This window comes from Nonomuraea montanisoli (assembly GCF_013363975.1).
Lineage (GTDB): Bacteria > Actinomycetota > Actinomycetes > Streptosporangiales > Streptosporangiaceae > Nonomuraea > Nonomuraea montanisoli.
Window position 1 is genome coordinate 453,822 of record NZ_JABWGN010000001.1, and the last position, 115,343, is coordinate 569,164.

Sequence of the window (115,343 nt, forward strand, 5' to 3'; positions counted from 1 at the left end):
TGGTCTCCACCGTCTCCCTGACGATCCAGCACCGCGAGCAGGAGCTGGCGCTGCTGCGGTCGATCGCGGCGACCCCCCGGCAGATCCGGCAGAACGTGGTGGTGGAGACGCTCATCACGGCCGTCCCGGCGGCGGTGGCGGGCCTGCTGCCCGGGTTCGGGCTGGGGGCGGTCGTCCTCGGCCGGCTGGTCGGCAGCGGGCTGGTCGGCGCGGAGACGCGCCTGGCGACGGGCTGGCTGTGCGTGGTGACGGGCACGGGCGCCTCCCTGCTGGCGGCGCTCGCGGGAGCGCTGATCTCCAGCCGGCGCGCCGCCTCGATCCCGCCCGTCCGGGCGCTGGCCGCGGCGGCTCCCGCCGAGCCCGGCCGGGCACTGGCCCGGGGCCGGGTGACGGCCGGGATCATTCTGCTCGCGGCCGGGCTGGGCCTGTCGGCCGGGACGCTGTTCATGGACGACGGGCCGCTGCTGTCGAGCACCGCGGGCCCGGCGGGGGTCGCGGTCGCGGTCGGGCTGGCGCTGCTCAGCCCGGCGGCCCTGCGGCCGGTCCGCCGGCTGTCGGACGCCCGGCTCGGCGCGACCGCGCGGCTGGCCGCGCGCAACGTCCACGCCCGCGCCAGGCAGAGCGGCAGCGTGGCCTCCCCGCTGATCCTGCTGGTCGGCATCGCCGGCGGAACCCTGTACATGCAGACCACCGAGGACAGCGTCCCCCACGCCGCCGGTGACGTCAGCCCGCAGCTCGCCTCGGTGAACTACCTGGTCGTCGCCATGATCATCGCTTTCTCGGCGATCGTGGTGGTGAACACGCTGATCGCGGCCACCCGGCGGCGCCGCCGCGAGTTCGGGCTGCTGCGGCTGTCGGCCGCCACCAGCGGACAGGTCCTGGCCATGGTCGCGGTCGAGGCCGCGATGACGGCGGCGCCGGCCGTCGTGCTCGGCACGGCCGCCGCCGCGGCGACCACGATCCCCTACAGCCTCGTCAAGACCGGCTCCCCGCTTCCCTCCGGGCCGCCCTGGATGTACGCCGCCATCGTCGCGGGGGCGTTGCTGCTGGTCATGGTGGCCGTGATCCCGACCGCCGTGGCGGCGCTGCGCACCCGGCCGGTCGACGCCCTGACCGCGGCGGCTTGATCACAACACCGCGAACGGATGCAGGGGCCAGGGCATCGGCCGTGCGGACGGTGGACCGTCCGGCCGAAAGCCCTGGCCGCTCCGCGCGATCCCAGGGCCCGCGGCGCTACCCCAGCTTGTCGGAGACGGCGTCGTCGTAGGCGCCTTCCGTCCAGTGCTCGTCGTCGATGTGCAGCCAGTACTGGCTCTGCCGGTCCGATTCCTGTTCGCCACCGCCGCCCCCGCCCATGTGCCCCACGGGGAAGCCCGACCCCAAGCCGCCGGCGCTGGTGGAGCCGCGGGCGGCGAGCTGCTGGGCGTTGGCCGCCGCCGAGCCGTCGCCGCGGCCCGTCGTGGAGACGCCGTCCGCCGTCGAGGCGCCGTTGGGGTTGTAGGTGCCGTTGGGGTTGTAGGCGCCGTACGGGGAGGAGGTGCTGTGCGGGTTGGTGGTGCTGTTCGGGCCGGTCGTGGTGGGGGAGGTGTAGCTGGTCGGGTTCCAGCCGGAGGTGGTCGCGTCCGGGACGTTGGGCCGCTGGTAGTCGGCGAGCTGCGTCGCCGTGGAACCGCCCGGCATGGTGATGCCCTTGCTCGGGTCCGTGATGCCCTTGCTGGGGTCGGTGATGTGGGTTCCCGGCGTGGTGCCGCCCTGGGAGGGGTCCGTGACGCCGCCGCCGGGGGTGTTGACGCCGCCGGAGGTGTCGATGCCGCCGGGCGTGCCGACGCCGCCCGTGCCCGTGTCTCCGCCGGTGCCGCCGCCCGGCGTGGAGCCGCCGGGGCCGCCCGGCATGCCGGGGACGTTGACGTCGCCCGAGCCGCCGTCGCGCTTGCTCGGGTCGTCGAGGCCCAGGCCGCCGCCCGGGGTGTTGATGCCGTTGCCGTTGAGGCCGCCGCCGTTGAAGTCCCCGCCGTTGTACCCGGCGGGCATGACCCCGCCCTTCTTGAAGGGGTTGTCGAAGTTGACATCCTTGATCCCGTCGGCGCCCGGCGGCGTCGGGTCCTTGATGTCAGGCAGGTCCTTCTGGACGAAGTCCGGGAAGTGGGCGTACGCCTCGTACAGGTCCTTGTTGAAGGCGGCGAGGTGCTTGCCGGCCAACTCGTCCTGCGAACCCCACTCGATGCCCTGGTCGATGGTGTGGTAGAAGTCCGCGACGGAGTCGTTGAAGGTGAACTGGTTGTCGCTCCAGGCCATGGCCTTGTTCTGGACGAAGTCCGTGTGCTCGCGGACGCGGTCGGCGAGGTGCTGCATCGGCTTGGCCATGCCGTCCATGCCGCCGGAGAGGTTGACGATGGTGTCGTGGAGCTGCCGCAGCGCCTTCTGGGCGTCCACGGACGCCTTGCCCTTCCAGATCTTGGCCAGCTCGCCGCTGACCTCGTCGATCACGTCCAGCGTCTTCGCCAGCCGCTCCGCCGCGTCGGCGTACGCGGTGGCGGCGCCGTCGAAGGTCTCGGGCGCGAGCTTCAAGATGAAGTTCTTGACCTCGGCGACGCTCCTGCCGTCGTCGTCGACGCTGAAGTTGTCGCACTGGGTCTTGATCCAGTGTGTCGCCTTGGGGCTCTTCGTGGAATCAGCCATGTGCGATCACGTGTCCAATGAGATCTGCTGGTTGGCCTTGTCGTAGATCCCGCCGCCGACCAGGATGAGGTCGATGGCGATGCGGAGCTTCTCGTTCACCTGCGTGTAGATGTCGGTGAGCTGCTCCTGGCCCTTCTGCGCCGTATCGAGGAAGACCTTGCCGCCGTCCCAGCGCTTGACCTGCTTGAACTCGTAGCGCAGCGATGACAGGTCGGCCTTGGCCTGCACGTCCGACACGGAGCCGGGCTTCATACCGGTCAGCGCGGTGAGTTCGGCGGTGAGCCGGTCGGCGAGACCCTGGAACTTGGTCTTGGGATCCTCGGGATGCTCGACACCGTCGCGGTCGGCATCAAGTCCGGGCCACTTCTGGCCGCAATGCCGGTGATCCTTGGCAGGCATGACACCCTCCCCACTGGCTCTTGATCCGCAACTTTACTCGCATGGCTATCGTGCCGTACAGAAGTTGACATATCCCCCATGCCGCTCAGCCGTAACATTACGCGGGAGCCGGACCGGAACGGAGTGGCATGCAGACCCGCAAGGATCTCTACCAGGCGCATCGGTTCATGACCCAGCGCCTCGGCATGGCCCTGTTGCAGGGCGAGCCTGACCTGCCCGAATCACCCATGCGCCGGCACAACGTCGCGACGTTCGCCGGTGTGCTCATCGGAATCCTCATCGCGGCGGGCTTCGGCATCTACGGCATGCTGAAGCCGGGCGGGGCCACCAAGCTCACCGACCCCGGGCAGCTCCTCGTCGAGGAGGAGACCGGCGCGACCTATGTCTACAGCGAGCAGGAGAGCCGGCTGCTGCCGGTCGCCAACTACGTCTCGGCGCGCCTGCTGCTGGACAGCGACCAGGTCAAGGTGCGCAACGTGTCGTCGGAGTCGCTGGCGGGCTTCTCGCGCGGGCCGATGGTGGGCATCGCGGGGGCGCCGAACTCGCTGCCCAAGCCGCAGCGGATGGTCAAGACGCCGTGGTCGGCCTGCGTGACCGAGGGCCAGGACGCCGCGGGGACCCGCCGGTCGTACGTGACGCTGGTCGGCGGCACCGAGGTCGGCGGCGTGTCCCCCGGCGCCGCCGACGCGCTGCTCGTGAACGACGGCGGGAAGAACTGGGTGCTGTGGGCCAACCAGCGGATGGCGGTCAACAACGTCGACCGGCTCACCGACCAGGCCCCGCGCCGGGTGCCCCTCTCGTGGATCAACTCCATCCCCGAGGGCAACAGGTTCGCCGCGCCCACGATCACCGGACGCGGCAGGCGGCTCCCCGGCACGTCCTTCCGGGTCGGGCAGGTCCTGAAGGTGGACGCGCTGGCGGGCAGCCCGGCCCGCTGGTACGTGCTGCTCTCGGACGGCCTCGCGCCCATCACCCAGACCCAGGCGACCCTCCTGATCCAGGACCCCGCCAGCCAGGTCGCATACGGCCGCAACCGCGTGCGGGAGATCCCGATCGACGCGGCGAGCGCCAACGCCACCAAGCAGTCCGCCCAGAACATCAGGGGCGGCGGCATGCCGGAGACCATGCCGCGCTTCCAGGCGCCGGCGACGTCGGCCCCGCTGTGCATGGTGTACGCCGACCTGCTCAAGGGCTCGGTCAAGGGCCGGCTGACGGTCGGCAGCACGGTGCAGATCCGGGCGCCGAAGTCGACCGGCAGCTCGGACAAGTTCGACCAGGTGGTGCTGCCGCCGGGTGGCGCCGCCGTGGCCGGCCTGCTGCCGGGCGAGGGTCAGCTCCCGTCGGTCACCCAGTTCTACCTGATCAGCGACCAGGGCAAGAAGTTCCGGCTGGTGACGCCCGACGTCGTGACGAAACTGGGTTACAGCGCCGCGGACGTGGCACCCCTGCCGCCCCTCCTGCTGCGGCTGATCCCGGACGGGCCGGCACTGGATCCCGCCGCGGCCCTCACCCCGATGGCCGACACGGCGGGGCTGCGCTCCTCGGGGTCGTGAACTGCGCATTTCATGGACGGTAAATACTGGTAAACGGTAGTATCAGGGGGTTTAGTGTTCCTTTAGTGGTTTGGGGGGCATATGGGGGACGCTGCCAATGGGTACGACGTCATACCGAAGAATCTGACCAAGGCCGTGCAGTCCTGTGCGAACCAGATGCAGCCCGTCAAGGACTGCATCGCCGCCTTCGGGCCCGCGAGGCTCACCAAGAGCGACTTCTCCCAAGCCCCGCAGGCTGACGAGCTGGCCGCCTCCTACGTCGACGGCACACAGGAGATGAACTTCAACGACAAGCGGTACGAGTCCGTCGTCGACTACCTGAACGACCTGCACGACGCGCTGCAGTGGCTGTCCGACTCCCTCGACGCGTCGGCGTACAACTACAAGGTCGCAGAGGCGGCCAGCCAGGGCAAGGCGACACCATGACCGAAGGCCACATCAACCCGCTGCAGTGGAACTGGACCAGGTGGCCGTTCGACTTCGACCTCGGCTCGGTCCTCAACCCCGAGCCGCTGATCGCCACGATCAAGGCGATGTGGTACTCCATCCCCTCGTTGGTCGGCGGCGACGACGCCGAGGGGCGGCTGCGGCACGCGGCCGACGCGCATGAGCTCATGGCCGCGAAGCTCGACAAGATCTTCGACGTCCTCGACACCCGGACCCAGGGCCAGAGCGACGGCTACATGGACCGGATCATCAAGGAGTGGAAGGGCAAGGCCGCCGACGAGTTCCGCAAGGTCTGGGGCGAGGTCGTCAAGCACGAGAACCGCCAGGCGGTCGCCACCAGCGCGACCGGCATCGCGAAGATCCTGCGGGCCGTGGCCGACTCCTCGGCGATGACCAAGACAGCCCTGATCGAGCTGCTCAAGGCCGCGGCCATCTGGGCCGGCGTCTTCATGGCCCTCAGGTGGATCGCGCGCACGTGGGGCGGCGTCATCGCCGCCCAGATGGCCACCTACGCCGCGTACCTGCGCACCACCCGCCTGGTCGGCATGGCCCTCCAGGTGCTGATCAGGTTCCTGTCGATGCTGCGCACCTGCGCGCTGGCGCTGCGCAACCTGCCCGTCGTGGGCCGGCTCCTCCTGCGCATGCCGGGAGCGGCCAAGCTGCGCTCGCTGAAGGCCGCGGCCGCGATGTCCAGGGTCGAGGTGGAGCTCGCGAAGTTCACCAAGTACGCGGGCTACGCCGAGAAGGCCGGAAAGACGAGCTTCTCCAGCTTCGCGAAGACCTCCGGCTGGGTCTACACCGGCGTCATCGGCTCCCAGATGCTCTCCCAGGGCATGCAGGGCAACAGCATCTTCAACCTCGACCCGCTGACCTTCGCCCAGGCCGCGCGCATCACCACGGGCGCCACGCTGGCCGCCACCTTCGCGCCCCTCTCGGGCCTCAGCACCAAGGGCCTCGCCAGCGGCGGCACCGCCGGGTCCTTCACGGCGCCCCTGACCAAGTCGGGGCAGGCCGTGGTCGAGTCCGGCGAGGCGTTCGGCGGCTTCGTCGCGCTGCGCAACCCGGCGTACGAGGCGCTCAAGAAGAAGCTGCCGACGATCGGCGGCCGGGGCAACGGGCACAAGACGTTCTACCAGGCCCTTCCGACGGCGGTCTTCCGCGTGTGGCGCCCCCTGCACACCACGGAGAAGCCCGAGGAACTGCCGCAGTGGCAGCAGCCGAGCACCGGCGAGCAGACGTTGAAGGAACCGCCGCGGGTGCAGACGGCGAAGGTCGGCTACTGGCCGGTCAACGGCGACCTGGAGACCATCGCGCAGAAGGTGTACGGCGATGCGAACCGCTGGCGCGAGATCTACGACGCCAACAGGGACGCCATCGGGCCGGACCCGCGGAACCTGCGGCCGGGCCAGATCCTGCGCATCCCGCTGGACGACTGAGGCACGCCGGGGCGGCCGGAGGACACCCCCGGCCGCCCCGGCGCCCGCGAGCCGAAGTCCTAGATCTTCATGGTCTTGCTCGGGTCGTCCATCTTCTGGCTGAGGCCGAGGCTCTTGTCGTACTGGAGCGCGGTGCCGGAGAACGGCGGCATGCCGGTGCCGTTCTTCAGGGAGCTCATCTCCGTCGGCAGGCCCGTCTTCATCATCGGGAAGAGCTTGCCGGTCATCTCGGCCTGCTGGTTGGCCATGTAGAGAACGCCGCCGAGGGAGGCGAGGACCATGAGCTGCTTCTTCGCGGTGCCCTTGGCCACGCCGGTCGTCGTGGCGCCCTGGACGGCGGACTCGCCCTCCGCGATGACCGCGCCGGCCGGGTGCACCAGGCTCATGATCCGCTTGCGGATACCGAAGATCAACATGCCCGTCGCGACCACGCCGCACAGCAGCACGACGTAGCCGAATATCTTCTCGGCGGCCTTCACCCCGTCACCGTTGAGGTTGCGCAGCTTGCCCAGGTCCTCGGCGCCCTTCCGGAACGAGTCGTAGACGCCTTCGAACGCCTCCCAGGCGGAGCCCTCCCACTTGCCCTCGTCCTGGAGGCGTTTCTTGAAGGCGGCCATATCCTCCATGAGCTCGTCGAGCTCGCCGATCAGGCCCTGCTCCCCCGTGGTCTTCCACAGCTGGGTCGTCTGCCCCATCCCGCTGACGTGGCCGTACAACGTGCCCATGATGCCCACCACGTACCAGGGCCACTTGCCGCCGATGAGGCCCGCGGCCGCCGTCGCCGTGGCGATGGCGGCGGCCATGATTCTCTCGTCGGCCATTTAGGTGTCCACCCCGATCGTGGTGGGCGCCGTGGGATCGTCGCCGCCCCAGACGCTCTCCTCCGCGCGGAGCCCGTACTTGTCGTCGCTGTCGCCGGACTGGTCCTGGCTGTGCGGCGGGCTCATGGGCATCATCGGCGCCATCGGCATGCCACTGCCCGTCAGACCTGCCGTCGCGGAGCGCAGGCCGGCCTGCAGGGCGGCCGCGTTAGCTCCTCCGCCGTTGAACGTGCCACCGCTGGTGCCCGGACTGGTGGAGGTCTGGACCGGGTTCACGGCCCTCGCGACGCTGTTCGGGTCGGCGTTGAGGGCGCTCATGTCGGGCGTCCTCACCTGGGGCGCCTGGTAGTCGGAGAGCTCCGTGCCCGTCGGGACCTTGGTATTGATGCCGGACATGTCGGGCATCCGCTGGCCGTTGAGCGCCGAGTTGATGTCGGGCACCTTGGTGTCGACCCCGCCCGGACCGTTCGGCAGGTCGGTGCTCGGCATCTTCGGAAGGTCCGTGCTGGGCATCTTCGGCAGGTCGGTGCTGGGCATCTTCGGGATGTTCGTCTTCGGCGAGTCCGGGATCCCGTCGCCGTTCAGATCGACGTCGGGGATGCCGTCGCCGTTCAGGTCCTTGTCCGGGATCCCGTCGCCGTTGACGTCCACGTCGGGGATGCCGTCGCCGTTCAGATCGACGTCGGGGATCCCGTCGCCGTTGAGATCCTTGTCCGGGATCCCGTCGCCGTTGACGTCCACGTCGGGGATGCCGTCGCCGTTGAGGTCGGGCAGCCCCTTGCCGCCGAGGTCGGGCAGCCCTCCCGGGCCGGGGAGGTTCTTCAGGCCGCTCATGTCGCCGAGGCCGCCCAGGTTCCCCAGGCCGTTGTTGATCTGCTGCATGGTGTCGCTGCCGGCGCCGGTGTAGTTGGCGTCGGAGTCGTAGAGCGCCCGTTTCCAGCTGTCCAGGGACTCCTGGGCGAGCTTGCCCGCGTCGTTGTGGGTCGTGATCGCCTTCTCGTGCACGGTGTTGACGCCCATGCCCATCAGGGAGAAGTGCGGCCAGGGCACGCCCAGGCCGCCGTTCTTGCCGTCCAGGCTCGACAGCGTGTCCTTCTGCTGGTCGAGCCCCTTGCCGGCGCTCGCGAGCTTCCCCTCGGTGAACGAGACGCGCGACACCGCCCCGGCCGTCAGGCCGTTGAGAGCGCCGTTCGTGCTGAGGGCGCCGAACGCGTCGTTCGATCCGTTCGCCGGGTTCGCCATGTCGCCTACACCTGCTCCTGTCCTCCGAGGACCCCGCCGGGCAAGCCATGCACCCCAGCGACGTCCCAGTCCTGCGCGAGGTAGTAGTTCCGCGGCAGCTCCTCGCCGTCCTGACCGCCCGCGCCGCCGCCGAGGAGCGGCGCGACGGGCATGCCGGTCGAGCCGCTGGTCGCGGACCCGCGCAACGAGCCGGCCGGGAGCACCTCTCCCGCCACCGAGCCCGCGCCGCCGTGCGGGTTGCCCAGCACCGACGGCACGTACGGCGTGCCGCCCGTGGGGGTGACCGTGTTCAGGGGCCCGACCGTCGTGGTGGGCGTGGTGAACGGGTTGGAGTACGTCGTGGTCGTCGGCGACCAGCCGGTGGTGGTGGGCGTGGTCAGCGTGTTGGTCGGCTGGTAGCTCTCCATCTGGGTCTGGCGTGACGGGGTGTCGTCACGGCCGAGGACCGGCGGGGTGGTGCCGTCCCGGCTGCCGGAGGTGGAGCCGGGGTCGTGCGTGCCGGGGGTCTGCCCGTCCGGGCCGCCCGGGGTCTGGCCGTTCGGGCCGCCGGGGTTCTGCCCGTCGGTGGAGCCGTCGCCGGTGCCCGTCCCCGTGCCGCCGTCGGAGCCGTCCTTGCCACCCGTGCCGCCCGTGCCGTCGGAGCCGCCTGTGTGGCCGGTGCCACCGGTTCCCCCGGTGCCGCCGTGGTCGCCGGTCGAGCCGCCGTGGCCGCCGGAGCCACCCGTGTGGCCGGTGCCGCCGGTGCCGCCCGAGCCGCCCGTGTGGCCGGTGCCGCCGGTCCCGGTGGAGCCGCCGGTCCCGTCGTAGCCGGAGCCGCCGCCCGAACCGCCGTTGCCGCCGCCGTCGATGCCGCCGACGCTCGTCGGGTACTTGGGGGTGGCGTACGAGCCCGTGCCGCCGGGGACCGCCACGGCGGGCAGCTCGTAGGAGACGTCGTGCGGCACCTGGAGGGTGTACAGGTCGACGATCTTCTTGTTGAGGTCCCGCATGGCCTGCTGGGCCTCGCGGTCCTCGGCCGCCTTCTTGGCCGCCGCCTCGGCCGCGGTCTTGGTCTCGGCGTCGCCGTACGTGCCGCCGCCGCCGTTCTCCTCCGTGGCCTTGATGCCCTCGACCTTGGAGATGGTCTCGGGGATGTAGCCGGCGTACTGGCGCAGCGCCGAGCCCATCATCTCCAGCTTGGTGGCCAGCTCGCCGCCGGTGGCGTGCATCATCTGGATGGCGTGCTTGGCCTTGGTGGCGTCGGCGCCCTTCCAGACCTGGAGAATCTTGCCGGCGTGCTCCTCCAGCGTCTTCATGCTGCTCTCGACGGCGCTGGCCGCCTTCTCGTACGCGAAGCCCGCGTCCTCGATCTGCGACGGCTGCGTCTTGTTCAGCAGTTGCAGGATCTCGTCCTTGGACGCGTTGACCGTGCCGCCCTCGGGCATCTTGTCGAAGGACAGGATGACGACGACCTGCCGGCCCGTCTTGCGCTCGGCCATCACTTACCGCCTTCGGTGGCGACGTCGGCGGCGCCATGGTTGGCGGCGTTCGCCTCGATGGCCGCGACGACGTCCTTGAGGGCCTGGATGTACTGCTTGTACACGTCGGCGAACTTCTGCCCGCCGCTGTTCTTGCCGACCGTGGACGCGAAGGCACTGGCGTCGTGCCAGGTGCCGATCTGCGCCTCGGTGAGCTGGCAGTGGTCGAGGATGGCATTGACCGAGCCGGTCGCGCCCCCCTTGGCCGAGCCGGAGCCCTCCAGGGCGCTGATGGCGGTCTTCAGCTCCTCGGCGATCTTCCGCATCGCGGAGGGCGAGTGCTCCCGCGCCCCGCCGCCATCGAAGAGATCAGGATCGATGTACAGGGGATCGGTACCCCCGTCAATCGCGTCCTTCTGGGTCATCCCAACCCCCTAGACGAGCGAACTCGGCCACCGCGCCACGCGATGACCGAGAGAGAGAACGGCTGCCGCGTGCGGCGTCAGTCAGACCAGATCGCGATGTTGCGCTTCTCGGCGTTCTTGTAGTTGCCGTTGGCGATCTGGACCACCTGGGCCGCGTTGAAGAGCTGCTCGCCCATGCGGACCTCGTGCTCGTTCCACTCGCGCTTCTTGTCCTCGAACCAGGTGCGGGCGCCGCCGACCCAGATCTCGTGGAGCTCGTTGTGGAGGTCCTGGTAGAGGTCGTCCGTGGCCTTGTCGAGCTCGGTGATGACTTTCTTCAGGTCCTCGTACGCGAGGTCCATGTTGCCGAAGTGGATCTTTACGCGGTCGTCGAGGTAGTCGTTCGGGTTCGGCATGATGATCCTCCGTGTCGTTCAGGCGCTTAGCGGGCAGCCGGCGTGTTCGCGTTGATGAGCGAGTCGATGCCGCCGCTCTGGCCGGTCTGCATCAGGCCGTGGACGAGGTCCATGTCGTGCTCGGCGGCGTTGGCGTACACACCCGCACCGATGTTGAGCTTGTCGTAGATGCCCTCGAGAATCTTGATGACCTGGTTGAACTCGATGTCCCACTGGTCGAGCGCCCGGCCGAAAGCCCTGGCGGCGTTGGACTCCCAGTTGGCCATGATGTAGGCCTTGATGTCCTGGACACGTCGGCGCTGGCCTTCGATGTACTGGGCAGTGGTCTGGCAGTAGCCCGCCGCCTTCTTGAGGGACGTCGGGCTGGTTGCCGCCAGAGCGGCGTCGATGTCCGCCATTGGACCTCCATGTCAGCAGGGCGTGATCTGTCGCGGCACCCCGGGTCGCGCGACCCGATGATCCCCGCAAAACATCATCAAAGGGCATGTTAGCTACCACGCGCCCCATAAATAACAGAGACTTAACATAACAGAAAGATCACGGAAGGGCGACTTTTCGGGAAACGCCCTGGTAGGCGCGATGCGTTTTCCTGACTGCCTTGAAGAGGCTTTGGTGGCTACACGCGGTAAAGGTTGTTGTCTGTACGGTTCGCCGATCACGCGGCTAGGCTTTTCCAACGTTTCGCCGTTTGACCAGCGTGGTTGGAGGGGCATCGGTGACTGAGGTCACGGGCGGGGATCGGCCGAGCATCGAGAGCCTGCTCAACTGGAGCAGCCCGCCTCCTGGCGCGGCCGGGATCGCGGTCGGCGAGCCCGACCCGCGCGGGCGACCTGGCGGTCCCGGCGAGCCCGGGGGGCCGCGCGAGCCCGGACACCACGACTGGCCCGGCGGCCATGACGGTCCTGGCGGCCACGGTGGTCATGAGGGGCATGGGGGCCATGGCGGTCACGGTGGTGACCATGGCGGCCCCGGAGACGACGACGGCAGGTACGGCGTGCCGGAGGGCGAGGCCGGCACGGGTGACGCGGGCACGGGCGACGACGGGATCGGCTGGGGCGTCAACGGGCCGGACGCGAACCTGGAGGTCATCCTCGACGACGGGACCGTCGTCCGGAGCGGCACCGGTGGCCGCGACGACACGGGCGGTCAGGACGGCGCCGGCCGGGACGACAGCGGTGGCCAGGGCGACTCCCAGAACGGCGGCGACGAGCCGGTCGACACCGAGCCCGGCTCCGTGGACCCGCAGGCCGCCGTGGGCGACCCGCAGTGGGAGCCGTCCGACGCCCAGGACGACCCGGACCTCGGGACGGACGACAACCAGGCCGTGGACCCGCTGGACCCCGAAGGCCCGGACGCGCCCGTGGAGGAGGCCACTGACCCGGTGTCCGACGGCAAGGACGGCGACGACACCGGCGACGAGCAGGGCGACTCGAACGGGCAGGACGACGGCTCCCAGGGCGACGGCTCCCAGGGCGACGGGTCGCAGAACGACGGGTCGCAGAACGACGGATCGGGCGACAACGGCCAGGGCGACTCCGGCCAGGACGGCACCGGCGGCACGGGGGACCAGGGCACCGGCGATCCCGGGAACGGCGACCCTGGCACCGGGACCGGCGACGGCACAGGGACGGGCACCGGGGACGGCACAGGGACCGGGGACGGGACCGGCACTGGCACAGGTGACGGCACAGGCACTGGCACTGGCGACGGCACAGGCACCGGAACGGGCGACGGCACCGGAACGGGCACTGGCGACGGGACCGGCACCGGAACGGGCGACGGCACGGGAACAGGCACCGGCACCGGAGACGGAACCGGTACAGGCACCGGCCCCGGAACGGGCGACGGCACCGGCACCGGCACCGGCACCGGAACGGGCGACGGCACAGGCACCGGTACCGGCACGGGCACGGGCGACGGCACCGGTACGACCCCTGGCGCCGAAGACCCCACCGGCGGCGGCTTGGGCGGTCTTCCCGGCGGCGGCACTGGTGGCGGCACCGGTGGCGGTGGCGGCGGCGACGGTGACAAGGGCGCCGGCCTGGGCGGTGGCGGCACCGGCGGAGGAGGGGACGGCACCGGCACCGGCGGCGGTGGGACCGGCGGCGGGACCGGCGGCGCCGGCGGTGGCGGCAGCGCCGGTGACCAACACAAGAACAGCCGGGAGCAGCGCCTCACGGAGGGCGGCGTCGGTGGTGGCTGGCGCAATGCCGTCCCCGAGAAGCTGGAGCAGCTCGGCGACAAGGTGGGCTCCACCAAGGACGGCAACGGTGACACGCCAGCCGACAGGATGGGGCAGGCCGAGCACAAGGTCCGCAACGGCGGCCTCGGCTACCCCGGCTTCGGTGTGGCCGGGCACTTCACGTACGGCCTGGCCTACGACGACGCCCGCACCACCGCCGCCGACTACCTGAAGAACGCCAAGAAGCAACTGGACATTCACCGTGAACAGCTCAGGTCCGGCGCCGCGGTCATTCGTAGCGCCGACGACGCGAGCGACGCGAAGAAGAAGTGAGCCGGGACGAACATGGACCTCTACGCCAGTGGTACGACCCTCTACACCTCCGGGATCGCCTCGAGCGTGGCCGCGGCGGGCATAGCCACCAACCCCATCCTCAAGATGATCGCCCGGTACCTCGCCACTTCCTGGGGCACCCTGTTCTCCAGTCCGAGCGACATCTGGGACGAGGCCGTCAACTGCGGGACCATGGCCGTCGACGTGGAGGTCGCCGGCGGGAGTCTCAAGACCGTCATCCACGGCGTCAGCAAGGACGACTGGGAGAAGATGGGCCGCGAGGAGGCCAACACGACGGCCTCGAAGTTCGACGCGGACGCCACCGAGGTCAAGGAGATCTTCGACACCCTGCAGGACATCTTGAAATCGCTGGCCGCCTGGTCGATGGGCGGTGCCGTCGGGTGCGTCACGACCGGGGGCATCATGCTGTTGGTGGCCTGGGCCAACAGCGCGGGGAAGATCCTGGGGCCGGCCGCGGTGGCCTCGGAGATCACAACCGTGGCCTCGGGCAACGCGCTGCTGGCGGCGGTGAGGGGCGCCGTGGGCAAGAACGTGAAGGTCTACATCACGGCGGCGACCGTGGCCATGGCACTCAAGGCCGTTCTGGCGCAGCACTCGATGTCGGCGCTGCGCGCCGCCGCGCATCCCGTCGACAAGGTCCCCGAGTTCGAGCAGGTGTACATCCCGGACCTGCCCACGACGGACAAGAAGGGCAAGCCGCTCGGCGACGCCTGAGGCCGCCGGCCCGCGCGGCCGCCCCCGACCCGCGCGGAGCCGCCGGGCTCCCGATCGCTGGAGCCCGGCGGGTCAGAGGTCGAGGCGGCGGCGGATGCGGTCGAGCTCGCCCATGACGTCCTCGAACGTCCGGTTGTACGCCGCCTCCGCCTCCTTGATCTTGTTGAGCGCCTCGTCGGGATTGTTGACGAACTTCATCGGGTTGTCGTCCTCGCCGAACGCCTCCGACATGGCGCCGCTGATCTGGGTCTGCAGGTCGGCGGCCGCGTCCCGCAGGACCACCTTGATCAGGTCGGCCAGCTCTCCCGAGGACAGCCGCATCGCCTTGGGGTGGAGATGGAGATCACGCAGTCCCTCGCTGCCGTACTCGACCGTCACCAGGCCGTCCTCGTCCTGCCCGCGACCGACGATCGTGGACATGGACGTCTGGAGCTCCTCGATCCGGGCGAACTGCTCGTCAGCCCCCTTGAGCAGCTTGTCGATGTCGATGTTCGCGAAGTCTCCGAATTCCTGCATTACCGCTCCACCTTCGCATCACAGTTAAATCGCGCAGCAACCTATCAGCCAGACAATCCGCGCACCCACGAATAGACCTCAAGAACCCCGAGCGCGAGCGGGAAGAGCTCCACGATGAGCACCACGTCCAGGATGTCGCCCGCGCGCCCCCAGAACGGCGACGGCTTGCCCGAGGGCAGGAACAGGCCGATCCCGACGGCCATCAGGCCCAGCCACAGCGCGCCGATCGCCACGACCACGGCCCCGATCACGCCCGAGCCGGAGCCGAGCGTGAAGGCGAGCACGCCGAAGGCCGCCAGCCCCGTCATGATGAGCCACAGCCGCTGCCGGACCCCGCGGAAGATCCGCGCCCGCATGATGAGCGTCAGCCCGAGCGTGCCGATCATCAGGTCGGCGATCCAGCCGTCGTCGGTGGACAGCAGCGCCATCGTGACCAGCGACGTCAGCGCGATGGCGATGATCATCCCGGTCGCGTAGCGCTGGGCGATCGCGGTCCGCTCCTGGATGCCCGCGCTGTCGAGCCGCTGGTTGTCGCTGCGCAGCTCCTCGGCCGTCGTGGGCATGGCCGGCAGAGGCACCTTGGCCAGGCGGAACGACAATGTCGGCACGAGCGGGCTGAGCGCCAGCAGCACCGAGATCTCCACGGCGGCCACGCCCGCGGGCGGCGCGGCGAACACCATGATCACGGCCGCGCCGACGGCCCCGGCGGCCGAGGCGATGGACGTGCCGAGGAAGCCCGGCACGCCGTCCGAGATGAGCACGCCGCCGATCGTCGCGACCAGCGCGGTGCAGGCGAACGCGGCCAGCGCGTGCGGCGCGCCGACGCTCGCCAGCACGCCCCCGCTCGCCGGGGCGAACAGCCCGGCCAGGAAGCCGTACGGCAGCGCGGCGTGACCGATGAGCGCGCCCGCGAGCGAGTCGCCGACCGCCCTGGACAGCACCGCGCCCGTCGCCAGCAGCACGACGGAGAGCACCCCGGCGACCACCGTGCCGACCAGCGCCGGCGCCCCCGAGGTCATGAGCGCGATCGCGCCGGCGACCAGCACGCCGAGGGCGCCGGTGGCGCCCGCGAGCCTGGTGTGCCGGTTGGTCCAGGGGCCGGCCGCGTTCTTCACGCCGGTCGCGACCACGTCGGCCACGTCGTCGAACAGCGCGGGCGGGAGGATCGCCTCCCGCGGGCGCAGGTAGAGCACCTCGCCGTCGAGGATGCCGAGCTCGCCGAGGCTCTGGCCGAGGTCGAGGGGGGCGCCGCCGAGCCGCTGGAGGGTCCAGCCGGGGGCCGCCGCCGCGTCGCCGCCCACCTCGTCGAGCGCGCGCAGCAGGTTCGGCAGCACGTGCGGGAGGGGGATGTCGGCGGGCAGCGCCAGGTCGGCCTTCTTCTTCGGCCCCACGATCGTCACGTGGCACAGCGGCGGCAGCGGCACGGGCACCTGCGCGAGCGCGCCCTGCCGGATCGGCCCCTGGAAGGGCCCCTGCGGCGGTCCCGGCAGATGCGGGGGCCCAGGTGGATACGGCGGCCCGGGTGGGCCGGGAGGCCCCGCCGGCGGGCCGTGCGGGATCGGCCCCGATACGGCCGGTCCATGGACCATAGGTCCCATGTGTCGTCACTCCGTCCCACGAACGCCATGGACAACAGAGAACATACTGGGTCCCTTCTGGTAAGAAGGGCACCAACCGATACGGAGGACCGTCTCACGGTGAGCATCGTCGTAGTAAGGCGTCCCGAGCGGCGCCCGAGCCCCAAACCACCCCGCGGAGAGATCCTGCTGGAGTCGCCGCCGGAGATCCCGGAGGTGCAGGGGCAGGGGTTCATGATCGTGCTCACGTACCTGCCCATGCTGGCGGGCGGCGCGGCGATGGCGCTGATGTTCACGGCGGGCGGCAACTCCAACCCCATCATGTACGTGGCCAGCGGCATGTTCGCGGTGTCCATGGTCGGCATGACGATCGGCCAGATGGGCCGGCAGGCCGGCGAGCGCAGGTACCGGCTCAACGGCTCCCGCCGCGACTTCTTCCGTTACCTGTCGCAGGTGCGCTCCAAGGTCAGGCGGGCCGCCAAGCAGCAGCGCGAGGCGCTGGAGTGGAGCGGCCCCGAGCCCGACGCGCTGTGGTGGATCGCGATGGGCCCCCGCCTGTGGGAGCGCCGCCCCCGCGACGACGACTTCAGCACGGTACGGCTCGGCACGGGCGTGCAGAAGCTGGCCATCCAGCTCATCCCGCCGGACTCCAAGCCCGTCGAGGACCTCGACGCCCTGTCGGCCGGCGCGCTGCGCAGGTTCGTGCGGGCGCACGCCACGGTGGCACGGCTGCCCGTGGCCGTCGCGCTCGGCTCGTTCGCCCGGATCAGGATCACCGGCGACCCGGTGGCGGTGCGCGACATGGTGCGGGCCATGGTCGGCCAGATGGCGGTGTTCCACTCGCCGGACGACCTGCGCGTCATGGTGTGCGCCGACCAGGAGTGGATGGCCCACTGGGAGTGGATCAAGTGGCTGCCGCACGCGCTGCACCCCGACGAGATGGACGGCGCCGGCCAGGTCCGGCTCATGGCCGAGAACCTCGGCGAGCTGGACCGCCTCGTGGGCAACGAGCTGAAGGAGCGCGCCCGGTTCCGGCCCGGCTCGGCCGGTGACTCGTTGCCGTACCACGTGCTCATCGTGGACGGCGGGCACGTGCCGCACGACTCGCAGCTCGGCACGGACGCCATCCAGGGCGTCACGGTGCTCGACCTGTCCGGCAACACCGGCGCGGTCGAGGAGAAGAGCACCCTGCGGCTGGACGTGCAGCCCGACGGGTTCCACATGGTCAAGATCGACCACACCGGCAAGGAGACCAAGACCCGCCTCGGCGACGCCGACCAGCTCGACTACCTGCGCGCCGAGGGCCTGGCCAGGCAGCTCGCCCCGCTGCGCGCCTCGGCCAACAACGCCGGCGAGCCGGAGGACGTGCTCGCGGCCAACACCACGCTGACCGACCTGCTCGGCATCGGCGACCCTCTGCGCCTCGACACGGCGCTGAGCTGGCGGCCGCGAGCCGGCCGCAACCGGCTGCGCGTGCCCATCGGCCTCGGCGCCGACGGCCGCGTCGTCGAGCTGGACATCAAGGAGTCGGCGCAGGGCGGCATGGGCCCGCACGGCCTGGTCATCGGCGCCACCGGCTCCGGCAAGAGCGAGCTGCTGCGCACGCTGGTGCTCGGCCTGGCCGTCACCCACTCCTCCGAGATCCTCAACTTCGTCCTCGTCGACTTCAAGGGCGGCGCCACGTTCCTCGGCCTGGAGTCGCTCTCCCACGTCTCCGCGGTCATCACCAACCTGGAGGACGAGCTCCCCCTGGTCGACCGTATGCACGACGCGCTGCACGGCGAGATGGTGCGCCGCCAGGAGCTGCTGCGGGCGGCCGGCAACTACGCCTCGCTGCGCGACTACGAGCGGGCCCGCGAGCAGGGCGCCGAGCTGGCGCCGCTGCCGACGCTGTTCGTGGTGCTGGACGAGTTCAGCGAGCTGCTGACGGCCAAGCCGGAGTTCATCGAGCTGTTCGTGATGATCGGCCGGCTCGGCCGCTCGCTCGGCGTACACCTGCTGCTCGCCTCGCAGCGGCTGGAGGAGGGCCGCCTGCGCGGCCTCGACACCCACCTGTCGTACCGCATCGGCCTGCGCACGTTCTCCGCGATGGAGAGCCGCGTCGTGCTGGGCGTGGCCGACGCCTACGAGCTGCCGCCGGCGCCCGGCAACGGCTTCCTCAAGTTCGACACGACCGGCATGACCCGGTTCAAGGCCGCGTACGTGTCCGGGCCCTACCAGGCCGACCCCCGCCACGTCCCGGCCGACGCCGGCTCCGTGCTGCAGACCCAGATCGTCGAGTACGGCCCCGGCCACGTGCCGATCCCCGTGGTCGAGCAGCCCGCGAAGGAGGTGGCGCCGGCCGAGGAGAAGGGGCCGCAGCGCAGCCTGCTCGACATCGTCGTGGAGCGGCTGGCCGATCAGGGCCCGGCCGCCCACCCGATCTGGCTGCCGCCGCTCGGCGAGCCGCCCACCCTCGCGCACCTGCTGCCGCCGCTGTCCGTCACCCCCGAGCTGGGCCTGTCCACGCCGGGCTGGGACGGCCGGGGCCGCCTGCACGCCGTCGTCGGCATCATCGACAAGCCGTTCGAGCAGCGGCGCGACCCGTACTGGCTGGACCTGTCGGGCGCGGCGGGCCACGTCGGCGTCGCCGGCGGCACCCAGAGCGGCAAGAGCAACACGATCCGCACCCTGATCACCAGCATGGCGCTCACCCACACGCCGCGCGAGGTGCAGTTCTACTGCCTCGACTTCGGCGGCGGCACGCTCGGCTCGCTGGAGGGACTCCCGCATGTCGGCGGCGTGGCCAGCCGCCTCGACGCCGAGCGGGTCCGCCGGACCGTCGCCGAGGTCTCCGGCCTGCTTCAGCGGCGCGAGCGCGACTTCACCGAGCGGGGCATCGACTCGATGATCACCTACCGGCGGCAGGTCGCCGACGGCACCATCGAGGGCGACGGCTGGGGCGACGTGTTCCTGGTGGTCGACGGCTGGCTGACGATCCGCCAGGAGTTCGAGGGCCTGGAGGCCGTGATCACCGACCTGGCCGCCCGCGGCCTCGGCTACGGCATCCACGTGATCGCCTCCACCAACAAGTGGTCGGAGTTCCGGGCCAGCATCCGTGACCTGTTCGGCACGCGGCTGGAGTTCAAGCTCGGTGACGCGTACGAGTCGGAGGTCAACCGCAAGGCCGCGCTGGCCGTGCCCGAGGGCACCCCGGGCCGCGGCCTGACCAAGGAGGGCATGCACTTCCTGTCGGCGCTGCCGCGCATCGACGGTGTCCGCGTCACCGACGACCTGGCCGACGGCGTGCGGTCGCTCGTGGACATCATCAGCGCCTCCTGGCAGGGCCCGCAGGCCCCTCCGGTGCGCCTGCTGCCGTCGCTGCTGCCCGCCGCGTCCCTGCCCGGACCGGACGAGACCGGGCCGGGCCGGATCGCGCTCGGCATCGACGAGGCGTCGCTGTCGCCGGTGCTGCTCGACTTCGACACCGACCCGCACTTCGTGGTGTTCGGCGACACCGAGTGCGGCAAGAGCAACGTGCTGAAGCTGATCATGGAGGGCCTGGTCGCGCGCAAGACGCCCAGGGAGGCCATGATGATCGTGATCGACTACCGCCGGTCGCTGCTCGACACGGCGGTCACCGACCACCGCATCGGTTACGCCGCCTCCAGCAAGGCCGCGACGGACCTCGTCAACGACGCCCGCAGCGCCCTGCTCAAGCGGCTGCCGCCCGCCGACCTGACGCCCGAGCAGCTTCGCTCCCGGAGCTGGTGGGAGGGGTCCGACCTGTACATCGTCGTCGACGACTACGACCTCGTCGCGACCTCGTCGACCAGCCCGCTGCAGGGGCTGGCCGACCTGCTGCCGCAGGCCCGCGACATCGGCCTGCACCTGATCCTCGCCCGCCAGATGGGCGGCGCCAGCCGGGCCCTGTACGACTCGGCGGTGCAGCGGATGAAGGAGATGGCCTCCCCGGCGCTGATCATGTCCGGCAACAAGGACGAGGGTGCGCTGTTCGGCAACGTCCGGCCGCAGCCGCTGCCGCAGGGCCGCGGCTTCTACGTGGACCGCCGGTTCGGCGCGCGGCTCGTCCAGACCGCCTACCTGGAGCCGTCCGAGTAGGTTGGCCGCCATGTCGGAGGTGCGTTACCGGGTGGCGGGGCCGTCCTTCCCCGGCCTGGTCGAGCTGACGGCCGGGCCGGAGGGCGTCGTCCGGCTCCGGCACGAGACGGCCGCCGGGGTGCGGGGCTGGACGGCCGAGCCGGACCCGGCGGTGTGGCCGTGGCTGCTGGACGCGCTGCGCGAGGCGGGCTTCCCGGACGCGGCCCCGGAGCCGCCGGTGCCGGGCGGCCCGCTGTGCGAGATCACGGTCACCGGGACGGAATCGGCGGGCACGCTGGTGGTGCCCTGGCCGGGCGGCGGGGCGGCCGGGCTCGGGGGCGCGCTGCGGATCCTGGACGCGCTGGTGCGGCAGGTCGGCGGCGACGCGCTGGGCGAGCGGGGGGCGGGCGTACCGGACGAGCTGCCCCCACTGGTCCGCCGCCGCGCCCCGGACCCCGCTGCCTCCTCACCCGACCCCGCCGCCTCCTCTCCTGACTCCGCTGACTCCTCTCCTGACTCCGCTGACTCCTCACCTGAGCCTGCCGCCGCCGCGCCGCCCGGTGGGGCCGGGGCGTCGTCGGGCGTCCCGGTGAGCGGGCGCTTCGGCGCGCCGGGCGCCGCCGCGTTCGGCGTGGCCGGTGGGCGGCCCGCGTACGCCGTGTCCCGCCCGGGCGTCGCCTTCGCCCTGTACGGCCTGCCGGACGAGGAGCCGCTGGGCGGCGCCACCGTGACGGACAGGCCCGCCCACGCCCTCGCGCTGGGCACGACGGGCGGCCGCGACCTCGTCGCCACCGGCGGCGACGACGGCGTCATCCGGGTCTGGGACACCGCGGACGGGCGGCGGCTGCACGCCGCGACCGGGCACGGCGGCCCCGTCAGGGCGCTGGCGGCGAGCGGCGGACTCGTCTACACGGGCGGCGACGACGGCCGGGTGCGGGTCTGGGACGCCGAGGGTTCCCTGGGCGCCGTGCCGGACGGCCACGAGGGCGCGGTCACAGCCGCCTGCGTCCATGGCACGCTGCTGGTCACGGGTGGGGAGGACGGGGTGGTCCGCCTCCTGGACGCGGCGGACGGCCGTCTCCTCCGGGTTCTGGGCGGCCACGACGGCTGGGTGAACGCGGTCGCCGCCCGGGAGGGGCTCGTCGCCTCGGCAGGCTCGGACCGGGTCGTCCGGCTCTGGGACCCGGTGACCGGCGAGCCCGCGGGCACCCTGGACGGGCACGGGGCGAGCGTGACCGGGCTGGCGTTCCTCATGGTGGGGGGACGGGCGGCGCTGGCCTCCTGCGGTCTGGACGGCGAGGTGGTGGTCTGGGACCTGCGGGCGGCGGCGCCGACGGCGCGCTGGCGTGCGGGCGCGTGGGCGGCCGGCCTCACGGCGCTGGACGGCGACACCGCCGACCACCGACTGCTGAGCGCGGACGACCGACCCGCGGGTGCGGATGACCGACCCGCGGGTGCGGATGACCGACCCGCGGGTGCGGATGACCGGGTCGTGAGTGCGGGGGACGGCGTGCGGGTCTGGGAGGCGGACGGCACGCCCCTGACGGTCCTCTCGACGGCCCCGGCGACGGCGGTCGCCCGAAGTGCCGGGCATCGGGGGGAACGCGTCGTCGCGGGGTTCCCGGACGGAGTCGTGCGGGTCTGGCGGCTCGCGGACGGTGCGCCCGCCGCCGCCGAGGAGGCGCACGGGCCAGGCGGCGGCGTCGCGACCGAGGCGGTCTGGACGGACGGCGGTGTCACCGCTCTGGCGCTGGACGGGACGACGATCGTCTGCGGCACCGCCTCCGGCGCCGTGCGCCTCCACGACACCCTGAGCGGAGTGGCCGTGGTGCCCACGCCGCACTCCGGGCCCGTGACGGGGCTCGTGCTCGACGGAGGGCTGCTGGTGTCCGGCGGCCTGGACGGGACCGTGCGGACCTGGGACGTGCTCTCCGGACGGCCGCTGCGCCGCCTGCTCGGCCACACGGCGGGCGTCACCGCCGTCGTCACCGGCCGGGTGAACGGCAGACGGGTCATCGCTTCGAGCGGGTACGACCGGGTCGTCCGGGTCTGGGACGCGGAGACGGGCGAGCCGCTGCTGATCGCCCACGGGCATCCCTTCCCCGTGTACGCGCTGGCGTTCGGCGAGGCCCCGGACGGCCGCACCGTCCTCGCCTCGGGCAGCTACGACGGCCGGATCCCCGTACGCGATCCGGTGACCGGCGACGACGTCGCCGTGCTCGGCGGCGCCCCCGGCGTGGTCCGGTGCCTGGGCTTCCTCGGCCCCGGAGTCCTGGCGGCGGGCACGGGCGACGGCACCGTACGGGTGTGGCGCATGCCGGAGGAGGAGCCGGTCGCCGAGACGCGGCTGGCGGAGACCCCGCTGGCGCTGTCCCCGGGCCCATACGCGGTCACTCAGGGCGGAGTGATCAGCCTGACCACGTCGTACCCGGGATAGCGGATCTCGGTGACCCCCGTCGCGATGTAGGCGTTGTCCAGCATCTCGCTGCGCCGCGTCCACGCCAGCTTGACGCGCTGGGCGTCGACCGGCCGGGCGGACGGCGCGAGCCGGGGCGCGTGGTGCGTGGCGACCAGCCGCCCGTCCGTCGTGACCGACAGGACGTACTGTGCCCTGGCCAGGGGAAGCCCCCGCGCCCCCGGGCCCTCCACGGCACGGTAGTCGAGGGAGAAGTAGAGCCGGCCGCGCTTCAGGCTCCACTCGCCCAGCTCGGCGCGGACGTTCGCTCCCGGGTACTCGACCTCGGCGACCCGGCGCAGCCACGCCTCGACGGCGTCGGGGTCGGCGCTCTCGGAGCGCAGCACGTCCCGCAGGGTCTCTCCCGGCGGCAGCTCGTGCGGCGCCGCCTCGACGACGTCCTCGCCCCGGTCGCCCCACCGGGCCGCCGCACGCTCCAGCGGCGTGGCGGCGTCGTCGAGCGCGGCCCGGACGGTCAGCGGCGCCTGGTCGAGCTCCTGTTTGGCCCGCTCCAGCAGCGCGGCGGGCGAGCGCTCCTCCCGCACCCCCAGGGGCGTCCGGTCGTGACGGCCGGCGAGCCCGCCGAGGAAGTGGACGTCCTTCTCGGTGAGCGGCTGCTCCGGCGGCCGGCCCAGCAGCTCGTTCACGGCGTCCCGCAGCCAGCCGCCGTCCGGGAGCGCCTCGTACGGGCCCCGGCCGAGCCACACCGTCAGGCCGTGCAGGCGGATCAGCTCCTCGGCGTTGAACGAGTGGTCGCGGTGCGCGCCGTACACCTCGGCGGCGAGGTCGCCCAGCGCCCTGGTGTAGCGGAGGTGCTCGGGCGTGATCTGGTTGAAGGTGAGCCGGTCGCCGACGCGGTTGTCGCCGAAAAGGGTCACGACGCGGTCCAGCAGCCGGGCGTGCTCCAGCCACGAGCCGTCCACGGGGAAGCGCTTCAGCAGGACCCGGATGTGGTTCGGCACCATGCCGCGCTCCGGGTCCGTCCTGCTCCAGGGCGTCGGCACGAGGGGCTCGCCGTGCGGCAGCCGGTGCAGGGGAATCATCGGCTCGGGGACGTCCTCGCGGATGAGGTGCTCGTTCAGGGCCCACAGGTGGCGGTCGCGCAGTCCGGCGAGCTCGGGCACGGCGAGTCGCTGGAGGTCGTGCACGCCGACCCAGCCCCGGCCCGGGCGGGCCCACTGCACGACGGCCGGACCCATGACGCTGCCGTCGCGAGCCGGCTGCTCCAGGTCCAGGACCCGCGTGGTCTTGCGCATGCGCGGGTCGAGGGACTCCAGATCCAGGCCGAGCAGCTGCCCGATCTTCTGGGCGTGGAGGTGGAGCGGCGCCAGCTCGGCCAGCATCGGCTGCTCCGCCCAGGTCTTCCAGCGCTCGGGAACGCGGCGTGTGAGCTCCACCCGCTCGCCCTTGCCGGCGCCGGCCGGGGCCCGCTCGAACCGCACGCGCACGTGGAGCTGTGAACGGTCCACCGGGAGCCGGTGCTGATGGTTGAAATGCAGGTCGACGGCATCGCGCACGTCGGAGAAGAGCTTCAGCGCCGCCTGGGGCGACAGGTCCTTCGGCGCGCCGTACCGCAGGGTCAGCGTGAACTCGGTGACCCGCTGGAGCCGCCCGTCCGCGGCGCGCGCCTGCATTCTGCGCACCTCCAGCGTGTGCGCCGCGTCGCGGGTGACGACGTGGGCCTCGACGTCCTGCCGCACCTCCGCCATGGAACGCTCGCTCACCGTCCTGCGCGGGTCGAGGGCGTAGGCGTACTCCTGCCGGAGGATCTCCCGCATCTCCCCCGCCGCGACCAGCGGAGCGCGGGGCCCGGCGTCGTTGGCCGAGGCGCGGGGCTCGGGAGCGGAGCCGTCCTGGACACCGGCGTGAGCGGTCTCCGTGTCATGCCGGACGAGGTCGGACCGGTCCGCCCATGCCGGGTCGAGCCAGGTGGGCGCCTTCACCGGCTCCATGCCGAGCTGGCGGACGACCTGCTGTACCAGGACGAGGTCGGGTGCCTCGGTGCGGAAGTCCAGCGGTCCCCGCGCCGTGGAGTGGTCTCCGCGAGCGACCGTGCCCATCCAGGGGCCCACTGCCCGTTCGACCTGGACGCGCACGTGGAGCTGGTCCCCGTCGGCCGTGCGGTGCCGGCCGTTGACGTACCGGTCGAGCCCTTCCTGCAGGCGCGCGTTGAAGGCCCGCATCTCCTGCGGCGACAGGTCGGGCCAGGCGAACCGGAGCCGGACCGTGTACTCGGTGATGTGCCTGCGCTCACCCGCGGCGTCGTAGCCCTCGAAGCGACGCTGCTCGACGCGGGACGCCCCGGCATCGGCCGCCCGGAGCGTCAGGACGTCGGCGTGGGCGCGCTGGGCCTCCGACCGGGACGGCGCCACGGCGTGCTCGGGGTCGAGCGCGAAGGGGTGCGCTCCCCAGTCGTCGAGCATGGCGGCGACGGCGGCCCGCTCCCTCGGGGCGATCTCGTGGTTGGGCGGGAACGGGTGCGGCTCGTCCGGCCCGCCCGGCCGTGCCGGGGACGGCATGGTGCCGCCCGGCCGGCTGTCGACGCCGTAGAGCCGGTCCACCATCCGGCCGAAGTCCTCGCCGTCGATGGCCCGGCCCCACCACGGGCCGTTCTGCAGCTCGCGGAGCTTCTGCGTGATCACCCCGTGATCGACCCTGCCGTCGGACAACATCGTGGAGTGCTCGGCCGCCGTGGCGAACAGCTCGGCCGCCCGCCGCGTGAGCTCGGGGCCGGGGGGCTTGGCGAAGAACTCCGCCGCCGCCCTGTGCAGCGCCTCCGGGCCGATCTCGTGCGCCCGCGGTGTGCCGTACATGTGGCTGTTCCACTCCGCCAGGCGGGCCAGTCCTTCGAGCGTGCGCGGCGTGACCGGCTCGCTGTCCCCCAGGACGGTGGCGGCGTCCTCGAGGATCGAGCGGCCGTCGAGGTCCGCGCCGAGGTAGTAGAAGAGCTGGACCGCGCGCTCCACGTCCTTGACCCTCAGGTCGGCCGGAGCGGCTCCGTAGATCGTGCGCATGGCCTCGTGCAGGTTCCTGACGTAATCGATCTGGTCCCAGCTGGTGACGCCGTTCTCGAAGAGCCAGTCGGCATGGTCCAGCACGCGCAAATGGTCGAGCAGGTCGCCGTTCTGGTGCGGGTACTGGTGCAGCAGGTCGCGCAGGTGGGGCGGTATGGCGAGGTTGTCGGCCACGTGCTCCGAGCGGGAGAACTCGTGGGCCCGCACCCGGTAACCGGCCTCGCCGACGCTCCCGCCCTCGCGATGCCCGGGCGTGTCCACCCGCCGGCCCTCGGCCTCCGCCCGCCGCAACAGGCCCTCGATGCGCTGCAGGTGATGGTCCCGCAGACCGGCCAGCGGCGGCACCTCGTGACCGAGGTGGTCGACCATCAGCTCACCGTCGCCCCAGCGGGGGGCGGCCGCGTCGGCCATGAGGTTGGGGCCGAATGCGCGACCGCCACTCGTCAGCGTCCGGCGTTCGGCGTAGCGGGCGTCGCGGTACTCGTCCATCAGGCCGAGGTGGTGCCCCAGCTCGTGCGCCTGGATGTGCGGCGCGTCACCGGCGTACCAGGTGACCTGGGTGGCGCGCCCCTCTCCCCCCAGGAAGGTGACCACGTCGTCGGCGCCCGGCTTGGCGCCGTCGGCCCGCTCGAACGTGAGCCTGACGTGGAGCTGGCTGCCGTCCGAGAGCCGGTGCTGGTGGTTGAAGTAGAGGTCGACGCCGTCCATCGCGCTCGCCTGCATGTACAGGGCCTTGGCGTGCGTGACACCGAGGCCGGCCACCCAGCGGACCTTGACCTCGACCTCGGTGACCCATCGCGTCTCACCACCCGCGCGCACGCCGATGCGGCGGACCGTCACGTCGGCCGACCGGTCGAGGTCCGCCTTCTTGCGCGCCGTCGCCTCCGTCTCGGGGAACCGGTTGTCCCGGTTCACGCCCGAACGGTCCTCCACCCGGTACGCGGGGGCGTCCTCGCGGAGGTGGGCCCATTCGCTCGCCCGCAGAGCCTCGCGCGGCTCGATGCGGTTGGCCTGGGCGCCCCGGAGCTGGGCCAGTTCCTCCACGGTGTGGACGGGGAGGAGGGGAGGGCGCATGTCCGGGCTGACCACGGCGCCGCCCGGAAGGCGGACGATCGGATTCGGGACGCCGTCACGGGCGGCACGGGGTGACGCGGGGACGTCCGCCTGCTCCCGCTGGGCGGCCGCCACGGCCGGGTCGTCGCCCCGTGCCCCCTGACCGTGCTCGCCGGGATGGTGGGAGGCCGCCGCTTCGGTGCGGCGGCCGGTGAACGTGGTGTCCGAGTCCTCGAAGCGCACCGAGCCCGCGGGCGGGCCGCCGTCCCCCTGCCGGGCGGCGTGCGGGGCGGGGGTGTCCGAGGAGGAGGCGTGGGTGGGCTGAGGGTCGTGCGGGACGGCGCGGTTGATCATCGCGTCCACCGTGCCGCGGTCGGCCGTCTGGACGTGCCCTCCACGGTCCGGCCCGGCCTGCGGCGCGTCCGCCAGGACCGTGTGCCGGGAGTGCTCTCCGGCGGGCACGTCGACGTCCGGCCGCCTTCGCGCTCCTCCCGACTCTCCGTCGGCGGGATGGTCACCGGGCGGGAGGGGGTCCCCCTTCACCCCGCGATGGGCGGGCTCCGGCCCGGAAGGGAGGGACGGGGACGCGTCGAGGTCCGCGTCGATCGCCTTCGCGGCGCCCCCCAGGTGCTTCACGCCGCCCCCGGGGCTCCAGGTCCCCCAGTGGGCGTCGGCGCCTCCGACGGCGCCCGAGGTCATGCCCTTCAGCACGAGCTTCCAGTCGACGCCGTCCCTGCCGTCGAGGAGCTCGGAGACCAGCGTCGCCCCGCCGCCGGCCAGCGCGGAGTGCGCCATCAGCGTCCACAGCGACCGTACGGGCATCGCCCAGGCCAGGCCCGTCATCAGCCCGCCGTTCAGCGCGCCCATGCCCGCGGACGTGCCGACCTGCTTCCAGTCCACGCCGTCGCGCCTCGACTGCGTCGCCTGCACCAGGAGGTCGAGGCCGCCCATCAGGCCGCCGAACAGCGCGATGTTGAGCAGCAGCCGCCTGGCGAACTGCTTGACCGTCCACCGCGCGGCCTGGGCCCGCAGCTTCATCAGCCGCAGCGCCAGGCGTCCCGCCGGGGTCATCAGGGCCAGCGACAGGGCCACGAGCTGCACCACCAGCAGCAACACCGTGAGGCGCATCAGCCGCTTGGTGAACTGGATCTGCACCCCGAGGTCGTTGCACGCGATGGCCAGCCCGACCAGCCGGGACACCAGCGAGGCGCGCCGGCCGCCCACCTCCCGCCGGACCCGCGCGACGAAGGCGCGCAGCGCGGCGCCGTCCCAGGAGTCGCCGATGCCCCGCAGCAGCCCGGCCCCGTCGCCGTCGGCCCCCCGCGCGACGCCCTTCGCGGCGGCGAGCAACGCGTCGGCCAGCCGGAACAGGGCGTTCTCGTCGCCCTTCGGCCAGTCGGTCCCCAGCACCCACCCCACCCACGGGCGGATCCAGGCCGGCACCGGGATGCCGTCGATCCACATGCGTGCTCAGCGCTCCGACTGCTGCCTGGCCGTGTCGTAGTTCTTGGCGCTGGTGCGCATGCCCTCGTGGGTGCCCTCCAGCTCGGCGATGTAGGCGTGGAACTCCTCGATGACCGCGTCGCGCCGCTTGGGGAAGGACTTGTCGAGCTCGGCGCCGTACATGTCGTCCCCCATGGGGCGGCCCTCACGGGCGAACACGCCGAGCAGCTCGTCACGCAGGGCGCGCGCGTGGTCGGCCTCCTCGCGGGCCTCCTCGGCCCGGCGACGGATGCCGGACGCGCTCGCGTCGTAGCCGTCGGACGGGTGCCCCAAGAGTTTCTCCTTCATCACGGACATCAAGATTGTTGTCCACTATGCTCGGTTTTCGCTCGCTTCGTAGCAAGAAGGCGGTTAGTTCCATGAGTGAATGGGTGGACGTCCACTTCCAGGCTCTCGAAACGTGCGGCAAGAGGGCCCGCTCCGCGGCGAACATGCTCACCGTGGAGGACGTCTTCCAGGACTCCTCGGCGAAGAAGCCCGCCGACGCCGCGCAGGCGAGCATGTTCGGCGACCTGAGCCACTCCGGGGCGCTCGCCGGCAAGGTCAACGACGTCTGGTCGGCGCTCAAGGAGGAGCTCGGCACGGGCCGCAGCCGCCTCCAGGGCGTGGAGAAGGCGATCGACCAGGTGGAGACGAACTTGCGCAAGGCGACGAAGGCGGCCACGGTATGAGCGGGGGGACTCCGGCGACGCTGGCCGGGATCGCCTCGCTGCGGGCCAAGGTGAAGGGCGACCCGCAGGCGATCCGCGACCACGCGGCCGCGTTGCGGGTGGCCGCCGGCCACGTCGCGAGCGCCACCGGCAAGCTCCCCTCGGCCGTCAAGGCGGTCAACGCGGCGTGGGAGGGCGCCTCGGCCGACGCCTTCGCCGGCTACATGAGCGCCTACCCGAAGGCCGGCACCGGCCTCAAGGAGGCGCTCAACGCCTGCGCCGACGCCCTCGACCGGGCCGCGAGCACCCTGGAGGACGCGTACTCCAAGATCGGCGCCCTGTACGACGACGCGGTGTCCCGCTCGAACACGTACAAGCAGCGCTATCTCCAGCTGAACCCGGACGCCAAGGAGAGCGACGCCGAGACGGCGCTGGCCGCCACGACGATCGTCAGCGGCAACGTCACCCGCGCCCAGGAGATCGTGGCCAAGGCCGACTCGGTGCTCGGCGAGGTGAAGAAGGCCCTGGACGGCCAGGTCGGCTCCGACAAGGAGTTCGGCTTCTTCGGCGCGATCAGGGGCGCCGGCGGCGCCGACTTCGAGCCGGGCACCAAGAAGGTGGAGTGGATCAGGACGTCCGCCAAGGACCGCACGGCGCTCCAGGCCGCCGCCACCGACGAGTCCGGCGTGACGATGGGCGTCAGCGGCAGCGGAAGCGTCGCGGGCGGGGGCGGCGGAGGCGGGTACGCCTACGCCGGCGGCACCTCGTCGGCGGGCAGCGTCCCCCTGCCCCGGGCCGACATCGTCGCGTACATCAAGGAGGCGATCCGGGTCATCAGGTCGCCGGAGATGTCCTCGGCCATCGAGGCCAAGCAGCGGGGCCTGCTGAACAAGCTCAAGGACCTCGACCCGGACGACCCCAGGGACATCCAGCGGATCTGGACGATCATCTACCACGAGTCCGGCGGCAACCCCAGCGCCATCAACAACTGGGACATCAACGCCAGGAACGGCATCCCGTCCCAGGGCCTGATGCAGACGATCCCGCCCACGTTCCAGTCGAACGCGCTGCCGGGCCACGGGAAGATCCTGGAGCCGGTGGACAACATCATCGCCGGCGTCCTCTACACCTACCGCCGCTACGGCTCGCTGGCCGGGCATCCCGGCATCAGCTCGCTGGAGAGCGGCGGCGGGTACCGGCCCTACTGAGCCGGCACGGTCAGGGGGTCCTCGGCTCGCCCTTCTTCTGCATGGGCTCGACCCAGTCGAACTGGTCGTAGCCGGGCGGCAGGTCACCGGGCTTGGCCGGGGCGCGGAAGGACGGGTACTTGCTCACGTTCATGGTGGCCTGGGTGAAGTCCACGGCCGCCGCGCCGCTCGGCAGCACGTAGCCGAACTGGTGCTGCCTGCGGACCATGGTCATCACGTTGTCCAGGGCGCCCTGCAGGGAGGAGCCGAGGATCAGCGTCATGGCGGCCACGCCGCCGTTGGCCCCGGCCGCGATGGCCGCCTCCAGCATGCCGCCCCAGAACTTGGTGTGCGGGAACGCCTTGAGCCTCTTGGCGAAGACCAGCAGCACCGCCGTCATGGTGGCGAGCACGGCGAGCCGCACCCAGTAGCTCCGGTAGCCGGCGGCGACCTCGTCCAGCACGGCCGCGATCTCGCCGAGGGCGCCGCGCAGCGCGCCGACCTCCCGGCTGAACAGCGACACCACGCGCTCGAACTCCTGCTGGTCCCCCGCGATCCAGCCGTTCTGCGAGGCCCGGGTGAGCTGCGGCAGGAGCTGCTTGATGCCGTCGTCCAGGCGGGCCGACACGCCGTACTTCCAGTTGGCGGCGGCCTGCGCCATGGCCGGCTCGTTGGCGATGGCCATGCTGGCGATGACGCCCGCCGGCACCAGCCAGAGCGACATCTTGCCGAGCCGCTTGACCTGCGTCAGCACCTTGGGCCCGAGCGGCTCGGGTGTCGGGGGCTTGGGGTACGGGCTGTACGGTCCGAGAATGGGGAGAGGGCCGTACGCGGAGCTGCCGAAGGGTCCCATGTCAGCGGTACTTCACGATGCTGTGGTCCTCGGCGGCCCGCCAGTTGCGCTGGCACTGGTCGAGCGTCCGCACCCAGCTCTCGACCGCCTCCTGGGCATCGCCGAGCAGGCCGTCGGCCTCGCGGCGGATGGCGTCGTAGGTCGTTCCGATGACATGGTCGCCCACGATGCCGAAGCCGGGCGGGTCGATGGTCAGCGTGGCGACGATGTGCCGGAGGTGGACGAGCCACTCCTTCAGCTCGTCGTCGCACCGGTCGCGGACATGCGCGATCGTGTGGGACGTGACGTTGATTTCCTGCCCGGGCGTGGCTGCCAATGTGCTCACATGTACGGATTTTGCATGATTCAGAGGGGCGCGAATCGTGATCCGGACAGCTTTAATGATCAGTTAGACGCCCCGTCAGGCACTGATCAGCATGCGTTCACCTGCCGGCGGTGGCGTGAACGCATGGACTTCACGGAACCCCACCTCGGCGACCTCGACCGGATCCTGCGGGACAGCGAGCGCACGATGCGCGAGCTGGAGCAGGCCATGCAGGAGCTGAGCCGACTGACCGGAACGGGCGAGAACCGCGCGGGAACGGTGACGGCGCGGGTGGACTCCGAGAGCCGGCCGATCGAGGTGCGGATCAGCGCCCGGGCCATGCGCCTCGACCCGGACGAGCTGGGAGAGCACGTGGTCGAGGCCGTGCGGGCCGCCCAGGAGGACCACGAGCGCCAGGCCCGCGAGCTGATGGCCTTCTCCCCGGCCCCCGACCCCTCCGCGCTGGGCACGTTCAGGCGCGACGTGGAGGAGATGCAGGACGCGTACCGGCGCGAGATGGGCGAGCGCATGGACGGCGTGCGCCGGCGCCGCCAGGACGACTTCTGAGCCCACGGACACGGGAACGGCGGCCGGGAGGATCGTCCTCCCGGCCGCCGTCATGTCAGGGGCCGGCGGGGGTCAGCCGCAGTTGTCCCAGCCCTGGCCGCCGCTGCCGCTGGCGGTGCTGCCGGAGAACTTCACGCACTTGCCCTTGGCCGGAAGATAGACCGGGCCGGCGTAGTAGTCGTAGCTGCCGCTGTCGGTCTTGCTGCCGCCGCCCTGAACGTCCAGGGTGGCGCTGACGGAGGTCTTCTTGCCGATGTCCGTGGTCTTGAGCGTGACCACGCAGTTCTGGCCGGTGCCGTTGTTGTAGAGCAGGAACGCCGTACCGCCCGTGAACGAGGCCTGCCGCTGGACGTAGTACCCGGAGCCGCACACCGCGGTGGGGCTGTGGGGATTCGTCGTCGGCGCCTCGGTGGTCTTGGTCGGCGTCGGCTTCGGGGCCTCGGTCGTCTTCGTGGGCGTCGGCTTCGGAGACTGGGTCGTCCTCGTCGGCGTCGGCGTCGGCTTCGGGGACTGCGTGGTCCTCGTCGGCGTCGGCTTCGGCGCCTCGGTGGTCCTCGTCGGCTCCGGCTGCCTGGTCGGCTCCCTCGTGGGCTCCTTCGAGGGCTCCGGCTGCCTGGTCGGCTCCCGGGTGGGCTCCGGCTCCCTGGTCGGCTCCTTCGTGGGCTCCTGCGTCGGGGTCGGAGTCGGCTCCGGCGCCTTCGTCTCGGTCGGAGCCGGCGACGGGTCCTCCTCCGGCTTCCTGGTCGGCTTCCGGGTGTGCCGCTCCGTCGGCGTCTCCGTGGGCTGCTGCGCCGGAGTGGTCGCCGTCGGCTGGACCGGGACGGTCGGCTGCGCGGTCGGCTGCGTCACCACCGGCTGGGTGGGGATCGCGGCCGGGGTCGGCACCGTGCTGAACTCCGGCGGCGTCGGCCCCTCCGTGGTCGGCCACTCGGTCGGCAGCACGATCGGCGCCACCTCCGTCGGGTCCGGGCTGGCGGAGGCGGCCCAGGGCACCGTCAGCTCCGGCTGCGTCTGCTGCGGAGCGGGCTGGCCGGGCTGGGCCGGCTGCTGGCCCACGGGGGCGTCGCCGCCGGAGCCGCCGATCGCGGCCACGCCGCCGCTCGGGGTGGTCGTGCCCTGCGCGGCCACCGGCGTGAGGGTCTGCGTGTCCGCGTACCGGCCGGCGCCCCACAGGCCCACGGCCGAGAGCACCACGGCGGCGCTGACGGCGGCGACCAGCCCGACCGGGAACGACCGGCGCGGCGAGCCGCCCTGCTGCTGGCCACCGGCGGACATCTGGTAGACCTGCTGCGGCCCGTTCGGCCCCTGAGGACCGTGCGGGCCGTTGGGGCCGTCCCAGCCGTTGGCGGGCTGGGGCACCGGCGGCGGGCCCCACGCGGGCTGCGGGTTCGGGACCGGCACGCCCTCCAGCGGGGGCAGGTACTCGGTCATCTCCTGCGACGGCTGGTGAAGGTGCTCGGTGGGCTGCATCGGGACCGGGACCGGCGCGATGACGCTGCCGGCGACCGGCCCGCCGGGGACGGAGCCGTCCGCGGCGCCGATCGCGCCCTTGTCGCCGAGGAGCTGGAGCAGCGCGGTGTACGTGGTGGGGCGCTGGGCGACGTCCTTGGACAGAGCCGAGAGGACGACCCGGCGCATCGGGTCGGCGAGCGCGCCGACCTCGGGCTCGGCGTTCAGCACCGCCTGCTCGTCCTGGCCGAACGGCGCGTGGCCGGTCGCCGCGAAGGCGATCACCGCGCCCCAGGCGAAGACGTCGGCGTACGGGCCGTAGCGCAGGCCGCCGATCTGCTCCGGCGAGCGGTAGCCGACCTCGCCGACGGCCTCGCCGAGGTCGATGTCGGTGACGCGCGGCCCCTCGGGGCCGAGGATGACGTTGTGCGGGGTGAGGCCGCGGTGGGTGACCCCGGCCAGATGGATCGCGGTCAGCGCGGTCAGCACGCCGACCGCGACGCGCTCCAGCGTGTCGCCGTCGAGCGGGCCGTCGGCGGCCACGGTCTCGGCGAGGCTGCGGCCCTCGATGTGCTCGCGGACGACGTACGGCTGCTCGCCGTGCATGCCCGCCTCGATCGTGCGGGCCACGTAGACGCTGGAGATGCGCTGGACGCCGGTGAGACGTTCGGCTTCCTCGGGGCCGGCACCCGGGACGGCCGGCAGTAACTTGATGACTCGCGTGGGCGCGTCGTCGGCCTCACGGCCGAGGAAGGCGGCGCCGCGCGCCCCTTCATCGAGCCGTCCGAAAATCGCGTACACGCCCAACCGCTCAGGATCCCCCGGCCGCAGAGGGTGCATTGTGGTCCCTTCAGGTCAAAGCATGAACTGAGGCATATTCAACCAAAGTCGCCACTTTTGTATCAGGAGTTTCGGGCAGCCACCTGACAGTTCACGGTCAGGACATCTTCACGACGGACGGCCCGCGCGCCACCGCCGGCGCCTTCCCAGCGGCAGCACCCACGTCCCAGCAGCGGCGATGCCCGCCAGCGCCATCGCGCCGCCCATGACGCCCAGCGCCACGTTGACGGTTTTGTGATCGGGTGGCGGCACCTTCGTTATGGCTCCGGCGGGCAGCGGGGAGGCCGCGGGCTGTGCCACCACGGGGGCGTCCGCCGGCTCGTACGGCAGCACCGCCGTCACGGCCAGCGTCGGGTTGACCATCCCCGTCCCGGTGGCCTTGCCGACGGTGCCGTCGGCGGTCGCGATGATGCGCTGCCGTACCTGCTGCTGGTCGAGCTTGGGGAAGTGCGAGCGCACCAGCGCGGCGACGCCCGCCACGAACGGCGTCGCGAAGCTCGTGCCCTCCAGGTTCACCTGGTACCCGCCGCCGGGCCACGGCGCGGTGATGCCCACACCCGGCGCGAGGACGCTGACCGGCGTCGCGGTGCTGGAGGAGTCGGCGCGCCGCCCGTCCGGGGCGGCCGAGCCGACCGACAGCACGCCCTCGTAGGAGGCCGGGTAGGCGGGCTCGGCGACGCCCTCGTCGTTGTCGACGTTGCCGGCCGCGGCCACGATCACGATGTCGTGCTCCAGCGCCTCCTGGACGGCCGCCCGGAGGGCTGGGTGGTCCGAGGCCTTGATGGACACGTTGATGACGTCGGCCTTGAGGTCGATCGCCTGCTTGATGCCCGTGGCGAGGTCGCGGACGTCGCCGTCCTTGCTGTTGCTCTGCTTGATGGAGATGATCTGCGCCTCGGGCGCGACGCCGTGGAAGGGCACCCCCGTGACGTACCTGCCGCCCAGGATGCCGGCGATGGCCGTGCCGTGCCCCACGCAGTCGCGGTAGCCGGTGTGGGTGACGTCGATGAACTTGGAGACCCGCAGTTGCGGGTGCCGGTAGTCGATGCCGCTGTCGATGATGGCCACGGTCACGCCGGCGCCCCTGGTGAGATGCCAGGCGTTCTTGATGTCGAGCCGTTTCTGCGCCCACGGCTCCTGGGCGGAGAGCTTGACCGTGCCCTTCCCGGGGTCGCACTCCTGCGGCGCCGTCACGGCCCGCGCGGCAGGCGCGGCCACGGGGGCGAGCACGGGTTGCAGGGCCAGCAGGCTTGCCAGGACGACGCGACCCATCATGGCGGAAAAGCGTAGCTTGTCCCGGCCTGGCGCGGACGTCCGGCGTGACGAAGCCCCGGCGGGCGGGCGCCGGGGCTCCGGGCGGTGCTCAGCGGGTCGCGGACTCGATGTTGCCGCGGTAGGTGTTGATGACCCGGGCGGCCTCCTGCAGTTCCTCGGTCATCCGCTGGAACGCGGTCCGGTAGTTCTGCCAGGCACCCTGGAAGCGCTCGGCCCCGGGGCCGGTCCAGGCAGTGCCGACCTTCGACGCCTCGCGGTCGAGGGCGGTCATCGTGGTGCGCACCGCCTCCGACTGCTGGGTGAACTGCGTCGCCATCGACTGCATTTCCGCGGGGTCGCCACCGAGCAGGCTCTGGCCCATGCATACCTCCTGGATCGTCGTGATAGCGCACTCACCATAGGCGCGTGGCGGGGGCCCATCGCCCCTGTTATGCCGAGCGGCTATGGTCGTCCAGAGGATCATTCGGTTTTTCCCGCGTGGACCGGGGCGCGTGGGGGAAGGCGAAGGCCGGCACCTAGACTCCGTTGAGTGCCCGTCGAGGAAGGACGAACGTCGGTGCAGAAGGTTCTCATCGCCAACCGGGGCGAGATCGCCGTGCGCGTCGCCCGCGCCTGCAAGGACGCCGGCATCGCCGCCGTCGCCGTCTACGCCGACCAGGATCTCGACGCCCTGCACGTCAGGACGGCCGACGAGGCGTACGCGCTGGGCGGCCAGTCCCCCGCCGAGACGTACCTCGACATCGCCAAGCTGCTGGACGTCGCCCGCCGCTCCGGCGCCGACGCCGTCCACCCCGGCTACGGCTTCCTGTCCGAGAACGCCGACTTCGCGCAGGCCGTGATCGACGCCGGCCTCGTCTGGATCGGGCCGCCGCCCGCCGCCATCGCCGCGCTCGGCGACAAGGTGCGCGCCCGGCACATCGCCCAGAAGGTCGGCGCGCCGCTGGTCGCCGGCACCAAGGACCCCGTCTCCGGCGCCGACGAGGTCGTCGCGTTCGCCGAGGAGCACGGCCTGCCGATCGCCATCAAGGCCGCGTACGGCGGCGGCGGTCGCGGCATCAAGGTGGCCCGCCGCATCGAGGAGGTCGCCGAGCTGTACGAGTCGGCGGTGCGCGAGGCCGTGGCCGCCTTCGGCCGCGGCGAGTGCTTCGTCGAGCGCTACCTCGACCGCCCCCGCCACGTCGAGACCCAGTGCCTGGCCGACCGGCACGGCGGCGTGGTCGTCGTCAGCACCCGCGACTGCTCCCTGCAGCGCCGCCACCAGAAGCTCGTGGAGGAGGCGCCCGCGCCGTTCCTGAGCGACGCGCAACGGGAGATCCTCTACTCCAGCTCCAAGGCCATCCTGCGCGAGGCGGGCTACGTCGGCGCCGGCACCTGCGAGTTCCTCGTCGGCCAGGACGGAACGATCTCCTTCCTGGAGGTCAACACCCGCCTCCAGGTCGAGCACCCGGTCACCGAGGAGGTGTCCGGCATCGACCTGGTCCGCGAGATGTTCCGCATCGCCGACGGCGAGCCGCTCGGCTACGACGACCCGGCGCTGCGCGGCCACTCGATCGAGTTCCGGATCAACGCCGAGGACGCCGGACGCAACTTCCTGCCCGCGCCGGGCACGCTGACCGAGCTGCGTCCCCCGGCTGGGCCGGGCGTCCGGCTCGACTCCGGCTACGAGGCGGGCATGACCGTGCCGGGCACGTTCGACTCGCTCATCGCCAAGCTCGTCGTCACCGGGCGCACCCGGCGGGAGGCGCTGGAGCGCAGCCGCCGGGCGCTGGCCGAGTTCGAGATCGGCGGCATGCCGACCGTGCTGCCGTTCCACCGGGCGATCGTGTCCGACCCGGCCTTCACCGCCGAGCCGTTCTCCGTCCACACGCGGTGGATCGAGACCGAGTTCGACAACACGATCCCGCCGTACGACGGCGAGCAGGCCGCGGCCGAGCCCGCCGCCCGCGAGAGCGTGACCGTCGAGGTCGGCGGCAAGCGGCTGGAGGTCGTGCTGCCGGCCGGCCTCGGCTCGACGGCCGCCGCCGCGCCCGCCCCGGCGGCGGGCCGGCGGCCCAAGCGGGGCGGCGGCGGCGCGCAGAAGGCGGCCGCGGGCGGCGACGCCCTCGTCAGCCCCATGCAGGGCACGATCGTCAAGGTCGTGGCGAGCGACGGCGACACGGTGTCCGAGGGCGACACCGTCGTGGTCCTGGAGGCCATGAAGATGGAGCAGCCGCTGGCCGCCCACAAGTCCGGCACGATCACCGGGCTCAGCGCGGCCGTGGGACAGCCCGTCACCGCGGGCGCGACGCTCTGCGAGATCAAGGACGCCTGACCGGGCAGCCTGTCCCGGGGGAGGTCTGCCCCGGAGGAGACCGGGTAGGACATCTGACCTCACCGGCCTCCCAGGAGGCCCGTCACGCGCCGCACCCACCTCATACGAAACGAGTTACCTGCCACAGTGAGGAACTTCGCCGACCGCCCGTTCGTCCTCAAGGACGAAGGAGGCATGCTGCCCATGACCCATTCGCTGCGCCGAGCCGGGGCCGCGACCGCGGCTCTGTTCGCCGGTCTACTCGTCGTCCTCGCGCTGTCCCCCGCCGCCACGGCGGCCACGGCGCCGCCCGACGCCCAGTCCATCGTGTCCTACTGGAAGGACAAGAAGGACCGCCTGTACGTGGAGCCGGGCTCGCCACTCACCTCGGACCAGCAGTCGGCCATCCGCGACACGCTGAAGGACTCCAAGAGCAACGTCTACGTCGCCGCGCTGCCCGACGGCACGGTGACCGACCCGAAGAGCTACGTCAGCGGGCTCGGCAAGGCCACGGTGCAGGCCAAGGGCGGCGGCCAGGTGACCGTGGCCGTGCTCGACGGCACCTCGCTGTACGCCATGTCCAACTTCGGCCGCGCCGGCATGACCGACCAGCTCTCCAAGCTGGCCGTCCGCAACCACAAGGACGACCTGACCGCGGGCATCGACGAGTTCGTCTCCCGGGTCAACCTGATGGCCGAGGGCAAGCGGGCCGCGCTCGACTCCGGCCCCGTGGGCGGCGACGGCGGCGGCGCCGGCGTGCTCGTCGGCCTCGGCGCGATCGCGCTGGTCGGCGGTGGCGGCTACTTCCTGTACTCCAAGAACAAGAAGAAGAAGCAGGCCATCCAGGACGCCAAGGACCTGGCCGCGGTCAAGCAGACCGTCGAGGAGGACGTCACCAAGTTCGGTGAGGAGATCACCGCGCTCGACACCGACGTCACCCTGGCCGGTCAGGGCGGCTCCAACATCCAGGAGTGGCAGCAGGCGCTCGACTCCTACGAGAAGGCCAAGACGCAGCTCGCCGCCATCCAGCGGGCCGACCAGGTGCGCGAGGTCACCCAGACGCTGGAGGACGGCCGCTACGCGCTGGCCGTCGTGAAGGCCAAGGTCAACAACCAGCCCGTGCCCGAGCGGCGGGCGCCCTGCTTCTTCAACCCGCAGCACGGCCCGTCGGTGCGCGACGTGCGCTGGGCCCCGGCCGGCGGCGCGGTGCGCGACGTGCCCGCCTGCGCGGCCGACGCCGAGGCCGTCGAGCGCGGCTTCGACCCGCAGACCCGCGAGGTCATGGTCAACGGCGAGCGCCGGCCCTACTACGACGCCGGTCCCGCCTACCAGCCGTACGCCTACGGCTACTACGGCGGCTTCGGCGACATCATGACCGGCATGTTCATCGGCACCATGATGGGCAGCATGTTCCACGGCGGCTGGGGCGGCTACGGCGCCGGCTACGCCGAGGGATACTCCGACGGCGGGGGCGACTTCGGCGGGGGCGGCGGCGACTTCGGCGGTGGTGGAGGCGACTTCGGTGGCGGCGGTGGCGGCGGCTGGAGCGACTTCGGCGGCGGCGACTTCGGTGGTGGCGACTTCGGCGGCGGCGGCGGCGACTGGTAGACCGTCACGTCACACGGCATGATCGGGCGCGTCCCTGCGGGGGCGCGCCCGTCGCGTCGATGAGGCCGGCCGTCGATCACGCACCGCGGCTCCGCAGGACTTCCCGCGCACCTGCGACCACCATCGCTGCCACACCGCGCTCGGCGGCCGGCCTCCGATCGCCCACGTCGACCAGCCCGCGGGTCACCACATCTAGGCTCCGGCCGGGAAGCTCAGGTCGAGCAGCGCGCTGGGGCGGGGCAGCGTCCCGGTCAGCGAGGATTCCGGCGCCACCTGCGCGGGACGCGGAGCCGAGACGCGCATGCGCAGCGTTCTCGGGTGGTCGCGGCCAGGGTACTGGGTGAAGACCCCCACCCGGCGCCCGCCGGAGACGGGCCAACTGGCGCTCAAGGTGAGGGCCTGACCCACCTCGTCGTCGACGTGCAACGCCCAGTCGATCTTCGTCGTGGCGACCGCCGAAAGGGACCGGCTGCCGATCAGGGCGCGGAAGGTGGGAGAGACCGTGTGCAGCTGCTTGAAGGTGATCGCGCCACGGTACATGGTCGCCTTCAGGTCGGAGCCGTAGGTGTCGGGTCGCTTGCTGGACGCCGTGGCCAGCAGCGTCTTCAAGGTGGCAGGCTCGAACACGTTGATCGGCTGGTCCCCGTACGCCGCCGCGGTGGCGCTCCTGCGTCCCGCCGCGGCCCACGTCCTGCCCTCGGGCACCACGGGCGCGTACAGCGTGCCGGACCGGTAGAGCTGTCCGTCGACCGCGATCGAGCGGTTGGGCTTGGACTCCGCCGCCACCTTCGCCGCGTCCCAGGCGCCCGCCTTCATCTGATCGCGCATCCGGAACCCGGGACGAAGGGTACGGGTCATGTCGGCCGCGCCCACGCCCGTCCCGCCGAGTATCAGGACGCCCCGGTTCTCCACCTGGAAGATGTCCTCGTCGCGGCTGAGGTACAGGCCGCTCAACTCCACCACCCGCACCGCCTGACGCTTGGCGATCTGCTTGTTCAGCGAGGCGACCGGGTCGGCGACGGCGGCCCGGGCAGGTGAGGGTGGCGTGACGAACGCGGTGGAGACCAGGCTCACGGCCAGCAGGGTGATCCAGCGTTTCATGGGCCCTCTCATCATGATCAGGAACGGACCGGCACATTCTGCCGGTACGTCCGCGGCTGTGTCACGCGCCCGGAACGCCGGAGCAGGTGGGGATCGTCGGGAGGGCGGCGGCGGCGCCGACGAGCCGCGGACGCGGGTCCTGGGAATGCCTCTCGCGAGGGAGGGGCCCCGGTCGAGCGCGGGTGTGGAAACGCCTGACCGGCAGCGCGAGGCGCTCGGTCACACTCCCGTGACGCTCGGCCTCACTTCCGGTGGCCGACCATGGACTTCGAGGTGAGCCGGTCGCCGGCGAAGCACAGGCGGTAGGCGCCGTCGTCGAACGCCCGCACGGTGTAGTACACGCAGCTCTGACCGTCCGGGGCGGGCGGGGCGCCGTCGGGCGGGCCGTCCCGGGTGAACGCGGGCAGGCGCGCCTCGACCTCACCGCGCGGAGCCCCCACCGCCAGCCCGTCGTACGTGCCCCGCGGCAGGACGGACAGCGACGTGCTGACCGACCAGACCGGGATCATCAGCGCCAGGATCCCGGTCAACACCGCCAGCGGCAGGAGCACGGTCTGGGCCAGCCCTCGGCGCACCTCCCGCTCGGCTCGGGCCAGCTCCCGGGCCGAGGTGCTCAGGTCGGCCCCGGTGAGCGGGCGGGCGGCCGCGTTCGCCTGGGTGGGCAGCTCGGCCACGACCTCGAACCCGCCTCCCCGGACGGGCCCCGCGCGCAGGACGCCGCCCGCCAGCCGTACCCGCTCGTCAAGGCCCGCCAGCCCGGCGCCGCCCGAGACCGCGTCCACGGCGGGCGCCACGGGCGCGGCGTTGGCGACGCTCACGCGCAGCGTGCCGTCCTCGCGGATGACCCGGACACGCACCGGTGCGCGCGGGGCGTGCTTGGCGGCGTTGGTCAGCCCCTCCTGCACGACGCGCCCCACGGCGAGGACCGTCATCGGGGGGATGCCGGTGAGGTCGTCCAGGCGTTCCGGGGTCACGGCCATCCCGGCGGCGCGAGCCCGTTCGACCAGGCGGAGAGGACCGTCGGCGGCATCGCGCCGTTCGCCAGGCGGAAGAGGATCACCGGCGGCGCGGGCACCTTCGGACAGCGAGTGCGGGGCATTCACGTCGCCGAGTCGTTCGGCCGGGGCGAAGGGTTGCTCGCCCGGGGCGAAGGGTTGCTCGCCCGGGGCGAAGGGTTGCTCGCCCGGGGCGAAGGGTTGCTCGCCCGGGGCGAAGGGTTGCTCGCCCGGGGCGAAGGGTTGCTCGCCCGGGGCGAAGGGTTGCTCGGGCGAGGTGAAGGGTTGCTCGGGCGAGGTGAAGGGTTGCTCGACCTGGGCCTCGTCGTCGCCTGTGCGCAGGACGCCGACGATGTCGCGCAGCCGCTCGGTCGCCTCGGCGGCGGCCTCCCGCAGCTCGGCCACCACGGCCTGGTGCCGGGGGTCGAGCGCGGGGTCGAGCTGGAGCGCGGCGGCCCGCATCGCCATGAGCGTCAGGTCGTGGCCGAGCGAGTCGTGCATGTCGCCCGCGATGCGCGCCCGTTCGCGGATGCGGGCTCGGTCGGCGACGATGCGCTGCTCGCGTTCCATGCGGTCGGCCAGCCGCCACCCGGCGCGGGCGAGGGCGGCGTACCGGCGGCGGTAGCGGCCGAGCTGCCACGGCAGGACCACGACGATCAGCAGGACGAGCAGCAGCGACGGCCATCCCCACAGGTGGTCGGGCGACAGGACGAGGCACAGGGGCAGCCCCGCGACCGCCACCGCGGCGTGGAACCACAGCGCCGGACGGGCTCCCGCGCGGCTCCCCGCCAGCCACGCCAGGGCGGCGAGCGCGGGCCAGTACGGCGCGGCGAGCAGTTCCACGTCCAGGGCCAGCCCGAGCGCGACGGGCACGGCCAGCGCCACGAGCGGCCACCGCTCGCGCACGGCCACGGCGACGCCCAGCAGCGGCACCCCGGCCGCCGACACGAGCGCTTCCCGGCCGTGCAGGAGGAGGGCACCGGCGAGCGCCGGGGCGGCGAGCAGCAGCCACAGAGCGACGCCGCTGTGCCGCTCCACGCGGGCGAAGAAAGGGAAGCGACCGAACCGGCCGGGGCCTCTGAAGCCGCCGCGGTCGGCGGGGCCGGGGAGGCCTGGGCCCCTGGTGCCGCCGAGGTCGGCGGGTCCGGGGAGGCCGGGAACATCCGCGGGCAGGTCGCGCACGCTCCGCATACTCGCAGCCCGGCGCCGTCCGCCCACCGCCTGCCCCCTTCTGTCGCTGGTCCTGGCCTGGACTGTAGGGGGTGCGGCGAGCGGTTGGGACCCTCCTTTCGGCGTCCTTGCCCCCTGACGAAAGTCGGGGGCGCCCGACACCGGGGTCTCCGGACCCGCCGTGCTCCATCGGCGGTGTCCGCCCTAGCCCGGTCGTCCGTCCGGTCACTGCTGCCGAGCGGTGTGACCGAGCTGGAAGTTCGCGTGACGTGCGCACCGCGTCGTTTTACGTGATCACGAGTTTTACGTGATCACGAGCAGCGTCCGGTTCCGCGAGGCTCAGAGCAGCCTGTCGCGGGCGTAGGCGGCGGCCTCGGTGCGGTTGCGGACGCCGATCTTGGCGAAGGCGTTGTTGATGTGCGTCTTGACCGTCGTCTCCGCGATGAACAGCGCCGAGCCGATCTCCGCGTTGCTCAGTCCCCCGGCGGCCAGCCGCAGCACCTCGACCTCGCGTACCGTCAGCCCGTCGGGACACGCCGAGACCGGCGGCGGCGCGGCACGGGACAGCGCCTCGACCAGCCGGCGCGACACCGCGGCCGAGAACGTCGACTGACCGGCGGCGGCCGAGCGCAGGGCGGCGGCGATCTCGGCGCGCCCGGCGTCCTTGGTGAGGTAGCCGCAGGCGCCGGCCAGCAGGGCGGAGTCAACGGACCGGTCGTCGTCGTAGGTGGTCAGCACCACGACCGCCACCTCCGGATGGTCGCGGGCGATGCGCCGGGTGGCCTCGACACCGTCCATCACGGGCATGCGCAGGTCCATGAGCACGACGTCGGGACGCAGCTCGGCCACCAGGCGCAGGGCCTCCTCGCCGTCGCCGGCGTCGCCCGCCACCTCCACGTCGTCGACCAGGTCCAGCAGCGCCACCAGACCTTCGCGCATGAGCTGCTGGTCGTCCACGACCACGACCCTCATTCCGGCACCTCCGCCCGTACCTCCCAGAAGCCGCCCGCCGGCCCGGCGCTCAGGGTCCCGCCCGCGAGCGCCAGCCGCTCGCGCATGCCCTGCAGGCCGTGCCCGGAGGACGCCGCGCCGTTTCCGCCCATGTACGGGTTGCGCACCACGAGCCGCACCCCGGCGTCACCGTAGCCGATCTCGACCATGACCGGCTCGCCCGGAGCGTGCTTGGCGGCGTTGGTGAGCGCCTCGCGCGCCGTGCGCAGCAGGCAGACCTCCGCCGCCGGGGTGATCGGCCGTCGCGTGCCCGTGGTGCGCAGCTCGGCGGCCACGTCGTGGTCCCTGCGGTGCTCGGCGACCATCAGGCTCAACGCGTCCGGCAGCGGCGGCACGTCCTCGCGCAGGGCCGCCACCGCCGAGCGCGCCTCGATCAGCCCCTCCCTGGCCAGAGCCCGCGACCTGCGGATCCGCGCCACGGCCTGCTCCACGTCGCCCCGCTCGGTCAGCATCGCCTCGGCGACCTCCAGTTGCACGCCCAGCGCGCCCAGGGAGTGCGCGAGCACGTCGTGGAGCTCCCTGGCGATGCGCGCCCGCTCGTCGAGCGCCATGGCCCTGGCCCGGTCCTGCTGGGCCATGCGGTACTGGCGGCGGTGCAACGCGAACAGCACCGTGCACAGGACGACCGCCCCGCGGACCACGATCGCCGAGCGCGGCTGCCCCCACCACAGCATGCTGCCGGCCATGACCGCCATGTCGGTCGCCACGACTGCGACGATCGCCCCCATACCCGGCGTCCCGTGCGCCGCGAACAGCAGCAGCATCGCGAACACGAACACCGGAGGCCCCGCCTCGCCCGACCCCGACACCAGCGCCGCGACCACCGAACCGGCCCCGAGCAGGGCGACGGCCACGCGCGGGAACCGGCCGTCGAGCACGACGAAGGCGAGCCAGCACGCCATCGACGCGCCGAGCGCCGCCCACTCCAGTGCGGGTACGCGCTCGGGCGAGGTGGTGGCGAGCGACCAGGCGAGGACCAGGGTGATCAGCAGCCTGACCAGGCGGCCGGTCTCCGGGTCGTCGGCCGCCAGCAGGCGCACGACCCGTCCCCACACCTCCCGCATCGCCTAGTGCGAGTCGCGCAAGGACAGAATCATGTCCACCAAGATAAGCCGGAAGGCCACGAAGCCGGCGACCACCAGCAGTGCCACGACCACGACCGCGAGCAGGAACTTGCCGTTCATCTTCCCCCCATTGGCGTCCAGGAGCCGGTACAGCACCTCGAGCCAGAGCCGGCCCGACGGTCCAGAGCGTTTGTCCATGGCTTGGACGGTAGGGATCAGGCGGGGTGGAACGGCACCTCCGAAGGGTGGAGAGGGGGGTGGAGCCGCGTCCGCTCCTCGTCCGCCCTGCCCTGCATCTTCTTCCGGGAGCCAGGGCTCCCCAGAGATCAGCTCTCCGCCGAGTCGGGCCAGCTCCAGGCAGCCCGCGTAAGGCCGGCCTCTGGGTGAACCAGCCGCAGGAAGTCAGCAGGCAGCACCAGGGACAGGCACGCAACCCCCGCTCCTAGCGCGTTGGCTCATGATCCTCCCGCCAGAGCTCCATGCCGTCCTTGCCGTAACCGACGATCTTGAAGCCTTCGGCGTACAGGTCGTCGGTACGCCGCTGCGTCCCGGCGAACATCCGGAAGCCGCCGATCCTCCACGGGTCGGGCCTGGTATCGGCGCTCACAGACGTGCCGTCCTTGAAGACCAGCGCGACGCGGGCGGTCCTGGTGCTGGTGATGCCGAACCAGTGCTCCTTGTGCTCTCGCAGCTCCACCTTCATGGGCCTACCGCCCATGTCGATCAGCGCCCGGTCGGGGCCGCCTCTCTCGCTCACCGCCATGCCGGGTGACAGGCCGTTCACTCCCACGGCCTGCCCGTCCAGTTTCCAGATCAGACTCTTGTCGGGCGTCTCGTAGAGACCCGCGTCGAGCTTGCCGGGCATCTCCACGGTGGGGCCGACCGGCTTCGCGTCGGCCTCGGGCACCACCATGGGCCGCGGCTTGATCCGCTTGATCGTCCCGCCGTCGCCGCCCGCGAACTCGAGCGCCGTCACCGTCTTGTCCGCAGGGACGGTCACGGTCCAGACAGCCTGAGGAGCGCCCTGCGGTGTCTGGAGGGTGCCGGTGACCCGCCCGCCTTCCTTGAGTACGGCCGCGACCCGGACGACCTTGGCCTGCGCGGTGCCGTAATGCAGCACCTTCCCCCTGGCAGGGAGCGGGAACGACTGGGTGGAGCCCTGGTCCGTGGCCTCCTCGCCGTCGACCGACTCGTCGCCGCAGAACTGCCAACGCCATCCGGACCTGGACGTGGATTCCTGGCAGAAGACGGTGGCGCCGCTCTTCGTCCTGGCGTACCAGAACGAGATGGGTCGCTTCTCTGAGGGGTTGTCGATCGTCAGGCGCTTCCCGATGGGGGTCGTGTCCCAGACGGGGTTCCCAAGTGAGGGTTCGGTGGCGACGGTGGCGACATCGCCGCGCTCGTCGGTGCCGCGCGTGGCCATCGCCGCGATCGGCGCGGAGATCGCGACGACGCAGATGCCTGCCACCAGCGCGTTCCTGCGCATCCTGCGCCGCCGCGACCGGGACACCACCTCCGTGGAAAACCTCGGCGGGGCCTGCGGCGCGCGCGTGGCGGCGTGCCTCAGCTGCGCGCGCAGACGAGATTCCAATGGGTCGGTCATGCGGGGCTCCCGTTGATCTCTGAGGTGCTGGGCAGAAGGGAACGGAGCTTGGCCAGGCCGAGAGAGGCGTGGCTGCGCACGGTCCCCCGGGAGATGCCGAGCACGTCGGCGATGTCCGTGTCGGACAGGTCCTCGTAGTAGCGCAGCACCAGCACGGCCCGCTGCTTGCGCGGCAGCGTGGCGAGCGCCTGCCACAGGCCCTGGTCGCTGTCGGAGGGCGGTGTGTCGAACCGCGCCGTCTCGGGTAGCGCCCAGCCCGGCCGCTCGCGCCTGCGTAACCGCCACGCGCTGATGTGCAGCCGCGCCATGATCATCTTGGTGTAGCTCTCGGGAGCCTGTTTCCGCCGCACCCGCGGCCAGGCCTGATGCAGCCGGACCAGCGCCTCCTGCGTGAGGTCGGCCGCGTCGTGCGGGTTGCCGCTGAGCAGGTAGCCGTAGCGCAGCAGGGCGTCGGCACGTTCCGCCACGAACTCCTCGAAGCGGGGCTCGTCTTCCAATAACCTCTGCCTTTCCTCGTTCCGTCGGGGGATAGACGGCTCGGGAGGCTGAACTGTTGAATGCCGGCGTGCAGCCGACCTACCGCAGTCTTCCTGCCAGGGAAGATCAGCTCGGGCGGGGACGGGGCGCAGATGGCGGTGATCCGCGGCCGCCCTGGCGATCGAGTGCGAACCAGTAGGCGCTGCGCTGGTTCCGGTCGTGGCTGCGCTGGTCGGGCTTGGGAAACGCGGGGCCGCCGGGCCGTCACTCACAAGACTGGATGTTGCACTACCAGCCCCGACGGTTACCCCAGATCCCCGACATCCCATCCGACAGGTTCATCCGGACACCGACAGGCTCACATGGACCAGACGCTCAGGACCTCAGGTGCTGGCGCGGATGGCCAGGTGGGGCGGGAGCAAGGTGGAGTCCGGGACCTCCAGGCCCTCCAGTTTCCGCATCACCAGCCGGACCGCCTCCCGGCCCACCTCCTCCGCCGGGATCAGCACCGACGTGAGCGGCGGACCTGCGCGTTCGGCCACGTCGTCCGGGCAGATGGCCACCACCGCGACGTCCTGCGGCACCCGGCGGCCGAGCTGGCGCAGCGAGCCGAGGACGTGGTTGACGGCCGCCTCGTTGTGGACCACGAGGCCCGACAGCGCCGGGCGGGAGGCGAGCAGGCCGGCGACCGTCGCGTGGACCTCGTCGAACGTCTCCTCGCACGGCAGCGCCACCCCCTCCAGCCCGTGCGCGGCGACCGCCGCCGTGAAGCCCTCCCGGGTACGGCGGGCGAAGCCGGTCCCCCGCTCGTACACCACGGCCGGGGCGCCCAGCAGGGCGACCTGCCGGTGCCCGCGCTCGGCGAGGTGGGCGACGCAGCGGGCGCCGGCGGCGGCGAAGTCCAGGTCGACGCACGTCAGGCCGGCGGGCTCGGCGGGGAAGCCGATGAGCACGCTCGGCTCGGCGAGCTCGCGCAGCAGGGGTACGCGGCGGTCGTGCAGCTCGACGTCCATGAGGACGAGGGCGTCCACGAGCGCGCTGGCCGCCACCCGCCGGATGCCCTCGGGGCCCTCGTCGGCCGTCAGGAGCAGCACGTCGTGGTCGAAGCGGCGCGCGGCGGTCACCACGGCGGTGGCGAAGCGCATGAGCACCGGCACGTGCATGCCGGCCCGCAGGGGCAGCACCAGGGCGATCACGTTGGACCGCTTGCTGGCCAGCGAACGGGCCCCGGCGTGCGGGTGGTAGCCGAGCGCGTTGATGCTGTCGAGCACGCGCCTGCGGGTGTCGGCCGAGATCGTCCGCTTGCCGCTGAGCACGTACGAGACCGTGCTGACCGCGACGCCTGCGTGGCGGGCGACCTCGGCGATGGTGACCGCGCGCCCGCTCAAGCGCCCGCTCCCCCGGTGAGGGGGGCCGCGGGGCCCCACGTGAGGTCGGCGAGCGTGACGCCCTCGTTCTCGAACACGACATAAACATCGTGGACCCCGCCGGAGCGCGCAAGCGGCCGGGTGACGTCCTGAGTGAGGGTTTGAAGGGATTGGGTGAGGGGCTGGAGGGACTGGGCGAGAGGCTGGAGGGCGTGGCGGCCGGTGCGGGGCACGGGGAAGGCGGCCAGCGCCTCACCGTGGAGCGGGTCGCCGAGCCGCAGGGTGATCATCCCGCCGTCGGCCGAGCCGGCCGTGAGCGCGCACGAGGCGACGCCCGCCAGGTCCACCTGCCGGAACGCGATCCACGCGCCCCCGACCTCCGACCGGACGGCCTCGCCCGCCACCGGGCCGGCGTCCACGAACGCGACCGCGTCGTACTCGTCGTGGTCCATGGCGCGCAGCGGCCCGACGCGGGCCGGGATCGTCTCGCCGGGCACGTCGAAGGGGGCGCACAGCCGCAGGTCGGCGGCGCTGCGGCCGACCATGAGCTGGTGCGGCGCGCTCTCCACGACGAACCTGCCCCGCGTCACGTCCCAGAACGCCAGCTCCTCCACCGGCAGCCGGAGCGTCACGACGCGGCTCTCGCCGGGCGCGAGCCGCACCTTCTCGAAGCCGCGCAGCCGGCGCAGCGGCTGCTTGACGCGGGAGCGCCGCTGGTGCGTGTAGAACTGGACCACCTCGACGCCCTCGCGGGCGCCGGTGTTGGTGACCGTGACCTCGGCCGTCACCACCCCGTCCGCGACCCGGACGCGCAGCCCGGCGAAGTCGAACGTGGTGTAGCTGAGTCCGTGCCCGAACGGGAAGAGCGGCGTGCCGCGGAAGTACAGGTACGTGGCGTCGGCGGTGATGATGTCGTAGTCGAGCAGGTCGGGCAGTTCCTGGGCCGAGCGGTACCACGTCTGGGTGAGCCGCCCCTCCGGGTCGGCGTCGCCGAACAGCACCTCGGCCAGCGCGTGGCCGTACTCCTGGCCGCCGTGCGCCGACCAGAGGACGGCGGGCACGTCCGGGGTGCTCCAGGTGAGGGGGTAGCCGCTGGTGATCACCATGACGGTACGCGGGTTGGCGGCGAGGACGGCGGCCACGACCGCGTCCTGGGCGGGGGCCAGGGCCAGGCCGGCGCGGTCCTCGGTCTCACGGCCGTTGACGAGCGGATGGTCGCCGACGACGACCACGGCGACGTCCGCGTCCGCCGCCAGCTCGGCCGCCCGCGCGGCGCCGCTCCTGACGACCTCCATGGCCAGCCATACGGCCCGGTCGGCGTCGTCCACGAGACGGAGGACGCCGTCGTCGCCCCGGCCGACGTAGCAGCCGGTGGAGATGTGCCGCAGGGCGATCAGGCCGCGGGGCCGGTCCTCGACGCGGAACGTCTGGCGCACCTCCCAGCCGTTCGGGCCGGGCTGGTCGTTGACGAGCACCCCGTCGTCCACCGACACGACGCGGCCGGTGGCGGCGGCCCGCAGCGCGTAGGCGCCGCCGCCCCAGTCGAAGAGGTCGAACAGGTCCAGGGAGTCGGCCGGGCCGCCCCCGCACGGGGCCGCCGATCCGGCGCTCGGCGGACCCGCGCTCAGCGGGCCGCCCGCCGGGTCGGCCGTCACGGGGCCGGCCTCGGCGGTGAGCGTCACCCGGTCCACGGCCTCGCAGAACACGGTCGCGCACCGCTCGGCCAGCCCCGCGCGGGCGGTGACGGAGTACGGCAGCGTGCCGCTGTACCAGTCCTCCATGAGCGTGTCGCCGAGCTGCCCGATGACCGCGACCTTGGTGACGGGGCCGAGCGGCAGCAGCCCGTCGTCGGCCAGCAGCACGATGGAGCGCCGCGCGGCCTCCCGGGCGAGGTCCTGGTGCGCGGGGCAGTTGACGACCTCCTCGGTGACGTCGTCGTACGGCGTGGCGGGGTCGAACTCCCCGAGCCGGAACCGGATCGACAGCACGTGCCGGACGGCCCGGTCCACGTCGGCCTCGGCGAGCAGCCCCAGCCGAAGCGCCTCGCGCAGGTGGCCGAGCGTGGCGTCGGGCCGGTCGTCGTCCTGGGTGAAGCTGTCGAGCCCGGCCTTGACGGCGTGCGCGTACGCCTCCGGCAGGGTGTCGTGGTAGCCCTGGACGCCGGTCAGGTTGGCGGGGGCGTAGGCGTCGCTGACGACGAGGAGATCGCCGGGGGCCCAGGCGCGCAGCACGCTGTCGATCAGCGGGCTGAGGTGGGCGGGCCGGCCGTTGACGAGGTTGTAGGAGGGCATGACGGCGACGGCCGCGCCGCTCTCGATGGCGGGCCGGAAGGCGGGCAGCTCGTACTCGTGCAGGACGCGCGGCGGCAGGTTGCTGGAGGTGGCGCAGCGGTCGGTCTCGTTGTTGTAGGCGAGGAAGTGCTTGAGCGTGGGTGCCGTGCGCAACACCTGGGGATCGCTCCCACGAAGCCCGCGGGCGTACGCCTCGCCCATGATCCCGGTCAGCCACGGGTCCTCGGAGTAGCCCTCCTCGTTGCGTCCCCATCGCGGGTCGCGCAACGGGTTGACCACCGGAGCCCAGACGTTGCGACCGGCGCCGGCCGGGTCCTTGTGGTGGAAGGCGAGCACCTCGTCGCCGGCGGCCTCCCCGACCCGGCGCACCAGCTCGGGGTCCCAGGTGGAGGCCAGGCCGACGGCCTGCGGGAAGACGGTGGCGGGGCCGAGCCAGGCGAGCCCGTGCAGCGCCTCGGTGCCGGTGCGGAACGGCCCGACGCCGAGCCGCCCGACCGGCGCCTGGTACTGGTGCAGCAGGCCCAGCTTCTCGTCGAGGGTGAGCCTGCCGAGCAGGTCGGCGACCCGCTCAGCGAGCGGCGCCCCCGGGTCGAGGTAAGCCGCGGGTTCACCGGAAGGAGCGGGCAGCGGCTCGGAAGAGGGGGCGAGGTCCTGCAACGGGGCGGGGTCCTGTATCGGGGCGCGGAACGGGTCGGGCATGGCCATCCCTCTGAGACTCGGAGACTGTCGAAGCGCTTCGACGACCGGCCGGGAAGTTACGCGGGGATTTCGGTGGGTTCCCTGAAGGGTGCCCGTCCCGGTGACCGAGGTCAAGAGCCAACTCAGGAGATTCGCGATATTCCCCCCGGAAGCCGGCCCGAGTCGACCGAGTCGAGCACCCGGGCCGCCCCGCCCAGCGCCGCCGCGTCGAGGCCGAGGGTCGAGGCCACGACCTCGCACCCGCCGCCCTCCGGCGCGATCGCCCGGCCCGACACCTCCTCCCGCACCGCCGGCAGCAGCCACGGCGCGAGCGGCACGTAGTAGCCGCCCAGGACGACGACCTCCGGGTTGAGCAGGTTGGCCAGCACCGACACGCCCCGGCCGAGGCTGCGGCCCGCCGCGTCGAGGGCGGCCAGGACTGCTGCGTCGCCGGCGCGGGCGGCGCGCACGGTGTCCTCGATCTCGACCGGGATCTCGCCCGGCGACAGGTCGCGCCGCAGGATGGCCCCGATGCCGGCCACGGCCTCCAGGCAGCCCCGGCGCCCGCAGCGGCACGCGGGCCCGTCGGGGTCGAGCTGCACGTGGCCGATCTCCCCGCTGTAGCCGAGCGCGCCGCGCCGCAGCCGCCCGTCGAGGATGATGCCGGCCCCCACCCCGATCTCGCCGGTCAGGTAGACGAGGTCGGCGGCCCCGGCTCGGACGCCGAAGCGCTGCTCGGCCAGGGCGGCGAGGTTGGCGTCGTTGTCCACCTGGACGGTGAAGCCGGGGTCGCGCAGCGCCTTGGCCAGGTCGCCGCCGATGTCGGCGTCGCGCCAGCCGAGGTTGGGCGCGATGCGCACGACGCCCTGCACGTCGACCAGGCCGGGCACGGCCACGGCCAGCCCGAGCACCTGCCGCTCGTCGCGGGCCATGCGGCCGACGACCCGCCGGACGATGGCGGCGACGGCGGCCACGTCCTGGCCGGCCGACTCGCCGATGGAGAAGGCGCGCCGCCAGGTGAGCAGCCGCTCCCCCGCGAGCCCGGTGGCGACGGCGGAGACGTGGTCCACGTTGACCTCCACGCCGATCGCCGCGTACGGGGAGCCGTCGAGGACGAGCATCGTGGCCGGGCGGCCGACGCGGTTCTCGGTGAGCCCGGTCTCGCGCACCAGCCGGCGGTCGATGAGGTCGGCGACGAGGCTGGAGACGGTCGCCTTGTTCAGCCCGGTCGAGGCCGCGATGTCGGCGCGCGAGCACGGCGCGTGCTCGCGCACGAAGCGCAGCACCACCGCGAGGTTGGTGGCGCGCACATCGGCGAAGTCGGCCGGCTGCGGGCCGGTCGTGGATGTGATCAATGAAGCCCCGTTCCCGCCAAGGAGGTGTCCCCAGCATGCCGCATCGCGGGCGCCCTTCACCAACCTGTGATCCGGGCGGTCCCTTGTGGCGGCGGCCACCCTCCTCTAATTTGTTTGGTTGGAAGACGAACTAATTCTAGCCGCGATGTCACGTGCCTCGACACCCCCCGAACAGGATGCCGCGATCGTCGACGCAGGAGGCGGTCACCCGGGCGGGCGGGCTCGTCACGGTGCCGGGCGAGATGTCGTTCGCCGCCTACCAGGAGCTGTTCGCGGACGGCGTGGTGACGCGGGCCGTGCTGTCGCGGCCCGGCTCGCTGCTGCACCGGCCGCTGCTGTTCCTGGTGCTGCTGACGTTCCTGTTCGGGCCCCGCATCGACGGGGCGAGCGAGTTCACGATCCTGCGGCGGATCGTCCTGCCGATGTCGCGGGGCGTGATCGCGGTGATCGGCCTGCTGTACGCCGTCGGGTACTGGAACGCGACCTGGCGATCCAGATGTCGATCGTGGTGATCGCGCTGCTGCCGGCGCTGTTCGTCCACCCGTTCGTGCAGCGGCACTTCACCGAGGGCGTGCTCATCGGAGCGGTCAAGGGGTGACCGGGAGTCCCCGGTCACCCCTGCTCAGGTCACGATGCCGCGCAGGTCACCGTGGGGTTGGCGTTGGCGCCGGTGAAGGAGGCGTTGAAGCCGAACGAGGTTGTCGCGTTCGGCTGGATCGCGCCGTTGTAGCCCGCGTCGGTCACGGTGACGGCGGCGCCGGACTGGCTGAGGGCGCCGTTCCGCAACTGGGTGATCTTCTGGTCGCCGCCGTACGTCCAGGTGACCTTCCAGCCGGTGGTGGCCGACGAGCCGGTGTTCCGGACCGTCACCTCGGCCCCGAAGCCGCCCGGCCACTGGTTGCCGACGGTGTAGGTCGCGGCGCACGCCTTCCCCGTCGTCGGGGTGATGGTCGGGGTGAGCCGCAGGTCCCTGAGCCGCAGGTCTCCCTTGAAGACGACGTACAGGTCGCCCTTCCCGGGTTTCACCGTGGCGCTCGCCGCCCCGTACGCGTAGACGCCGCCGGTCGCCGGCACCTGGGCGGTGCCGAGCAGCGCGCCGGTGGGCGAGCCGAGCCGCAGCTCGACCGAGCCGCCGCCGGCCGAGGCGACGCCCGCCGTGAGGCGGGAGCCCCACGAGGCCCCTGTGAACGAGATCCAGTCGCCCGCCGACCCGGCCACGACGTCGCCGCGGACCTTGGACTCGTCGGCGAACTCCACCCCGGAGTAGCCGTCGAAGTCCATGGCGCGGGTGGTCCTGGCGAGGTCGCGCACCGGGACGGTCTCGCCGGCGACCTGGAGCGTCGTGCGGGCCCGGACCTGGTCGGAGGAGGAGCCCACGAGCACGTCGTGCGTGGCGGCCTCCACGACCCACCTGCCCCGGGTGTGGTCCCACACGGCCAGGTCCGACCGCTTCAGCGGGAACGTGACCGTCCTGCTCTCGCCGGGGGCCAGCGCGATCCGCTGGAAGCCGCGCAACTGCTTGACCGGCTGCTGGAAGCGGGAGCGCTGCTGGTGGGTGTAGAGCTGGACGACCTCCTCGCCCTTCACCTTGCCGGTGTTGGTGACCTTGACGCTGACCCGCTCGCCCTGGACGCGCAGGCCCTGGTAGCCGAACGTCGTGTAGCTGAGGCCGTGGCCGAAGGCGTAGAGCGGCCGGCTCCGCTGGTACAGGTACGTCATGCCGGTCTTGGCCAGGTCGTAGTCGAAGCGGCTCGGCAGCTCGTCGGTGGCATACCACGTCTGGGTGAGCCGCCCGGCCGGGTTGACGTCGCCGAAGAGCACGTCGGCGACCGCGTGGCCGGTCTCGGCGCCGGCGTGGGTGGTCCACAGCAGCGTCGGCGCGTCCACGATGACCGGGTAGCTGGTCTCCAGCACGACCACGGTCCTCGGGTTGGCCTTGCGCACGGCGTCGATCAGCCGCCGCTGCCCCTCACCGAGCTGGAGGTTGGCGCGGTCGTGGAACTCGCGGGCCGCCACGAACGGGTGGCTGCCGACCACCACGACCGCCACCTCGGCCTTGCGGGCCTGCTCGGCCGCCGCGGCGACGCCGTCGGAGACGACCTCCTTGGCGAAGCGGGCCGCCTGCGCCTTGGGGGCCAGGCCGAGCGTGCCGTCGGCGTCGACGGTCACGTACGGGTCGGGCAGGCCGTACCAGCCCTCGACGCTCTCGTAGCCGGCGTAGCGGACCAGGTAGGAGCCGTCGCCCTGCTTCTCCAGCGCGAACTGCTGCTGGACGTACCAGCCGTCGGGCTCGGCGTCGTCGGTGTCGAGCGAGCGCCAGTCGCCGCCGAGCAGCTTGCCGTTGCCGGCGTTGCGCAGCGTGGAGACGCCGCCGGTCCAGTCGGTCAGGTCCCACTGGGAGGCGGGGGTGGGGGCGGCGTCCACGAGGGCGGCGTTGTCGTCCGGGCCGGTGCCGGTGGCCGTGAGGTACTTGCCGGTGCCGAGGTGCCTGAGCGCGATCCGCTCCAGCCCGGCGCCGCTCGTGACGCCGGCGACGCGCTCCTTGATCCCGTCGAGCGGCGTCACCTGGTAGGACGCCTGCCCGCCGTACCAGTCGCGGTAGAGGCGGTCGGCCAGCGGGCCGACGACGGCGGCGCTCCTGGGCCCGGCGAGCGGGAGCATGCCGGAGTTGCGCAGCAGCACGGCCGCCTTGCCGGCGGTCTCGCGGTTCAGCGTCCGGTGTGCCGGGCTGTCGATCACGTCCTTGGTGATCTTCTTGTACGGCCCGCCGTCGGGGTCGAAGTGGCCGAGCCGGAACCGGATCGACAGCACGTGCCGGACGGCGTCGTCCACGTCGGCCTGGGTGATGAGGCCGCGGTCCAGGGCGGCCGTGAGGAGCTGCGCGGTCGGCCCGGAGTTGCTGTCGTCCACGGTGTAGCTGTCGAGCCCGGCCTTGAGCACCGCGGCGAACGCCTCGGCCTTGTCGTCGTAGTACTTCTCCGACTCGGTCAGCGCGTACGGGCCCCAGGCGTCGCTGACGTTGTAGAGCGTCCTGCCCGTCCAGGACCGTACGACGGCGTCCAGGTCGGGGTTGACGTGGTTGGGCCGGCCGTTGACCAGGTTGTAGGAGGCCATGACGCCGGTCGCGGCGTCGGCGGAGATCGCCGCCCGGAACGCCTTCTCGTAGTACTCGTGCTTGAGCTTGGGGGTCAGGTTGGAGGAGGTGACGCCGCGGTCGGTCTCGTTGTTGTAGGCGAGGTAGTGCTTGAGCACCGGCGCCGCCTTCAGGTAGAAGGGGTCCTCGCCCTGCAGGCCCTTGCCGTACGCGGTGGAGATGGCGCCGGTCAGCAGCGGGTCCTCGGAGTAGCCCTCCTCGTTGCGCCCGGCCCGGGGGTCGCGCAGGAGGTCCACGACCGGCGCCCACACCTGGAGCCCCCACAGGGTGGGGTTGACGGCGTTGTAGCCGCGCGCCTCGTCGCCCACGGCCGAGCCGACCCTTTTGATCAGGTCCGGGTCCCAGGTGCTGGCCAGGCCGACGGCCTGCGGGAAGACCGTGCCGCCGGCGAACTTCTGCTTCCAGCCGTCGTCGAGGTCGTTGGACCAGCCGACGCCGTGCAGCGCCTCGGTGCCGTTCTTGTGGTACGGGACGCCGAGGCGCGGGATGGCCTGCTGCGACTGGTGGAGCAGGCCCAGCTTCTCGGGCAGCGTGAGCCGGCCGAGCAGGTCGTCGATCCGCTGCTCCAGCGGCAGGGCGGGATCACGGAAGGGCGGCTCCTCGGCCGCCTGCGCGGGCGCGGCCAGGAACGAGGCCGCCAGCGCGAGGACGGCCAGGACGGGGGTGCGGCGTAAGCGTGGGGGCATGGAATCTCCAGAGCGGGAGGCTCACTTGACGGCGCCGACCGTGACGCCTCGGGTGAGCGTGCGTTGGAAGATGAGGAAGAACGCGACCGCCGGGACGATGCCGAGCAGCGCCGAGGCGCTGGACATGGTGGCGTCCATGTACTTCTCGCCCTGCAGGACCCCGAGGGCGACGGGCACCGTCTGGTTGTCGTTGGAGATGAGGAAGATCAGCGGCAGGAAGAACTCGTTCCACGTCCAGATGAAGAAGAAGATCAGCAGGACGTTGATCGTGGGCCGGCTGATGGGCACCACGATCCGCCACAGGGCGCGGAAGCGGCCCGCGCCGTCGATGGCCGCCGCCTCCAGGATCTCCCGGGGGAACTGGCCGAGGACGGCGCTGAGCAGGTAGGTGCCGAACGCGGCCTGGATCGCGGTGAACACGATGATCACCGAGACCTTGGAGTCGTAGAGGCCCACCTCCTTCGACAGGTAGTAGAGGGGGTAGGCCAGCGCCTCCTGCGGCAGCGTGTTGCCCACGAGGAACAGCACGAGGATCCACAGCCGGCCGCGCACCCGCCCGATGCCCAGCGCGTACGCGTTGAGCACCGACAGCACGACCGCGAGCACCGCCACCGAGCCGCTGATGACGAGGCTGTTCCAGAGCTTGGCGCCGAAGTCGACGCGCTTCCAGAAGTCGGCGATGCCCTGGAGGTACAGCTCGCCGGGCAGGCTCAGCGGACCCTCGGCCCCGTACTCCGCCGGCGACTTCACGGCGTTGACCGCCACGATCAGGAACGGGAACAGCATGACCGCGGCGAGCACGACCAGCGCCGCCAGCACGGCCCACCGGCCCGGTCCCGCCCTCATGACTCACGCTCCTGCACGCGCAGGAACAGGAACGTCACCACGATGATGATCAGGGCGAGCACGGTGGCGATGGCCGAGCCGTAGCCGACGTTGCTCTTCTGGAAGAAGCTCAGGTACGAGAAGTACGACGGCACCATCGTGGCGTTGCCCGGCCCGCCGCGCGTGAGCACGTAGATCGGCCCGAACACCTTGAGCGCCGCGATCGTGCAGGTCAGCAGCACCACGAACGTCTCCGGCCGGATCTGCGGGATCGTGATGTGCCAGAATCTGCGCCACCACGACGCCCCGTCGATCTCGGCCGCCTCGTGCAGCGCCGGGTCCACCCGCTGGAGCCCGGCCATGAAGATGACCACCGGGTAGCCGAGCTGGAACCACACCATGACCGCCATGACCGTGGCCAGCGCGAGGTCGGGGTCGCCCAGCCAGTCGAGCTTGAGGCCGAAGATCTGGTTGACCGCGCCGTACGACGGGTGCAGCATCCACCCCCACACGACGCCGGCCACCGCCACGGGCAGCACCTGCGGCAGGTAGTACGTCGCCCGCAGCGCGGCGGCCGTGCGGGCGCCGAACCGGCGGCCGATGTAGTCGAACAGGACGGCCGCGAGGAGCAGGCCGAGCGCGGTGGGCACGATCGCCATGGCCACGATGAGGCCGACGTTGTGCTGGAAGGACTGCCAGAAGCGCTCGTCGTCGAGCAGCCGGGTGTAGTTGTCCAGCCCCACCCAGCGCGGCGTGCCCACGCCCGACCAGCGGGTGAAGCTCGTGGCGACGTTCATGAGGAACGGCGCCACGATCACGGCGAGGAACAGGACCAGGCTGGGGGCCAGATACCACCAGTAGCCCTTGGTGCGAGCCCTCATCTAGTTGCCGATGTCGGCGAGGTTGTCCGCGTACGGCTTGGCGAGCTCGTCCAGGACCTGGGCCGGCGCCTTGCTGCCGTTGATGAGGTTCTGCACGCCGGCCACCATCACGTCGTAGTAGCCGGGCGCCGGCCAGTCGGGGTAGAAGGCCAGGCCGTCGGCGGCGGTGAGCTTGTTGAAGCTCTCGATCAGCTCCTTGCTCTTCGGGTCGGTGATCGCGGCCGGGTCGGCGGCCACGGGGACGCCGCCGGAGTTGCCCAGCAGGTTCTGGATGTCCTTGCTCATCGTGATGTCGATGAAGTCGTAAGCGAGGTCCTTGTTCTCCGACTTCTCCGGGACGACCCACACGTTGCCGCTGGAGCCGGGCGACATGGTGGCGCCGGGGAACAGGAAGTGGCCCCACGTGAACTTCTTGATCTCGGAGGCGAACCGGCCGTACCACCAGCTCCCGCTGATCATCATCGGGTACGTGCCCTTCATGAAGGCCACGCCCATGTCCTCGGCCTTGAGCCCGGCCGCGTTCTTGTCGAGGTAGCCCTTCTTCACCCAGTCGGCCAGGGTCTGCGCGCCGTAGCTGAACTCGGGCCCGTGGAAGTCCACCTTGCCCTTGTACGACTGGAAGGCGTCCACCCACGGCCGCTGCGCCTTGGTGAGGGCGAGCTGGTAGAAGATCTGCTGGGCGGGGTACTCGGCGCCGGCCGTGGCGATCGGCGTCACCCCGGCCTTGACGAACGTGTCGAGGGCCGCCGTGAGCTCGTCGAACGTGGTCGGCACCTTGACGCCGTGCTTGTCGAACAGCTCCTTGTTGTAATAGACCATCACGAACTCGCCGTAGTTGGGCACGCCGTACCACTTGCCGGAGCCCATGACGCCCCGGTCGTCGTACTTGGCGGTCACCTGGAGGCCGCCGGGCAGCAGCTTGTCCCAGCCGCGCTTGGTGGCCTGCTCGCTCAGGTCGGTGAGCAGGCCCTGCTTGGACAGCAGGCCGGCGGTGGCGTTGCCCTTGTTGTACTCCATGACGTCGGGCGCCTCGTCGGAGTTGAGCACCATGCTGGCGGTCTTCTGGATCTGCTCGAAGCCCTTCTCCTCGAACTTCACCGTCACGCCGGGGTGCGCCGCCTCGAACCGCTTGACGGCCTCGGCCCACGCCTTGCCCATGGCGCTGTCGGCCGTCTCGTAGTGCCAGAGCTTGAGCACGCGCGGCTCGCCGCTCGCGGCGGTCCTCCCGCCGTCGCCCGCGTCGCCGGAACCGCCGGACCCGCAGGCCGCGAGCGCCAGCGCCACGGCGGCCAGCACCGCGACGCCCATCGACTTCTTCATGCGTTCTCCTGAGTGATGACGGCCCGGCCGGGGGCGCCCGCCACCGGGGCGAACTCGACCGTGGTGATCCGTTTGGGTCCGGTGACGGCCACGCGCAGGGTGTCGCCGTCCCGGGTGGCCACGACGACGGTCTCGCCGTCGGTGTCGTGGATCTCCGTACGGCTGTCGCCGCCCCCGAACGCGACCAGGGTGAGCTCGCCCGGCGTGGTCACCGTGTCGCCGGGGCCGGTGACCGGCAGGAGCGCGCCGTGCCGGACGAACAGCGGGATCTGCTCCAGCGGCTTGCCGACCCGGACGTAGCGGGGGCCGGCCAGCACCTCGCCGGTCCAGTAGTCGACCCACTCGCCGCGCGGCAGGTAGACCTGGCGCGTACCGTCCGCCGAGGTCATGGGGGCGACAAGCAGGTCACGCCCCAGCAGGTACTCCAGGTCGGCCTGCCAGGCGACCGGGTCGTCCGGATGGTCCACGCACAGGGCGCGCATCATCGGGGCGCCGGTCCTGGCGGCCTCGACGGCCGCCGAGTAGAGGTACGGCATGAGCCGGTAGCGCAGCCGCAGCGCCTCGACGGCCTGCTCCTCGACCGCCGGGAACTGCCACGGCTCGCGGCTGGTCGTGCCGTGCAGGCGCAGCAGCGGCGACAGGGCGCCGAACTGGGTCCAGCGCACGTACAGGTCGTCGGTGGGGCGGCCGGTGAAGCCGCCCGCGTCGTGGCTCCAGAACGGCACGCCCGACAGGCCGTGCGCGAGCCCGCCGCGCAGCGTGCTGCCCATGGCCGCGTAGCTGGTGTAGGTGTCGCCGCCCCACTGGGCGCTGTGCCGCTGGCCGCCGAGGTACGACGAGCGCGCCCAGACCAGGGTGTGGCCGTGGACCTCGCGGGTGACGTCGGCGACGGCGTCGTTGAACAGCAGCGTGTAGACGTTGTGCAGGTCGGTGCCCGTCATGCCGTTGGCGGCGACGGCGTCGTGCGGCACGCCCTCGGCGAAGTCGGTCTTGAACGCCTGGACGCCCTGGCGCAGCAGCGGCCGCAGCAGGCCCTGGAACCAGGCGACGGCCTCGGGGTTGGTGAAGTCGACGATGCCGCAGGGCGGGAACGAGCCGTGCCAGCAGTCGGCGACGTACGCCTCCCCGCCCGCCGTTTTCAGGAAATATCCGGCTTGGGCGGCTTCGAGGAAGGCGGGGCTGAGGTGGGAGACGTACGGGTTCATCCAGAGGCAGACCTTGAACCCCATCCCGTCCAGCTCGGCCAGCATCGCCTCCGGGTCGGGGAAGGTCTCCGGATCCCAGCGCAGGTCCGACCAGTGCCCCTCCTTCTGCCAGTACGTGTCGAGGTGGAGCACGTCGCACGGGATGCCCTTGTCCCTGATCGTGCGCGCCCTGGCCAGCACCCGCTCCTGGCTGTCCACGAAGAACCCCGACGAGATCCACGTGCCGAACGCCCACTTCGGCGGCAGCGCCGGGCGGCAGGTCAGCCGGTCGTAGCGGTCGAGCACCTCGGCCGGGGTCGGCCCGGCCAGCACGTAGTAGTCGAGGACGTCGTCGGGCACGAGGATCTGCACGACGCTGTGGGTGGACTGGCAGACGTCGAACTCCGCCGGCGCGCCGCTGTCGAGCAGCACGCCGTACCCCCTGCTCGACAGGTACAGGGGCACGTTCTTGTAGGCGCGCTGCGACTCGGCGCCGAAGGCGTCGAAGTTCCACATGACCGGTCGCTGCCCGCGCTTGTCCAGCGGCGTGAACGACTCGCCGAACCCGGTGAACGCCTCGTCCGGGGCGGCGGCGAAGCTCTCGTGGTAGGCGACGGCCGTCGCGCCGGTGCTCGAACGGCCGAACGGGAGGGTGCGCAGCCGGCCGCTGATGTCGGTGTGCCCGCGATCCTGCTCGACCAGCGTCCTGCCCGAGGCGTCGACGAAGCGCAGGTGCCACGGCGCGAGGCTGATCTCCGCCCGGATCGAGCCCGCGTCGATCACGATCGGCTCGCCCGGGGTGACCCCGGCACGGGCCCCCGCGTACGTGCCGGGGGTCACCAGCGAGACGGCCCGCTCCGAACGGGGCCGGGCCGACGCGTCCTCCGACAGCCGCACCCGGATGACGCCCTCCCCGGCCACGCCCACCTGGACGACCAGCGCCTCCTCCGCCGTGGTGACCGCCTTCAGCATCACCTCGGCACCGTCGGCCGCGACCAGCTCCGCGGCGGTCACCGCCGACAGGCCGCCCTCGCCGTGCGTACGCACGGGGAGCTCGGGCGGGTCCGCGACAAAGTACTCGTGCGCGACCAGCGGGGGGCGGTAGGGCATGGAGGCTCCTTCCAGGGCTTGCGCCAGCTCGTGGATTAGTTTGGTCTCCATACCAACAAACGTCAACGATTCGGCGCCCCGGAAAACCAGTGGTGCCGGGTGGCGCGGGCGCCCACACTGTGCGGCGGGGCCCGCGACGCGAGAGGCAGCGCCATGATCGAGTTCTACTCGTCCCAGAGCACCGTCACCGATCCCGGTGACCGGCGCCGGTGGATCGACGCCGTGCCCGCCGACCTGGCCTCGATCCGCGAGGCCGCCGCCCGGCTGGTGTTCCACTACTGGGCCTACGGCGACATCACCGGCCACGGGATCGACGCCGGCCGGATCGGCGAGATCAACCTGCGCTACGCCGACGCCCTGCTGAACCGCGCCGCCGAGCTGCGGCCCGACTCGCCGCTCGCCCGGCGGGCGCCGGCCGAGCGGGTGGTGGGCTGCTGCCGCGACCACACGGTGATCTTCCTCGCCATCGCGCGGCACCACGGCATCGCGGCCCGGGCCAGGTACGGCTTCGCCGACTACCTCATGCCCGGCTGGTGGCTGGATCACATGATCCCCGAGGTGTGGGACCCGGCGGAGGGACGCTGGCGGCTGGTGGAGCCCGAGTTCGAGGAGGGCTGGACGCCGCCGGGCGAGACGCGGCCGCTCCCGCTCACCGACATGCCCCGCGACCGGTTCCTGACCGGGGCGAGGGCCTGGCGGCTGTGCCGGGACGGTCAGGCGGACCCGGAGCGCTTCGTCGTGGCCCCCGGCATCGAGCGGCCCTCGCTGAGGTCGTGGCCGTACCTGGTGCACAACGTGGTGTTCGACCTGGCCGCCATGAACAAGCAGGAGATGATCAGCTGGGACCTGTGGGGCATGCTCGACTCCCCGCAGCCCCCGGGCGAGGCGGCCTTCCCCCTCGCCGACGAGCTGGCGGCCCTGCTGGAGGATCCGGCGCTGACGCCGGAGCGGCTGCGGGCGGCCTACGACGATCCGGCGCTGCGCGTGCCCCCGGTCGTCGCCACGTACTCACCGCCCGACCACCGCCGCGAGCGGGTCGCGCTGCGACCCGCCCGGGACGGCTAGATGCCGATGGCGGCCTCCGGCTGCATGAGCCGGCGGGCCGCCTCGGTGATCGAGCCCGACAGCGACGGGTAGACGGCGAACGTGTGCGCGAGCTGGTCGACGGTCAGCCGCTGCTGGACCGCCACCGACACCGCGAGGATCAGCTCGGACGCGCGCGGCGCCACCACCACGCCGCCCAGCACGATGCCGGTGTGCGGCCGGCAGAACAGCTTGACGAAGCCGTCGTTGAAGCCCTGCATCTTGGCCCGCGCGTTGGTCGCGAGCGGCAGCTTGACCACGTTGGCCTCGATCTCGCCGGCCTCGATGGACCGCTGCGCCACGCCGACGGCGGCGATCTCGGGGTCGGTGAAGATGTTGGAGGCCACGGTCGCCAGCCGCAGCGGCTGGACGGCCTCGCCGAGCGCGTGCCACACGGCGATGCGGCCCTGCATGGCCGCCACCGAGGCCAGCATGAGCACGCCGGTGCAGTCGCCCGCCGCGTAGACGCCGGGCGCGGAGGTGCGCGAGACCTTGTCGACCTTGATGAACCCGCCCCGGTCGAGCTGGACCCCGGCCTCCTCCAGGCCCATGCCGCCGGTGTTGGGCACCATGCCGACCGTCATCAGCGCGTGGGAGCCCTCGGCGGTGCGGCCGTCCTCCAGCGTCACCACGACGCCGTCGGCGGTGCGCTTGACGGAGGCGGCGCGCGAGCGGCCCATGACGTTCATGCCGCGGCGCCGGTAGACCTCTTCGAGCACCTCGGCGCCGTCGGCGTCCTCGTTGGGCATCATGCGGTCGCGGCTGGAGACGAGCGTGACCTCCGCGCCGAGCGAGCGGTAGGCGCCCGCGAACTCGGCGCCGGTGACGCCCGAGCCGACCACGATGAGGTGCTCGGGCAGCTCCTCCAGGTCGTAGAGCTGGCGCCAGGTGAGGATGCGCTCGCCGTCGGGCTCGGCGCCGGGCAGGACGCGCGGGGTCGCGCCGGTGGCGACGAGCACCACGTCGGCCCGGATCGTCCGGTCGCCGGCCTTGACCACCTGCGGGTCGACCAGCCGGCCGCGCGCCTTGATGATCTCCACGCCCTCGGCGGCGACCCGCGCCTCGATGTCGGCCGACTGGGCCTGGGCCAGCTCCTTGACGCGCTTGTTGACCAGCGGCAGATCGACGGTCGCCGCGCCGATGTCGCCGTCACCGCCGCCCGAGAAGCCGACACCCAGCGACGGGGCGTCGAGCAGTGCCTGCTTGCGGACGGAGGTCGCGATCAGCGTCTTGGACGGCACGCAGTCGGTCAGCACGCACGCCCCGCCGGGCCCGTCCTGTTCGACCATCGTGACCTGCGCGCCCAACTGCGCGGCCACCAGAGCTGCCTCGTATCCGCCGGGTCCGCCACCGATGATCACGATCCTTGTCACGTGTACCATTCTCCCGCATCGTCCGGCCTGCCGACGAACGGGGCGGCCCTCGTCGCGCTACCCTTGTGAGCTGTGCCTGTCTACGCCGCCTACGGCAGCAACATGGACCCTGAGCAGATGGCCATGCGCGCCCCGCACTCCCCCGTGCGCGGCGTCGGCTGGCTCCAGGGATGGCGCCTGACGTTCGGCGGTGAGGACATCGGCTGGGAGGGCGCGCTGTCCACCATCGTCGAGGACCCGGACGAGCACGTCTTCGTGGTCCTGTACGACGTGCCCGAGTGGGACGAGAACTCGCTCGACCAGTGGGAGGGCGCGGTCCGCGGCCTCTACCACAAGGTCCGGCTGCGGGTGCAGACCCTGGAGGGCGAGCAGGTCGCCTGGTTCTACGTGCTCGACGGTTACGAGGGTGGCCTGCCCTCCGCCCGCTACCTCGGCATCCTGGCCGACGCGGCGGAGCGGGCGGGGGCGCCCGACGACTACGTCAAGGAGCTGCGCGGGCGCCCCTGCAAGTCGCTCGGCACGTGACCGGGCGCGCCTAGCTCAGCGGCTGGTCCTTGGTCTCCTTCAGCGCGAACGCGTAGACGCAGGTGGAGATCAGCGCCAGCGCCGAGACGTACCACGGGAACAGGTGCATGTTGCCGGCCTCCTGCAGCGCGGTGCCGATCAGCGGCGCCGTGCCGCCGAAGATGGCGACGGTCAGCGAGTACGGGAAGCCCGCGCCGGCCGCGCGCACCCGGGTCGGGAACAGCTCGGAGTTGACCGCGGCCGAGATCGAGGTGAAGCAGCCGAGGAAGACCATGCCGAGGCACTGGACGAACAGCAGGCTGGCGAAGGAGTTCGACAGCATGCCGAGCAGCGGCACCGGCAGGATCAGGAAGCCCAGCCCGAAGACGATGAGCATCGGCTTGCGGCCGATCCGGTCCGACAGCATGCCGAGCAGCGGCTGCAGGACCATGAAGAACAGCAGCGAGATGGTGCCGACGGTGAGCGCGTCAGCCTTGTCGAACTTCACCGTGAGCTGGGCGTAGGTCGGCAGGAACGTCGTCCAGGTGTAGTAGGAGACGGTGCCGGCGACCGTGATGCCGACGATGAGCGCGGCCTTGGTCGGGTAGCGCACGAGGAACTCGAACAGGGCCGGGCGCTCGGCCTTGCCCTCGCGGATCTCCGCGGCGACCGTGCTGGTCTCCTCGGCGCCCTTGCGGATCCACAGGCCCACGAGGCTGATGACGGCACCGACCACGAACGGGATGCGCCAGCCGTACGAGCCCATGTCGGCCTCGCTGAGGCTCTTGGCGAGGACCGCGGCCAGGCCGGAGGCGAGGAGCTGGCCGATCGTGGTGCTGACGTACTGGAAGCTGGAGAACAGGCCATGGCGTCCGGGCGGGGCCGACTCCACGAGGAACGTGGTGGCGGCGGCGAACTCCCCGCCGACCGACAGGCCCTGGATGAGCCGCGCCAGCGTCAGGACGATCGGCGCGAGCACCCCGGCGGCGGCGTACGTCGGCGTGACCGCCAGCAGCAGCGACCCGCCGCCCATCAGGATGATGGTGAACGTCATGGCCGCCTTGCGGCCGAACCGGTCGGCGAAGGCGCCCACGAGCAGCCCGCCCAGGGGCCGCATGAAGAAGCCGACGGCGAAGACCGCGAAACCGCTGAGCAGCGGGACGAGGCTGTTGCTGGTCTCGGGGAAGATCTGCTTGGAGAAGTAGATCGCCAGGAAGCTGTAGGTGTACCAGTCGAACCACTCGACGACGTTCCCGACGCTGGCCGCCATGAGCTGGCGGACGCGACTGCGGGGGATGCCGACAGTGGACGACGCAACGGGGGAGGTCGCCACGGGGGCTCCTTTGCTGAAAGGTGCGGTATGGCCTACTGTGCAAGTGGACGACCGAAACAGTCAAATATCACGGCACATATTTACAAACCCGACATAGAAACGGCTCTCAGTGGACGTTCTCGACCGCCGGCTGGTCGCCGCCCTCCAGGTCAGCCCGCGCGCGGCGTGGGGTGAGATCGGAAGGGCGGTCGGCGAACACGAGCGCACGGTCGCCCGCCGGTTGCAGCGTCTGGTCGCCGAGGGAGCCGTCCGTGTCACCGCGATCTACGACGACCTCCGCTCCGGTCACGGACGCCCCGTCCACCTGCACGTCCAGGTCCGGCCCGGCACCGCCGCCGCGGTCGCCAAGGCCCTGTCCGACCGGCCCGACACCCGCTCGGTCTACGCCCTGACCGGGGTCGCCGACATCGGCTGCGAGCTGGTCTCCCCCTCGCGCGAGGCGCTGCACGACATCATCACCGCGCAGGTGCCCGCGATCGACGGGGTCCTGCAGACGCAGACCCAGGTCGTGCTGCACACGTTCCGCACCGTGGCCGAGTGGCACGCGCCGTACCTCACCGAGCAGGAGGTGGCGGAGCTGCGCCCGGCCGCCGCGGGCGGCCCCCTGCCCGACGAGGACGGCATGTCGCCGCTGGAGCAGGAGATCGCCGAACTGCTCGTCGCCGACGGCCGCATCGCCTTCACGGCCATCGCCGAGCGGCTCGACGTCTCCGTGCCCACGGCCCGGCGGCGCGTCGCCTCGCTCCTCGAACGCCGGGTGCTGCTGCTGCGGGCCGAGGTCGAGCCCGCCCTGCTCGGCCTGGAGGTGGAGGCCCAGCTCTGGCTCAAGGTGCGCCCGGACGGGCTGGACAGGGTCGGCCGCACCCTGGCCGCCCACCCCCACGTGCGCTACTGCGCCGCCACGGCGGGCACCCACTCCCTCATCGTGCAGGTGGCGTTGGCCCACGAGGCCGCCCTGTACCGCCTGCTCACCGAGGTCGTCGGCGACCTGCACGAGGTCACCGGCACCGACGTCACCCTGATCACCCGCGCCTACAAGCGCGGCCATCTCCGCAAGTCCGGCCTTCTCACCCTGGAAAGGACACCATGACTTCCGCCGAGACCCCTGCCACGACCCCCGCCGAGAACGAGGTCGCCGAGCTCTGCACCGAGCTGATCAGCGTCGACAGCAGCAACTACGGCGACGGCAGCGGTCCGGGCGAGCGCGCGGCCGCCGAGGTCGTCATGGCCCGGCTCGCCGAGGTCGGCATCGAGGCCACCTACATCGAGAGCGCCCCCGGCCGCGGCAACGTGATCACCCGCGTGGAGGGCACCGACCCGTCGCTGCCGGCGCTGCTCGTCCACGGCCACCTGGACGTGGTGCCCGCCAACGCCGCCGACTGGTCCGTGGACCCCTTCGCCGGCGAGATCCGCGACGGCTACATCTGGGGCCGCGGCGCCGTCGACATGAAGGACATGGACGCGATGATGCTCGCCGTCCTGCGTCAGCTCACCCGCGACGGCCGCCGGCCGCGCCGTGACCTCGTCTTCGCCTGGGTCGCCGACGAGGAGGCGGGCGGCGTGTACGGGGCCAAGCACCTGACCAAGCACCACCCGGAGCTGTTCGAGGGCGTCACCGAGTCGATCAGCGAGGTCGGCGGCTACTCCCTGGAGGTGGACCCGTCGCTGCGGCTCTACCTCATCGAGACCGCGCAGAAGGGCCTGGCCTGGATGCGGCTCCTCTCCGACGGCACCGCCGGGCACGGCTCCATGCTGAACTCCGACAACGCCGTCACCGAGATCGCCCGGGCCGTCGCCCGGATCGGTGCCCACGAGTGGCCCATCACCCTCACGCCGACGGTCCGCACGTTCCTCACCGAGGTCGCCGCCGCCTTCGGCATCCCCTTCGACGAGAACGACCCCGCGCCGGTCCTCGACAAGATCGGGCCGCTGGTCCGCTTCGTCGGCGCCACCCTGAGCCACACCACCAACCCCACCCAGCTCGACGCCGGCTACAAGTCCAACGTGATCCCCGGCCGGGCGAGCGCCGTCGTGGACGGCCGCTTCCTGCCCGGGCACGAGGACGAGTTCTTCAAGACCGTGGACGAGCTGATCGGCCCGAACGTGCGCCGCGAGTTCGTCCACCACGACATCGCGCTGGAGACCTCGTTCGACGGCGCCCTGGTCGAGTCGATGATCGCCGCGCTCAAGGCGGAGGACCCGACGGCGCGGGCGGTCCCGTACTGCATGTCGGGCGGCACCGACAACAAGACCTTCTTCGCCGACCTCGGCGTGCGCGGTTTCGGCTTCGTGCCGCTGCGACTGCCGGGGGACATGGACTTCGCGTCGATGTTCCACGGCGTGGACGAGCGGGTGCCGGTCGAGGCGCTCCAGTTCGGCGTGCGGGTGCTCGACAGGCTCCTCCTAAACTACTGAGGTGACCAACGACCCGTACAAACTGGCCGGTGAGGCGGCCGCGGCGCTGAAAGCCGCGACCGGCCTCGACACCTTCGACGTGGCCCTCGTGATGGGCTCCGGCTGGGTCCCGGCCGCAGACGCGCTCGGGGAGGTCGTGACGGAGATCCCGCTCACCGACCTGCCCGGCTTCGCGGCCCCCGCCGTCGCCGGGCACGGCGGCAAGCTCCGCCTCGTCCGCACCGGCGGCGGCCGGCACGCGCTCGTCCTCCTCGGCCGCAGCCACCTCTACGAGGGCCGGGGCGTCGACGCGGTGGTCCACGGCGTGCGCACCGTCGCCGCCGCCGGGGTCCGCACGCTCGTCCTGACCAACGCGGCCGGGGGCCTGCGCCCCGAGACGCAGCGGGTGGGCGACCCGGTGCTGATCAGCGACCACATCAACATGACCGGCGCCAACCCGATCACCGGCACCACGTTCATCGACCTGTCCGAGGTCTACTCCAAGCGGCTGCGGGCGCTCGTCCACGAGGTCGACCCCTCGATCGCGGAGGGCGTCTACGTCGCCTTCCGCGGTCCCACCTACGAGACGCCCGCCGAGATCCGCATGCTGCGCACGCTCGGCGGCGACCTCATCGGCATGTCCACGGTGCTGGAGGCCGTCGCCGCCCGCGAGGCCGGGCTGGAGGTGCTCGGCGTCTCGCTGGTGACCAACCCCGGGGCGGGCCTGTCGGACCAGCCGCTCGACCACACCGAGGTCCTGGAGGTCGGCCGCGCCACGGCCGCCCGCATGGGCATCCTGCTGGCCAAGGTCATCGACCGCATATGACCGGCGACACCTCCTCCACCGACCTGGTCGCCGCCGCCCGCGCCTGGCTGGCCCAGGACCCCGACCCCGAGACCCGGGCCGAGCTGTCGGCCCTCCTCGACGCGGGCGACACCGAGGCGCTGCTCGACCGGTTCGGGCGCCGGCTGGAGTTCGGCACGGCCGGGCTGCGCGGCGAGCTGGGCGCGGGGCCCAACCGCATGAACCGCGTCACCGTCATGCGCGCCGCCGCCGGTCTCGCCACGGTGCTCGGCCCCGGCAGGCACGTGGTCATCGGCTACGACGCCCGGCGCAACTCCGACGTGTTCGCCCGCGACACGGCCGCCGTGCTGACCGGCGCCGGGCTGCACGCCTCGATCCTGCCGTGCCCGCTGCCCACGCCGGTGCTCGCGTTCGCCGTGCTCCACCTGGAGGCCGACGCGGGCGTCATGGTCACGGCCAGCCACAACCCGCCCCGCGACAACGGCTACAAGGTCTACTGGGGCGACGGCTCGCAGATCACGCCGCCGATCGACAGTGAGATCTCCGCGGCGATCGAGGCCGTGGGCCGCGTCGACGAGCTGCCGCTCGGCACGCCCGGCACGCTGACCGAGCTGAGCGAAGAGCTCGTGGACGACTACATCGACGCGGTGACCACGCTGCCGCTGGGCGACGCCCGCGACCTGCGGGTGGCGTACACGCCGCTGCACGGCGTCGGCGGCGCCACGCTGACCGACGCGTTCCTGCGGGCGGGCTTCGCGAGCCCGATGGGGGTCGAGGAGCAGCGCGACCCCGACCCCGGCTTCCCGACGGTGGCCTTCCCCAACCCCGAGGAACCCGGGGCCATGGACCTCGCCGCCGCGCTGGCCGCCCGCACGGGGGCCGACCTCGTCCTGGCCAACGACCCCGACGCCGACCGGTGCGCGGTGGGCGTGCCGCTGGCCGGCGGGTCGGTGCGCATGCTGACGGGCGACGAGGTGGGCGGGCTGCTCGCCGAGCACGTGATCACCCACACCACGGGCGACCGCATGGTGGCCACGACGATCGTCTCCTCCACCCTGCTCGGCAAGATCGCCCGCGCCCACGGCGTCCGCTACGGCGAGACCCTGACCGGGTTCAAGTGGATCATCAAGGCGGGTCCGGGCCTGGTGTTCGGCTACGAGGAGGCCATCGGCTACAGCGTCGGGTCCGGCGCGGGGCTGCCGGTGCGCGACAAGGACGGCATCGGCGCCGCCCTCACGGTCGCGGCCATCGCCGCCGCGGCCAAGCGCGACGGCCGCACGCTGCTCGACCTCCTGGACGACCAGGCCCGCCGCTACGGCCTGCACGCCACCTCGCAGCTCTCGGTCCGGGTCGAGGACCTGTCGCTGATCGCCGGCGCCATGGCCCGGCTGCGGGCCACTCCCCCGGCCGCGCTGGGCGGCCGCACGGTGGAGCGGGCCGACGACCTGAGCCGCGGCGACGGCGGCCTGCCGCCGACCGACGGCCTGCGCTACACGCTGTCGGGCGGCGCCCGCGTCGTGGTGCGTCCCTCGGGCACGGAGCCCAAGCTCAAGTGCTACCTGGAGGTGGTGGTCCCGGTCACGGGCGACGTGCCGGCGGCCCGCGCCGAGGCCGAGCGCGCCCTCGACGCCCTCAGGGCCGACCTGACGAAGGCCCTCGACCTGCACTGACCTCGCGGATCCGGCCGGGCGACCGCCGCACCCGGCCGGACGTCCCGCGCCCCAGCGGCGCGTCGTCAGGCCGGTGCCGCGCCGAACGCCGCCGCGCGGTGGGCCACCCACTGGGCGTAGGTGAACGCCGGTCGCCCGGTGACCTCCTCGACCGTCGGCACCACCTCGTCCGGCTCGCCGACTCTCGCGGCGAACCCGTCGATGAGCTCGTCGATCACCGGTGCGGGCATGCCGTGGCGCAGCATCCGCTCCCGGAACTCCTCGCGGCTCTGCTCCTCGAACCGCAGCGGCCGCCCGATCGTCTCCCCGATGATCCGCACCCGCTCGATCTGGGTCAGCGTCTGGGGCCCGGTCAGGAGGAACGCCTCGCCGGTACGCCGGTCGAGGAGGGCGCGTACGGCGACCGCGGCGATGTCGCGCGGATCGACGGGCGCCAGGGCGGACTCGCCGTGCACCCCGCGGACGACCCCGTCGTCGCGGATCTGGGGCGCCCAGGCGAGGTCGTTGGTCATGAACGCGCCAGGCCGCACGAACGTCCACGGCAGCCCGGACGCCTCGACGGCCCGTTCCAGCCGCAGGTGCTGCTCCCCGATCCACCCGGGCGTGGAGAACGTGACGGTCTGCGACGACAGCAGCACGACGTGCCGCAGGGCGGCGGCCCGCGCCGCGTCGAGGAATCCGCCGAGCCCGGCGAAGACGGGGAACAGGAACGCCCGCTCGACGCCGGACAGCGCCTCCGTCAGGGTCTCCGGCCGGGTCAGGTCGCCGGGCAGGACCTCGACGCCGCCCGGGAAGGAGTGGGCGGCGGGGTCGCGGCTGATCACGCGCACCTTCTCGCCCCCGTCGAGCAGCATGCGGACGACCTCGGCCCCGACGTTGCCGGTGGCACCGGTCACCAGAATCATGGTGAAGGTCTCCTGTCGTTCAGTGCGTGGGCCGGCGGGCCTGGTTGGCCTCGCGGACGACCGCCCAGGCGTCCGCCACCGGCCCCAGGTGCCGCAGCTTGTCGGGGTTGATCACCGCGCGGATCGTCTGGACCTGCCCGTCCAGGACGTCGAGCAGCAAGGTGTTGACGACCCTGCCGTCCCGGTCGCGGAAGATCGCGCCCGGCTGGCCGTTCATCTCGTGCGGCTCCACCGCGCCGCCGATCCGCAGGAACGGCGCGACGATCGAGCCCAGCACCCGGGCCACGTTCTCGGCGCCGAAGACGCCCTTGCCCCACAGCGGGGCCTTGCCGCCGCTGTCACCGACCATCCGCACGTCGGCGGCCAGCAACTCCCGCAGCCCGTCGACGTCCCCTTCCCGGAAGGCGTCGAAGAAGCGTCCGGCGAGTTCCTCCCGCTCCCGGCGATCCGCCTCGAACCGGGCGCGTCCGGCGTCCATGTGGCGGCGCGCCCGCACCGCGAGCTGGCGGCACGCGGCCTCCGAGCGGCCCACCGCCGAGGCGACCTCCGCGAAGCCGAACCCGAACACCTCCCGCAGCACGAAGACCGCCCGCTCCAGCGGGCTGAGCCGCTCCAGCAGCAGCAGGGCCGCCATCGACACCGAGTCGGCCAGCTCTGCCGAGCGCTCCGGGTCCTCGTACGGGTCGGCCAGCAGCGGCTCGGGGAACCACTGCCCGGCGTACTCCTCCCGGCGCACGCGCGCCGAGCGCAGCACGTCGATCGCGATCCGCGACACCGTGGCCGACAGGAACGCCTTGACCGAGGCGGGCCGGGTCGGGGAGGACTCGTAGCGCAGCCAGGTCTCCTGCACCGCGTCCTCGGCCTCGCTGACGCTGCCGAGAATCCGGTAGGCGATCGAGAACAGCAACGGCCGCAGCTCCTGGAACTCCTGCGCCCTGCTCATGCCAGCTCCTCCTCGAAACCCTGCCGCCAGGACGGGTAACGCAGCTCCCAGCCGAGCTCCCGCTTGGCCTTGGCGTTGGAGAAGCCGCGCCCCTCGGTCATCATCGCGACCGCCGCCCTGCCCGCCAGCGGCCGGGCCAGCCAGACGGGGATGCGCATCGGCGGCTTCGCCCCGGCGCACGCCGCCAGGTGGGGCAGCCACTCGCGGGCCGGGGCCGGCTCGTCGTCCACGATGTTGAACACGCCCCTCGCCCGCTGCTCCACCGCCAGCACGGTGGCGCCCGCCGCGTCGTCCAGGTGCACCCACGAGCTGTAGCCGGCGCCGTCGCCGACCACCGGGTACTGCCGCTTGCGCACCAGCTCGACCTGGTCGTCGGTGGCGCCGGGCCCGTAGAACGCGCCGTAGCGCAGGACCGCGCCCCCGGCCCTGAGCACCACGTCCTCCAGGTGCCGGATCGCCCGTGCCCCCTGGCCGGTGCTGGTGGGGTCCAGCGGGTCCTCCTCGGTCTTGACCCATCCGCCCTGGCGGATGCCGTTCCACGAGGCGTAGCCCTGCGCGACGACGTGCGACACCCCGGTCGCCTCGGCGGCGGCCAGCAGGTGGTCGGTCCCCTCGGTGCGCAGCCGGTTGGTGACGGCGAACCAGCGATCGAAGTGCTTGATGTCAGGCTTGCCGGAAATAGCCGTCATCTGGTGAACGATCACGTCCGGCTGGGCGTGGGCCACGGCCTCACCGACCGACCGCCCGTTCAGCCCGTCCATCACGACCGCCTCGGCGCCCAACTGCTCCAGCAGGCCTAGCCTGGCCGCGCTCGTCGTGGTCGCCGTCACCTCGTGGCCGCGCGCCACGAGCCGTGGCACCAGCCGCCGCCCCAACACCCCGGCCCCGCCGGCCACGAACACCCGCATGACCATCACCTTCCCGACGCACGTGTCTGTCTCCGCTACCCGAGACGAGACAGCCCGCCCGCCTGTGACATGGCGGGCGGCGGTCCTCCGGTGATGACGGTCAGGCGCTCAGGCGCTCAGGTGCTCTGGTGACGGTCAGGCGAGGCGGAACTCCAGCGTGGTGTCCCAGTTCGCCGGGTCGGGCTCGACGCGCGGGTCGGTCTCGTAGAGCTCCAGGCGGCAGCCCCAGCGCTCGACGCCGTCGCGCTGCGCCAGGTCCCACGTCAGGCCCTCCTTCTCCGCCCAGGCCAGCAGGTCGCCGATGACGCCGGCCAGGCGGTCGGGGTGCCCATGGTGGGTGACCGTGGCGTAGCGCCCGGCCGGGAGCGCGGCGGCGAAGAAGCCGGCCTCCTCCGCGAGTGAGCCGTCCAGGGGCCGGGCGATCGGCACGCCCGCCTCCACCTCCAGGCGGTCGGCGGCCATCTCGATCACCCGGTACCTGAGGAACGGCGCGCCGGCCAGGGCGACGCCCTGCCGTCCCAGCCAGGCGATCAGCTCGGGGATGCGGTCGGCCACCTCGCCGAAGGTCGTCATGGTGATGGTCCGGAGCACGCCGACGTAGGGGCGGTCGGGATGCTCCACGATGCGGGGCATGGTCATGGGTTCCTCCTTCTCTCACCCACTGGTACGGAGCCGGGGCGACGAACTCATCGGCAGGCCGAACATCGGGAACAGCCGGTCCCCGAGATAGGTGGTCTGGCCCGTGACCAGCCCGCCCGAGGTCTCGAAGAGCACCAGCGCGAACGGCCGCCCCTCCCGGTACTGGCCGAAGGCCGCGGCGCCGTTCGCCCGCCCGGCCGGCACCAGCCGGGACCCCGCGCAGGGCGCCCCGGCCGCCCGCAGGACCGCGCCGATGGCGTCCCGGCCGCGCAGCCACCAGGTGTAGGGCGGCATCGCCATCGTGGCGTCCTCGTGCAGCAGCGCGACGAGGGCCTCGACGTCGTACCGCTCGAAGGCGTCCACGTACCGGCCGAGCAGGTCCTCGTCCACCTCCTCGTACGACGTGTCCGGCGCGGCCGGGAGGGCGGCCCTGGCCCGCTGGAGGGCGCTGTTGACCGCGGCGACGCTCATGCCGAGCAGGCCGGCGACCTCGGCGGCGCTCCAGCGCAGCACCTCGCGCAGGATCAGCACCGCCCGCTGGCGCGCCGGCAGCCGCTGCAGGGCCGCCACGAACGCCAGCCGCACCGTCTCCCTGGCCACCGCCAGCTCGGCCGGGTCGGGAGGCGGCAGGCGGCCGTCGGGCAGCGGCAGGACCCAGCGCTCCTCCGGCAGCGGCGCGCCCAGTCCCGCGCCGGGGGCGGCCGCCGGGGCGAGGTCCATGGCGCGGGCCCGCCGCTGGGGGCCGCGCAGCATGTCCAGGCAGACGTTCGTGGCGATGGCGAACAGCCAGGACCGGACGGAGGCGCGGCCCGGGTCGTAGCGGTCGAGGCCGCGCCACGCCTTGACCAGGGTCTCCTGCACCGCGTCCTCGGCCTCGAACCCGGAGCCGAGCATGCGGTAGCAGTAGCCGGTCAGCTCGTCGCGGTGCCGTTCGAGGTCCGCAGGCCCGTGGCCGCCGAGGTCCGCGGGGCCGTGCCGGGCGAGGTCACCTCGATCTGCAGCTCTGTCACCCACGCGTCCTCCTCCTCCGGGCAGTGCAGGTACACCTCCCTGCCGAGCGACAGCGAACGGTACCCGTTCTCCTCGATCCAGTGCGCCAGCGCCTGGAACGTCGCTCCCACCCCGTCCATGGACCCGTGATGCACGACCGTCGCCGCCGTCTCGATGCCCGGCAGCGTGACGACCCGCAGCCCCCCGCCGGCGGGCGGCTCGGCGGAGACCGGCAACGCGGCGTGGACCCGCACCGGCCCGTCCCCCTCCGGCAGGTAGTACGCGACCGACGGACCGACCGGCGACACCTCCGCCGCGTCCAGCCGCGCGCACAGCTCGCCGAAGAGCGGCCCGATGACCGGGCCGATCGCCTCGGGCTCGTAACTCGGGGCGAGCGCGCTCAGCTCGGCCACCCGCATCGGCGCCACCTTCTTGACCACCACGTCCGCGGTTCCCATGCCGCCCTCTCTCTCGATCGCGCGGAGCCTCGCCTCGACGCCGCGCAGGCGGGCCCGGTCGGCGCTGATGCGCGCCTCCAGCTCGGCGTGGCGCAGCCGTACCATGCCGTGCAGTTCCTCGGTGCTCACCTCGTCGTCGAGGATCGCTCTGACCTGCTCCAGGGTGAAGCCGAGGTCCTTGAGCGCGACGACGCGGTTGAGCCGGGAGAGCTGGGCCGCCTGGTAGGAGCGGTAGCCGGTGACCGGGTCCACGTGCGCGGGGCGTAGCAGGCCGATGGCGTCGTAGTGGCGCAGCATGCGCACCGACACGAGCCCGAGCCTGGCGAAGTCTCCGATGCCGAACATGACCGCTCCAGGTGTAGGACCTCACACGGTGTCAGGGTCAACCGGGTGCCGGAGGCGCCACCGTACGGCGACGGGGGGCGTCAGCCCGCGGCGACGGCGACGACCACCATGACCACGGCGAGGACGATCGCCGCGAACGAGTCGTACGCCCACGACACCCGGGCCGGAGCCGCCTCCTTGCCGCGGTGCCGGGCCGACTCGGCGCGCTCGGTGATCTGCTCCCCCACCCAGTCGGCGTGGGTCTTGCCGGACAGCGCGTCGGCCGCGTTCTGCTCGCCCTTGGTCAGCGTGGGCTCGGTGCGGAAGCGGCCCCGCTGCGGCGGCGCGGCGGCGCCCCGGCGCCGCGCCCTGGCCCGCTCGCGGGCGCTGCTGACCGGGGTCCACAGCCGCAGCAGCTCGCCCGCGCCGTGGCGGACGTTGATGGAGTGGGAGACGGTGACCTCCTCGACCGACGCCCAGGGCACGGCGGTCGTGCGCAGCGGGTTGCGGCCGATCAGGGCGTCCTCGGTGAAGCGCGTGACCGGCCGGAGCGCGACCACGTACACGAGCGCGGTCAGGACGGCCAGCACGGCCAGCGCCACGAGCGCCGGCTTGCCGTTGTAGCGGGCGATCAGGTCGTAGACGTTGAGGGCGGCGAACGCCACCCACACCCATCCGAGGACGAACGCGAACCTCGACCGGTAGGACTGCTTCACGGCTGCCACTTCAGCCGCGCGTACCCCGGCTTGATGACGCCGTTGATCAGCGCCAGCCGCTCGTCGAACGGCAGGAACGCCGACTTCATCGCGTTGACCGTGAACCACTGCAGGTCGTCCCAGCCGTAGCCGAACGCCTCGACCAGCTTGGCGAACTCCTCCGACACGCTGGTCGAGCTCATCAGCCGGTTGTCGGTGTTGACCGTGACGCGGAAGTACAGGCGGCGCAGGAGCCCGATGGGGTGCTCGGCGATCGAGCGGGCGGCGCCGGTCTGCAGGTTGGAGGTGGGGCACATCTCCAGCGGGATGCGCTTGTCGCGCACGTACGCGGCCAGGCGGCCGAGCTTGGCGGTGCCGTCCTCGGCCACGGAGATGTCGTCGATGATGCGCACGCCGTGTCCCAGCCGGTCGGCGCCGCACCACTGGATGGCCTGCCAGATCGACGGCAACCCGAACGCCTCGCCGGCGTGGATGGTGAAGTGGGCGTTCTCCCGCTGGAGGTACTCGAAGGCGTCGAGGTGGCGGGTGGGCGGGTAGCCGGCCTCGGCGCCGGCGATGTCGAAGCCGACCACGCCGACGTCGCGGTAGCGCACGGCCAGCTCGGCGATCTCCATCGAGCGGGCGGCGTGGCGCATCGCGGTCAGCAGCGTGCCGACGCGGATGCCGCGCCCCTCCGAACCCTGGCGGAAGCCCTCCAGCACGGCCTCCACCACCTGGTCGAGGCTGAGCCCGGCGGTGGTGTGCTGCTCGGGCGCGAAGCGGACCTCGGCGTAGACGACGCCGTCGGCGGCGAGGTCCTCGGCGCACTCGGCGGCCACCCTGATCAGCGCCTCGCGGGTCTGCATGACGCCCACCGTGTGGTCGAACGTCGTGAGGTAGCGCTCCAGCGACCCGGAGTCGGACGCCTCCTCGAACCACTGACGCAGCTCGTCGGGGTCGGTCGTGGGCAGGCCGCCGTATCCGGCCGCCCGGGCCAGCTCCACGATCGTCTCGGCGCGCAGGCCGCCGTCGAGGTGGTCGTGGAGCAGCACCTTGGGCGCCCGGCGGATCTCGTCAAGCGTGGGGCTCATCAGGCCATGATATGTGGCCTCTCGTCCGCCCCAGGGAACGCGTACGACACGCCCGCCCGGTCATCGCCGGGAGGCGGTCACTCGCGGCCGGCGGACTCGGGGCTGAAGGCGGGCAGGCAGACCGCGACGTACTCGGCGCCCTCGGGCCCGGCGCTGTAGCGGATCTTCTCCCCCGGCTCCGACACGACGCTCTGCCCCGCCGACACCTCGGTGACGCCCCCGGCGTGCTCGACGAGGACCGTGCCGCGCAGTACCACGGTGTACTCGGTGAACGACGGCGTCTGCGCGGGCTCCTCCCAGCCGGGCGGCGCGACCATGTGCGCGACGGAGATCGCCTCGTCGCCGCTGTTGACCCGGCCGATGTGCTCGTCGATGAGCTTGCCGCCGGGCACCGGGATCCGCGTGGGTCCTTCGATCCTTCTCACCGAATACCTACAGGCTGGAGGCCCCGTCCTTCAGGGCGGGCAGGAAAGTCGGAACGGTCGGACACTCTGATCTCCCGGTTTTGTCGGTGACGGTCGGTAGGTTGATCGGCATGTCCCGCTACCGCCTGACGCCGACGCCTGCCCAGGAGCAGGCGCTGGCCGAGCATTGCGGGCACGCCCGGTACGTGTGGAATCTGGCGTGTGAGCAGCACGCGCTCTGGCGGCCGGGACGCAAGAGCGCACCCGGGTTCGCCGAGCAGTGCCGCCAGCTGACCGAGGCGCGAGCGGAATCCGAGTGGCTGCGGGCGGGGTCGATCATCGTGCAGCAGCAGGCACTCAAGGACTTCGCCCAAGCCCTGGCGAACTTCTTCGGCGGGACGCACCGCCGCCCGACGTGGCGTAAGCGCGCCCAGGGCGAAGGGTTCCGGATCGTCGCGGTCAAGGCGGGCGACGTACGCCGCCTGTCCGGCAACGTCGGCGCGGTGAAGGTCCCCAAGATCGGCTGGGTCCGGTTTCGCTGGTCGCGTACTGTCATCGACGGCGTGAAGTCCTACCGCATCACCCGCGACCGGGCGGGACGCTGGCATGTGGCATTCGCCGCGATCCCGGAACCGATCCCCGCACCCGACACGGGCGAGGTGGTGGGCGTGGACCGGGGTGTTGCCGTGTCGGCCGCCCTGTCCACCGGGGAGATGCTGAACGCTCCCGGCCTGCGCGACCCCGAGAAGGTGCGCCTGCTGCGGCTCCTGCGCAAGCTGGCACGGGCCAAGCGGGGATCGAACCGGCGCGGCAAGGTCAAGCAGGCCATCGCCAAGCTGAAGGCGCGAGAGACCCACCGACGCAAGGACTGGGTGGAGAAGACCTCCACCGATCCGGCACGCCGGTTCGACATGATCGCTGTCGAAGACCTCAAGATCCGCAACATGACCACGTCGGCCAAAGGCACCATCGAAGCGCCCGGCCGGAACGTCCGCCAGAAAGCGGGCCTCAACCGGTCGATCATGGCCGCCGCATGGGGCCGGCTCGTCCAACGACTGGAACACAAGGCACCTGGGCGGATCGCCAAGGTCAACGCCGCGTTCACGAGCCAGCGGTGCTCTGCGTGCGGGATCGTGGATGCGAAGTCGCGCGAGAGCCAAGCCGACTTCCGCTGCCGGTCCTGCGGATACGCCTGCAACGCTGATGTGAACGCGGCCAGGAACATCGAACTGGCGGCAGGGCATGCCGTGTCTGCGCGGGAAGGGCCACGGGTTGCCGGGCCGATGCACCGCGAACCTCAACGCGACCTTCTCCTCGTGGGGTAGCTGCCGTTGGAATCCCCCCGCGTTCAGGCGGGGGAGGATGTCAACACCGTGTCAGTGTGCCACGTCGATGACCAGGCGGTCGGGCCGGGTGTATTCGCGCACCCGGAACGGCGTCCTGGAGGCGGCGACGATCCCGGCGCTCACCCGTCCCTCGAAGTCGCCCGCCTTGAGGATCCGGGCGACGTTGCCGAGCGGCTGGGTGAGCGGGGTGCCGGTCCAGGTCGGGGTGCCGTCGTCGGTGTGCGCCTGGGCGGGGGTGAGGAGGACGTACAGGCAGGGGCGCCCGTCCAGGTCGAGGGGCTTGCCGGAGCCGTCCTGCTCCAGCTCGTCCACCCAGCGGACGGTGTAGCCGGGCATGCCGCCCTTGAGGTCCACGACGACGCGGTCGAACCCTTCGTGGCGGCCGGCGCGGACCCCGGTCACGACGACGGGCTCGCCGCGGTCGCGCTCGACCCGTACGGGCGCGGTGCTGGTCGGCAGGGGCGTGGGGGCGAGCTCGTCAGGGCGGGCGGTCCCGGTGGCGGGCGTGCCGGACGCGGAGGGGGCGGGGGTGGCGGCCGGGCCGGAGGCGGTGTCCTCGCCGGGCCGTGCGGGGGCGGTCGGCTCCGGGGAGACGGTCGCGGTGGTGGCGCCGCCCGAGCCGGCCCCGCAGGCCGCCAGGGGCGCCACGGCGGCCAGGACGGCGAGCCCGGTGAGAAGGCGAAGCCGCGCCGCCGGACGCGCCGGGGCCGGGGATGACGTGCTCATACCGGGGAAATGCCCGGCCGGGGCCTCCGCGAAGCCCGACCGGCGCGGTCGGTGATGATCGGCGGCGCGGTCCGTGACGACCGGCGGGCGCGGTCGTCACGGTGTCCGCACGTCGTCACGGTGCCCGCATGTCGTCACGGTGCCCGCACATGGCGAAGGGCCCCGCCGCCGTCGCGGGGCCCTTCGCGCTCAGGAGTCGCGCCCCCGGTCCGGGATCTCCGGTGGGCGGCTGCGGGTCAGACGGTCTCGTACGCCTTGACCTCGGGCTCCTCCGCCAGGGCGGGCTTGGCGGGACGCAGCCCGAAGGCCGAGATCCCGAGCCCCACCACGGCGAGGATCAGCGACACCACGATCGCGGAGCGCAGCGCGCCGATGGACAGGCCGCCCGCCGGGCCGGAGGTGAGGACCGCGGTGACCACGGCCAGCACGATCGCGCCGCCGACCTGGCCGGAGGTGTTGAGCAGGCCGGAGGCCAGACCCTGCTCGTCGTCGTCCACGCCGTTGGTGGCCTGGATGTTCAGCGACGGGAACGACAGCGCGAACGCCACGCCGAGCAGGAGCATGCCCGGGATGACCAGGCCGCCCAGGCTGGGCCGCTCGTCGATGCCGAGGAACATCGCGTAACCGCCGGCCAGCGCGGCGGCGCCGATGACGATGAGCTTGCCGGTGCCGAACCGGTCGGCGAAGTCGCCCATCTTCGTGGACGTCACCGCGACCAGCAGGCCGGCGGGCAGGAAGGCGAGGGCCGTGCCGAGGGCGGACCAGCCGAGCAGGTTCTGGAAGTACTGCATGGCGACGAACTGGAAGGCCACGTACGAGCCCATGAGGATGAGCAGGCCGAGGTTGGCGCGGACGAGCGAGCCGGAGCGCAGGATGCCGAGACGCACCAGCGGGTGACGCATCCGCAGCTCGGCGACGACGAAGAGGCCGAGCAGCGCGGCGCTGGCCACGAGCGAGCCGATGGTGCGCACCGAGCCCCAGCCGGCCTCGGGCGCCTGCACGACGGTGAAGACCAGCAGCAGCATCGAGGCCGTGATCAGGACGGCGCCCAGCAGGTCGTGGCCGCCCTCGGCGCGGTCCTCGGCGACGCGGGGCAGCACCTTCAGCGCGGCGACGAGCGCGATGATGGCGATCGGCACGGGCATCAGCAGGGTCCAGCGCCAGCCGATCTCGGTGAGCAGACCGGAGATCACCAGGCCGAGCGAGTAGCCGCTGGCGCCACAGGCGGTGAAGATGCTCAGCGCCCTGTTGCGCTCCGGGCCCTCCGGGAACGTCGTCGTGATGATCGACAAGGCGGCCGGGGCGGTGAAGGCGGCGGCCACGCCCTTGACGAAACGGGCGACGATCAACAGCGTCCCGTCGTCCACGACGCCGCCGAGCAGCGAGGCGACGGCGAAGACGCCCAGAGCGACCAGGAACACCCTGCGTCGCCCGAGCAGGTCGGCGGTCCTGCCGCCGAGCAGGAGCAAGCCGCCGTAACCGAGCACGTAACCACTGACGACCCACTGGAGGGATGACGTGGACAACCCCAGATCGTGCTGGATGGAAGGCAACGCCACACCGACCATCGACACGTCAAGGGCGTCAAGGAAGATCACAGCACAGAGCACGGCGAGCGCGCCCCAACGAGATGAGGAAGACGACATGGGTCCGTACATTACATGCATCCGCATCTAATGCAAACGCATTTAATTCCGTTGCATGGGATTTCGCGGAGTGGTAACCTCCGCGTCATGGACGAGGCGTTCGTCGTTGTGTGGCACGACGTCCTGGCCAAGCACGCCAGGACCATGTGCATGCTGGAGCGCGAGCTGGGCGACAAGCACGGGCTCGGCGCCAGCGAGTTCGAGGTGCTCGACCGGCTCGCCGGTCACGAGCGCAAGTTGCGGCTCCAGGAGCTGTGCGACGAGGTCCACCTCAGCCAGAGCGCGCTGTCACGCGTGGTCGCCCGGCTGGAGAAGTCCGGGCTCGTCCTGCGCGGAGCGTGCGACGTCGACCGGCGCGGCGTGTTCGTGTGCCTGACCGACGAGGGGCGCACCCGCCACGCGGCGGCGCTGCCGACCCACCGCGCGGTCCTCGCCGAGGTCTTCGCCGACGCACCCGTCCCCGTCGCCTGAGCCGACGCACCCGTCCCCGTCGCCTGAGCCGACGCGCCCGCCCCGTCGCCTGAGCCGTCGCTCGCGTCCCCGAAGCCGGACGCGCCCTGCCCGCGCCGCCAGGCGCCCGGTAGCCAGGCGTCCCGTCGCCCGGGGCGCCGGGTCCCCGGACACGGCGGAGCCCGTGCGAGAGGTCTCGCACGGGCTCGTGAGCGTCGCCGGGCGCTACGCCGTGATGCGGTCGATGACCAGCGACAGGTGCTCCCCCGCCGCCGGGCCGACCTCGTAGCCGCCCTCCAGGGCCTCCAGCGCCCGCTCGAAGCGGGCGGGCTCGTCCGCGTGCAGCGTCATGAGCGGCTGCCCCTCGCGGACCACGTCACCCGGCTTGGCGTGCAGGGTGACGCCGGCGCCGAACGACACCGGGTCCTCCTTGCGGGCCCGGCCCGCGCCGAGCCGCCAGGCGGCCAGGCCGACCGCGTAGGCGTCGAGACCGGCCAGCACGCCCGACGCGGGGGCCGCGACGGTCATGGTCTCGGCCGCGCGGGGCAGCGGCGCGTCGGGGTCGCCGCCCTGGGCGGCGATCATGCGGCGCCAGTGGTCCATCGCCGAGCCGTCCTTGAGCGCCTGCTCGGGGTCCTTGCCGGCGATCCCGGCGGCCTCCAGCATCTCCCGCGCCAGCCGTACGGTGAGCTCCACCACGTCGGACGGCCCGCCGCCGGCGAGCACCTCGACCGACTCCTCGACCTCCAGGGCGTTGCCCACGGCCAGCCCGAGCGGCCGGTCCATGGCCGTGAGCAGCGCCACCGTGCGCACGCCCGCGTCGGTGCCGAGCGCGACCATCGTCTCGGCCAGCTCGCGGGCCCGCTCCACGGTCTTCATGAACGCCCCGGAGCCGACCTTGACGTCGAGCACCAGCGAGCCCGTGCCCTCGGCGATCTTCTTGGACATGATGGACGAGGCGATGAGCGGGATCGACTCGACCGTGCCGGTGACGTCGCGCAGCGCGTACAGCTTCTTGTCGGCGGGCGCCAGGCCGGAGCCCGCCGCGCACACCACCGCGCCCGCCGAGCGCAGGACGTCCAGCATCTCGTCGTTGGACAGCGAGGCCCGCCAGCCGGGGATCGACTCCAGCTTGTCGAGCGTGCCGCCGGTGTGGCCGAGGCCGCGGCCCGAGAGCTGCGGCACGTAGGCGCCGCACGCGGCCACGAGCGGCGCCAGCGGCAGCGTGATCTTGTCGCCGACGCCGCCGGTCGAGTGCTTGTCGGCGGTCGGCCGGTCGAGGCCGGACCAGTCCATGCGCTCGCCCGAGCGGATCATGGCCTGGGTCCAGGCCGCGATCTCCCCGCGGTTCATGCCGTTGAGCAGGATCGCCATGGCCAGGGCCGACATCTGCTCGTCGGCGACCTCGCCGCGGGTGTAGGCGTCGATGACCCAGTCGATCCGGTCCGTCGTCAGCTCGCGGCCGTCGCGCTTGGCGACGATGACCTCGATGGCGTCCATCAGGCGCTCCGCGACAGGTCGTCGGGGCCGAACGCGTACGGCAGGATCGCGGCCATCGGCTTGGGTCCGTCCACGGTCTCCACCAGCAGGTCCTCGCCGCCGAACTCGAACAGCAACTGCCGGCAGCGCCCGCACGGCATCAGCAGCTCGCCGTGGCCGTCCACGCAGGTGAAGGCCACCAGCCGGCCGCCGCCCGTGGCGTGCAGCGCCGACACCAGGCCGCACTCGGCGCACAGGCCGAGCCCGTAGGAGGCGTTCTCCACGTTGCAGCCGGTCACGACGCGGCCGTCGTCGACCAGCGCGGCGGCCCCGACGGGGAACTTGGAGTACGGCGCGTACGCCCCGTGCATGGCCTCCGTGGCGGCGGCCCGCAGCCCGTCCCAGTCGACGCTCGTGTCGGTGCCCATCAGTGTTGCTCCCCCCGGCGGTAGCGCACGCCGTCGGCCTTGGGCATCCGCAGCCGCTGCGAGGCGACCAGGAGCACGAGCAGCGTGAGCACGTGTGGTGTGATGAAGACGAACTCGTTCGGCAGCTTGTCGACCACGATCCAGAGCCACAGGAGCGCGAGCGCGCCCACGGCGGCGGCGGCCAGCACCGTGTACTGCTTGGGAGTCCGGGTGACGGCCACCTCGGTCTGGGCCGGTGCCAGCATGGCCACGATCCGCATGCCGACGTAGATCAGCAGCAGGATGGCGGCGAACAGCAGGATCGACGTGACGGCCTCCGAGCTGCGCAGCTTCAGGCCCTCGGCGTAGCCGAACAGCGCGGCGCCGGCCGTGAGCCCGCCGGGCCGCCAGTTGCCGAAGATCATGGCGGCCAGGCCGATGAAGCCGCGCCCCTGGGTCTGGCCCTCGACGTACTTCGTGCTGATGAAGACCAGGAAGACGCCGCCGAGGCCGGCGAAGGCGCCGGAGATGACGACCGCGACGTACTTGATGCGGTAGACGTTGACGCCCAGCGACTCGGCCGCCCACGGGTTCTCGCCCGCCGAGCGCAGCCGCAGGCCGAAGGCCGTGCGCCAGAGCACGAAGAACGTCAGCGGCAGCAGCAGCACGGCCAGGATGACCAGCACGTTCACATTGTGCGTCAGCCCGCGCAGGATGCCCGCCACGTCCGCCACGAGGAACCAGTGGGTGCGCTCCAGGCCGCCCAGCCAGTCGGGGCCGGAGGACAGCAGCGGCAGGCTGGGCGTGGGCGCCTGCGACGACAGCGGGGGTGAGGTGGTGATGCCGGCGCCCGCCGCGGCGGCCGGGGTGCCCTCCTTGTAGAGGACCTCCGACAGGAAGCGGGTGATGCCGGGGCCGAGCAGGTTGATGGCGACGCCGCTGATGATGTGGTCGACGCCGAAGGTGATGGTCGCGACCGCGTGGATGAGCCCGCCGAGCGCGCCCGCGAGCAGACCGGCGATCAGCGCGGCCCACGGCCCCCACTGGTAGCCCGCCCAGCCGGCGAACCAGGTGCCGAGCACCATCATGCCTTCGAGGCCGATGTTGACCACGCCGGCCCGCTCGGCCCACAGGCCGCCGAGACCGGCCAGTCCGATCGGCACCGCCAGCATCAGCGCGGCGGCGAACGTGCCGGAGGAGGTGAGGTCGTTCTCCCCGGAGATCACCCGGACGAGCGACAGGAGCAGGACGAGGACGGCGACGCCGATGAGCGCCAGGTGGTATTTGCGGATCCGGGTCGAGCCCGCGACGGTCGTCATGCTGCCACCTCAACCGGAGTGTTCCTGCCGAGCTGCCGCGCGGCCCGCCGTTCCTCGCGCCGCAGCGCCATCCTGCTGGTGATCTCGTTGGCGACGACCACCAGGAGCACGATCGCGCCCTGCATGATCGCGATGACCGAGGGCGGCACGTTGGCGAACTGCAGCGGCCCCTGCGCCCGGTCGAGGAAGCCGAACAGCAGCGCGGCGACCGCGATGCCCGCCGGCCGGTTGCGGCCGAGCAGGGCGACGGCGATGCCGAGGAAGCCGAGGCCGGGCGTGAAGTTCGAGCCGAAGTTGTGCTTGTCGCCGAGGATCTCCGGCAGCCCGATCAGGCCCGCGATCGCGCCGGACAGCACCATCGCGGCGATGACCATCTTCTTCGGCTTGACGCCCGAGGCCAGCGCGGCCATCGGGTTGAGGCCGCTGGCCTTGACCTCGAAGCCGAACTTGGTCCGCTCCAGCAGCACCCAGACGGCCACGCCGAGCAGGACCGCCACGACGAGGAAGCCCCACAGGCCGCCGCCGCGCGGCGCGGGCAGCCCGAACATCTCGAAGAGGCCGTTGAGGTTGGGGAACCAGGCCGACTCGGGCAGCGTGGGCGTGCTCGTGGTGAGCTGGCCCTTGGCGCGCTCGCCGGTGAACGGACCGCGCACGAGGAACGCCGCCAGGTTGATGGCGATGTAGTTGAGCATGATGGTCGCGATGACCTCGTTCACGCCCCGGGTGACCTTCATGACCGCCGGGATCAGCGCGTACAGGCCGCCGACGGCCGCCGCGACCACGATGATCACGAGGATCTGGATCGGGGCGGGCAGCGAGAACTGGGCGCCGACGAACGCGGCGCAGATCGCCGCGATCCGGTACTGGCCCTCGACGCCGATGTTGAAGAGGTTCATCCGGAAACCGACCGCCACGGCCAGGCCCGCGATGAACAGCGGGACCGAGCGGTTGATCATGGTGGTGATGCCGTTCACCACCGCGCGCTCGGTCTCGCCGAAGTTGAACAGCGCCGCGAACGCCGCCTCCGGGCTGGCGCCCGCCGCGATGATCGCGACGCTGGAGATGGCCACCGCCAGCACGATCGCGATGGCGGCGCCTGCGACGGTGAGCAGCGCCCGGTAGAGCCCCGCGGGCATTACGCCTCCTCCCCGGCAGGCTCGGCGGTGGAGCCGCTGATCGCGCCGGTCATGTAGCCGCCCAGCCGTTCGGGGGTCACGTCGGACGGGTCGAGCCGGGCGACGAGCCGTCCCCGGTAGATCACGTGCAGGGTGTCGGACAGGCCGATCAGCTCGTCCAGGTCGGCCGAGATGAGCAGCACCGCCAGCCCGGCGGCGCGGGCGGCGCGCAGGTGGTCCCAGATGGCCGCCTGGGCGCCCACGTCGACGCCGCGCGTGGGGTGGGCGGCGATGAGGAACACCGGCTCGCCGCTCATCTCGCGGCCGACGATGAGCTTCTGCTGGTTGCCGCCCGACAGGGCCAGGGCGAGGGTGTCGACGCCCGGGGTGCGGACGTCGTACTCCTCGATGATGCGCTGGGTGTCGGCCTTGGCGGCGCGCCGGTCGATCCAGACGCCGCTGCGGGACGGCTTGCGGGTCTGGTGGCCGAGGACGCGGTTCTCCCACAGCGACGCCTCCAGCAGGAGCCCCTGCCGGTGGCGGTCCTCGGGGATGTAGCCGATGCCGGCCTCGCGCCGCTTCAGCGTGCTCCAGGAGCTGATGTCGGCGCCGGCGAGCTCCACGGAGCCGTGCACGGGCCGCATGCCCATGATCGCCTCGATCAGCTCGCTCTGGCCGTTGCCCTCGACGCCCGCGATGCCGAGGATCTCGCCCCGGTGGATGTCGAACGACACGTCGTCGAGCAGCAGCCGCCGGCCCTCGGCCCGCAGGCCCGCCGTGTACTCGGCGATCGGGGTGCCCTTCGGCAGCGACCGGAACCCGTCGGCCTCCATGGTCAGCCCCGACACGCTCAGGGCCACGGTGTCGGTGACCGTGGACTCGCGGGTCTCGGGCGTGGGCAGCTCGCTGCCGACCATCAGCTCGGCGAGCTGCCGGGCGGTGACCTCGCGCGGGTCGACGCTGGCGACCGTGGTGCCGCGCCGGATCACGGTGATCGCGTCGGCGATGCTGAGCACCTCGTCCAGCTTGTGCGAGATGAAGATGACGGTCAGGCCGCCCGCCTTGAGCTCGCGCAGGTTCTCGAAGAGCTCGTCCACCTCCTGCGGCACGAGGACCGCGGTGGGCTCGTCGAGGATGAGGATGCGGGCGCCCCGGTAGAGGACCTTGAGGATCTCCACGCGCTGCCGGTCGCCGACGCCGAGGTCCTCGACCAGCCGGTCGGGGTCGACCTGCAGGCCGTGGGTGGACGACAGCTCCTCGATGCGGGCGCGCGCCCGGGCGGTGTCGAGGGCGCCGGCCTTCTTCGGCTCCGCGCCGAGGACGACGTTCTCCAGCACGGTGAAGTTGTCGGCCAGCATGAAGTGCTGGTGCACCATGCCGATGCCCGCCGCGATCGCGTCGCTGGGCGTGCGGAACGACACCTCGGTGCCGTTGATCCTGATGGTGCCCTCGTCCGGCTTCTGCATGCCGTAGAGGATCTTCATCAGCGTCGACTTGCCCGCGCCGTTCTCCCCGACGATCGCATGCACCGTGCCGGGTTCGACGGTGATGCGGATGTCGTGGTTGGCGACGACGCCGGGAAATCGCTTGGTGATGCCCTCCAGCTCGACGGCGGGTCGCGCCGTGGCGGGGGCGTCGGCGTTCATTGGTCGCTCACCGTTCCTCATTCGCTCCGCTCCGGGTCGCTGGTCCGCTCCCGCGCCTCCGGCCCGGGTGGAGCGGGCGCAATAGACCGAAGGCCCGGGGTACGGACTCCGGGCCCTCGGTCGTTGTCCCTGTCACCCGTTACGGCTTGGCCGGAACGGTGATCTTGCCGTCGACGATGTCCTTCTTGGCGGCGTCGAGCTTGTCCTTGATGTCGTCGATCTCGCCACCGGTGGTGGCCAGGCCCACGCCGTCGACCTTGAGGTCGTAGACGGTGTTGCTGCCGCCCTTGGCGCCACCCTGGAACGCCTTGATGAACTCGAACACGCCGACGTCCACGCGCTTGAGCATCGAGGTCATGATGACCGACTGCAGGTCGGTCTCCTTGATGGTCTGGCGCTGGTCGGCGTCGACGCCGATGGCCTGCTTCTTGGCCGCGGCGGCCGCCTGGAACACGCCGAGGCCGGAGTCACCGGCGGCGTGGTAGACGATGTCGGCGCCGTCCTGGTACATCTTCTCGGCCGCGACCTTGCCCTTGTCGGGGGCCTTGAAGCCGCTGAAGTCGCCGTCGGGCGTGAGGTACTTGACGTCGATCTTGGCGTCCTTCTTGACCGACTTCACGCCGGCCACGAAGCCCGCCTCGAACTTCTTGATCAGGTCGTTCTCGACGCCGCCGACGAAGCCGACGTGGCCGCTCTTGGCCTTCAGCGCCGCGGCGACGCCCGCCAGGTAGGAGCCCTGCTCCTCGGCGAACTGCAGACCCGTCACGTTCGGGGCGTTGGAGGCGGAGTCGACCACCGCGAACTGGATGTCGGGGTACTCCTCGGCGGTCTTCTTGATGTCCTCGCCGTAGGCGAAGCCGACCCCGATGATCGGGTTGTAGCCGGCGTCCGCGAGCTGGCGCAGCAGCTCACCGCGGTTGGAGCCGTCGGCGGCCGGGCTCAGGTCCTTGATGTCCGCGCCGAGTTCGGCCTTGGCCTTCTCCAGGCCGGTGTACGCGGCGTCGTTGAAGGACTTGTCGCCGCGCCCGCCGACGTCGAACGCGAGACCGACCTTGAGCGCGCCCGCCTTGGGCGCGTCGCTGCTGGCGCCCGCGCTGGGCTGGGCGCTGGCCGAGGTGTCCCCGCCGCTGTTGCCGCCGCAGGCCGCCGCTGCCATGAGCATGGCGCCGGCCACCGTGCCGACCGCCATCCTGCCGAATCGCTTGCCGAGCAAGTCGACTCCCTTCCAATTACCCGCCGTCAGACTTCATCGCAGGCGCGAAGAAAAGTACGGCAACTCAAACGGAAGATAGTTGCTCGGTCAGGAGGGTCCAAACCGGCACCCGGGGTCGCAACCGCTCCGTTATCGACATCTCTCGCGTCCGTGACCTGATCTGCGAAGACAGGGACGCCAAAGGAGCCCTCGGCAACCTTTGCCGGACTTTGACCAGGGAGGGGCCCTTGCCCCCGCTCCGATCATGGCAGAGATTCGATCAAAGGTGGAATGGTCGTCTGGAGAGCTGATGCGCCCTCGCAAGGTCCTCGCCGTGCCCCTGTCCGTCCTGCTCGCGCTCCCGCTCGCGCTCGCGTGGGGCCCGCCGGCGGTGGCGGACGCCACGCGGCCGCTCGTGGCGAACGCCACACAGCTGCTCATGGCCGACGCCACGCGGCCGCTCGTGGCCGACGGCGCCACGCAGCCGGTCTTCTCCCGGGCCGAGGCGATCAAGCAGACCGTGTACGTCGAGGTGGCGGGCACCGACAGCGACGGCGACGGCGCGCCGGACCGCGTCGCCGTGGACATCCTGCGCCCCAAGGAGACCGACCAGGGGCTCAAGGTTCCGGTGATCATGGAGTCGAGCCCGTACTACGCGGGCGGCAACGACGTGGCCAACCACGTCGTGGACGTCGACGCCGACGGCAACCCCCTGCCCACCCTGCGCGCCCGCGGCGCGGACAAGCTGCTCGCCGAGCCGTTCGACGGCTACTACGACAACTACTTCGTGCCCCGCGGCTACGCGATCGCGCTGGTGGAGAATCTCGGCAGCGGGCGCGCCACCGGCTGCCCGACCACCGGCGACCGCAACGAGACCGCCGGCCCCAAGGCCGCGATCGACTGGCTGAACGGCCGGGCCAGGGGCTTCACCGCCGAGGGCGAGCCCGTCGCCGCCTCGTGGGCCACCGGCAAGGTGGGCATGATCGGCGTCTCGTACAACGGCACGCTGGCCAACGCGGTGGCCTCCACCGGCGTCGAGGGCCTGGAGACGATCGTGCCGATCGCCTCGATCTCCTCCTGGTACGACTACTACCGCTCGGGCGGCGGCGTGGTCGCGCCCGGCGGCTTCCAGGGCGAGGACGCGGACGTGCTCGCGAAGTACGTGCTCACCAGGGCCGACGGGCAGCGCGTGTGCGGCCCGCTCGTCGAGCGCATCACTGCCGAGCAGGACCGGATCAGCGGCGACTACAACCGCTTCTGGGACGCCCGCGACTACCTGCGCGACGTGGACAAGGTGCGCGCCAGCGTCTTCCTGGTCCACGGGCTCAACGACTGGAACGTCAAGACCGGGCAGTTCGCCCAGTGGTGGCGGGCCCTGTCCAGGCGGGACGTGCCGCGCAGGATCTGGCTGCACCAGGGCACGCACATGAACCCCTTCAACCTGCGCACCGTCGAATGGCTGCGGCAGCTCCACGGCTGGTTCGACCACTGGCTGTACGGCCTGGACAACGGGGTCATGCGCGAGCCGCAGGCCGACGTGGAGACCGCGCCGGGCACCTGGCAGCGCTACCGGTCGTGGCCCGTGCCCGGCACGACGCCGGTGCGGCTGCACCTCGGCACGGGCGGCCGGCTCGGGCTGACGCCCCAGGCGGGGATGGGCCGGGCGGGGATCTCCAGGGAGGCGTTCACGGACCAGAAGACGCGGACGGCCGAGCAGCTCGCCGAGTCGGCGCCCGCGCCCGACCCGAACCGCCTGGCCTACCTCACCGCGCCGCTCCCGGCCGACGTGCGGGTCTCCGGCACGCCGTCCGTGGCGGTCACGGCCTCGCTGTCGGGCGGCCCGTCGCCGTACCTGACGGCGCTGCTGGTGGACTACGGCACGGACGTGCGGCCCACCGGGACGCTGGTGCCGACCGGCGAGACGCTCTGCTACGGGCAGGGGGTGCCCGGCGACACGGGCTGCACGACCCTGCGGACGCTCGGCACCGCGACCACCCCGTACATGATCGTCTCCCGGGGCTGGCTGGACACCCGCAACCGGCACCGCCCCGACGTGACCGAGCCGCTGAGGCCGGGCCGGGAGTACGCCTTCCGGTGGGACCTCCAGGCGACCGACCACGTCTTCAAGAAGGGGCACCGGCTGGGGCTGGTCATCCTGTCGACGGACCGCGACTTCACGCTCCGCTACCCGGAGGGCACCAGGATCACGCTCGCCCCGTCGCGCTCCACCTTCACGCTGCCGGCCTCGATCCTGCCCTTCCTGTGACGCGCGTCGACCCCGGCGCGTCGCGCCGGGGTCGAGGATCAGGCCAGCGAGGTGATCGGGTCGGTGACGGTGACCGGGCGGGACTCCCACAGGGCCGTCAGCGCGGTGGCGGCCATGAGCCGCACGCCCATGCCGATCGCCGACTCGTCGACGTCGAAGGTGCCCTGGTGGATGTCGTAGGTCTCGCCGCCCACGGTGCGGGTGCCGAGGCGGGCGAACGCGCCGGGGACCGACTCCAGGTACCAGGCGAAGTCCTCGCCGCCGAGCGACTGCTGGGTGGGGGCGACGGAGCCGGGACCGAGGGCCCGCTGGGCGGCCTCGGCGAGCATCTCGACGCTCATCTCGTCGTTGACGACCGGCGGGACGCCGCGGACGTACTCCATCTGCGCCTCGATGCCGTACGCGCCGGCGACGGAGTCGAGCAGGGCCTTGATCAGGTCGGGGGCGGCGTGCCAGGCGTTCTCGTCGAGGCAGCGCACGGTGCCCTCGGCGACGCCGTCGTCGGGGATGGCGTTGGCGGCCGACCCGGCCTCGACCTTGCCCCAGACGAGGCTGAGCGAGCTGCGCGGGTCGACGCGGCGCGACAGGGCGGCGGGCAGCTCGGTGAGCACCTTGGCCAGCGCGAAGACGAGGTCGGCGGTCAGGTGGGGGCGGGCGGTGTGGCCGCCGGGGCCGGAGACGCGCACGACGAGCTTGTCGCAGGCGGAGGTGATGGGGCCGGGCTTGAGGCCCACGTGGCCGACGTCGAGGCGGGGGTCGCAGTGCAGGCCGAAGATGCGGTCGACACCGGTGATGCCGCCGTGGGCCATGACCTCCAGCGCACCGCCGGGCAACTCCTCGGCGGGCTGGAAGATCAGCCGCACGCGGCCGGGCAGCAGCCCCGCGGCGGCCTGCTGGGCGAGGAAGAGCGAGGTGCCGAGCAGGATCGTGGTGTGGACGTCGTGGCCGCACGCGTGGCAGGAGCCCGGGACGGTCGAGCGGTAGGACACGTCCTTCTCGTCCTGGAGCCCGAGGGCGTCGATGTCGGCGCGGAGCGCGACAGTGGGGCCGTCGCCGCTGCCGACGTCGCAGATCAGGCCGGTGCCGCGCGGGAGCACGGACGGGATGAGGCCGGCGGCGGTGAGCCGGTCGGCGATGCGCTGCGTCGTGCGGTACTCGGCGAAGGCCAGCTCGGGGTGCCGGTGGAGGTCGCGCCGGAACTCCACCAGGTCGTGCTCGTGCTCGCCCAGGAACGCGTCGAGTTCTCCTCGCAGCTCACGTCCCCGCATCAGTCACCGTCCCGTCCCATGCCGTGGGATGTCTACTGCCCCACGCCCACGGCTCATATCGTCAAATGTCGTTACAGTCCCGTCTGGTCTCACGAAGGCCGCTGTCCGGTCAGGGCAGCGACCCGGCGGATCGAAAGCCGGCCCCCCGAGGCTGTGCCAGGGGTCGTCGGCAACGGGCGCGGCCGGAGGACTCCGTGTGGAGGGCAACCGCGACAGCCCGGGACCACGGCGGGTGACCGTGAACCCGATGGCGATGCTTCGACTTTATCGCTCCCGCGTACCGTCCCGCGGACAACTACCCCAAAAATTAGCCGACGGCATGCCCGTAACCCGGTGCCATCACCGTTTGTGAGGGGGCAAGTGACCTTGAAATAGTCACAACGGATCATTAGATGGTGACCCGTTGACACCACTTTCAAACATGCTGCCCGATTCCGAATCCTGTCACCTTCTGTCATGGTCATGACACTGCGGCGACGGCTGCTTTCGCGAATAATGCGTGCTTCACTCGCAATATGATCACTAAAATCCCGTTCGGGGAGAAGTATGCACGGTTGAGCATCTTCGAGCCGAGCGAGGGGACCCTGGTGGTCGTGCCCTCGCTCTCCCTTCCGCAGGACGAGCTGCGCCGCATCACGGCCGCGAGGTGCTACGAGGAGCGCCTGCTCTTCCTCCTCCTCAGCCTCCGCGAGCCCGGGGTCAAGGTGGTCTACCTCTCCTCCATGCCCATCGACCAGGAGATCGTCGACTACTACTTCGGCTTCCTGCCGGACCCCGAGGACGCTGCCAAGCGGCTCACGCTCATCAGCCTCGACGACCCCCGCACCCAGCCGCTCACCCGGAGCCTGCTCGCCCGGCCCGAGATGATCGAGCAGGTCCGCGCGGCCATCGACGGCGAGGACGCCTGGATGGTCCCGTTCGTCCTGAGCGAGCTGGAGGAGGAGCTCGCCTCGTCACTCGGCGTGCCCCTCTACGGACCGGCCACCGCGCTCGCCCACTACGGCTCCAAGAGCGGCTCGCGCGAGGTCGGCCAGGAGGCGGGCGTGCCCATGGCGCGCGGCTTCGGCGACCTGCGCACCCAGGCGGAGATCCAGGACGCCATCGACGCGCTGCCGGGCGAGCGCGTCATCGTCAAGCTGAACGACGGCTACTCCGGCCTCGGCAACGCCATCGTCAGCAAGTCCGGCGCCTCCCGCTTCAGCTTCTCCGCCGACGGCGAGACCTGGGACACCTTCTCCGCGAAGATCTTCGAACGGGGCGCGGTGGTCGAGGAGTTCATCGAGCACCGGCCGCTGTACTACCCGAGCGCGCTGGCCCGGATCACGCCGGGCGGCCACCACGACGTCGTGGCGACGCACGACCAGGTGCTCGGCGGCGCGAACAACGACGTCTACCAGGGCTGCACGTTCCCCGCCGCCCCGGAGTACCGGGCCGAGGTCGGGGCGTCGGCCGCCCGGATCGCCGCCATCCTGGCCCAGCGGGGCGTGGTCGGGCTGTTCGGCATGGACTTCTTCGCGCTCAAGGCCGACGCCGGCTACGCCGCGCTGCTGTGCGAGATCAACCTGCGCATCGGCGGCACGACCCACCCGTTCGGCGCCGCGGTCCTGACCACCGGTGCCACCTACGACCCGGACACCGGGCTGCTCATGGCCGACGGCCGGCCCAAGTACTACACCGCCACCGACAACTGCTCGTCGTCCTGCCTGCGCGGACGCTCCCCCGGCGAAGTGACCCGGATGGCCGAGCGACTCGGCCTCGGCTTCGACCACGCGGCCCGCAAGGGGAACGTCTTCCACCTGCTGGGCGCGATCCCGGAGCACGGGAAGCTGGGCTTCACCTCGATCGGCGACTCGCGCGAGGAGGCCGACGAGCTTCATCGTCTGACCCGTCTCGCCCTCTGCGGAGCGCCTTCCAGCCGATGACGCCGACGACGGCACCGAGGACGAGGTTGACGGCGATCAGAATGCCGTGCACCACGTAGAACGCGGTCGGATGCCCGTCGGCCAGGTTAAACCCCAGATTCACCCACTCAAAGATCATGAAAATCCCGAGAAGAATGAGGAATCCGGCGATCTTTCGCGACATACCCACCCCTCTAGTATCGAGGCAGGACCCCCCGGGGAATGTGTCGGCACATGCGCAAGAACTCGAAGCTACTCTGAGATCGCCATGTGGACGAAACTGGTGCCTGCCACGGCACTCCTCGCCGCGGTCACGCTCACCGGGACCGCCCACGCCTCACCGACGTCACCCGTCAGCGCCTCACCGGCGACGCCCGCCATGCCCACCGCGAGCTCACCGGCGGTGCCGGAGCCGATCGGGGGCGAACGGCTGGTCCGCCACGGCATGGTGGCGCCCGACGGCGTCAAGGAGCCGCCCAAGACCAAGGCGACCTCGTACGTGATCGCCGACGCCGACACCGGCGAGGTGCTCGCGGCGAAGAATCCCCACGGCAGGTACCTCCCGGCCAGCACCCTCAAGATCCTGACCGCCGTGACCCTCATCCCGCTGCTCGACAAGAACAGGACGGTCCGGCCCAGCAGCGTGGCCGTCAACCAGGAGGGCAGCGCGGTCGGCCTGACCACCAAGCCGATCTACAAGGTGGACGACCTGTTCAAGGCGCTGCTGATGTCGTCCGGCAACGACGCGGCGATGGCGCTGGCCGAGGCCAACGGCGGCCTGCAGAAGACGCTGCGCGACATGAACGCCGAGGCCAGACACCTCCAGGCCAACGACACCGTGGCCCGGACGCCGAGCGGCCTCGACCAGCCGGGCCAGAGCAGCTCGGCCTACGACCTCACGCTCATCGCCCGCGCCGGCCTGGCCAGCCCCGAGTTCCGGCGGTACGTGAGCACGAAGGTCGCCAGGTTCCCGGCGCCGAAGGACTACTACGAGATCAGCAACCACAACAAGCTGCTGTGGCGCTACAAGGGCATGATCGGCGTCAAGAACGGCTGGACGTCCAAGGCGCTCGGCAGCTTCGTCGGCGCGGCCACCCGCGACGGCCACACGATCATCGTGGCGATCATGCGGCACGAGGGCTACTTCTGGGAGGAGGTGGCCGGGCTGCTCGACTGGGGGTTCGCCAACCGGGGCAAGGTGACACCCGTCGGGCGGCTGGTCGATCCGCTGCCCGCGGCCGTGCCGGTGCGCGAGCAGCAGGCGGCGCCCGCCCCGGGCGTCTCGGCGAGCGCCCGGCCCTCCACGTCGCTGCTCGGCGCGGCCGCCGCCGCGCAGACCGACTCCAGCCGGCGCACCGGCCTGCTCGTGATCGGCGGCGGGCTGCTGTTCGGATTGTGCTGGCTCGGCTTCGGCCTGTGGCGCAGGCGGTCACGCCTCTGACGGCCGGGCTCCTGGTCCCCGGGCGGCCCCTGACGCCCGGCGACCGGTCAAGCCTGTGACGGCAGGCCCGCCGAGGAGCCGTTCGACGGGATCGGCGACGGCGCGGGCGGCGGGCCGAGCCCGGCCGTGGCCGTCCACGCGGCGACGTACAGGATGAGCCTGGCCGAGAAGTTGATCCACAGCAGCAGGCCCACCATGACGGCGAACGCCCCGTACAGCGGGTTGTTGAGCGTGTGGCTCAGCAGCAGCCCGGCCGCCTGCTTGAGCAGCCCGAGACCAACCGCCCCGAGCAGCGCGCCCTTGGCGACCACCCGGAACGGCTGGGTCGGCTTGGCCACCCAGCCGAGCACGATGACGAACAGCAGCCAGTCGGCGACCAGGCTGGCCCCGAGGCCGGTCAGGAACAGTCCGGCGTTGTTCAGCGGCGTGTCGTCCAGGCCGAGGAAGCGCACCACCCAGGTGGTGGCCTGGGTGGCGAACCCGGTGACCAGGACGGAGGCCAGCAGCGCCGCGCCCAGCAGGACGAGCGTGACGAGGTCGCGCAGCTTGCCGCGGAAGTAGTCCAGCGGCGGCGCCGTGGTCATCGACATCTCCCGCAACGCCCCGCGCAGCGCGTCCACCGCGCCGAGCCCGGCGTAGAGCAGGCCCAGCAGACCGATGATCCCGGCGGTCGCCTTGGCCGTGGCGATGCCCTGGACGTCGATCTGGTCGGCGATGCCGGGAAGCTGCTCCTCGATGGCCTTGCTCAGCGCCTTCATGGCGGCCTCGTCGTTGGCCAGGATGTAGCCGAAGACGGCGAAGCCGAGCGCCACGAGCGGGAAGAACGACAGGAACGCGAAGTACGTGACCGCGCCGGCCAGCCGGTCGCCCGACTGGAACTGGTAGCGCTGCACGGTCCTGATCCAATGGTCGATGAACGGCCTGCGGACTCGCCAGTGATCCCTGAGACGGCGCCCGCGCGCCTTCACCGCCTCGATCCGCTCGGACAGGCCCATCGCTCTCGCGCCACCTTTCGCCTCGGCCAGTGGCTCCTGCCCCGCACCGGCCGGTCAAGTCTCGCATCAGGCCACGATTTCCGCCGCTCAGAGACGGTTTCCGCCGCTCGAAGGGCGTGGCTCGGGCGAACGCGGAGACTCGGAGGTCCGGGCGGGCGCGGGGGCTCAGGTGAGCGCGGCAGCTTGGGCGCGCGGCGGCTCAGGCGAGCGCGGCGGCTCAGACGAGCGCGGCGGTGACCCGGCCGGCGGCGGCGGCCAGCGCGTCGAGCGCCGCCGGCACGTTCTGGCCCACGAGCCGCCCGTCGCGCTTGACGACGCGCCCGCCGACCAGCACGGTGTCCACGGCGCTCGTGTCGGCGTTGAGCACGATCGCGGCGATCGGGTCGTACGAGGCGGCCAGGCCGAGGGAGTCCGTGCCGAGCAGCACGAGGTCGGCCTGCTTGCCCGGCCGCAGCGACCCGGTCACGTCGCCGAGCCCGACCACCCGGGCGCCGTCGATGGTCGCCATGCGCAGCACGTCGCGGGTGGTGAAGCCGAGCCCGACGCCGTCCGGCCGGCCGCGCTCCAGCGTGTACGCGGTCCGCATGAGGCTGAACATGTCGCCGGGAGCGCACGTCACCGTGTCGGCGCTGAACGAGACGGGCATGCCGGCGGCCTGCGCCCGCCCGGTCACGGGGTAGCCCATGCCGAGCGTCATCTCGTCGACGGGCGAGACGGACACGCCGCCCCCCGTTCCGGCGATGACCTTGAACTGCTCGTCGGAGTAGTGGTTGGCGTGGATGAACGTCATTCCGGGCGTGAGGAACCCGCGGGACTCCAGGAAGGCGAGCCCCTTGGTGGCGCTGTCCGGCCCCTGGCCGCCGAGGTGGACGGTGACGGGCAGGTCCAGCTCGCGGGCCGTCTCCAGCTCCGCCAGCGCCTGCTCCTCGGGCGCGATCTCCGGCCCGAGCGCGGCGAAGGCCATGCTCACCAGGCCGGCGGAGGAGAAGTAGGCGTCGCGGACGCGCCGGGTCTCCCTGGCCAGCTCGGAGAGCGGCCCCTGGTGGCAGTAGCCGAAGACGGCCCGGATGCCCGAGGCGCGCAGCGCCTCCACGGCGGCGTCGGTGTGCTCGGGCGAATGCTGGATGTGCGACCAGTCGAGCAGCGTGGTGACGCCGGCGTCGAGGCTCTCCAGGGCTCCGGCGAGGTTGCCGGCGAGGACGTCCTCCGGCTGGAAGGCGGGGCCGAGCTGCCCGAAGATGCGCTCCGCGTAGCCGGCGAACGCGAGGTCGGCGGTGGTCGTCCGGATGGCGGCCTGCCAGGTGTGACGGTGGGAGTCGACGAAACCGGGCATGACGATGTGCCGGGACGCGTCGATGACCTCGGCGCCGTCCGGGGCGGTCAGGTCAGGGCCGACCTCCGCGATCCGGCCATCCTCGATCCGCACGTCGGCCCGGCCGATGACCACCGGCTGCGGCTCGGTGTCGACGACGATCCCGTTCTTGATCAGAGTTTGCATGCAAAAAAGCTTAGTGAATAGCTTTTGGAAAAGCAATCTGGCGACAAGTATCCTCGTTCCATGAAGAACGACGAGGTGGACGGGCTCGTCCCGCGCTGGCGCGACTCCGGCATGCCGTCGGGCCTCATCGCCGGGCTGGAGCTCAGCAAGCGGGCGTCCCGCCTCGACATGCTCTTCCAGGAGGCCATCAAGGCCGAGCTGGCCGGGCTGGGCCTCACCTACGCCGAGTTCGACATCCTCGCCGCGCTGGCCCGCGCGGAGCCCCCGCACGCCATGAAGCCGAGCGAGCTGTCCAAGTCGCTCTTCCTCACCTCCGGCGGCACCAGCAACGTGCTCCAGCGCCTGACGGCCGCCGGCTACGTCGAGCGCGCCGCCGATCCCGGCGACGCCCGCAGCAGGTGGGTGCGGCTGACCCCCGAGGGGCTGAAGGTGGCCAACACCGCGCTGGACCTCGCGGGCAAGGCCAACAGCGAGGTGATGGCGGGCGTCCCCGAGGAGACGGTGCGGCGGGCCGCGGACGCCCTGCGCGAGATCCTCGTGGCGGTCGGCCGCCGCAGGATCCGCTGACGGAACGCGCGACGGCGCCCGGCTCGATCAGGAGCCGGACGCCGTGTGCGGTGCCCGGAGGCCCGCCGTCCGCGCGCCCGGAGGCGCGCCATGTGCGTGCTCCGAGCTCGCCGTGTGCGGTGCTCGGAGGCTCGGGTCAGAGGCTCGCCAGGAAGCCGACCTTGTCGCGGACCTGCTCCATCGTCTCCTCGGCGACCTCGCGCGCACGCTGACCGCCGATCGCCAGCAGGCGGTCGAGCTCGGCCTCGTCGGCCAGCAGCTTCTCGGTGCGCTCGCGGATCGGCGTGAACGTCTCGACCACGGCCTCGGCCACGTCCTTCTTGAAGGTGCCGTAGCCCTGACCCGCGTAGCGGGCGACCAGCTCGGGGATGGGCGTGCCGGTCAGCGCCGACTGGATGCGCAGCAGGTTGGACACGCCGGGCTTGTTCTCCTCGTCGAACAGCACCTCGGAGCCGGTGTCGGTGACCGCGCGCATGACCTTCTTGCGCAGCGGACCGGGCTGGTCGAGCAGGTCGAGGATGCCCGCCGGGCTGGAGGACGACTTGGACATCTTGGCCGTCGGGTCCTGGAGGTCGGTGATCTTCTCGACCTCCTTCGGGATGTACGGAGCGGGGAGCGTGAACAGCTCGCCGTAGCGGTGGTTGAAGCGCTGCGCCAGGTCGCGGGTGAGCTCCAGGTGCTGCTTCTGGTCGGCGCCCACCGGGACGCTGTCGGCCTGGTAGAGCAGGATGTCGGCGGCCTGCAGGATCGGGTAGGTGAACAGCCCGACGCTGGCGGCGCTCTCGCCGAACTTGGCGGCCTTGTCCTTGAACTGCGTCATCCGGCCGGCCTCGCCCATGCCGGTCAGGCAGATGAGGATCCAGGCCAGCTCGCTGTGCTGGCGCACGTGCGACTGCACGAAGACCGTGGAGCGCTCCGGGTCGAGCCCGGCGGCGAAGAGCTGCGCGGCGGCCACGCGGGTGCGGCGGCGCAGGTCGGCCGGCTCGGTCGGCACGGTGATGGCGTGCAGGTCGACCACGCAGTAGAAGGCGTCGTGGGTCTCCTGCATCGGGACCCACTGGCGGACCGCACCCAGGTAGTTGCCCAGGTGGAAGGAGTCCGCGGTGGGCTGGATGCCGGAAAGAACACGAGGTCTGGCCATGGCACACAATTGTGTCAGGAATCCGGGTCGGGCGGCGACTCGACGGCCGGACCGCGTTTCACTCTCACCCGGGCGACACGCCGCCCGTCCAGCTCGGTCACGGTGAGCTCGAACCCGGGGATCTCCACGGTCTCGCCCACGTCGGGGACGTGGCCGAGCATCGCCATGACGAAGCCGCCGAGCGTCTCGTACGGCCCGTCGGGCAGCTTGATGCCGGTCTCGGCGGCGAAGTCGTTGAGGTTGGTCAGGCCGTCGATCTCGATCTCGCCGGCCGGGAGGACCACGGTGTCGTCCTCGATGTCGTACTCATCCCTGATGTCGCCGATGAGCTCCTCGACCAGGTCCTCCAGGGTGACGATGCCGGCCGTGCCGCCGTACTCGTCGATCACGATGGCCAGGTGATGGCCCTCGTCGCGCATCTCCGACAGCGTGGTGAGGACGCGCTTGGAGGCGGGCACGTACTTGACCGGCCTGATCGGGACGAGCTCGCTGATCGGCTCCACGCGGCCGGTCAGCACCGGGTCCAGCAGGTCGCGGACGTGGACGAACCCGATGACCTCGTCGTACGACTCGCGGTAGACCGGGAAGCGCGAGTGGGGCATGCCGGCGGCGAGCACGGCCGCCTCGGCCAGCGGCGTGTCGGCCTCCATGAACTCCACCTCGGTCCGGGGCAGCATCACCTCGCGCACCTGGCGCTTGCCCGCGGCGAACACCTCGGCGATGAGGTGGCGCTCGTCGGCGGTCAGGTCCGTGTGGCCGACGACCATGTCGCGCAGCTCCTCGGTGGTGACCTCCTCCCGGTCGGCCTGCGGGTTGCCGCCGAGCAGCTTCACCACGCCGTCCGTGGACTTCGACAGCGCCCAGATGACCGGCCGCGACAGGGTGGCGATCGAGTCGAGGAAGGGCGCGACGAACAGCGACAGGCCCTCGGCCCGCTGCAGGGCCAGGCGCTTGGGGGCCAGCTCGCCGAGCACCAGCGACACGTACGAGATGGCCAGCGTGACGAGCACCAGCGCGAGCACCGGGGCGACGGCGGGCGGCACGCCCCAGCCCCTGAGGACCGGCACGAGCTGCATGCCGAGCCGGTCGGCGCCGAACGCGGCCGAGAGCATGGTGGCCACGGTCACGCCGATCTGCACGGCCGACAGGAAGCGGTTGGGGTCGCGGGCCAGCTTGGCAACCCGCTCGCCGCGGCGGCCCCGGTCGGCGAGCTTGCGCACCTGGCTCTCGCGCAGGCTGACCATCGCCATCTCCGCGGCCGCGAAGAAGCCGCCCACGAGAATGAAGACCAGGACGAGGGCGATGTTCGCGACGACGGTGTCAAACATGGTGGTTGGCAGCGTACTCAACGCCTTTGGGGCGTATGCTGAACGGCAAGCCGTACATAATCAAACATATTCGCACAGGAGTAGACATCATGAGGCTTCTGGTCACAGGGGGCGCGGGGTACATCGGAAGCGTCGTGGCGGCCCAGCTCGTCGAGGCGGGGCACGAGGTGACGGTGCTGGACGACCTCTCGACCGGCCACGCGGACGCGGTGCCGGAGGGCGCCCGGTTCGTCGAGGGCTCGATCACCGAGGCGGGCGACGCGCTGGCCGGCGTGGAGGCGGTGCTGCACTTCGCGGCCAGGTCGCTGGTGGGCGAGTCGGTGGAGAAGCCCGGGCTGTACTGGTCGCACAACCTCGGCGGCACGCTGGCGCTGCTGGAGGCCATGCACGAGCGGGGTGTGCGCCGCATCGTGTTCTCCTCCACGGCCGCCACGTACGGCGAGCCGGAGCGCTCCCCCATCGTGGAGAGCGACCCCACCCGCCCGACCAACCCGTACGGGGCCTCCAAGCTGGCCGTCGACACGGCGCTCACCGCCTACGCGGGCCTGCGCGGGCTCGGCGCGGTCAGCCTGCGCTACTTCAACGTGGCCGGCGCCTACGGCCGCCTCCGCGAGCGGCACACGGTCGAGACCCACCTCATCCCGAACGTGCTCAAGGTCGCCACCGGCGAGCGCGAGTCGGTGAGTGTGTTCGGCACCGACTACCCGACGGCCGACGGCACCTGCGTGCGCGACTACATCCACGTGAGCGACCTGGCCCGCGCCCACCTGCTGGCGCTCGACGCCGTCACCGAGGGACAGCACAAGATCTACAACCTGGGCAACGGCACCGGGTTCTCCGTGCAGGAGGTGATCTCGGTCTGCCGCGAGGTCACCGGCCACGACATCCCCGCCGTCGTCGGGCCGCGCCGGGCCGGCGACCCGGCCGTGCTCGTGGCGTCGTCGGAGAAGATCCAGCGCGAGCTGGGCTGGAAGGCCGAGCGGGCGTCCATCCGCGACATCGTCGCCGACGCCTGGGACGCGCTTTCCGGCGAATGACGCATGAGGCCATGCGATATGTGCTGTGATACCGAAATGTGAGGAGCTTTTCCCCATGGGTCACGAAGCTGCTCTTCGGCGCCACCGTGGTGCTCGGCAGCGTCGCGGCCGCCGCCGGAGTCGTGTTCGCCACGGCCTCATCAGCTCCCTCTGCCCCCTCGGGGTCACCCTGCCCCGGATCGGGTGAGGCGAACACCCCCGCTCCCGTCACCTCGGCCGCCCAGCCGTAGGCCGTCGCGTACGGGTGGGCGCACAGCGGGATCCACAGCACAGCGGGGTCCGCGGCACAGCGGGGTCCGCGCAAAACGAAGCGCGCGCCCCGCGGACGGGACGCGCGCCTGCTTTCAGCCGAGAGGAGCTCTCAGATGAGGCCGAGGGACTTGACCGCGTCGCGCTCGTCGGCGAGCTCGGCCACGCTGGCGTCGATGCGCTCACGCGAGAACGCGTCGATCTCCAGGCCCTGGATGATCTCGAACCGGCCGCCGGTCGCGCGGACCGGGAAGGACGAGATGAGGCCCTCGGGCACGCCGTAGGAGCCGTCGGAGACGACCGCGGCCGAGGTCCACTCGGTGCCGTTGACCCAGTCGTGGACGTGGTCGATCGCGGCGTTGGCGGCCGAGGCGGCGCTGGACGCGCCCCGCGCCTCGATGATCGCGGCGCCGCGCTTGGCGACGGTCGGGATGAAGGTCTCGCGCAGCCACTCGGAGTCGACCTGCTCGGCGGCGACCTTGCCGCCCACCTCGGCGTGGAACAGGTCGGGGTACTGCGTGGCCGAGTGGTTGCCCCAGATCGTCATGTGCTTGATCTCGGCGACCGGCACCTGGAGCTTGGCGGCGAGCTGGGAGAGCGCGCGGTTGTGGTCGAGGCGGGTCATCGCGGTGAACCGCTCGGCCGGCACGTCGGGGGCGTGCTGCTGCGCGATCAGCGCGTTGGTGTTGGCCGGGTTGCCGACGACGAGGACCTTGATGTCGTCGGCGGCGTGGTCGTTGATCGCCTTGCCCTGCGGGCCGAAGATGCCGCCGTTGGCGCCGAGCAGGTCGCCGCGCTCCATGCCGGCCTTGCGCGGCATGGCGCCGACCAGCAGGGCGACGTTGGCGCCGGCGAACGCCACGTTGGGGTCGTCGGTGATCTCGATGCCGGACAGCAGCGGGAACGCGCAGTCGTCGAGCTCCATCGCGGTGCCCTCGGCCGCCTTCACGGCCTGCGGGACCTCCAGCAGGCTCAGCTTGACCGGCACGTCCGCGCCCAGCAGCTGGCCCGACGCGATGCGGAACAGCAGCGCGTAGCCGATCTGACCGGCGGCTCCGGTGACGGTGACCTTGACGGGCGTGGCCATGGCCTTCCCCTAACTCGCAGGACGAATCATTGACTTTGGGATGCTACCCGCTCGTCACCCGCAGGCTTCCATCGCGGGCGCCTTCAGCTCCAAGGTGAAGTCGACCTTGGCGAAATACCTGGTCAACAGCTCCTTCATGACACCCATCTGGTAGAAGTCGGCGATCACCCCCTTGACCGCCTCGCAGGTCCGCACGTCGCCTCCCCGGATGCCGACGGCGTAGCGCTCGTTGCTCAGCTTCGCGCCGATGATCTTGTAGCGGAGGGGCTCGCGGCCGGCGAACCCGGCGAGGATGAGGTCGTCGCCGGGCACCGCGTCGACGCGGCCGCTGCGCAGCTTGTCCATGCACTCGGCGTAGTTGCCGGCCCGGACCGGCTCCACGTCCACGAGTGCCTGCACCTTGCCGACCGAGGGGCTGTTGACCGCGCAGATCTTGCGGCCCTTCAGGTCCTCGATCTTCTCGATGCCGGTGCCGTCGGGCACCAGCACGTCCTGGTGGGCCAGGTAGTACGGGCCGGCGAACTCCACGCCGCTCTTGTCGATGGAGTACGTGGCGAGCACGAGGTCGACGGAGCCGTCGGCCAGCATGTCGTCGCGGTTGCCGACGCTGACCCGGACGAACGAGGTGTCCTTCGCGCCGAGCTCGGCGGCGATCCGCTTGCCCAGCTCGACGTCGAACCCCTCATAGCCGCCGTCGCGCTGCAGACCGATGCCGGGCAGATCGCCCTTCACGCCGATGACGAGCTTGCCGGTGCTCGCGACCTTGTCGACGACGCTGTCGAACGCGCTCGTCGACGGGGTCGTCGAGCCGATCGCGCCCTGGCCGAAGATGCGCCGCGGCCAGTCGTTGGCGACGGCGACGGCGGCCACCACGACGGCGAGCACGGCGGCCAGGATGATCCACCGCACCTTGCGGCGGCGGCCACGGCCGCCGAGCTGGGTGGGGGGCGTGGGCGGCACGCCGGTGTGCCCGGCGGACGGCTGGTGCTCGGCCCCCCGAACCTCCGCGGGCTGCTGGTGCTCGGCCCCTTGGAACGCGGCAGGAGCCTGGTGCTCGGCTCCCTGGAACGCCGCAGGAGGCTGGTGCTCGGCCCCCTGGAAGGCCGCGGGCTGCCGGTCGGCGGGCGCCTGCTGCCCGGCGGGCAGGAGCAGCCCCGCGAGCGCCTGTCGGCCGTCCTGCGCGGGGCGGCCGGCGCGATGGTCGTGGTCGGCGCGATGGTCGTGGCCGGTCCGGTGGTCGTGGCCGGTCCGGTGGTCGTGGTCGGCGACTCCCGGCGGGGCCTCGGAGGGCAGGGCGGAGGAGCGGATGAGCGAGGTCTCGGCGTCGGGGTCGTCGGAGTCGTACCCGAACCCGCCGCCGGTGGGCGTGGAGGCCCCTCCGGTCTGGCCGGGCGCGCCGGTGTGCCCGGCCGTGCCCTGACGCGCGCCGGGCGTGCCGGTGAGAACCCCGGACGTCCCCCCGCCGTGCGTCTGGGGGGCACCGGGCGCGGACTGACCGCCGCCGGTGGTGGTGCGCGGCGCGCCGGGAGGGGCGAGGGTGGACGAGACCCGCAGGAACGGCGTGGTGTCGTCGCTGGCCACCTGGACGCCGCGGGTGAGCACCGCCGTCGAGGCCCCGGACGTCTCCGGCTGGCCGAGCAGCCGCAGCAGGATCTGGTCGGCCGAGGGCCGCTCCTCGGGCGACTTGGCCAGCGCGGAGCGCACCACGCCGCGCAGCGGCTCCGGCATCATGCTCACGTCGACCTCGTGGTTGAGGATCCGGTTGAGCACGACGGCGATCGAGTTGCCCTCGAAGGCGGCCTTGCCGGAGGCCGCGAAGGCGATGGTCGCGCCCCACGCGAACACGTCGGTGTAGGGCCCCACGTCGTCGCCGGCGATCTGCTCGGGCGCCATGTAGGCGGGGGTGCCGATGGCCCGGCTGGTGATGGTCCCGGTCGAGTCGATGATGCGGGCGATGCCGAAGTCCACCACGCGCGGCCCGTCGGCCGCGATGAGCACGTTGTCGGGCTTGAAGTCGCGGTGGATGATCGAGGCGTGGTGGATGGCGGTCAGCGCGGTCGCGGTGCCGATGGCCAGCCGGTCGAGGACCGTGCCACGCAGCGGCCCGTCGGTGTCGACGATGTCGCGCAGGGCGCGCCCGTCGATGTACTCGCTCGCGATGTACGGCGTGTCGCCGTCGAGATCGGCCTCGATGACCCGGGCGGTGCAGAACGACGCCACCCGCTTGGCGGCCTTGAGCTCCCTGGCGAAGCGGGAGCGCGCGATCTGGTCACCGCTGAACTTGACGTGCAGGAGCTTGATGGCGGCACGCTCCCCCTGCTCGTCGACGCCCAGGTAGACGATGCCCTGACCGCCCTCCCCGATCCGTCCGGTGAGCCGGAACGACCCCACCTCGCCGGGGTCGCCGGTCACCAGCGGCGAGATCTGCGGCATTCGTCTTCCCCACATTGTACTTATGACCCGATGAGGCAAACTTTACGACGCGCGGGAAGTCCTCAGGGAGGCGTTAACCGTTCTTGACTGCTCCCCCGCCCGAAAGCGGGTGATTCCTGGCTCACGCTGCCCGGCTGTCCGGCGGACGGTCGGGTCTTACGCGGTCAGCACCAGCCGGGGCCAGACCAGCCCGGACAAGCATCACGCGGGCGGAGTTCTTGTCCCTCGGGGACAGTGCTCCGCACGTGGTGCAGGTGTAGGTGCGCTCCGACAGCGGCAGCGCGTGCTTGGTTCTCGCTCCGCACCGCGCGCAGTCCATCGTGGTGTGCGCCGGATGCACCAAGCGCACGTCGCGGCCGTGCTTGCGCGCCATGGTGACCAGCCCGGCCTTGGCCGCGCCGATGGCCGCGTCTGCGGCCTTGCGCGCCATGCTCGTCTTGGCCAGGAACCTCGGCCGGAAGTCCTCCACCGCCAGCACGTCATGGTCGCGCACGACCTTCTTGGCCCACTTCCGCGCCGCGTCCTGCCGCTGCCGGGCCACCTTCCGGTGCGCCTGGGCGGCCTGCCGCCTGGCCGTGCGGTAGCCCTGGGACGCGGGCTGGCCGGGCCGAGGTTTGCGGCGGGCCATCATCCGCTGGTAGCGGGCAAGCCGTTCGGCCGCCTTTCGGCCGTGCCCGGCGTGCACGAGGTCGTGATCATCGCTGGTGGTGGTCGCGACCTGCGCCACACCCCAGTCGATCCCGATCACCCGGCCGGTCGCGGGTAACGGCTCCACCCGCGCCGCCACGACGAACGAGCAGTACCAATGCCCGAGACTGTCAAGGTAGACGCGCACCGACGACGGATCGGCGGGCAACTGCCGCGACCACACCACTGTCAGTACGATCCCGCCCGCCAGATGCAGGCGGCCATCCTTGAGCCGAAACCCGCGCCGGCTGTAGTTCAAGCTCGGCCGGGCCAGGTCCTTCTTCTTGAACCGGGGCATCCCCGCCCGCCGCTTGAGTGGCAGCCGGGCCTTGATGTCCCTCAGGGCCTTGGTCCGGGAGCGGGCGAAGTCACGGATGATCTGCTGCTGCGGCACCGACGCCCCGCCGGCCAGCCACTCATGCTCGGCCCGCCAGCCGGTCAGCAGCTTGTCCAGCCTCGCCGGACCACACTCCAGCCTTGCTTGGTGCGCGGCGCGGGAGGTGGCCACGCACTGGTTCCACACCCAGCGACACCGATCCCACTCCGCCAGCAGTCCGGCACACGCCGCAGACGACAGACGCAGCCGGTATGTGTAGCGGGCACACCCGTCGTGCCCGCCCACAGTCACTGCCACCGCCACGATCGCCAACCTACACAGCAGGACCGACAACTTTAACCGCGTTGCCGCATCACCGGTCACCACGGACCAGGAGGCCGAATTGTCCTGGCGACTATCCGGCTTTCCTAGTAGCCCTGGGCGCAGGAATCCGATTCCTCCCAATTCGAAGAACTCCGTTGCCCAATATGCGAATCACGTGGTTAGTTTTAGGTCGAGGCGCGTGAATTGTCCCCAAGCCACTCAACCGTTCCACAAGCAGTTCGAAGACCTGCCACCCGGCCGAGCAGGCTGGTAAAGGACCTGCCGGCGACCCGCTCACCGCCCCATCCAACGACACGCGGCTCGTCATCGACCACGTCCGCTAGCTTGGCCGCGGGGACAGGAACATCGGCTACCGGCGCGTCAGTACGGCAGGGCGCGGGTCTTGTACGTGGTGCGCAGGAACGGGTCCTTGAACTTGGGGAACGCCACCGTCGTCACGTCGCCGTCCGAGGTGTAGCGCATGTCCGGGTTGCTCTTCAACCAGTCGAGCCACGCCGTGGAGCAGAACTGGGCGCAGTCGCCCTTCTTGTCCATGGCCCTGATGCGCGGGATGCCGAGCGGGTCGAACGAGCGGCTGAACGGTGACGCCGCCGGGGTGTAGCCGGCCAGGAAGACGCCGCTGTGGTCGTAGGACACGTTCCCGAGCTTGCCGCGGGCGGCCCACTCCTTGTGGCTCGGCTGGTTGCCGTACGGCAGGGCCAGCGTGACCGGCTTGACGCTGGTGAGGGCGCCGATCTGCTGGGCGATCGAGCCGATCTGCTCCTCGACCTCCTGCTTCGACTTGCCGCGCAGGTTGACGTGGTCGCGCGTGTGGTTGCCGATGTCGAAGCCGTTCTGCTTGAGCCACAGCAGCGTCTCGGCCTGCTCCTCAGGCACGGTCTTGCCGAACATGTCGCGCGTCACGTAGAACGTCGCGACCGGCCGGAACCCGGGGTGCCTGGCCGCCACCTCGCGCAGGATGGCGACGGCCGTCTCCGGCTTGGGCACGCCCACCTCGTCCAGGGTGAGCTGCGACGGCGAGGAGTCGTCGAAGGTGAGCACGACCGGGTGCGCACCCGCGGGGATGTCCATCTTGCCGGTGACGAACTCGGCCGCGGTGACCGGCACGTAGCCGTCCTTGGCCAGCCGTTCGAGGTCGGCGCGGAACTGCTCGGGGGTCCTGTCGTCGGTGGTCGTCGGGTTCCTGATGACGCGGTGGAACATGAGCACCGGCACCTGGCCGAGCTCGTTCGCCTTGACCTTGGCCGCGGCCGCGAGCTTGGCCGCGCGGGTCTGCTTGGTCTGGGCCGCCGTGTCGGCCTTGCCGGTGCCGGACTTGGGCGCGGGATCACTGCCGCAGCCCGCGAGCACGACCACCGCGGCCAGGCCCACCCCGATCGAGACACGCAGTCGCATCCGAACCCCCCGAGACAGGTACGACTCCTTTGGGAGGCTCCTACCCCGGTGATCAACTACGCCACGCCCGCCGAAGTCCCAAGAGATGGCCCGGAACAGCGAAAAGGGCCGCCCTGAGGCGGCCCTTCCCCCAACGCGACGATCAAGCCATCTTCTTCTTGAGGTTCTCGTCCAGCGCGGCCAGGAAGTCCTGGGTGGTCAGCCACTCGGCGTCGCCGCCGACCAGCAGCGCGAGGTCCTTGGTCATCTGACCGCCCTCGACGGTCTCGACGCAGACCTGCTCCAGCGTGTTGGCGAACTCGGTCACCGCGGGGGTGTTGTCGAGCTTGCCGCGGTGGGCCAGGCCGCGCGTCCACGCGAAGATCGAGGCGATCGGGTTGGTGGAGGTCGGCTTGCCCTGCTGGTGCTGGCGGTAGTGCCGGGTCACCGTGCCGTGGGCGGCCTCGGCCTCGACGGTGCGGCCGTCGGGCGTCATCAGGACGGAGGTCATCAGGCCGAGCGAGCCGAAGCCCTGCGCGACGGTGTCGGACTGGACGTCGCCGTCGTAGTTCTTGCACGCCCAGACGTAGCCGCCCTCCCACTTCAGGGCCGCGGCGACCATGTCGTCGATCAGGCGGTGCTCGTAGATCAGGCCGGCCTTCTCGAAGTCGGCCTTGAACTCGTTCTCGTAGACCTCGGCGAAGATGTCCTTGAAGCGGCCGTCGTACGCCTTGAGGATCGTGTTCTTCGTCGACAGGTAGACCGGGTAGTTGCGGGCCAGGCCGTACCGCATGGACGCGCGCGCGAAGTCGCGGATCGACTCGTCCAGGTTGTACATCGCCAGGGCGACACCCGGGCCGGGGAAGTCGTAGACGTCCAGCTCGATCGGCTCGGAGCCGTCCTTCGGGGTGAAGGTCAGGGTCAGCGAGCCCTCGCCGGGGATCTTCAGGTCGGTCGCGCGGTACTGGTCGCCGAACGCGTGACGGCCGACCACGATGGGCTTGGTCCAGCCCGGTACGAGGCGCGGCACGTTCGACATGATGATCGGCTCACGGAAGATGACGCCGCCGAGGATGTTGCGGATCGTGCCGTTCGGCGACCGCCACATCTTCTTCAGGCCGAACTCCTCCACCCGCGCCTCGTCGGGGGTGATCGTGGCGCACTTCACGCCCACGCCGTACTGCTTGATGGCGTTGGCGGCGTCGATCGTGACCTGGTCGTCCGTGGCGTCGCGGTGTTCGATGCCGAGGTCGTAGTACTTCAGGTCGACGTCGAGGTAGGGAAGGATCAGCTGTTCCTTGATGAACTGCCAGATGATCCTGGTCATCTCGTCGCCGTCAAGCTCGACGACCGGACCCTCCACCTTGATCTTGGGCATGCGAATGGTTCCCCTTCAATGAATTGATGCGTCGAGGCTATCGGACCGCCGAGTCAGCGTGCGAAAAGGGACATGATGAGGGCTTTGAGCTCGTTGTTCCCCAGCAACAGGGAGGTCAGCACGAGCATGAAGCCGAACACGCCCAGCGTGACGACATCCGTCTTCTTGCTGCGCACGGCGAGCTGGCCGCCGTACCCCGCGAAGCGCAGGGCGGCGGCCACCATCACCGCGCCGCCCAGCGTGAACCCGCCCCACCGCGGGTCCACCAGCAGGGTCACGGCGACGGCCGCGACCGCACCCGCCAGGATCAGCGGGTACGGCCCCCAACTCTCATCCGATGGAGTCACCTTTCCTCGATCGGCTTCCACTTCTGGTCCCGTTCTCCGATGTACTCGCTGTCGGGACGGATCAGGCGGTTGTCGGCGTGCTGCTCGATCACGTGGGCCGTCCAGCCCGCCATGCGGCTGATCGAGAAGACCGGCGTGAACAGATCCGTCGGGATGCCGAGGTAGTGGTAGACCGTCGCGGCGTAGAAGTCGACGTTCGGGTAGAGGCCCTTCTCCTCGAGGACGACCTCCTCCATCTCCTTGGACATCCGGTAGTACGTGTCGTCGCCCGCCGCCTCCGCCAGCTCCTGCGACATGCGGCGCAGGTGCGTGGCCCGCGGGTCCTCCGTCTTGTAGACCCGGTGGCCGAAGCCCATGATCTTCTCGTGCGCGGCCAGCTTCTCCCTGACCGAGCGCGCCACGTCGTCCGGCGACAGCGACTCCAGGGTCTTCATGACCTGCTCGTTCGCGCCGCCGTGCAGCGGGCCCTTGAGCGTGCCGATGGCGGCCACGATCGCGGAGTGCATGTCGGACAGCGTGGCGGCGCACACCCGGGCGGCGAACGTGGAGGCGTTCATCGTGTGGTCGGCGTGCAGCACCAGGCAGGCGTCGAAGATCTCCACCTGGCGCGCCCCGGGCTCGCGGCCCGTGACCTGGAGCAGGAAGTTGCCCGCGATGCTCAGCTCCGGGTTCGGCTCCGGCGGGGTGCCCCCGGTCCGGGCCGCGTGGTAGCCGGCCACGAGCAGCGGCTGCTGCGCGGTCAGACGGGCGGCCTTGCGCAGGTTCGCGTCCGGGGCGATCGAGTCACGGTCGGGATCGTCCGCGGCGGACAGCGAGACGAGGCTGCGCAGGGCCTCCATCGGTTTCTGCTTCTCGGCGATCTCGGCGATGTTCGCCGCGGCGAGCGCTCCGAGCTCGCGGCCACGCGCCAGCTCTTCCCCGAAGGCGTCTAGCTCCTCCCGGTTGGGCAGCTTGCCCCGCTGGAGCAGATGGGCGGTCTCTTCGAACGTCGCTCTGCCTGCCAGGTCGTGGATGTCGTATCCCCGGTAGAACAGGCGACCGGCCTTACCGTCGATGTCGCTCAGCGCCGTGGACGCGGCTACGACGTCGGCCAGGCCTTTCGTGGGCTTGTCCGCCATGAGTGTTTCCTCCGGTTATCTTCGGTGGAAGTCTACCCGTGAGCAGGCAAAACCGTCCGCGAAGGTCCAGACCAATTTCACGTGTCATTCTCCTTATGGCAAAGGCGATTCCCCATCCCCTCGTTTGGGTAAGCCGGAGCTGTAGTAAGAGTTACGGCGGGCTACCTGGGGAGGAACTGCCGTGGAGGGGCCGTTCATACGCATCGAGGACACCGGCGAGGTGGTCCCGTTGCGCCCCGAGATCACGACGGTCGGAAGGGGCCGCGGTGTCGACATCCGGCTGACCGACCCCAGCGTGTCTCGGCTCCATGCCGAGTTCGTCAGGCGAGGACCCTACCTGTACGTCGTTGATCTGGGCCTGTCCCGCAACGGCACGCGGGTGAATGGCAGGCCGATCGCCCGGAGGGTCCTTGACGACGGCGACGTCGTCTCCTTCGGCGCGGCGCGCGGCCGCATCGGCGGGGTCCCCCGCGAGGACTTCACCCCGGAGGTCGAGCTGCGCAGGGCGGCGGCGCCGGAGCTGACCAGGCGCGAGGTGGACGTGCTGACCTCGCTCTGCCGGCCGGCGCTGTCCGACGAGGCGTTCGTGGCCCCGGCGACGGCCCGTGAGATCGCCGACGACCTGGTCGTGACGGAGGCCGCGGTCAAGCAGCACCTGCTGCGGCTGTACCAGAAGTTCCGCATCCCGGAGGGCACCAACCGGCGCACCCGGCTGGCCAACGAGGTGGTGGCGCTGGGCCTGGTCCGGCCGACCCCCGTGGTGCCGCCGCAGCGCACGGGCACCCCGGCCGACCAGCCGTCCGCGGCGGGCCGCCGGGCCTCGTAGGTCACTCCTCGCCGGCCGTCCCTCGTACGGACGGCTACGCGAAGCGGATCGCCACCGGCGCCTCGGCGAGGGGCGCCGGCAGCGCCAGCGGATCGGAGCCCGGCGTCAGCGTGCCCAACACCCGCGCCCCCGTGGCGCCGGTGCAGCTCGGCACGGTGGCGGGCAGGCCGTGCGCGGTCAGCCAGCCGAACAGCGAGAAGGCGATGGCCTCCTTGGCGCCGGCGGGCACGCCGAGCTCGTCGCTGGTGAGCAGCCGGGTGTCCGGCACGCGGGCGCGCAGCATGCCCATGAGCGTGGGGTTGCGGACGCCGCCGCCCGACACGATCACCGTGTCGAGCCGGTGCCGGCGGATCTCGGCCGCCACGGTCTCGGCGGTCAGCGCCGTCAGCGTGGCCACCAGGTCGGGGAGCGGCAGGTCGGCCTTGACGTAGCCGGGAGCGAACAACTCTTTACCCGTGGACTTCGGCGGTCGCTCGGCGTAGTACGGTTCGGCCAGCAGCTCCGCCAGCAGTGCCTCGTCCACCGTGCCGGCCGCGCCGAGCGCCCCGTCCTCGTCGTACGGCGGGGCGGCGGCGTCGATGAGCGCGCACGCCGGCCCGGTGTCGTAGGCGATCGCGGGCTCGCGCACGGTCAGGTTGGCGATGCCGCCCAGGTTGAGCGCGCCGGAACGGCCCGGCAGCCCGGCCATGAGCAGCAGGTCCAGGTACGACACGAGCGGCGCGCCCTGCCCGCCGGCCGCGACGTCGCGGGCCCGGACGTCCGAGACGACCGGCAGGCCGGTGCGCTCGGCGATCCAGGCGGGCTGGCCGAGCTGGAGCGTGCCCCTGACCCGGCCGTCCTCGACCCAGTGGAAGAGCGTCTGCCCGTGCGAGCAGATCAGCTCGGCCCGCGGCACGCGCTCCGCCGCCTCGGCGAACGCCTGGCCGATGAGGGTGTCGAGCGCGCACACCTCGCCCATGTCCACCCGGTTCGGTGGCAGGGCGGCCACGATGCGGGCCCTCAGCCCGGCCTCGTACGGCTCCTCACCGGTGTGCTCGACCACGCCGGTGAGGACGCCGTCGCTCAGCGACCAGTCCACGACGGCGCTGTCGATGCCGTCGTGCGAGGTGCCGGAGATGAGGCCCAGAACCCGCATCGCGCTCCTTGCCCGTGCTAGATGACCACGAAGCCGTTGCTGGGCTTGCTGGTCCGGTTGACCCGGTCCACGGCGACCACGTGGTAGTGGTCTCCCCGCTTGCCCTCGGGGTCGAGCCAGCGCACCTGCCGGTCGCCGGGGACGACGGCCACGAGGTTGCGGGCGTCGTCGAACGCGGCCTGGCCGGGCTTGCCGGAGAAGCGGAAGATCGCGAACAGGAACGGCTCGTCGCGCCCGGTCGCGACCGCGCGCACCTCGACGCCGCCGGAGCGGCGCAGCGCGTAGGCGAGCACGGGCCGGTGCGGCGGCTCACCGCCGGCCAGGCGCGGCACGACCGGCGCGAGCGCGGGACGCGTGTAGTGGTTGTTGACCGCCGTGCTGATCGAGCCGATGCGGTCGACGCGCACGTCGTTGGCGTTGTACCAGATGTCGCCGGACACCTGCGGGTGCGCGCGGTTGAGCGTGAGGTGGTCGGACAGCTCCGCGGGGTCCTGCCAGTCGGCCACCTGCGCCGGGTCGCCGGCCTTGTAGGCGGCCTGGCCGATCCACAGCAGCGTGTCGGTGCCGTTGGCCACGTCGGACCACCACGGGACGAGCTTGGAGTAGTCGGCGGGCGGCTGACCCATGTACCAGTAGAGCTGCGGCGCGATGTAGTCCAGCCAGCCCTTCTTCACCCAGCCGCGGGTGTCGGCGTGCAGGCCGTCGTACGACTGGCCGCCGCTCGTGTCGGAGCCGAGCGGGTCGCTGGCCTTGTTGCGCCAGATGCCCGACGGGCTGATGCCCCAGGCGACCTCCGGCTTGGCCTCGCGTACGCGCTGCTGCATCTCCGAGACCATGAGGTCGACGTTGTGCCGCCGCCAGGTGGCCAGGTCGGGGAAGCCGGCGCCGTACTGGGCGAAGGCGGCGCTGTCGTCGAAGGCCGTGGTGTTGGTCGGGTAGAAGTAGTCGTCGAAGTGCAGGCCGTCGATGTCGTAGCGGGTGAGCGCGTCGAGCATGGCGTCCTGGCAGAACTTCCGGACCTCCGGCAGGCCGGGGTTGTAGTAGAGCTTGCCGCCGAACGGCAGGATCCAGTCGGGGTGCTTGCGGCCGGGGTGGTCCGGGTGCAGCTTGGACGGGTCGGTCTGCATCGACACCCGGTACGGGTTGAACCAGGCGTGGAAGGCC

The 115,343-nt window shown here is 71.9% G+C and carries 94 protein-coding genes (2 of these 94 cut by a window edge); 28 read left to right on the forward strand and 66 right to left on the reverse strand.

What is annotated here, in order from left to right:
* Positions 1 to 1,127: the 3' portion of an ABC transporter permease gene (locus tag HTZ77_RS02040; protein ID WP_175587668.1), read on the forward strand. It extends 208 nt beyond the left edge of the window; 1,127 of the gene's 1,335 nt are visible here — the last part of the coding sequence; the start codon falls outside the window, past its left edge; the stop codon is at positions 1,125 to 1,127.
* A gap of 106 nt (positions 1,128 to 1,233) precedes the next feature.
* Here HTZ77_RS02040 and HTZ77_RS02045 read toward each other — a convergent pair whose 3' ends face one another.
* Positions 1,234 to 2,679 (reverse strand): WXG100 family type VII secretion target, encoded by a 1,446-nt coding sequence (locus tag HTZ77_RS02045; RefSeq protein WP_175587669.1) that lies wholly within the window; start codon positions 2,677 to 2,679, stop codon positions 1,234 to 1,236.
* 6 nt (positions 2,680 to 2,685) lie between these two features.
* On the reverse strand, positions 2,686 to 3,078 hold the full coding sequence (locus HTZ77_RS02050) for a hypothetical protein (protein ID WP_175587670.1): 393 nt from the start codon (positions 3,076 to 3,078) through the stop codon (positions 2,686 to 2,688).
* Between the two features lie 128 nt (positions 3,079 to 3,206).
* On the opposite strand from HTZ77_RS02050, the gene eccB reads away from it, so the two are divergent.
* From eccB to HTZ77_RS02065, 3 genes are all read left to right on the forward strand, one after another.
* A complete protein-coding gene (gene eccB / locus HTZ77_RS02055; RefSeq protein ID WP_175587671.1) occupies positions 3,207 to 4,631 on the forward strand; it encodes a type VII secretion protein EccB in 1,425 nt (474 codons plus the stop codon).
* A gap of 135 nt (positions 4,632 to 4,766) precedes the next feature.
* Positions 4,767 to 5,057 carry a hypothetical protein gene (locus HTZ77_RS02060; RefSeq protein ID WP_175587672.1) on the forward strand — a complete coding sequence of 97 codons (291 nt, stop codon included), beginning with the start codon at positions 4,767 to 4,769 and terminating at the stop codon, positions 5,055 to 5,057.
* Positions 5,054 to 6,514 carry a LysM peptidoglycan-binding domain-containing protein gene (locus tag HTZ77_RS02065; protein ID WP_175587673.1) on the forward strand — a complete coding sequence of 487 codons (1,461 nt, stop codon included), beginning with the start codon at positions 5,054 to 5,056 and terminating at the stop codon, positions 6,512 to 6,514. The genes HTZ77_RS02060 and HTZ77_RS02065 overlap by 4 nt, the downstream gene beginning before the upstream one ends.
* A gap of 59 nt (positions 6,515 to 6,573) precedes the next feature.
* On the opposite strand, the gene HTZ77_RS02070 is transcribed toward HTZ77_RS02065, so the two are convergent.
* The 6 genes from HTZ77_RS02070 to HTZ77_RS02095 all read right to left on the reverse strand — a co-directional run bounded on the left by HTZ77_RS02070 (position 6,574) and on the right by HTZ77_RS02095 (position 11,252).
* A complete protein-coding gene (locus HTZ77_RS02070; protein ID WP_175587674.1) occupies positions 6,574 to 7,335 on the reverse strand; it encodes a WXG100 family type VII secretion target in 762 nt (253 codons plus the stop codon).
* Positions 7,336 to 8,577 carry a hypothetical protein gene (locus HTZ77_RS02075; RefSeq protein ID WP_175587675.1) on the reverse strand — a complete coding sequence of 414 codons (1,242 nt, stop codon included), beginning with the start codon at positions 8,575 to 8,577 and terminating at the stop codon, positions 7,336 to 7,338.
* Positions 8,578 to 8,582: 5 nt separating this feature from the next.
* Complete coding sequence (locus tag HTZ77_RS02080) at positions 8,583 to 10,055, reverse strand: WXG100 family type VII secretion target (RefSeq protein WP_175587676.1); 1,473 nt, start codon at positions 10,053 to 10,055, stop codon at positions 8,583 to 8,585.
* Positions 10,055 to 10,459 carry a hypothetical protein gene (locus HTZ77_RS02085; RefSeq protein WP_175587677.1) on the reverse strand — a complete coding sequence of 135 codons (405 nt, stop codon included), beginning with the start codon at positions 10,457 to 10,459 and terminating at the stop codon, positions 10,055 to 10,057. The genes HTZ77_RS02080 and HTZ77_RS02085 overlap by 1 nt, the downstream gene beginning before the upstream one ends.
* 77 nt (positions 10,460 to 10,536) lie before the next feature.
* Entirely contained in the window at positions 10,537 to 10,854 is a 318-nt protein-coding gene (locus HTZ77_RS02090; RefSeq protein WP_175587678.1) for a WXG100 family type VII secretion target, read from the reverse strand.
* A gap of 26 nt (positions 10,855 to 10,880) precedes the next feature.
* Positions 10,881 to 11,252, reverse strand: coding sequence for a WXG100 family type VII secretion target (locus HTZ77_RS02095; protein ID WP_175587679.1), 372 nt, complete (start codon positions 11,250 to 11,252; stop codon positions 10,881 to 10,883).
* A 317-nt stretch (positions 11,253 to 11,569) separates the two neighbouring features.
* On the opposite strand from HTZ77_RS02095, the gene HTZ77_RS02100 reads away from it, so the two are divergent.
* Together HTZ77_RS02100 and HTZ77_RS02105 are read left to right on the forward strand one after the other, a co-directional pair.
* A complete protein-coding gene (locus HTZ77_RS02100) occupies positions 11,570 to 13,369 on the forward strand; it encodes a hypothetical protein (protein WP_175587680.1) in 1,800 nt (599 codons plus the stop codon).
* Positions 13,370 to 13,381: 12 nt separating this feature from the next.
* The gene (locus HTZ77_RS02105) at positions 13,382 to 14,104 is read left to right on the forward strand and encodes a hypothetical protein (RefSeq protein ID WP_175587681.1); all 723 of its coding nucleotides are present in this window, start codon (positions 13,382 to 13,384) and stop codon (positions 14,102 to 14,104) included.
* 72 nt (positions 14,105 to 14,176) lie between these two features.
* On the opposite strand, the gene HTZ77_RS02110 is transcribed toward HTZ77_RS02105, so the two are convergent.
* Together HTZ77_RS02110 and eccD are read right to left on the reverse strand one after the other, a co-directional pair.
* The gene (locus HTZ77_RS02110) at positions 14,177 to 14,620 is read right to left on the reverse strand and encodes a YbaB/EbfC family nucleoid-associated protein (protein ID WP_175587682.1); all 444 of its coding nucleotides are present in this window, start codon (positions 14,618 to 14,620) and stop codon (positions 14,177 to 14,179) included.
* 44 nt (positions 14,621 to 14,664) lie between these two features.
* On the reverse strand, positions 14,665 to 16,050 hold the full coding sequence (gene eccD, locus HTZ77_RS02115; RefSeq protein ID WP_175587683.1) for a type VII secretion integral membrane protein EccD: 1,386 nt from the start codon (positions 16,048 to 16,050) through the stop codon (positions 14,665 to 14,667).
* Between the two features lie 267 nt (positions 16,051 to 16,317).
* Here eccD and eccCa point away from each other — a divergent pair, with 267 nt between their 5' ends.
* Positions 16,318 to 20,298: a type VII secretion protein EccCa gene (eccCa, locus tag HTZ77_RS02120; protein WP_175587684.1), complete on the forward strand. Its 3,981-nt coding sequence runs from the start codon at positions 16,318 to 16,320 to the stop codon at positions 20,296 to 20,298.
* 10 nt (positions 20,299 to 20,308) lie between these two features.
* A complete protein-coding gene (locus HTZ77_RS02125) occupies positions 20,309 to 22,714 on the forward strand; it encodes a WD40 repeat domain-containing protein (RefSeq protein WP_175587685.1) in 2,406 nt (801 codons plus the stop codon).
* Here HTZ77_RS02125 and HTZ77_RS02130 read toward each other — a convergent pair.
* Entirely contained in the window at positions 22,672 to 28,263 is a 5,592-nt protein-coding gene (locus HTZ77_RS02130; protein WP_175587686.1) for a WXG100-like domain-containing protein, read from the reverse strand. The genes HTZ77_RS02125 and HTZ77_RS02130 overlap by 43 nt on opposite strands.
* A 6-nt stretch (positions 28,264 to 28,269) precedes the next feature.
* On the reverse strand, positions 28,270 to 28,575 hold the full coding sequence (locus tag HTZ77_RS02135) for a hypothetical protein (RefSeq protein ID WP_175587687.1): 306 nt from the start codon (positions 28,573 to 28,575) through the stop codon (positions 28,270 to 28,272).
* Positions 28,576 to 28,661: 86 nt separating this feature from the next.
* On the opposite strand from HTZ77_RS02135, the gene HTZ77_RS02140 reads away from it, so the two are divergent.
* Both HTZ77_RS02140 and HTZ77_RS02145 read left to right on the forward strand, forming a co-directional pair.
* Positions 28,662 to 28,973 carry a hypothetical protein gene (locus HTZ77_RS02140; protein WP_175587688.1) on the forward strand — a complete coding sequence of 104 codons (312 nt, stop codon included), beginning with the start codon at positions 28,662 to 28,664 and terminating at the stop codon, positions 28,971 to 28,973.
* Positions 28,970 to 30,160: a WXG100 family type VII secretion target gene (locus HTZ77_RS02145; protein WP_205301958.1), complete on the forward strand. Its 1,191-nt coding sequence runs from the start codon at positions 28,970 to 28,972 to the stop codon at positions 30,158 to 30,160. Before HTZ77_RS02140 ends, HTZ77_RS02145 begins: the two co-directional genes overlap by 4 nt.
* 10 nt (positions 30,161 to 30,170) lie before the next feature.
* On the opposite strand, the gene HTZ77_RS02150 is transcribed toward HTZ77_RS02145, so the two are convergent.
* Together HTZ77_RS02150 and HTZ77_RS02155 are read right to left on the reverse strand one after the other, a co-directional pair.
* A complete protein-coding gene (locus HTZ77_RS02150; RefSeq protein WP_175587689.1) occupies positions 30,171 to 30,992 on the reverse strand; it encodes a WXG100 family type VII secretion target in 822 nt (273 codons plus the stop codon).
* 1 nt (position 30,993) lies between these two features.
* Complete coding sequence (locus HTZ77_RS02155) at positions 30,994 to 31,317, reverse strand: hypothetical protein (RefSeq protein ID WP_175587690.1); 324 nt, start codon at positions 31,315 to 31,317, stop codon at positions 30,994 to 30,996.
* 123 nt (positions 31,318 to 31,440) lie between these two features.
* On the opposite strand from HTZ77_RS02155, the gene HTZ77_RS02160 reads away from it, so the two are divergent.
* Positions 31,441 to 31,863 carry a YbaB/EbfC family nucleoid-associated protein gene (locus HTZ77_RS02160; protein ID WP_175587691.1) on the forward strand — a complete coding sequence of 141 codons (423 nt, stop codon included), beginning with the start codon at positions 31,441 to 31,443 and terminating at the stop codon, positions 31,861 to 31,863.
* Between the two features lie 72 nt (positions 31,864 to 31,935).
* On the opposite strand, the gene HTZ77_RS02165 is transcribed toward HTZ77_RS02160, so the two are convergent.
* From HTZ77_RS02165 to HTZ77_RS02175, 3 genes are all read right to left on the reverse strand, one after another.
* A complete protein-coding gene (locus HTZ77_RS02165) occupies positions 31,936 to 34,113 on the reverse strand; it encodes a protein kinase domain-containing protein (RefSeq protein WP_175587692.1) in 2,178 nt (725 codons plus the stop codon).
* Between the two features lie 147 nt (positions 34,114 to 34,260).
* Positions 34,261 to 35,427 (reverse strand): S8 family serine peptidase, encoded by a 1,167-nt coding sequence (locus HTZ77_RS02170; protein ID WP_175587693.1) that lies wholly within the window; start codon positions 35,425 to 35,427, stop codon positions 34,261 to 34,263.
* An 88-nt stretch (positions 35,428 to 35,515) separates the two neighbouring features.
* On the reverse strand, positions 35,516 to 35,788 hold the full coding sequence (locus HTZ77_RS02175) for a WXG100 family type VII secretion target (protein ID WP_175587694.1): 273 nt from the start codon (positions 35,786 to 35,788) through the stop codon (positions 35,516 to 35,518).
* Positions 35,789 to 35,983: 195 nt separating this feature from the next.
* On the opposite strand from HTZ77_RS02175, the gene HTZ77_RS02180 reads away from it, so the two are divergent.
* Both HTZ77_RS02180 and HTZ77_RS02185 read left to right on the forward strand, forming a co-directional pair.
* Entirely contained in the window at positions 35,984 to 37,738 is a 1,755-nt protein-coding gene (locus tag HTZ77_RS02180; RefSeq protein ID WP_175587695.1) for an acetyl/propionyl/methylcrotonyl-CoA carboxylase subunit alpha, read from the forward strand.
* 126 nt (positions 37,739 to 37,864) lie between these two features.
* Positions 37,865 to 39,325 carry a hypothetical protein gene (locus tag HTZ77_RS02185; protein WP_328808372.1) on the forward strand — a complete coding sequence of 487 codons (1,461 nt, stop codon included), beginning with the start codon at positions 37,865 to 37,867 and terminating at the stop codon, positions 39,323 to 39,325.
* A 192-nt stretch (positions 39,326 to 39,517) separates the two neighbouring features.
* On the opposite strand, the gene HTZ77_RS02190 is transcribed toward HTZ77_RS02185, so the two are convergent.
* The 10 genes from HTZ77_RS02190 to HTZ77_RS02235 form a co-directional block, all read right to left on the reverse strand.
* On the reverse strand, positions 39,518 to 40,426 hold the full coding sequence (locus HTZ77_RS02190) for a hypothetical protein (protein WP_175587696.1): 909 nt from the start codon (positions 40,424 to 40,426) through the stop codon (positions 39,518 to 39,520).
* A 242-nt stretch (positions 40,427 to 40,668) separates the two neighbouring features.
* Positions 40,669 to 42,459 (reverse strand): sensor histidine kinase, encoded by a 1,791-nt coding sequence (locus HTZ77_RS45085; protein WP_205301959.1) that lies wholly within the window; start codon positions 42,457 to 42,459, stop codon positions 40,669 to 40,671.
* Positions 42,460 to 42,930: 471 nt separating this feature from the next.
* Complete coding sequence (locus HTZ77_RS02200) at positions 42,931 to 43,563, reverse strand: response regulator (protein ID WP_175587697.1); 633 nt, start codon at positions 43,561 to 43,563, stop codon at positions 42,931 to 42,933.
* Complete coding sequence (locus HTZ77_RS02205; protein WP_175587698.1) at positions 43,560 to 44,666, reverse strand: sensor histidine kinase; 1,107 nt, start codon at positions 44,664 to 44,666, stop codon at positions 43,560 to 43,562. Before HTZ77_RS02205 ends, HTZ77_RS02200 begins: the two co-directional genes overlap by 4 nt.
* A 3-nt stretch (positions 44,667 to 44,669) precedes the next feature.
* Positions 44,670 to 44,864, reverse strand: coding sequence for a hypothetical protein (locus tag HTZ77_RS02210; protein WP_175587327.1), 195 nt, complete (start codon positions 44,862 to 44,864; stop codon positions 44,670 to 44,672).
* Between the two features lie 244 nt (positions 44,865 to 45,108).
* Positions 45,109 to 46,134 (reverse strand): hypothetical protein, encoded by a 1,026-nt coding sequence (locus HTZ77_RS02215; RefSeq protein ID WP_175587699.1) that lies wholly within the window; start codon positions 46,132 to 46,134, stop codon positions 45,109 to 45,111.
* Between the two features lie 131 nt (positions 46,135 to 46,265).
* Entirely contained in the window at positions 46,266 to 46,766 is a 501-nt protein-coding gene (locus tag HTZ77_RS02220; RefSeq protein WP_175587700.1) for a SigE family RNA polymerase sigma factor, read from the reverse strand.
* Between the two features lie 363 nt (positions 46,767 to 47,129).
* Entirely contained in the window at positions 47,130 to 48,134 is a 1,005-nt protein-coding gene (locus tag HTZ77_RS02225; protein WP_175587701.1) for a LacI family DNA-binding transcriptional regulator, read from the reverse strand.
* Positions 48,131 to 51,103, reverse strand: a complete 2,973-nt coding sequence (locus HTZ77_RS02230; RefSeq protein WP_175587702.1) for a glycoside hydrolase family 3 protein — start codon at positions 51,101 to 51,103, stop codon at positions 48,131 to 48,133. Before HTZ77_RS02230 ends, HTZ77_RS02225 begins: the two co-directional genes overlap by 4 nt.
* Before the next feature lie 122 nt (positions 51,104 to 51,225).
* Positions 51,226 to 52,437, reverse strand: a complete 1,212-nt coding sequence (locus HTZ77_RS02235) for an ROK family transcriptional regulator (protein WP_175587703.1) — start codon at positions 52,435 to 52,437, stop codon at positions 51,226 to 51,228.
* Between the two features lie 176 nt (positions 52,438 to 52,613).
* Here HTZ77_RS02235 and HTZ77_RS02240 point away from each other — a divergent pair, with 176 nt between their 5' ends.
* A complete protein-coding gene (locus tag HTZ77_RS02240; protein ID WP_235994126.1) occupies positions 52,614 to 52,949 on the forward strand; it encodes a hypothetical protein in 336 nt (111 codons plus the stop codon).
* A gap of 115 nt (positions 52,950 to 53,064) precedes the next feature.
* On the opposite strand, the gene HTZ77_RS02245 is transcribed toward HTZ77_RS02240, so the two are convergent.
* From HTZ77_RS02245 to HTZ77_RS02265, 5 genes are read right to left on the reverse strand one after another with little or no spacing between them, the layout of a single operon-like run.
* Positions 53,065 to 56,277: a glycoside hydrolase family 3 C-terminal domain-containing protein gene (locus HTZ77_RS02245; protein WP_235994127.1), complete on the reverse strand. Its 3,213-nt coding sequence runs from the start codon at positions 56,275 to 56,277 to the stop codon at positions 53,065 to 53,067.
* A gap of 21 nt (positions 56,278 to 56,298) precedes the next feature.
* Entirely contained in the window at positions 56,299 to 57,123 is an 825-nt protein-coding gene (locus tag HTZ77_RS02250) for a carbohydrate ABC transporter permease (protein WP_175587704.1), read from the reverse strand.
* Positions 57,120 to 57,983 (reverse strand): carbohydrate ABC transporter permease, encoded by an 864-nt coding sequence (locus HTZ77_RS02255; RefSeq protein ID WP_175587705.1) that lies wholly within the window; start codon positions 57,981 to 57,983, stop codon positions 57,120 to 57,122. Before HTZ77_RS02255 ends, HTZ77_RS02250 begins: the two co-directional genes overlap by 4 nt.
* Entirely contained in the window at positions 57,984 to 59,303 is a 1,320-nt protein-coding gene (locus HTZ77_RS02260) for an extracellular solute-binding protein (RefSeq protein WP_175587706.1), read from the reverse strand.
* Positions 59,300 to 61,597, reverse strand: a complete 2,298-nt coding sequence (locus HTZ77_RS02265) for a TIM-barrel domain-containing protein (protein WP_175587707.1) — start codon at positions 61,595 to 61,597, stop codon at positions 59,300 to 59,302. The genes HTZ77_RS02260 and HTZ77_RS02265 overlap by 4 nt, the downstream gene beginning before the upstream one ends.
* Before the next feature lie 153 nt (positions 61,598 to 61,750).
* On the opposite strand from HTZ77_RS02265, the gene HTZ77_RS02270 reads away from it, so the two are divergent.
* Entirely contained in the window at positions 61,751 to 62,662 is a 912-nt protein-coding gene (locus HTZ77_RS02270) for a transglutaminase domain-containing protein (protein ID WP_175587708.1), read from the forward strand.
* Here HTZ77_RS02270 and HTZ77_RS02275 read toward each other — a convergent pair.
* Complete coding sequence (locus HTZ77_RS02275) at positions 62,659 to 64,053, reverse strand: NAD(P)H-quinone dehydrogenase (protein ID WP_175587709.1); 1,395 nt, start codon at positions 64,051 to 64,053, stop codon at positions 62,659 to 62,661. The two genes, HTZ77_RS02270 and HTZ77_RS02275, sit on opposite strands and share 4 nt — an antisense overlap.
* A gap of 72 nt (positions 64,054 to 64,125) precedes the next feature.
* Here HTZ77_RS02275 and HTZ77_RS02280 point away from each other — a divergent pair, with 72 nt between their 5' ends.
* A complete protein-coding gene (locus HTZ77_RS02280) occupies positions 64,126 to 64,578 on the forward strand; it encodes a gamma-glutamylcyclotransferase (RefSeq protein ID WP_175587710.1) in 453 nt (150 codons plus the stop codon).
* 10 nt (positions 64,579 to 64,588) lie between these two features.
* On the opposite strand, the gene HTZ77_RS02285 is transcribed toward HTZ77_RS02280, so the two are convergent.
* Positions 64,589 to 65,890: an MFS transporter gene (locus tag HTZ77_RS02285; RefSeq protein ID WP_328808373.1), complete on the reverse strand. Its 1,302-nt coding sequence runs from the start codon at positions 65,888 to 65,890 to the stop codon at positions 64,589 to 64,591.
* Between the two features lie 109 nt (positions 65,891 to 65,999).
* Between HTZ77_RS02285 and HTZ77_RS47990 the strand changes: the two genes are divergently transcribed.
* Genes HTZ77_RS47990 through HTZ77_RS02305 form a run of 4 tightly spaced genes read left to right on the forward strand, consistent with a single transcriptional unit; the run spans position 66,000 to position 70,759 of the window.
* Positions 66,000 to 66,980, forward strand: coding sequence for an Lrp/AsnC family transcriptional regulator (locus HTZ77_RS47990; RefSeq protein WP_175587711.1), 981 nt, complete (start codon positions 66,000 to 66,002; stop codon positions 66,978 to 66,980).
* Entirely contained in the window at positions 66,977 to 68,305 is a 1,329-nt protein-coding gene (locus HTZ77_RS02295) for a M20/M25/M40 family metallo-hydrolase (protein ID WP_175587712.1), read from the forward strand. Before HTZ77_RS47990 ends, HTZ77_RS02295 begins: the two co-directional genes overlap by 4 nt.
* Before the next feature lies 1 nt (position 68,306).
* Positions 68,307 to 69,110 carry a purine-nucleoside phosphorylase gene (locus HTZ77_RS02300; protein WP_175587713.1) on the forward strand — a complete coding sequence of 268 codons (804 nt, stop codon included), beginning with the start codon at positions 68,307 to 68,309 and terminating at the stop codon, positions 69,108 to 69,110.
* Positions 69,107 to 70,759, forward strand: a complete 1,653-nt coding sequence (locus tag HTZ77_RS02305) for a phospho-sugar mutase (protein WP_175587714.1) — start codon at positions 69,107 to 69,109, stop codon at positions 70,757 to 70,759. The genes HTZ77_RS02300 and HTZ77_RS02305 overlap by 4 nt, the downstream gene beginning before the upstream one ends.
* Before the next feature lie 65 nt (positions 70,760 to 70,824).
* Here the strand turns inward: HTZ77_RS02305 and HTZ77_RS02310 are convergent, their stop codons facing one another.
* The 9 genes from HTZ77_RS02310 to HTZ77_RS02350 form a co-directional block, all read right to left on the reverse strand.
* Positions 70,825 to 71,655 (reverse strand): NAD(P)H-binding protein, encoded by an 831-nt coding sequence (locus HTZ77_RS02310; RefSeq protein ID WP_175587715.1) that lies wholly within the window; start codon positions 71,653 to 71,655, stop codon positions 70,825 to 70,827.
* A 28-nt stretch (positions 71,656 to 71,683) separates the two neighbouring features.
* Positions 71,684 to 72,607, reverse strand: a complete 924-nt coding sequence (locus HTZ77_RS02315; RefSeq protein WP_175587716.1) for an RNA polymerase sigma-70 factor — start codon at positions 72,605 to 72,607, stop codon at positions 71,684 to 71,686.
* Complete coding sequence (locus HTZ77_RS02320) at positions 72,604 to 73,515, reverse strand: NAD-dependent epimerase/dehydratase family protein (protein WP_175587717.1); 912 nt, start codon at positions 73,513 to 73,515, stop codon at positions 72,604 to 72,606. The genes HTZ77_RS02315 and HTZ77_RS02320 overlap by 4 nt, the downstream gene beginning before the upstream one ends.
* A 135-nt stretch (positions 73,516 to 73,650) precedes the next feature.
* Complete coding sequence (locus HTZ77_RS02325; protein ID WP_205301961.1) at positions 73,651 to 74,154, reverse strand: GyrI-like domain-containing protein; 504 nt, start codon at positions 74,152 to 74,154, stop codon at positions 73,651 to 73,653.
* A 15-nt stretch (positions 74,155 to 74,169) separates the two neighbouring features.
* On the reverse strand, positions 74,170 to 75,048 hold the full coding sequence (locus HTZ77_RS02330) for an RNA polymerase subunit sigma-70 (protein WP_235994284.1): 879 nt from the start codon (positions 75,046 to 75,048) through the stop codon (positions 74,170 to 74,172).
* 17 nt (positions 75,049 to 75,065) lie between these two features.
* On the reverse strand, positions 75,066 to 75,947 hold the full coding sequence (locus HTZ77_RS02335) for a MerR family transcriptional regulator (protein WP_175587719.1): 882 nt from the start codon (positions 75,945 to 75,947) through the stop codon (positions 75,066 to 75,068).
* 80 nt (positions 75,948 to 76,027) lie between these two features.
* Positions 76,028 to 76,642, reverse strand: coding sequence for a hypothetical protein (locus HTZ77_RS02340; RefSeq protein ID WP_175587720.1), 615 nt, complete (start codon positions 76,640 to 76,642; stop codon positions 76,028 to 76,030).
* Positions 76,639 to 77,712 carry an adenosine deaminase gene (locus HTZ77_RS02345; protein ID WP_175587721.1) on the reverse strand — a complete coding sequence of 358 codons (1,074 nt, stop codon included), beginning with the start codon at positions 77,710 to 77,712 and terminating at the stop codon, positions 76,639 to 76,641. Before HTZ77_RS02345 ends, HTZ77_RS02340 begins: the two co-directional genes overlap by 4 nt.
* A 77-nt stretch (positions 77,713 to 77,789) precedes the next feature.
* Complete coding sequence (locus tag HTZ77_RS02350) at positions 77,790 to 78,137, reverse strand: cupin domain-containing protein (RefSeq protein WP_175587722.1); 348 nt, start codon at positions 78,135 to 78,137, stop codon at positions 77,790 to 77,792.
* Between the two features lie 110 nt (positions 78,138 to 78,247).
* Here HTZ77_RS02350 and HTZ77_RS02355 point away from each other — a divergent pair, with 110 nt between their 5' ends.
* On the forward strand, positions 78,248 to 79,441 hold the full coding sequence (locus tag HTZ77_RS02355) for an RNA-guided endonuclease InsQ/TnpB family protein (protein WP_175587723.1): 1,194 nt from the start codon (positions 78,248 to 78,250) through the stop codon (positions 79,439 to 79,441).
* Positions 79,442 to 79,492: 51 nt separating this feature from the next.
* On the opposite strand, the gene HTZ77_RS02360 is transcribed toward HTZ77_RS02355, so the two are convergent.
* A complete protein-coding gene (locus HTZ77_RS02360) occupies positions 79,493 to 80,188 on the reverse strand; it encodes an AMIN-like domain-containing (lipo)protein (protein ID WP_175587724.1) in 696 nt (231 codons plus the stop codon).
* Between the two features lie 236 nt (positions 80,189 to 80,424).
* Positions 80,425 to 81,861 carry an MFS transporter gene (locus tag HTZ77_RS02365; RefSeq protein WP_205301962.1) on the reverse strand — a complete coding sequence of 479 codons (1,437 nt, stop codon included), beginning with the start codon at positions 81,859 to 81,861 and terminating at the stop codon, positions 80,425 to 80,427.
* 60 nt (positions 81,862 to 81,921) lie between these two features.
* Between HTZ77_RS02365 and HTZ77_RS02370 the strand changes: the two genes are divergently transcribed.
* A complete protein-coding gene (locus HTZ77_RS02370) occupies positions 81,922 to 82,305 on the forward strand; it encodes a MarR family winged helix-turn-helix transcriptional regulator (RefSeq protein WP_175587725.1) in 384 nt (127 codons plus the stop codon).
* Between the two features lie 204 nt (positions 82,306 to 82,509).
* Here the strand turns inward: HTZ77_RS02370 and HTZ77_RS02375 are convergent, their stop codons facing one another.
* The 6 genes from HTZ77_RS02375 to HTZ77_RS02400 form a co-directional block, all read right to left on the reverse strand.
* Entirely contained in the window at positions 82,510 to 83,784 is a 1,275-nt protein-coding gene (locus tag HTZ77_RS02375) for a thymidine phosphorylase (protein ID WP_175587726.1), read from the reverse strand.
* Positions 83,784 to 84,191 carry a cytidine deaminase gene (locus HTZ77_RS02380; protein ID WP_175587727.1) on the reverse strand — a complete coding sequence of 136 codons (408 nt, stop codon included), beginning with the start codon at positions 84,189 to 84,191 and terminating at the stop codon, positions 83,784 to 83,786. Before HTZ77_RS02380 ends, HTZ77_RS02375 begins: the two co-directional genes overlap by 1 nt.
* Positions 84,191 to 85,489, reverse strand: coding sequence for an ABC transporter permease (locus tag HTZ77_RS02385; protein ID WP_175587728.1), 1,299 nt, complete (start codon positions 85,487 to 85,489; stop codon positions 84,191 to 84,193). The genes HTZ77_RS02380 and HTZ77_RS02385 overlap by 1 nt, the downstream gene beginning before the upstream one ends.
* A complete protein-coding gene (locus HTZ77_RS02390) occupies positions 85,486 to 86,625 on the reverse strand; it encodes an ABC transporter permease (protein ID WP_175587729.1) in 1,140 nt (379 codons plus the stop codon). Before HTZ77_RS02390 ends, HTZ77_RS02385 begins: the two co-directional genes overlap by 4 nt.
* A complete protein-coding gene (locus tag HTZ77_RS02395; RefSeq protein WP_175587730.1) occupies positions 86,625 to 88,250 on the reverse strand; it encodes an ABC transporter ATP-binding protein in 1,626 nt (541 codons plus the stop codon). The genes HTZ77_RS02390 and HTZ77_RS02395 overlap by 1 nt, the downstream gene beginning before the upstream one ends.
* Positions 88,251 to 88,389: 139 nt before the next feature.
* A complete protein-coding gene (locus tag HTZ77_RS02400) occupies positions 88,390 to 89,463 on the reverse strand; it encodes a BMP family lipoprotein (protein WP_175587731.1) in 1,074 nt (357 codons plus the stop codon).
* A gap of 289 nt (positions 89,464 to 89,752) precedes the next feature.
* Here HTZ77_RS02400 and HTZ77_RS02405 point away from each other — a divergent pair, with 289 nt between their 5' ends.
* Positions 89,753 to 91,708, forward strand: coding sequence for a Xaa-Pro dipeptidyl-peptidase (locus tag HTZ77_RS02405; protein ID WP_175587732.1), 1,956 nt, complete (start codon positions 89,753 to 89,755; stop codon positions 91,706 to 91,708).
* A 38-nt stretch (positions 91,709 to 91,746) separates the two neighbouring features.
* Here the strand turns inward: HTZ77_RS02405 and HTZ77_RS02410 are convergent, their stop codons facing one another.
* Complete coding sequence (locus HTZ77_RS02410; RefSeq protein ID WP_175587733.1) at positions 91,747 to 92,976, reverse strand: M20 family metallopeptidase; 1,230 nt, start codon at positions 92,974 to 92,976, stop codon at positions 91,747 to 91,749.
* Between the two features lie 554 nt (positions 92,977 to 93,530).
* Between HTZ77_RS02410 and HTZ77_RS02415 the strand changes: the two genes are divergently transcribed.
* Entirely contained in the window at positions 93,531 to 94,898 is a 1,368-nt protein-coding gene (locus HTZ77_RS02415) for a peptide ligase PGM1-related protein (protein ID WP_235994129.1), read from the forward strand.
* Here the strand turns inward: HTZ77_RS02415 and HTZ77_RS48650 are convergent.
* Positions 94,810 to 95,061 carry an SCO4848 family membrane protein gene (locus tag HTZ77_RS48650; protein WP_407940468.1) on the reverse strand — a complete coding sequence of 84 codons (252 nt, stop codon included), beginning with the start codon at positions 95,059 to 95,061 and terminating at the stop codon, positions 94,810 to 94,812. The genes HTZ77_RS02415 and HTZ77_RS48650 overlap by 89 nt on opposite strands.
* Positions 95,062 to 95,145: 84 nt before the next feature.
* Here HTZ77_RS48650 and HTZ77_RS02420 point away from each other — a divergent pair, with 84 nt between their 5' ends.
* Positions 95,146 to 96,318, forward strand: a complete 1,173-nt coding sequence (locus tag HTZ77_RS02420; RefSeq protein WP_175587735.1) for a D-alanyl-D-alanine carboxypeptidase family protein — start codon at positions 95,146 to 95,148, stop codon at positions 96,316 to 96,318.
* A 47-nt stretch (positions 96,319 to 96,365) separates the two neighbouring features.
* Here the strand turns inward: HTZ77_RS02420 and HTZ77_RS02425 are convergent, their stop codons facing one another.
* Both HTZ77_RS02425 and HTZ77_RS02430 read right to left on the reverse strand, forming a co-directional pair.
* Positions 96,366 to 97,313 (reverse strand): YihY/virulence factor BrkB family protein, encoded by a 948-nt coding sequence (locus tag HTZ77_RS02425; protein WP_175587736.1) that lies wholly within the window; start codon positions 97,311 to 97,313, stop codon positions 96,366 to 96,368.
* 217 nt (positions 97,314 to 97,530) lie between these two features.
* On the reverse strand, positions 97,531 to 98,811 hold the full coding sequence (locus HTZ77_RS02430; RefSeq protein ID WP_175587737.1) for an amidohydrolase family protein: 1,281 nt from the start codon (positions 98,809 to 98,811) through the stop codon (positions 97,531 to 97,533).
* Positions 98,812 to 98,871: 60 nt separating this feature from the next.
* On the opposite strand from HTZ77_RS02430, the gene HTZ77_RS02435 reads away from it, so the two are divergent.
* The gene (locus HTZ77_RS02435; RefSeq protein WP_175587738.1) at positions 98,872 to 99,378 is read left to right on the forward strand and encodes a MarR family winged helix-turn-helix transcriptional regulator; all 507 of its coding nucleotides are present in this window, start codon (positions 98,872 to 98,874) and stop codon (positions 99,376 to 99,378) included.
* A gap of 136 nt (positions 99,379 to 99,514) precedes the next feature.
* Here the strand turns inward: HTZ77_RS02435 and trpS are convergent, their stop codons facing one another.
* The gene (gene trpS / locus HTZ77_RS02440; RefSeq protein WP_175587739.1) at positions 99,515 to 100,519 is read right to left on the reverse strand and encodes a tryptophan--tRNA ligase; all 1,005 of its coding nucleotides are present in this window, start codon (positions 100,517 to 100,519) and stop codon (positions 99,515 to 99,517) included.
* A 14-nt stretch (positions 100,520 to 100,533) separates the two neighbouring features.
* Positions 100,534 to 101,847 (reverse strand): hemolysin family protein, encoded by a 1,314-nt coding sequence (locus HTZ77_RS02445; protein ID WP_175587740.1) that lies wholly within the window; start codon positions 101,845 to 101,847, stop codon positions 100,534 to 100,536.
* A gap of 89 nt (positions 101,848 to 101,936) precedes the next feature.
* Here HTZ77_RS02445 and galE point away from each other — a divergent pair, with 89 nt between their 5' ends.
* Positions 101,937 to 102,884, forward strand: coding sequence for a UDP-glucose 4-epimerase GalE (galE, locus tag HTZ77_RS02450; protein ID WP_175587741.1), 948 nt, complete (start codon positions 101,937 to 101,939; stop codon positions 102,882 to 102,884).
* 361 nt (positions 102,885 to 103,245) lie between these two features.
* Here the strand turns inward: galE and HTZ77_RS02455 are convergent, their stop codons facing one another.
* From HTZ77_RS02455 to HTZ77_RS02485, 7 genes are all read right to left on the reverse strand, one after another.
* Complete coding sequence (locus tag HTZ77_RS02455; protein ID WP_175587742.1) at positions 103,246 to 104,220, reverse strand: malate dehydrogenase; 975 nt, start codon at positions 104,218 to 104,220, stop codon at positions 103,246 to 103,248.
* Positions 104,221 to 104,274: 54 nt separating this feature from the next.
* Positions 104,275 to 106,653 carry a serine/threonine-protein kinase gene (locus tag HTZ77_RS02460; protein WP_175587743.1) on the reverse strand — a complete coding sequence of 793 codons (2,379 nt, stop codon included), beginning with the start codon at positions 106,651 to 106,653 and terminating at the stop codon, positions 104,275 to 104,277.
* Positions 106,654 to 106,774: 121 nt separating this feature from the next.
* Complete coding sequence (locus HTZ77_RS02465) at positions 106,775 to 108,040, reverse strand: RNA-guided endonuclease InsQ/TnpB family protein (RefSeq protein ID WP_407940469.1); 1,266 nt, start codon at positions 108,038 to 108,040, stop codon at positions 106,775 to 106,777.
* Between the two features lie 321 nt (positions 108,041 to 108,361).
* Positions 108,362 to 109,396: a polysaccharide deacetylase family protein gene (locus tag HTZ77_RS02470; RefSeq protein WP_175587744.1), complete on the reverse strand. Its 1,035-nt coding sequence runs from the start codon at positions 109,394 to 109,396 to the stop codon at positions 108,362 to 108,364.
* 142 nt (positions 109,397 to 109,538) lie between these two features.
* A complete protein-coding gene (locus tag HTZ77_RS02475; RefSeq protein ID WP_175587745.1) occupies positions 109,539 to 110,753 on the reverse strand; it encodes an NADP-dependent isocitrate dehydrogenase in 1,215 nt (404 codons plus the stop codon).
* Positions 110,754 to 110,806: 53 nt separating this feature from the next.
* Positions 110,807 to 111,100: a DUF3017 domain-containing protein gene (locus HTZ77_RS02480; RefSeq protein ID WP_175587746.1), complete on the reverse strand. Its 294-nt coding sequence runs from the start codon at positions 111,098 to 111,100 to the stop codon at positions 110,807 to 110,809.
* The gene (locus tag HTZ77_RS02485; protein WP_175587747.1) at positions 111,097 to 112,218 is read right to left on the reverse strand and encodes a citrate/2-methylcitrate synthase; all 1,122 of its coding nucleotides are present in this window, start codon (positions 112,216 to 112,218) and stop codon (positions 111,097 to 111,099) included. The genes HTZ77_RS02480 and HTZ77_RS02485 overlap by 4 nt, the downstream gene beginning before the upstream one ends.
* Positions 112,219 to 112,399: 181 nt before the next feature.
* Here HTZ77_RS02485 and HTZ77_RS02490 point away from each other — a divergent pair, with 181 nt between their 5' ends.
* The gene (locus HTZ77_RS02490) at positions 112,400 to 113,044 is read left to right on the forward strand and encodes an FHA domain-containing protein (RefSeq protein ID WP_175587748.1); all 645 of its coding nucleotides are present in this window, start codon (positions 112,400 to 112,402) and stop codon (positions 113,042 to 113,044) included.
* 34 nt (positions 113,045 to 113,078) lie between these two features.
* Here the strand turns inward: HTZ77_RS02490 and HTZ77_RS02495 are convergent, their stop codons facing one another.
* Positions 113,079 to 114,179 (reverse strand): anhydro-N-acetylmuramic acid kinase, encoded by a 1,101-nt coding sequence (locus HTZ77_RS02495; RefSeq protein ID WP_175587749.1) that lies wholly within the window; start codon positions 114,177 to 114,179, stop codon positions 113,079 to 113,081.
* A gap of 17 nt (positions 114,180 to 114,196) precedes the next feature.
* Positions 114,197 to 115,343, reverse strand: partial view of a glycoside hydrolase family 10 protein gene (locus HTZ77_RS02500; RefSeq protein WP_175587750.1) — the 3' portion only. 410 nt of this gene lie beyond the right edge of the window; the window shows 1,147 of its 1,557 coding nt (coding positions 411-1,557); its start codon lies off the right edge, out of view; its stop codon occupies positions 114,197 to 114,199.

Bases quoted from the DNA above. Each gene is read 5' to 3' on its own strand.
- HTZ77_RS02045 (WP_175587669.1), bottom strand. From the start codon at position 2,679: ATGGCTGATTCCACGAAGAGCCCCAAGGCGACACACTGGATCAAGACC.
- HTZ77_RS02050 (WP_175587670.1), bottom strand. From the start codon at position 3,078: ATGCCTGCCAAGGATCACCGGCATTGCGGCCAGAAGTGGCCCGGACTT.
- eccB (WP_175587671.1), top strand. From the start codon at position 3,207: ATGCAGACCCGCAAGGATCTCTACCAGGCGCATCGGTTCATGACCCAG.
- HTZ77_RS02065 (WP_175587673.1), top strand. From the start codon at position 5,054: ATGACCGAAGGCCACATCAACCCGCTGCAGTGGAACTGGACCAGGTGG.
- HTZ77_RS02070 (WP_175587674.1), bottom strand. From the start codon at position 7,335: ATGGCCGACGAGAGAATCATGGCCGCCGCCATCGCCACGGCGACGGCG.
- HTZ77_RS02075 (WP_175587675.1), bottom strand. From the start codon at position 8,577: ATGGCGAACCCGGCGAACGGATCGAACGACGCGTTCGGCGCCCTCAGC.
- HTZ77_RS02080 (WP_175587676.1), bottom strand. From the start codon at position 10,055: ATGGCCGAGCGCAAGACGGGCCGGCAGGTCGTCGTCATCCTGTCCTTC.
- HTZ77_RS02085 (WP_175587677.1), bottom strand. From the start codon at position 10,459: ATGACCCAGAAGGACGCGATTGACGGGGGTACCGATCCCCTGTACATC.
- HTZ77_RS02090 (WP_175587678.1), bottom strand. From the start codon at position 10,854: ATGCCGAACCCGAACGACTACCTCGACGACCGCGTAAAGATCCACTTC.
- HTZ77_RS02095 (WP_175587679.1), bottom strand. From the start codon at position 11,252: ATGGCGGACATCGACGCCGCTCTGGCGGCAACCAGCCCGACGTCCCTC.
- HTZ77_RS02105 (WP_175587681.1), top strand. From the start codon at position 13,382: ATGGACCTCTACGCCAGTGGTACGACCCTCTACACCTCCGGGATCGCC.
- HTZ77_RS02110 (WP_175587682.1), bottom strand. From the start codon at position 14,620: ATGCAGGAATTCGGAGACTTCGCGAACATCGACATCGACAAGCTGCTC.
- HTZ77_RS02125 (WP_175587685.1), top strand. From the start codon at position 20,309: ATGTCGGAGGTGCGTTACCGGGTGGCGGGGCCGTCCTTCCCCGGCCTG.
- HTZ77_RS02130 (WP_175587686.1), bottom strand. From the start codon at position 28,263: ATGTGGATCGACGGCATCCCGGTGCCGGCCTGGATCCGCCCGTGGGTG.
- HTZ77_RS02140 (WP_175587688.1), top strand. From the start codon at position 28,662: ATGAGTGAATGGGTGGACGTCCACTTCCAGGCTCTCGAAACGTGCGGC.
- HTZ77_RS02145 (WP_205301958.1), top strand. From the start codon at position 28,970: ATGAGCGGGGGGACTCCGGCGACGCTGGCCGGGATCGCCTCGCTGCGG.
- HTZ77_RS02150 (WP_175587689.1), bottom strand. From the start codon at position 30,992: ATGGGACCCTTCGGCAGCTCCGCGTACGGCCCTCTCCCCATTCTCGGA.
- HTZ77_RS02160 (WP_175587691.1), top strand. From the start codon at position 31,441: ATGGACTTCACGGAACCCCACCTCGGCGACCTCGACCGGATCCTGCGG.
- HTZ77_RS02170 (WP_175587693.1), bottom strand. From the start codon at position 35,427: ATGATGGGTCGCGTCGTCCTGGCAAGCCTGCTGGCCCTGCAACCCGTG.
- HTZ77_RS02175 (WP_175587694.1), bottom strand. From the start codon at position 35,788: ATGGGCCAGAGCCTGCTCGGTGGCGACCCCGCGGAAATGCAGTCGATG.
- HTZ77_RS02190 (WP_175587696.1), bottom strand. From the start codon at position 40,426: ATGAAACGCTGGATCACCCTGCTGGCCGTGAGCCTGGTCTCCACCGCG.
- HTZ77_RS02200 (WP_175587697.1), bottom strand. From the start codon at position 43,563: ATGAGGGTCGTGGTCGTGGACGACCAGCAGCTCATGCGCGAAGGTCTG.
- HTZ77_RS02205 (WP_175587698.1), bottom strand. From the start codon at position 44,666: ATGCGGGAGGTGTGGGGACGGGTCGTGCGCCTGCTGGCGGCCGACGAC.
- HTZ77_RS02210 (WP_175587327.1), bottom strand. From the start codon at position 44,864: ATGGACAAACGCTCTGGACCGTCGGGCCGGCTCTGGCTCGAGGTGCTG.
- HTZ77_RS02230 (WP_175587702.1), bottom strand. From the start codon at position 51,103: ATGCCCGACCCGTTCCGCGCCCCGATACAGGACCCCGCCCCGTTGCAG.
- HTZ77_RS02240 (WP_235994126.1), top strand. From the start codon at position 52,614: ATGCCGCGATCGTCGACGCAGGAGGCGGTCACCCGGGCGGGCGGGCTC.
- HTZ77_RS02245 (WP_235994127.1), bottom strand. From the start codon at position 56,277: ATGCCCCCACGCTTACGCCGCACCCCCGTCCTGGCCGTCCTCGCGCTG.
- HTZ77_RS02250 (WP_175587704.1), bottom strand. From the start codon at position 57,123: ATGAGGGCGGGACCGGGCCGGTGGGCCGTGCTGGCGGCGCTGGTCGTG.
- HTZ77_RS02255 (WP_175587705.1), bottom strand. From the start codon at position 57,983: ATGAGGGCTCGCACCAAGGGCTACTGGTGGTATCTGGCCCCCAGCCTG.
- HTZ77_RS02260 (WP_175587706.1), bottom strand. From the start codon at position 59,303: ATGAAGAAGTCGATGGGCGTCGCGGTGCTGGCCGCCGTGGCGCTGGCG.
- HTZ77_RS02265 (WP_175587707.1), bottom strand. From the start codon at position 61,597: ATGCCCTACCGCCCCCCGCTGGTCGCGCACGAGTACTTTGTCGCGGAC.
- HTZ77_RS02270 (WP_175587708.1), top strand. From the start codon at position 61,751: ATGATCGAGTTCTACTCGTCCCAGAGCACCGTCACCGATCCCGGTGAC.
- HTZ77_RS02295 (WP_175587712.1), top strand. From the start codon at position 66,977: ATGACTTCCGCCGAGACCCCTGCCACGACCCCCGCCGAGAACGAGGTC.
- HTZ77_RS02305 (WP_175587714.1), top strand. From the start codon at position 69,107: ATGACCGGCGACACCTCCTCCACCGACCTGGTCGCCGCCGCCCGCGCC.
- HTZ77_RS02315 (WP_175587716.1), bottom strand. From the start codon at position 72,607: ATGAGCAGGGCGCAGGAGTTCCAGGAGCTGCGGCCGTTGCTGTTCTCG.
- HTZ77_RS02320 (WP_175587717.1), bottom strand. From the start codon at position 73,515: ATGCGGGTGTTCGTGGCCGGCGGGGCCGGGGTGTTGGGGCGGCGGCTG.
- HTZ77_RS02325 (WP_205301961.1), bottom strand. From the start codon at position 74,154: ATGACCATGCCCCGCATCGTGGAGCATCCCGACCGCCCCTACGTCGGC.
- HTZ77_RS02330 (WP_235994284.1), bottom strand. From the start codon at position 75,048: ATGCTCGGCTCCGGGTTCGAGGCCGAGGACGCGGTGCAGGAGACCCTG.
- HTZ77_RS02335 (WP_175587719.1), bottom strand. From the start codon at position 75,947: ATGTTCGGCATCGGAGACTTCGCCAGGCTCGGGCTCGTGTCGGTGCGC.
- HTZ77_RS02345 (WP_175587721.1), bottom strand. From the start codon at position 77,712: ATGAGCCCCACGCTTGACGAGATCCGCCGGGCGCCCAAGGTGCTGCTC.
- HTZ77_RS02355 (WP_175587723.1), top strand. From the start codon at position 78,248: ATGTCCCGCTACCGCCTGACGCCGACGCCTGCCCAGGAGCAGGCGCTG.
- HTZ77_RS02360 (WP_175587724.1), bottom strand. From the start codon at position 80,188: ATGAGCACGTCATCCCCGGCCCCGGCGCGTCCGGCGGCGCGGCTTCGC.
- HTZ77_RS02365 (WP_205301962.1), bottom strand. From the start codon at position 81,861: ATGCGGATGCATGTAATGTACGGACCCATGTCGTCTTCCTCATCTCGT.
- HTZ77_RS02370 (WP_175587725.1), top strand. From the start codon at position 81,922: ATGGACGAGGCGTTCGTCGTTGTGTGGCACGACGTCCTGGCCAAGCAC.
- HTZ77_RS02375 (WP_175587726.1), bottom strand. From the start codon at position 83,784: ATGGACGCCATCGAGGTCATCGTCGCCAAGCGCGACGGCCGCGAGCTG.
- HTZ77_RS02380 (WP_175587727.1), bottom strand. From the start codon at position 84,191: ATGGGCACCGACACGAGCGTCGACTGGGACGGGCTGCGGGCCGCCGCC.
- HTZ77_RS02385 (WP_175587728.1), bottom strand. From the start codon at position 85,489: ATGACGACCGTCGCGGGCTCGACCCGGATCCGCAAATACCACCTGGCG.
- HTZ77_RS02390 (WP_175587729.1), bottom strand. From the start codon at position 86,625: ATGCCCGCGGGGCTCTACCGGGCGCTGCTCACCGTCGCAGGCGCCGCC.
- HTZ77_RS02395 (WP_175587730.1), bottom strand. From the start codon at position 88,250: ATGAACGCCGACGCCCCCGCCACGGCGCGACCCGCCGTCGAGCTGGAG.
- HTZ77_RS02405 (WP_175587732.1), top strand. From the start codon at position 89,753: ATGCGCCCTCGCAAGGTCCTCGCCGTGCCCCTGTCCGTCCTGCTCGCG.
- HTZ77_RS02410 (WP_175587733.1), bottom strand. From the start codon at position 92,976: ATGCGGGGACGTGAGCTGCGAGGAGAACTCGACGCGTTCCTGGGCGAG.
- HTZ77_RS48650 (WP_407940468.1), bottom strand. From the start codon at position 95,061: ATGTCGCGAAAGATCGCCGGATTCCTCATTCTTCTCGGGATTTTCATG.
- HTZ77_RS02420 (WP_175587735.1), top strand. From the start codon at position 95,146: ATGTGGACGAAACTGGTGCCTGCCACGGCACTCCTCGCCGCGGTCACG.
- HTZ77_RS02425 (WP_175587736.1), bottom strand. From the start codon at position 97,313: ATGGGCCTGTCCGAGCGGATCGAGGCGGTGAAGGCGCGCGGGCGCCGT.
- HTZ77_RS02430 (WP_175587737.1), bottom strand. From the start codon at position 98,811: ATGCAAACTCTGATCAAGAACGGGATCGTCGTCGACACCGAGCCGCAG.
- HTZ77_RS02435 (WP_175587738.1), top strand. From the start codon at position 98,872: ATGAAGAACGACGAGGTGGACGGGCTCGTCCCGCGCTGGCGCGACTCC.
- trpS (WP_175587739.1), bottom strand. From the start codon at position 100,519: ATGGCCAGACCTCGTGTTCTTTCCGGCATCCAGCCCACCGCGGACTCC.
- HTZ77_RS02445 (WP_175587740.1), bottom strand. From the start codon at position 101,847: ATGTTTGACACCGTCGTCGCGAACATCGCCCTCGTCCTGGTCTTCATT.
- galE (WP_175587741.1), top strand. From the start codon at position 101,937: ATGAGGCTTCTGGTCACAGGGGGCGCGGGGTACATCGGAAGCGTCGTG.
- HTZ77_RS02455 (WP_175587742.1), bottom strand. From the start codon at position 104,220: ATGGCCACGCCCGTCAAGGTCACCGTCACCGGAGCCGCCGGTCAGATC.
- HTZ77_RS02460 (WP_175587743.1), bottom strand. From the start codon at position 106,653: ATGCCGCAGATCTCGCCGCTGGTGACCGGCGACCCCGGCGAGGTGGGG.
- HTZ77_RS02470 (WP_175587744.1), bottom strand. From the start codon at position 109,396: ATGCGACTGCGTGTCTCGATCGGGGTGGGCCTGGCCGCGGTGGTCGTG.
- HTZ77_RS02475 (WP_175587745.1), bottom strand. From the start codon at position 110,753: ATGCCCAAGATCAAGGTGGAGGGTCCGGTCGTCGAGCTTGACGGCGAC.
- HTZ77_RS02485 (WP_175587747.1), bottom strand. From the start codon at position 112,218: ATGGCGGACAAGCCCACGAAAGGCCTGGCCGACGTCGTAGCCGCGTCC.
- HTZ77_RS02495 (WP_175587749.1), bottom strand. From the start codon at position 114,179: ATGCGGGTTCTGGGCCTCATCTCCGGCACCTCGCACGACGGCATCGAC.